This is a genomic window from Salibacterium aidingense DSM 18341 (genome assembly GCF_000429685.1).
Lineage (GTDB): Bacteria > Bacillota > Bacilli > Bacillales > Marinococcaceae > Salibacterium > Salibacterium aidingense.
The window spans coordinates 1-115,343 of the sequence record NZ_AUCI01000008.1 but is presented as its reverse complement, the minus strand read 5'-3'; the positions used below and the strand labels follow the sequence as shown (position 1 = coordinate 115,343).

The following is a 115,343-nucleotide window of genomic DNA, read 5'->3' as shown; positions in this document are numbered from 1 at the left end:
TCCATTTTACCCCAGGCTGAAGATGTGGCTGCATGTAATCATGAGGATTTGAACTATTCAGAGAAACGATCGTCCATTCCCCTTCTTCACTTTTTTGAATCGTCACACAGCCATGCTCAATTGCTGCAGTCTGCTGCTCCTTCCACTCTTTTTCATCCGGTGGAAAAATGGATTCAGCTGCAAGCGGCGTATAAAGTATCATTGCAGCATTCCCCCTTCCTTTTCATCAATGAGCTCATTCAACCGTCCCAGTGCGGAGCCGATCCCGCCAACAGAATCAATTAAACCGTGCTGCACCGCATCTTCCCCTATTACATTTGTTCCAATGTCCCTTGTAAGATTACCTTTCGCAAACATTAAATCTTTAAATTTTTCTTCATGAATATCAGAATGGCGGGTCACAAAATTTATAACCCGTTCCTGCATTTTTTCCAGATATTCAAACGTTTGCGGCACTCCTATGACAAGACCATTCAAGCGGATCGGGTGGATGGTCATTGTGGCGGTTTCTGCGATATGGGAATAATCTGCGGCTACAGCGATCGGCACTCCTATCGAATGGCCTCCTCCCAATACGAGGGTAGTCGTTGGTTTGCTCATACTGGCCACCATTTCAGCTATTGCGAGCCCTGCTTCCACATCTCCCCCTACCGTATTCAGGACAAGCATGAGGCCTTTGATTTTTGGGTTTTGTTCCACGGCCACCAACTGCGGAATAATATGTTCATATTTGGTGGTTTTATTTTGGGGAGGCAGCTGCATGTGTCCTTCAATCTGGCCGACTACGGTAATACAGTGAATATTGGAGTTTTCCATTTCAGCCACGTTCGTCTGGCCGAGTTCTTGGATTTTGTTGACCAGGCTGTTTTTCTGGTCGTCTTTCTCCGGCTGCGTTGACGGCGTCTCCGGAGAAGTTCCGGGCGCTTTTTGGGGATCTGGCGGTCCGGAAGGATCTTGCTGCTCAGACATGAAAAAAACCTCCTTTAACGTGCGGTTAGTCATAGTATGAGTCATAATATCTCCATTCATTCTCGTTGTTTTTCTTCCCTCCCCGTCTACCAAAAAAAGAGCCCTCCTTAACGGAAAGCTCGTTTTAGGATTAGACTTCCATGATGATCGGGAGGATCATCGGACGTCTTTTTGTTTTTTCATATAAAAAGCGGCTCAAAACGTCTCTAATATTACTTTTCAGGGTGGACCATTCTTTGACGTTATCACTCAAAGCCTTTTCCAACGTGGTTTTTACTTTTGTCTTTGCTTCTTCCAGAAGTTCTTCGGACTCTCGGACATACACGAAACCTCGGGAAATAATATCAGGCCCGGAGACGATTCCGCTTGTTTTCTTGTTTAAGGTCACGACCACCACCAGAATGCCGTCTTCTGATAAAAGGCGGCGGTCCCGCAGCACAATATTTCCTACATCGCCTACACCCAGACCGTCAATCAGTACATTGCCGGAAGGAACTTTTCCTGCCCGCTTTGCCTTTGCTTTGGTAAACTCCACCACTTCTCCTTTATCGAGCAGAAAAATGTTATCGGCAGCCACGCCGGTTGTTTCAGCAAGTTCAGCGTGAGCCTGCTGCATCCGGAATTCTCCATGAACAGGAATGAAATAATCAGGCTGCAGCAGATTCAACATGAGCATCAGCTCATCCTGACTGGCGTGCCCCGTCGCATGAACATTTTCCTGGCCATAAATGACATCAGCCCCTAATTGATACAAAAAGTCGATGAGCCGGGAAACAGACTTCTCATTACCAGGAATAGGGTTTGCCGCTATAACGACCGTATCTCCATCTTCAATCGTCAATTCACGATGGGCTCCTTTAGCCATTTGGGCAAGGGCCGACATTGGTTCTCCCTGGCTGCCGGTACATAATATCGCTATCTGCTCCGGTTTATAATCCTTCACGCTGGACGTTTTTATAAAAATGTCATCCGGACAGTGTAAATAATCCAGCTCTCTTGCGATTTCAATGACTTTACTCATACTCTGTCCGACGACTGCAACTTTCCGCTGCTCTCTTACAGCGGCATCAATCACCTGCTGCACCCGGTGAACATTAGAAGCAAATGTAGTCAGAACAATTCGTCCGTCTGCCTCTTCAAATACTTCTTTAATTCCTTCCCCCGTCGAAGTTTCCGAAGGGGAATTTCCCGGTCTTTCCGCATTAGTGCTGTCCGACAATAAACAGAGAACTCCTCTTTTTCCAATACGGTTTAATTTGTCAATATCGGTATAACGTCCGTCTACCGGCGTCTGGTCAAATTTGAAGTCCCCGGTATGAACAATCAAGCCCTGCGGGGTTTCAATACTGACACCAACGGAATCAGGAATGCTGTGTGTGGTGCGGAAAAAATGAATCGGAAACTGTCCGACGGTAATTCGGCTTTCCCCGTGTACGAGCCGGAGATCAGCTTTTTTACGAAGCCCCTTTTCTTTTAAATGGTCTTCTACGAGACCAAGAGTTAATTTCGTGCCATATACCGGAACATGGATTTTCCGCAGTACATAGGCAAGCGCTCCAATATGATCCTCATGCCCGTGTGTTACTACAATCCCCCGCACCCGCTCTTTATTCTGAACCAGGTAGGAGATATCAGGAATTACCACATCCACCCCGAGCATATCATCCTCCGGAAACATTAAACCAGCGTCTACAATAAGAATATCCTCTTCAGTTTCAACAACATACATGTTTTTGCCGATCTCTCCAAGACCACCTAATGCAAATACACGTATCGACTCTATGGACTGCTTTGACAACGTTTTTTCCTCCTATATCTTTAAATCTGACGTTCTGCTGCATGGTTTCTTTCTGTTGCAACGTTTACAAAATGACATACTTGTCCACGGCTGCTTTCTCCACGGCGTCAACGAGAAAGCCTGTCTCTCCATAATAGAACTACGCACCCGAACTCATCACTTCTTTGTAGTATAACTCAAATGGAAAACAGAATACAAGTCTATTGTTCGGGATACACGTTAAGAAATTTCAACGAAACCTATAAGTATCAAGGCCTGCATGAGGAAAGAAAAAATCATGCTTTAACCGGCTGCATGATGGAATAAGCTTTTTTATCCCATTAAAAAACCTGGCTTAAGCCAGGCTGAACCAATTTTCCAGCTGTTTTACTTCTGATTCCGTTAAAGGGAGAAGTGGGGCTCTTGTAAACCTGGCCCCCACCCCGAGCTGTTCCAGCATTGCCTTGACCGGAGCCGGATTCGGTGCCATAAAACACGCTTTCATTTTCGGCAGCAGCTTTCGATGAGACGCTGCAGCTAGTGCTGGTTCTCCAGCAGCGAAACTGTCAATCATCGTTTTCATCTCCCTGCCGATGACATGGGCTGCCACAGACACTACTCCCGTTCCTCCTATAGACATGATAGGCAGAGTCGAAGAATCATCGCCGCTGTATACCTTAAAGTATTCCGGACTATGGTCAAGGAAATAAGCAATTTGATCCAGATCCCCGCTAGCTTCTTTTACCGCCCTGATGTTGGAAATGGCCGTTAAATGAAGCAGGGTATCTGCTTCCAAATTCACAATACAGCGTCCTGGAATATTATAAATCATTAACGGAAGGGAAGGCGCCCCTTCAGCGATTGATTTAAAATGGTAATACATCCCTTCCTGACTGGGCTTGTTATAATAAGGGGTTACCGCCATCATTCCATCTACACCAGTCGCAGCGGCCTTTTCCGTCAGCTGTACCGAATACGACGTATCGTTTGTTCCCGTTCCTGCCATGACAAACGCCCGGGTACCAGTAATTTCTTTTACTCGTTTAAACAGTGCCAGCTTTTCGTCTGTCGTTAATGTGGGAGATTCACCTGTTGTTCCTGCTATGACGAGCCCTTCTGATCCTGTGGAGAGTAAATGCTCCACCAGTGGTTCCAGTACCGGCCAGTCAATTTCACCACTGCTGTTAAACGGGGTAATCATAGCGGTAAGCAATCGACCGAATTCCAATCCCATTCCGCCCCTTTCCATATTATCTGCCTCAGGCGTTACCGTGACCTTCTCACCTGCTCCAGCTGAAAGGTATGATGAAGCGCAGCTACTGCCTTCTGTTCATCCTCTTTTTTTACAAGTACCCATATGGTGGTATGAGAATCTGCCGATTGATAAATTTGAATGTTTTCCTTCGTCAGAGCAGCCACTACTTTCGCAGCCACCCCGGGGACTCCGGTCATTCCGGCACCAACAGCAGATACTTTCGTGCAATGGGAAAGCCATTCCGGTTCATACCCTTTGTCTTTTAACAAGCGGACAGCTTCCCCGGCACGCTCATCCGGTACAGTATAGACAATGGCGGTCGGTTGTATATTAATAAAATCAACGGAGATGCCTGCCTGAGCCATTTCTTGAAAAACTGTATCCTGGAGAGTTAAATAATCTTTGCTTCTGACGGTGATTTGAGATAACCCGGACATATGAGCAATTCCTGTAACATGACGATCCTGAAGTCCAGAGTCTATCTCTTTTTCTTTACGAGAAGAAATGAACGTTCCGGGCCGTCCGGATATCGTGGAACGTATCCGTATCGGTATATCAGCCTGCCTTGCTATTTCCACGGCTCTGGGGTGGATCACTTTCGCTCCCTGATAAGCCATATTACAGATTTCTTCATACGTCACGGATTCAATGATGGAAGCTTCTTTCACCATGCCTGGATCGGCAGTCATCACTCCATCTACATCTGTGAAAATGTCCACATATGCCGCTGATAATGCTGCCGCAAGCGCAGCAGCGGACGTATCACTGCCACCCCGGCCCAATGTCGTTATTTCCCCTCCGGCTCCGGCTCCCTGAAATCCGGCGACCACGGCAACATCTAGATCCTGCAGCATGTTTTGCAGATGTTCACATTCCATATCCAAAATTTGTGCCCTTCCAAAGGCTTCATTGGTTTTAAATCCAGCTTGAGCCCCTGTAAAGGCCATCGCTTGCCACCCTTGAGAACGGAGGAGATCAGCAAAGATAACGGCCGAAATAACTTCCCCGCAGGAAATGAGTAGGTCCTGTTCGCGTTGAGATGACGCCGCCTGTTCCTTGTTGACCAGACTCAACAGCGTATCTGTCGCGTAAGGATCTCCTTTTCTTCCCATCGCAGAAACAACGACTACAACTTTATCCCCGTTTTTCACAGCGTTCGTTACATGTTTGGAAGCTGCTTTTCTACTTTCTTCATCTCGAACAGAAGTGCCGCCGAATTTTTGCACAATAACTGCCATGCCGATCTCCTTTTATTCCTTTATTAATCCAAATTTCACAAGACTTTCTGCAATTTGAACGGTATTATAAGCGGCTCCTTTTAACAAGTTATCAGAAACAACCCAGAAATGATAACCATTGGACTGATCCAGATCCTGCCGGATTCTTCCGACGAACACATCAGGCAGTCCTACGCTGTCCACTGCCATTGGATATTTTTGTTCGGAAGGGTTATCCTGTATCGTAATTCCTTTACCGGAAGCCATTGTAGTTTTTAATGTATCTGCCTCTGGTGAACCATTCTCTATTTCGATATAAACAGATTCAGAGTGACCGGTTTCGACCGGCAGACGGACACAAGTTGCAGCTACAGGCAGGTCACTTTTGTGCATGATTTTTTTCGTTTCATTAATCATTTTCATTTCTTCAAACGTATATCCGTTTTCCTGGAACTTATCAATTTGCGGAATAGCATTAAACGCAATTTGATAATGCTTATCGTCTCCGCCTACCGGAAGAAGTTCCGGATTAATCTCTTTTTTGTCCAATACGTCACGGGACTGCTCTTTCATTTCTTCCACTGCTTCCAGACCGGCACCGGAAACTGCCTGATACGTGGATACGATCACTCTTTTCAGCCCGTAAGCCTGACGGATCGGCTCGAGTGCCACTACCATCTGAATGGTAGAACAATTGGGATTTGCAATAATACCATTATGGTTTTTTACATCTTCTTCGTTCACTTCCGGAACGACAAGCGGTACTTCCTGGTCCATACGGTAAGCGCTCGTGTTATCAATGACGATGGCCCCTCGTTTCACCGCTTCCGGTGCCAGCTGTTTAGAAATGGAACCGCCGGCGGAAAAGAGACCGATCTGCACATCGTCAAATGATTCCGGTTTCGCTTCTTCTACGGTATATTCGACGCCGCGGAAGGTGATTTTTTTACCTGCCGAGCGTTTGGAAGATAATAATTTTAAATTTTTTATCGGAAAATTATTCTTATCAAGGGTATTCAAAATCTGCTCCCCTACTGCCCCTGTAGCTCCCAGAATAGCTACGGTATAACCCTGATTATTTGCCATGAATAAATAACTCCTTCCACAATCTCTAAAATGTTTGAAATACTCCTGCTATCTATTTTAACATAATAGATTCTCGTGGAAGAAGCAATGGTGCTGACGGTTCAATCATTGAATTTTTCCACGATAACCGGCTGATACTGCCGACCAGAAAGGGCTTCTTCCAGTGTTGCGGAGATTTCTTCCATTCTTGCTACTAAGGAGGTAGGTTTTTTCTGCGGATTATCCTGGCCAAATGGAACAAAATATATATTTTTCGCATTCATGAGCTTCATAATATTGGCTCCGTTTAATGCCAGGGCATCGTTTGTGGAAATGGCCAGAATAACAGGACAGCTGTTTCGAAGTGTTGCTTTCGCAGCCATGAGTACAGGAGAATCTGTCATTGCATTGGCAAATTTACTAATTGAATTTCCAGTCATCGGAGCAATAATCATGGCATCCATTGGATTTTTTGGACCAAATGGTTCAGCTTTTACAATGGAATCCACTACTTCTTCTTTTCCGGAAGCCTTTTTGATTTCATTCAGCCATTTTTCCGCCGCCCCGAATTTGGAATCTGTTTTTAATACAGTCGGTGTAATAACCGGATATACATCTGCACCTTTTTCTCTAAGTTCTTTCATATAAGGGATGGCTTCCTCCAACGTACAGTGAGATCCAGTAACACCAAACCCTATTTTTTTGTCCTGAAAAGGCAACATACGTTAAGCCTCCTTTTTTCCGTCATTTTCCTTCAACAGCTGCAGAATAACTTTTCCTAGAATGTGCCCGGCTGTTTTTGGAGCTGTTACACCGGGGAGTCCGGGAGCCTGCAGAGCTCTAATGCCTCTTTTCTCTGCGTATTCAAAATCCGTACCGCCCGGAGAGGAAGCGATATCTATAATGAGGGTGTGTGCCGGGACCTGTATTAAAATGTTTTCCGATAAGATAAGCGAAGGAATCGTATTAATACATATATCCGCCAGTGAAACAGCCTGATTCAGCCGGCTGAGGTCGAAAACATCATGCCCCATTGCTTCGGCCCGTGCTGTTTCTGCGGGATCTGACGTCCCTACTTTTGCATATGCACCTACTGCAGAAAAGGTGCCGGCAATTGTCTGTCCCGTTCGTCCAAAACCAAGAACAAGCGTACGGGATTGATGAATGGTATGCTCCGTTTCCTGTATTGCCATAAGCAGTACCCCTTCCGCTGTGGGGACCGAATTATAGATGGCGGTATCATTCCGTTCCATTAAGGCGGTATAAGAACGGTTGATTCGTGTCATTAATTTATCCGCGGCTTCTGTTCGAATCCCGGTTATGATTAAACACTCTGGTTTCAGCCTGTGAAACCAGCTTTCTTCTACATACAATGTATTTTCAGAAAATACTGCCTCTACTTTTTGCTCAGGTTTTATTCCGCTTACCGGCAGAATCACCGCATCCAGCGTTTCCCAGTCCACATCCGCCTTTCCAGCTGCTTTTTTCATTCCAGGACGGAGGCTGCACCAGCGGTCAAACCCTAATAAAGTGACCTCCATTCCCTTTTGCTGCAAATAATCCGCCATCTCTATTTGTCTGGCGTCTCCGCCGATCAGAACAATGTTACCTTTCAATTTCCAGCCCCCTTTTTCATTGACTCGTGTCTATATACCATATGAGAAAGAAAAAAAGGGGTGATTAGTTCCTGAAAAGCAGCATGAAAAATAGAAGCTGTATCCATCTTGCCAAAAGGGCTTCTGAAAGGAGTAGTAATAGAACCCAGTCAAAATACGCGGACTCCACAGGACGTGCGCGGTTTTAGCAGAAGTTCCTATTTCTTTCAGCCGCTCTTTTTTATTCGAGCCGTGCCGCGGCAAAGAAGACACTGCGACAACGACCAAAGAAAGTTAGAGGAGAGATCGCCCTTGTGCCCTGTGGGGGAAAGCAAAGTATTAGGATGCAGCGATGGAAAGACAAAAAATCCCGAACCAATTCATAAAAGGAATCGTTCGGGAATTTATTGAGTTGGTATAGTTTTGCACGGCCTCGCGGGCCTTTGTTTTATTCTGCCGGAGGCTGCGAGGTCAGTTTTACGGTATCGATAATAACAAAGTCGTCTCCAATTTTTATGATGGAGTTCCAGGGGATACGCCAGCTTTTTGATTTTTTCCGGAAAGGAGACGTTGCTATAATAATTTCTTTAATCCGGCCGCTCTTTTCGTCGATCACCAGATCAGGATTACCCGGGAGCCCAAGCTTTACCGCGTGATTTCCATCTATGATTTCTTTTCGGGTCCATTCGCTTAATAACATCTTTGCTATCCCCTCTATGAATGTTCTTCTTACAAGATGCTTTCTTGGCGAACCGCTTTTGGAAGAACACCGTCCCTGTTAATCAATGATAGCGAATAATCGGAGCGAAATATATATTCTGCCATACGGCAGACATCTTCCCGCTTTACAGCTTCGATCCGTTCCACGATTTCATCCAGGGGACGGTGGCGGCCAAGCAGCAATTCATTTTTCCCATTTCTGCTCATCCGGCTGCTGGTACTTTCCAGACCCAGCATCAAATTACCTTTCAGCTGTTCTTTGCCGTTGTTTAACTCTTTCTCTGTCAACCCATGCTCTGCCAGTTCCCGGAATGCAGCCATCATAGCCTCAAACGTTTCATCGAGCTGTTCGATTCCCGTTCCGGCATAAATCGTCATCATTCCACTGTCCAAAAACGGAGCATGATAGGAAAAAACAGAATAAGCCAAACCCCGGTCTTCCCGAAGATCTTGAAACAGCCTGCTGCTCATACTTCCTCCCAGCGCATTGTTTAATAACGTTAAGGAATACATGCTGCCATGATTCATTTCCAATCCGGGAAAACCCAGACAAAGATGGGCCTGCTCTGTTTCTTTACACACAGCTGATTTCCCGGCGTTATATTCAGGGAGTTGCAGCGGCTCCTCGACACGCTGATAAGGAAGATCTGTGAATAAATTCTCAAGTATCTCCATGATCTCCTCCGTTTGATTTCCAGCCAGGGAAATAACAAGATTATCCGCTGTATAAAAACGCTGCCGGTATTGAAGAAGCGTATCGCGGGTGAGACGGCTTACTGTATCCTCCGTGCCGAGAATGGGACGTCCAAGCGAATGATTTCCAAAAAAAGCTTCGTCCAAGTAATCGTGGATAATATCATCCGGCGTATCCTCTACCATTTTTATCTCTTCTAAAATAACCTGTCTTTCTTTTTCCATCTCGTCCTCATCAAACCGGGAATGAAATATCATATCTGCTAAGATGGACAATGCTTTTTCTGTATGCTGATCCAATACTTTCGCATAAAAACAGGTATATTCTTTTGATGTAAATGCATTCACATGACCGCCGATCCTATCAAAACTTTCCGCTATATCGGCCGCGCTTCTCTTTTGAGTTCCTTTAAAAAACATATGCTCCAAAAAATGCGAAACTCCATTATCCGGAGCGGCTTCATACCTTGAACCTGCTCCAACCCAAATACCAACCGTCATCGAACGGACGGTGGGGATATGTTCTGTCACCACACGGATGCCATTATTTAATGTATGCTTCTGAATCAAAACGTATTTCCTCCTTCTACGCTGACCATCCTTAATCGATTCTTGTTTCTTTAAATGTTTGAGAGACCGTATCCAGTTTTATTCCTTTTTCCTTAATTTGCTGGATCATCTCCTTCAGCCCGCCAACAGCAGACGGCGTAGGATGCATAAGAATCAAGGAGCCGTTTTCTACTTTGGAAGCCGTTTTGGACGCCATTGCTGCCGGCTCTGGATTTTTCCAGTCGACGGTGTCTACCGTCCATAAAACCGTGTGCATCTCAAACTCTGCTGCGGTTTCCACCGTTTCATCATTGTAGCTTCCGGAGGGAGGGGCAAACAGGGCAGGTTTCTCCGCCAATACAGCCTCCAGGACCTCATTGGTCTGTTTGAGTTCCTGTCTGATTTTGGTGCTTCCGGACTGGGACATATCAGGATGCGAATAAGCATGGCTGCCTATTTCATGACCTTCTTCTTTAATCATTTTAGCTAATTTAGGCTGTTTTTGCACCCATTTCCCTTCTAAGAAGAACGTTGCTTTCACTTTTTCCTCACGCAGTATTTTTAGCATCCGGGGGATATACTCTTCTCCCCACGAAACGTTCACCATAATAGAGGCTGCCGGTTTTGCCGGGTTCCCTTTGTAAATCGGGGCAGGAGGCAGGTCGCTTAAATGAACTTCAGGAGGGACCTCCTCCATAACCAAATGGCTCTCCCGAAATTCACCGGTTTTTTTCATCGCTTCATAGGATTCTTTTACATTAACCATGGTGCCATTGTAACCTGGAATCGCTTTCCATACTTTATCAATGACAGCATCTTTCGGCGGCTCATTCCACTCTTTTGATGCTTCTTCCAGCTTTTCATATAACGTTTCAGCCGTCAGGTCTGCTGAAACCGTTTCTGCTTCTTCATTATGTACGAAAAAAAGGGAATGAAATGGGACATCAGCCTGTACAACCAGGAAGCAGAAAAATGCAAAAAAAGAAATAGTCAGCAGGTTTTTTTTCATAAGATCTCCCCCTGCATCCAGTGTATGAAGAGAGAGGGATCTCATAGAACATGAAAAAAGAACTTGGCCTGGGCGCCAAGTCTTTCTGTCCGCTTTTCTTTTAGTTTTGATTCTGCTCTTTCAATAAAGCTTTTCTGGATAGGTTGACACGCCCCTGATTGTCTATTTCCGTAACTTTCACCAAAACCTCGTCTCCAATCTGTACCACATCTTCCACCTTGTTCACCCGTTCTTCGGCAAGCTGGGAAATATGGACAAGACCGTCTTTTCCTTTAAAAATTTCCACAAACGCGCCGAATTTTTCAATTCGTTTTACTTTCCCAAGATATGTCTGCCCTACTTCCACTTCACGAATCAAATCCTCAATTTGTTTCTTCGCGTTGTCATTTGCTTCGGCATCCGTGGAAGAAATATAAATCGTACCATCCTGTTCAATATCAATTTTCACACCGGTATCTTCTATAATTTGATTTATCGTTTTGCCGCTTGGGCCGATAACATCACGGATTTTATCCGGCGAAATCGTCATGGTTAATATTTTCGGAGCATACTCCGATAATTCACTTCTGGTTTCACTTATGGCCGACAACATATTTTCCAATACTTTCATCCGGGCGGAACGGGCCTTTTCCAGCGCATATTCGAGTACTTCCCGATTAATGCCGGAAATCTTAATATCCATCTGCAGGGCAGTAACTCCCTCTTCTGTACCTGCTACTTTAAAGTCCATATCGCCGAGGGCATCTTCCATCCCCTGAATATCGGTTAACACTGTTAAATCATCGCCTTCTTTCACCAGACCCATCGCAATTCCCGCAACCGGGGCTTTAATGGGAACGCCGGCATCCATCATCGCAAGAATGCTTGCACATATACTGGCCTGGGAAGTCGAACCGTTAGATTCCAGCACTTCGGATACGAGACGGATGGTATAAGGAAAATCCTTTTCGGGCGGAACCACCGGTTCAAGGGCCCGTTCTCCCAGGGCTCCATGACCGATTTCGCGGCGTCCCGGCCCACGTATTGGTCCCGTCTCTCCCACACTGAAGGAGGGGAAGTTATAATGGTGCATAAATCGTTTCGATTCTTCCATGCCCAGTCCATCCAGAACCTGTACATCTCCCAGCGGTCCAAGAGTACAGACACTGAGCGCCTGGGTCTGTCCGCGGGTGAATAAACCAGAACCATGTGTACGCGGGAGCAGTTTTACCTGAGAAGCCAGCTCCCTGATATCTTCTGGCCCTCTTCCATCCGGGCGGATTTTTTCCTGCGTAATGAAACGGCGGAATTCCTCTTTCACGATGCCCTGGAGAACTTCCTGCACATCTTCCTGTTCTTCTTCTTCAAACTTCTCAATAATTGCTTCTTTTGCTTCGTCTATTGCCGTTTCCCGCGCTTTTTTCTCTTTTACGAGCACGGCTTCTTTTAATTGCGTTTCACCGGCTTCCCGGACTCTCTGTTCCAGCTCTTGGTGCGGCTGCTGCAGTTCCACTTCCATCACTTCAGAGGTACCGGCCTGTTCCATAATTTCTTCCTGAAACGCCACCAGTCTTTGTATCTCTTCATGTCCAAACATGATCGCTTCAAGCATATCCTCTTCCGGTACTTCATTAGCACCGGCCTCTACCATATTGATAGCTTCCTTCGTACCGGCCACTGTTAATTCGATATCGCTTTTTTCTTCCTGCTCGATTGTCGGGTTAATTACGAACTGCCCGTCTACTCTTCCAACTTTGACTCCGGCGATCGGTCCGGAAAACGGGATATCCGAAAGAGATAAGGCGATGGAGGAACCAAGCATCGCGGCCATTTCTGAGGAACAGTCCTGGTCCGAACTCATAACCATGCTTACTACCTGTACTTCATTGCGAAAGCCCTCCGGGAACAGCGGGCGGATCGGGCGGTCAATTAAACGGCTTGTCAGCACTGCTTCGTCACTCGGCCGCCCTTCCCTCTTGATGAAACCGCCTGGAATTTTTCCGGCAGCGTACAAACGTTCTTCGTAATTAACGGTTAAAGGGAAAAAGGGCAGGTCTTTCGGTGTATCGGATGCTGTTGCGGTTGAAAGAACTGCTGTATCGCCGTATCTTACCATCACAGCACCATTTGCCTGCTTTGCAAGCTGGCCGGTTTCAATCTTTAACTCTCTTCCGGCCCAGTTAAATGTAAATGATTGCATTTTTTGTTCCATTTCCAAAGGATCTTCCTCCTGTAATTTTATTTCTTCTTAAGTATAAGTGTTGCCACCTGATTCTTATTTTACAATTCGATCAAGAGAAAAGAAAGGACAACTCAATAAGAAAAGCGCAAGCGCCCTGAATAAACGTATCATTGAACATAAAAATATATACTTTTACTTATAACAAAAAGCGGGATTTCTCCCGCTTTTCTTTCTCTATCTGCGCAGACCAAGCTTGTTAATCAAGTTACGGTATCTTGTTACATCTTTTTTACGCAAAAAGGTTAACAAGTTACGGCGTTTCCCGACCATTTTCAAAAGACCGCGGCGGGAATGGTGATCTTTCTTGTGATCCCGCAAATGCTGGTTTAATGAAGTAATCTGCTCTGTAAGGATAGCCACCTGAACTTCCGGAGAACCCGTATCATTTTCATGCGTTTTGAATTCTTCCACCAGTTCCTGCTTTCTTTCGTTTGTTAATGCCATCCTAAGCACCTCCTTATCATAGATAATCGCCGATTCCCCAGTCAAACGTCGGAGGAACGTCCTGACCAAGCAATGGCTGGTTTCATATTACAGTCACTAGAATACCGGTTTTTTCAGAAGAATGCAAGAGCAGATTTCTATTCCAAGCTATGGCACATCGATCCGGGCCTGCAGAATTTCTTTTGCCTTTTTTGCATCACGGTTCATTTCTTCCACAAGTTCCGCTGCGCCGTTGAACTTTTCTTCTCCCCGGATATAGGAATAAAAAGCTACTTCCGTATCACTTCCATAAATATTCCGGTCAAAATGAAAAATATGGACTTCAATAATCGGTTCTTCCGGGGCTTCCTCATGAAAAGTTGGTTTATAACCTATATTGCATACACCATCCAGCCATTTGTCTTCTACCTGGATTCGAACTGCATACACACCGGCTGCCGGAGTAATGTATGCTTCGTTTTTTCTAATATTGGCGGTGGGAAAACCAATCGTTCTTCCTCTTTGCTCTCCTTTTTCCACCGTCCCCCGTATGCTGTATGTTCTCCCAAGAAAAGCTGCCGCTTCCTTTACATTTCCAGCTTCAATATACTCCCTGATCAGCGTGGAACTGACTTTTTCCCCATTTCGCTTTACTTCTCCCACTACGGTCTGTTCCAATTGATTTCTCGAATGAAAAGGCATGGTTTCCATCGTACCCTTTCCAAGCCGTCCGTAAGAAAAGTCAAAACCAGCTACCACATGGACCGTATTTAATTTAATAATATAATTATCTACAAAATCCTGCGGTTCCTGAGAAGCAAAGAACGTGTCAAAATGAATCACAAACAGATAGTCGGGCCCCTCTTTTTTTAATTGCTCCTCTTTATGACGAAGCGGTGTAATATAACGCATCGTCTCTTCAGAAGCATGAGGGGAAAGCACAGCTTTCGGGTGGGGATGAAACGTCATAATTCCAAGGGCGCACCCTTTTTGTTGTGCTTTCCGTTTTGCTGTTTGAATTACTTCCCGATGACCAGTATGAACTCCATCAAAATATCCGAGAGCCAGTACCATTTCTGGAAAAGGGGGAAACGTCTGTTCATTTTGGTGGTAAAGATAAATGGTTTGCAACGGGGGTCACCTGCCGTTTATGATTTTCCATGTCACAGAGAATGTCTAAGCATCGTTTTTGGTTTAATGAGACCAGCCTTTTCTGGATGATGCTGATACACCGCTAACGCTTTGTCTTTATACAAAAATACAAAAGGGGACCGCGTGGCACCTTTTTCTTTTCGAAGGACACTCCCGTGAATGATGCGTTCCGCAGTATCTTCCGGTACCCGGACCCGCGGGAGCTCAGCCAGGGCATATTCTATGGAAAAGCCAGCTTTGTCAAGGGCAGCTTCCTGTTTTTTCAGCTCGTCCAAAGTATAACTGTCCTCGACCGCAAAAGGTCCTGATTTTGTCCGGATTAAATCAGACATATGGGCCGGAAAACCCAGCTTTCTGCCAATATCGACAGCCAGCGTCCGGACAAAGGTGCCTTTACTGCAAGTGACACGGATCCGGAAGGAGACGGTATCTGCTTCTTGCTTTAGTGTATCAGGAACCAACTGGATATGAAAGATTTCGATATCCTTCCCTGGTCGTTCTACTGTTTTACCTTCCCGCGCATACTCATACAGTTTCTTTCCATGGATCTTTACAGCTGAATACATTGGCGGCTTCTGTACCTGCCTGCCTTGAAAACGTTCCACCGCCTGCCGGATCTCCTTTTCCTCCAAAGGCCGGGTGATCTTCCCGGTTTCCGTTATTTTTCCGCCCGCATCTTCCGTATCAGTGGAATACCCAAGCGTAATCTCCGCTTCATACTGTTTCGGGTAGGCTGAAATGTAATCAGCTATTTTTGTGGCTTTCCCTGTACAAATAGGAAGCACGCCTTCCACTTCCGGATCCAGGGTACCGGTGTGACCTGCTTTTTTTATATGAAATATGCGGCGGATCTCATCCACACAGTCGTGGGAAGTCACCCCTTTGTATTTGTAAAAGGGAATAATCGCATCTGTCATATGTATTCACCCTTTTTTACTGGTTCTTCCTGTCAGTGGAGCAGGAAAAAGGCTTGTGAATCCCAAGCCTTTACTTCCTTTCCTCGTCATTCAGCTCTTTTAACAATCGTTCAATCCGATTTCCATAATCAATCGATTCATCAAAAGCGAATGATATCTCCGGGGTTTTCCGCAGATGGATCCGATTACCGATTTCACTGCGGATAAATCCGCGTGCTTTTTGAAGAGCTTTAAGGGTTTCTTCTTTATCGTCTTCTTCTCCAAGCACAGTGATAAACACCCGCGCCTGCTGCAGATCCCCGGTCACATCCACCCCTGTTACCGTCACAAACTGAACGCGGGGATCTTTTACTTCCCGTGAAAGTATATCCGCCAGCTCTTTTTTTATCTGCTCTCCAACACGATCAGCTCTTACGTTGCTCATATCTGCCGCCTCCTTACTACTAAAGCCATTCATAATCCGTAACAGTGCGGTCCAGTTCAGGCTGCCGGTCCATCATATCCAGTGCCTTTTGCAGCTCCCGCTCTACCACGGACTTATCTCTATTAACAGTGACAATGGTAAGAGCCGTCCGCTGCCAAAGGTCATGATGGTCTGTTTCTGCTACGGATACGTTTAGCTTTTGCTTCAGCCTGGTCGTTATACTCTTTACTACTGCCCGCTTTTCTTTCAGAGATTGAGCCTGGTAAATAAGACATTCACAGTGAGCAGCTCCTATCATGCGGGTTTAATTTCCTCCATGATGTAAGCTTCGATGATGTCGCCTTCTTTAATATCATTGAACTTTTCCAGGGTGACCCCGCATTCATATCCGGACTGCACTTCTTTCACATCGTCCTTATAGCGTTTTAAGTCCTTGATGCTTCCCTCATGAATGACGACGCCGTCCCGGATCACACGCACGCTCGAATCTCTGGTTATTTTGCCTTCCGTCACATAGCTTCCGGCGATCGTACCAATCCGGGAAACTTTAAAGAGCTGCCGGACTTCCACCTGTCCGATGACTTTTTCCTGGTAGACAGGATCCAGCATTCCTTTCATGGCTGATTCAATTTCTTCAATGGCGTCGTAGATGACACGGTGCAGCCGGATATCTACCTTTTCTGATTCTGATGTCCGTTTCGCATTTGCATCCGGACGGACATTAAATCCAATAATGATAGCATTGGAAGCAGAAGCCAGGATAACATCGGATTCGGCGATAGCGCCGGCGCCGGCATGAATAATATTAACTTTCACGCCTTCCACATCAATCTTTTCCAGCGATCCTTTCACTGCTTCCACGGATCCCTGTACGTCAGCCTTTACAATAACGTTTATTTCTTTCATTTCATTTTCCTGGATTTGACTGAATAAATCATCAATACTTACTTTTGAAGTCTGGCTGCGTTCTTCTTCCCGGGCCCGGGTGGCACGCGCCTCTCCAAACTGGCGGGCTTTCTTCTCATCATTAAATTGCACAAATTGATCCCCTGCCAGCGGTACCCCATTCAATCCTGTAATTTCTACCGGGGTAGACGGGCCGGCTGATTTTACGCTTTTGCCTACGTCATTCACCATAGCCCGGATTTTACCATACGTATTACCTACAACTAATGGATCGCCGATTTTCATGGTACCTTCCTGAACGAGAAGGGTCGCCACAGGACCGCGCCCTTTATCCAGCTCTGCTTCAACAACAGTGCCCCGGGCCCGTTTATCGGGGTTAGCTTTCAATTCTTCCACTTCAGCTACAAGCAGAATCATTTCCAAGAGTTCATCCAGACCCTGGTTATTGATTGCAGAGACGTTTACGTAAATCGTGTCTCCTCCCCAGGCTTCCGGTACAAGCTCAAACTCTGTCAGTTCCTGCATCACCCGGTCAGGATTTGCGCCTTCCTTGTCCATTTTGTTCACCGCTACAATGATCGGAACCTCGGCAGCTTTCGCATGGTTGATAGCTTCTTTCGTCTGCGGCATCACTCCGTCATCTGCCGCTACCACGAGAATGGTGATATCTGTTACCTGGGCTCCGCGTGCACGCATCGTGGTAAACGCAGCATGGCCCGGGGTATCTAAAAAGGTGATTTTTTTATTGTTTTCTCTTACTTGATAGGCACCAATGTGCTGGGTAATGCCGCCCGCTTCGCCTTCCGTCACTTTTGTATGGCGGATCGAATCAAGCAGGGTGGTTTTGCCGTGGTCCACGTGCCCCATAATAGTAACGACGGGAGGCCGTTCTTCCAGCTTATCAGGATCATCTGCTTCTACCTGATTTTCAATATCAAGTTCATCCACCTCTACTTGCTCTTCAACCTCCACATCATAATCAGCAGCAATTAATTCAATGGACTCTTTTTCCAAATCCTCATTAATCGTGGCCATAACTCCCAGACTCATTAACTTTTTTATGATTTCGGAAGACTCTTTGTTCAGTTTATCTGCCAGTTCCCCTACCGTAAGGGAACCGGTGAACGTGATTTTATCCGGTGTCGGTGCTGGTTTTTTCCCGCCCCCGGAACGATTGTTTTTATTCTTCTTCCCTTTATGCTGGTTATTCTGTTTTTTGTTTTTGGGAGGTTTGTTTTGATGGCCCTGTTTTTGCTGACTCCTGTCCTTTTTGGCAGGGTTCGGCTGATTCTGTTTATTCCCAGAATTATTTTTCGGAGACTGATTTTCACTTTTTGGCTGCTCGGTTTGTTTTTTATCCTTGCCTTCCAATTTAGCGACCGTCTCCTCATTAATGACGGACATATGGTTGGAAACCGGAATGTTCATGTTTTTCAGTTCATTCACTACTTCCTTGCTAGATTTATTGACTGATTTCGCATATTCATAAATTCTCATCTTACTCATAAGCATAACCTCCACCTTTATTCATCCAGCATCGAGATCAGCCTGCCTCCGAATCCCTTATCAGTGATGCCTATAATAACGCGGCTGCCTTTGCCGACTGCCCGGCCAAGTCCGTCCCGGTCCCCCGTTACATAACACGGCACCTGATAATAGCTGGATTTGTCTTTGAATTTTTTTTTCGTGTTTGGTGAAGCATCCCCGGCAATCAGTACTAAAGAAAGAGACTGTTTTCTTATTTCTTCAAGTACAGTATGATCCCCGGTTTTCACTTTTCCCGCTTTAGCAGCCAGGCCTAAAAACGAATATATGGACGGGTTCATCGTTTTAATCCTTTCTTTCTTTCCTCAAGCAAACGTTCATAATCTTCTTCAGTCACTTTTATATTTAAGTGACGGGAGAGCGCATCTTTTCTTTTTGCCTCTAAAAAACATTGCTCACTATTAGTGATATAAGCACCGCGTCCGTTTTTTTTTCCGGTCGGATCGACGGAGACTTCCCCTTCCGGAGTTCTCACCACACGAATTAGTTCTTTTTTTTCCATGGTGTCGCCTGTGACAATGCATTTTCTGATCGGCTTTTTTTTCTTCAATCTCCTCGCTCCTTTATTTCCCCATCACTCTTCTTCTAAATACTCTTCTTCTTCCTCATCTTCTTCATAGCCGGGATCATCGAGGTCAAATTCATCTTCGTCTTCTTCCTCATCCTGCTGCGCTGCTGGTCCCCTGGCCCCATAAGATGGATTATTCGGATCATATAGTCCGCTTTCTTCTGCTTCGGACTCGCTTTTTATATCAATTTTCCAGCCTGTCAGCTTTGCAGCAAGTCTCGCATTCTGTCCGCGTTTTCCTATGGCAAGAGAAAGCTGATAGTCCGGAACAATGACCAGGGTGCTTTTATCCTCTTCGTCTACTTGAACGTCAAGAACTTTTGAGGGGCTGAGAGCGTTAGTGACGTATTCGAATATATCCTCCGAATAATGGACGATATCAATTTTTTCACCTTTCAGTTCATTTACAATCGTCTGCACGCGTTGTCCCTTTGGGCCGACACAAGATCCGACTGGGTCTACTTCAGGGTCTTCTGCATATACCGATATTTTCGAACGATCCCCTGCTTCCCGGGCGACAGATAATATTTCCACCGTTCCGTCATAAATCTCCGGAACTTCCAGTTCAAACAAACGCTTTAAAAGGCCGGGATGGGAACGGGAAATTAATATTTGCGGCCCTTTGGTAGTTTTTTCTACTTTTGTGATGTATACCTTTAGCCGGTCATTGTGCCGGTACGTTTCATTTGGCATCTGTTCTCCCTGGGGAAGCAAAGCTTCTACTTTCCCGAGATCCACATAAATGAAACGGTTATCCTGACGCTGGACGATGCCTGTCATAATATCTTCTTCCCGGTCAATGAAGTCCGAGTAAATTATACCTCTTTCTGCTTCCCTGACACGTTGGGTGACCACCTGTTTTGCCGTTTGAGCGGCAATTCTGCCAAAATCTTTTGGTGTGACTTCCAGTTCGACGATATCATCGAGTTTATAATTAGGGTCGATCTCCCCTGCTTCCTCTAAAGAAATTTCCAATCTGGGATCGAAAACTTCTTCGACTACTTCCTTCCGGGCAAAGACGCGGATGGTGCCATCCTCACGATCAATATCGATCCGCACGTTCTGCGCCTGGTTAAAATTACGTTTATAGGCAGAAATCAGGGCGGCTTCAATTGCTTCAATAATAACTTCTTTTTCAATTCCTTTATCTGTTTCCAACGTAGATAATGCATCCATAAAATCACTATTCATGAGTTTTCCGTTTCCCCCTTTTGAACCGGCTGCAGCATCGTTTTCGAAGCCGGGGTTTGGTTAAAATTGGATGGCCAGCCGCGCTTTAGCCACTTTTTCATAAGGTACGTGGTAGGTTTTTTGTTTTTGTTTCCCTTCAATACTTAGTGAATCTTCATCGAACCCTGTTAAGGTTCCTTCAAACGCTTTTTCCCCGTCAATGGGTTCATAGGTCGTCACATATACATGTTTGCCAACGGCGCGGGAAATATCTTTTTTGGTTTTTAAGGGGCGTTCTGCACCAGGGGAAGAAACATCCAGATAATAAGCGCCCTGAATAATATTTTCTTCATCCAGCGTCTCGCTCAATTTTTCACTGACATGGCCGCAGTCTTCAATGTCCACCCCGTCTTCACTGTCTATGAAAACTTTTAAAAACCAGTGTTTTCCTTCCTTTTTATATTCCACGTCCACCAGCTCCAGGCCCATCCCTTCCACAATAGGTTCTGCGAGCTCGGTCGTTTTGTCTTTAATTCTTTTACTCATCGCTTACCTCCTTTACTGCGGTCCCACCACTCTTTACCCTGTTTATTTTTCTGCTATTACAACGTCATTATTCTTTTAGCGAAAACGAAAGAGTGGGTGCAAACCCACTCTTCTCAGGACGTGCTTATTCGAGGTATCTAAAGAAAGATTACCATACTGTAGTATAAAATGCAACATAACCCTGGCCTGGAAAGAAGAGCAGGCCTCTTCCATTTAAAACAGGGACAACTGGTTGGAGTCTGGCATTCCTTCCAGGCATCCGTGCATATCCAGGTGTTCTATCACTGTTTTTGTAGCTTTACTGCGCTGCTGCAGGTCTTCTTTCGACAGAAATTCTCCATTCTCCCGGGCCTGGACAATATTCCAGGCAGCATTGGTCCCTACGCCGTCCAGGGAATCAAAGGGCGGGATCAGGCTATCTCCATCTACTACAAATTCACTTGCTTTGGAGCGGTAGAGATCAACCTTCTGAAAAGAAAATCCTCGCTCACACATCTCAAGCGCGAGTTCCAGCACCGTCACCAGACTTTTCTCTTTAGGAGGGGCTTCCATGCCTTTCCCATGAATTTCTTCAATTCTTGCCCGAATCGACGTGCCGCCTTTTATCATCGTCGGAATTTCAAAATCATCCGCCCGAACGGTAAAATAGGACGCATAAAAAAGGATAGGAAAATGCACTTTAAAATAAGCAATACGAACCGCCATTAGGACATAAGCGGCAGCATGGGCTTTAGGAAACATATATTTTATCTTCAAACAGGATTCAATATACCAGTCCGGTACCCCATTTTTTTTCATTTCCTGAACCCATTCTTCCTCAAGCCCTCTCCCTTTTCGTACGAATTCCATAATTTTAAAGGCGAGGGAATGCTCCACCCCTTTATAAATGAGATATACCATAATATCATCCCGGCAGCCAATGACATCTTTCAGCTCACAAGTGCCGCTTCTGATTAATTCATCCGCGTTACCAAGCCATACATCAGCACCGTGGGAGAGGCCGGAAATTTGGACGAGTTCGGAAAACGTGCGTGGGTTTGTTTCTTCCAGCATCTGTCTGACAAATCTCGTACCAAATTCAGGAATTCCGTATGTGCCTGATTTGCACATGATCTGTTCAGGCGTTACCCCGAGAATTTCAGGACCGCTGAAAATCTTCATGACGTCTTCATCATCCACCGGAATCGTATTTGGATCAATGCCGCTTAGATCCTGAAGCATGCGGATAACGGTTGGATCATCGTGTCCTAAAATATCCAGTTTTAGTAAGTTATCATGAATCGAGTGGAAATCATAATGGGTTGTTTTCCATTCTGATCCCTTGTCATCAGCAGGGTACTGGATCGGGCTGAAATCATGGATATCATATTCATCCGGTACAACGATAATCCCTCCCGGATGCTGTCCGGTCGTGCGTTTCACCCCTGTACATCCGGAGACCAGCCTGTCAATTTCCGCTCCGCGGTAATACGCATCCGTGTCATTCTGATATCCTTTCACAAATCCATATGCGGTTTTGTTGGCCACCGTACCAATGGTCCCCGCACGATAGACTCTGTCCTCTCCAAATAATTCCTTCGTGTAATTATGAGCGGTCGGCTGATAATCTCCCGAAAAGTTCAGATCAATATCCGGAACTTTATCTCCTTTAAACCCTAAGAAGGTTTCGAACGGAATATCGTGTCCGTCTTTTATATACGTAGTTCCACATTGTTCGCATTCTTGGTCCGGGAGGTCAAAACCTGAACCTACGGTCCCATCATTAAAAAACTTCGAATGACAGCAGGAAGGGCATACATAGTGTGGGGGCAGCGGATTCACTTCCGTAATATCGGTCATGGTCGCAACAAAAGAAGAGCCGACCGATCCCCGCGAGCCTACCAGATAACCGTCTTCCAGCGATTTTGTAACTAATTTCTGGGAAATAAGATAAATGACGGCAAAACCATGACCAATAATGCTCTCTAACTCTTTTTCCAGGCGTTCTTCTACAAGCGAAGGAAGCTTTTCTCCATAGATGTTTCGCGCCTTATTATAGCACATGTCACGGATTTCCTGGTCCGATCCCTCGATATTAGGAGTGTAGAGATCCTCCGGAACCGGATGAATTTCTTCGACGTTTTCCGCAATCGTGTGAGGGACGGTAACCACAATTTCTTTCGCTTTTTCCTCTCCTAAAAAAGCGAAACTTTCCAGCATTTCTGCTGTTGTTTTAAATGACACCTCCGGCAGAGTCTGTTTATTAAGAGGATTGGCGCCGCCCTGGGAAGCGATGAGAATCTTGCGGTATATGTGTTCCTCCGGTTCAATATAATGAGCGTTGCCGGTAGCTGCTACAGGTTTTCCCAGTTCTTCCCCGAGGGCTGTGATCTTTTTAATAATATCAAACACGGCATCCTCGCTTTTTACCAGTTCTTTTTCAACAAGGTGAGCGTAGTTACCGGGCGGCTGTACTTCAAGGTAATCGTAAAATTCCGCAACTGCCTTGGCGTCTTCCCAGGATTTCTGCATCATTGTTTCAAATACTTCCCCCTTGTCACAGGCAGACCCGACTAATATCCCTTCCCGGTGTTTCTGCAGCTTGGACCGCGGGATACGGGGTGTCCGGTAGAAATAGTCTACATGTGACATGGAGACCAGCTGGTATAAATTTTTCAACCCATTCTGCGTCTGGGCAATCAGCGTACAATGGGAAGGACGAAGTCTGTGAAAATCTCCCTGCCCCATATTTTGATTTAAATCTTTATGAATCGTAATGCCATGTTCGATGGCGTCTTTGACCATTTTCCAGAGCAGATAGCCGGTAGCTTCCGCATCATAAATCGCCCGGTGATGACTGACAAGTTCTATATCAAAGGTTTTGCATAATGTATTCAGGCGGTGATTTTTTAAATTTGGATACAAATAACGGCCAAGTTCAAGTGTATCAATAACCGGGTTTTCTGCTTTATCCAGCTCTGCTGTTTTATAGCCTTCGTTCAAAAAGCCCATATCAAAGCTGGCGTTGTGGGCCACGAGCACGGCATCGCCACAGAATGATTTAAAATCGCGGAGTACATCATTCACTTCCGGCGCGTCTTCCAGCATATCATCCGTAATACCGGTTAAATCAATAATCGTATCAGACAATTTCTCGTGGGGATTGGCAAACGATTCAAACCGATCGATAATTTCCCCATCTTTCACTTTTACAGCGGCAAGCTCTATAATCGTGTCATATACAACGGAGAGGCCCGTTGTTTCCACATCAAAAACGACATATGTATCATCGGCCAACAGGCGTTCTGCTTCATTGTAGGCAATAGGGACACCGTCATCGACAAGATTGGCTTCCATTCCATACAGTACTTTCACGCCATATTTTTTGCTTGCATCATAAGCCTCCGGAAATGATTGAACGACAGCGTGGTCGGTAATCGCCATCGCTTCATGGCCCCATTCCGCTGCTTTTTCTATATACTGGGAAGCACTGGTAACAGCATCCATTTGACTCATTACCGTATGAGCATGCAGTTCCACTCTTTTCTCCTCTGCTTCGTCTTTTCGTACATACGGTTGAATTTCCATTACGTCGTTGGCAATCATTACGAGATCGCGGACGAAAGTATCATTCTGCACACCGCCACGCACTTTCAGCCACATGCCTTCCTTTACCGCTTCATAAACTGGTACGTCTTCTTTATCTCTGGAAAACATTTTCACCATGATGGAATCCGTGTAATCTGTGATTTTAAAGGTTAGAAGCGTACGGCCGCTCCGTAGTTCCCGGGTTTCTGCTTCAAACACATACCCTTGAGCCGTAATGCGCCGTTCTTCCTCCTGAATTGATTCCAGCGGCACGGGATCCTCTTTTATTGGATAGCCGAGCTGGAGGTTGCGGGCCTTTATTTCCTCTTTCGCCTGTTTTTCCTGCTTCTTTCTTTCCATCATGGCTTCGACAACTTTTGATTCGTCTTCCTGTTTCTTTCTTTCTTCAAATTGGGCTACTTCTTCTGCAGAGGTTTTCACCTCGGTCCCAATCAAACAAGAGTTAAAACCTAATGTTTTCATTATCTCGTTCAACGGCTCCTGCAGCTTTCGTTCCAGCATTGTCCCTTCTGCTTCATTTTTACAGGTTAGAATAAGTTTTCCGCTTTCCACTGCCGGCTTTCCGCCATTCAGGCGCTGCCTGAGGTAAGGCGCAATCCCTTCCAGACGATAAATGATAGAGGGCCAGTAATCCGGCACATATTCTAAAGGAAGATAATCAGAATGGTAGGTGACGGTGAATCGTACAGATGCGATATGGGTAAAAGCCTGCAGCAGTCTTTCCTCCAATTGGGCAAACACAGAATGGGGAAGATGCTTGTTTAACAAAAAGTGAAAATGCCAGGTTTTTTCTTCTTTATTAATAGTCAGTTTTTGAACCATGCCGTCCCTTAGATAAGTTTTCACTAAATCCTGGGGCATCATGATTTGTTCCAGCAGCAGCTGAAAGCGCTCGTTCCTGATTTGTTCTTCCTCGCTTGACATCATAAACCTCCCTCGTTATCACGCCCGCAATTTTTGCTGTTTTAATAAGGAGGACAGATACGTGGACAGGTCACGGATATGGACCTCTTCCATTTCGCCGCTTCGTCTTTCTTTTACTTCCACAATTCCATCAGCTGCTTTTTTCCCGCAGGCTATGCGGACAGGCAGCCCAAATAAATCAGCGTCTTTAAATTTCACACCAGCCCGTTCTTTCCGGTTATCATACAGGACATTATATCCTTCCTCCTGCAAGGTTTTATATAAGGATTCTCCAAGCTCGTACTGATCCTCCTGCTTGGAGTTCAGTACAAGCAGATGAAGATCAAACGGAGCTACACCGGCCGGCCAAATTAAACCATCTTCATCATGATGCTGTTCGATGATGGCGGCAAGTGTCCGGCTCACCCCTATTCCATAGCATCCCATTAAAATAGGGCGGGCACGGCCGTTTTCATCCAAATAAGAAGCTCCCAGAGCTTCACTGTATTTTGTTCCCAGTTTGAAAACATGGCCTACTTCGATTCCTTTTGCAAAATGTATCGTGCCTTTTTTATCCGGAGCCGGATCGCCTTCCTGCACAAACCGAAAATCGCCGTACTGTTTTATGTTGAAGTCCCGGTGGGGGTGAACATTCTGGAGATGCGTATCATTTTTGTTGGCGCCGCATATACCGGAACGAACGGATTTCACCGCATAATCAGCAGCCACTTCCACTTCCTCCGGAACACCCACCGGGCCGATAAAGCCGGGGTCTGCGCCCAGGAGTTCTTTAATTTCTGCTTCTTCTGCCAGTCTAACGGATGGTGAATCATAGGCATGTCCAACTTTTATTTCATTCAGTTCATGATCGCCGCGGCAGACCACAAGTACCGGTTTTTCATCAATGAAGAATAAAATCGACTTTAAAAGACGTTCCTTCTTTTCCGGGAGGTATTCTGCCAGCTCTTCTATTGTTTTAACACCCGGCGTAGGCCGTGTTTCGATCTTTTCTTCCGGTGCTTCTGCCTTGGTAAAATGATCCGGAAGTGCTGCAATCTCCAGATTTGCCGCATAGTCCGAGGAATCCGAGTAGGCGATCGTATCTTCTCCGACATCCGAAAGCACCATGAATTCGTGGGTCCCGCCTTTTCCTCCAATTGCTCCGGCATCTGCCTGAACGGCTCTAAAATCAAGGCCGCACCGTTTAAATATGTTGGAGTAAGCCTGATACATAGAATCATAGCTTTCTGCCAGGCTTTCTTCATCCGCATCAAAGGAATACGCATCTTTCATAATAAATTCCCGGGATCGCAAAACACCAAAACGCGGCCTTCTTTCATCCCGGTATTTCGTCTGTATCTGGTAAAGATTCATGGGCAGCTTCTTATACGAGTTTAATTCGTCCCGGACGAGACTCGTTATGACCTCTTCATGCGTCGGCCCTAACACGAACTCCCTCTCATTCCGATCATTCAAACGCATTAACTCCGGACCGTAGTCATCAAGACGACCGGATTCCTCCCACAGCTCTGACGGCTGGATTGCTGGCATGAGCATTTCCTGAGCCCCGGCTTTATCCATTTCTTCCCGGATAATTTGTTCTACATTGTTAAGTACTCTCCTGCCCAGCGGAAGATAAGAATAAATGCCGGAGGCGGTCTGGCGGATCAGACCGGCCCGGAGCATCAGCTGGTGACTAGGAATATCAGCGCCCTGTGGCATATCTCTTAATGTTGGGCTGAAAAATAATTGCTGTCTCATAACCTAAAGAACCCTCTTTCCTCTATTTTTGCATCGTTGTGCTTAATTTGCCCAGCTTCGTCTATAAGAAGAAATTGTTGATGTCATTCCAAGTTACGACCAGCATAAGCAAAAACAGCAGGGCAAATCCGAAAAAGTGAATCATTCCTTCTTTCTGCGGATCAACAGGTTTACCACGAACTGCTTCGTATCCGATAAATAACAGCCGTCCCCCATCCAGAGCAGGGAGCGGGAGCAGATTCACAATTCCAAGGTTCACACTGATCATCGCGGCAAATTGAATAAGAAAGAAAATGCCAAGAGACGCAGCTTCGCCTGTGTAATTGTATATCCCGACCGGCCCGGAAACAAAATCAAGCGAAAAGTCACCTGTTATAATCAGGCTCAATGTATCAAAAATAACTCTGCTCACTTCGATAACCTGCATTGTCCCGTACTGCAGAGCTTCGAGTACAGAATGATCCGTCGGAGCCTGAACCCCGATCATTCCTATCTCCTGTTCCGCAAATTCATCATAGCGCGAATAGGTTTCCACCGCAGCCGAAAACTGATTTCCATCCCGTATTACTTCCACATTGATTTCTTCATTGGGATGTTCCTGGATGACAGCTGTCATTTCCTGCCAATTATCGACAGATTCTCCGGCAATGGAAGTAATCTCATCTCCCTGTTCAAGCCCGGCCTCCTTTGCCGGGCTGTCTTCGTTCAGCTCTCCGAATTCTGCATTATCCTGAGGGACGCCGTTCACGACCCCAACCAGAACAAATACGATAAAGGCAAGAATAAAATTCATAAACGGTCCGGCGAAAATCGCCATCGCTTTTTTCAGCGGAGATTTTGAACGGAACTGACGGTCCAGCGGCGCTATCTGTTCTGGTTTTTCATCAACGATGACGTCACATTTTTCGTCGACCTGATAGGTCTCGATCCCATCTTCATCGTCTGGATAAGCTTCGACCATCAGCCGGTTTTCCAAATCAATACGTTCTACCGACACAACCTTTGCTTCTGGATGTTTGGATTTATTATTGACAATAATCTGACTGACTTTATCTTCGTGGTTAAACACGAGTCCTATTTCATAACCTGGTTTAATCTGGACTTCTTCCGGATCTTCTCCTGCCATTCGGACAAAGCCGCCGAGAGGAAGCAGACGAACGGTATAAACCGTTTCATTGCGTTTTGTGGAAAAAATTTTCGGGCCGAAACCAATTGCAAATTCCCGGCAGAGAATACCGGCTTTTTTCGCCACATACAGATGGCCCCATTCATGAACCGCAACCAGTACACCGAAAATAATAATGACAGCTATAAAAGTATCCACGTTTTTCCCACCTTCATTTTATTCGAGAGCTTACATACGCTCTTGTCTCTTTGTCCACGTCAAGGATTGTTGACAGATCGGGGTTCTTCACTGTTTGATGCCGCTGCATCGCTTCTTCTATTCTATCTTCTATCGAAAGAAAGGTTATCTCTCCATCTAAAAAGGCAGAGACGGCTTCTTCATTAGCAGCATTCAAAACCGTTGTCATGGTGCCGCCTGTTCTTCCCGCCTCATAGGCGAAACGAAGACAACGGTACCGGTCAAAATCCGGCCTGGAAAAATGAAGTTCCCCTATTTCCCATAAGTTTAACCTTTTTGTATCGTCTAATTCAAGCCTTTGCGGATAAGAAAGCGCATATTGTATAGGGACCCTCATATCAGGCGTTCCTAACTGAGCTATAACACTTTTATCCTGATATTCGACGAGGGAATGAATAATACTTTCATTATGAAGCAGCACATCAATCGCATCATAAGAAACATCAAAGAGCCATTGGGCTTCAATTACTTCAAACCCCTTATTCATCATCGTAGCGGAATCAATGGTGATTTTTGCCCCCATGCTCCAATTTGGGTGATGCAGGGCTTCCTTTACGGATACTCCTTTTAGTTCCTCCCGCGTTTTGTCCCGGAAACTTCCTCCGGAAGCTGTTAGAATCAGTCTTTCTACTTCTTTTTGCTCATTTCCTTCCAAACACTGAAAAATCGCGGAATGTTCACTATCCACAGGAAGCACACGGACTTGATGAGTGTTTGCTTTTTCCATAACAAGGTGGCCGGCTGTAACCAAGGTTTCCTTGTTTGCTATTCCAATATCCATCCCTGCCTCCACCGCCTGCAGGGTTGGTTCCAGTCCAAGACTTCCAACAACCGCATTCATCAGCAAATCTCCATCGGGAGGGACCGCCGCAGCAATCAAGCCTTCTTTTCCGTGATGTATGCTTGTATTTCCGTTTATGTGTTGTTTTATTCTATCTGCGTCTTCTTTTCTTTCCACTGCCGCTATTAACGGCTGAAATTCGCGGATTTGTTCCATAACCCTGTCCACATTTCTGCCGGCAGCTATCGAGACCACACGAAACTGATCCGGATGTTTTCTGATAATGTCCAGTGTCTGAAGACCAATCGATCCCGTTGAGCCAATCAGTGCTATATTTTTCATGAGTCCTCCCTGTTCCTAATATTAAAAGGTTTGTCCAATTTCAACCGAAAAAATGTAAAAAATGTAATACCGGGAGTACAAAAATTAAACTATCAAAGCGGTCAAGAATACCCCCGTGTCCTGGGAGCACTTTCCCTGAGTCTTTCACCGCATAATGGCGTTTTAAAGCCGACTCTACCAAATCACCCAGTTGTCCAAATACCGAGGTAACAACGATAAAACCGGCCAAAACCATCCAGGACGAAAAAACAGGAAAAAAGTGATGAAAGACTGCTCCTATCATTCCAGCCGCTATGATTCCACCGGCAAATCCTTCCACCGTTTTTTTAGGGCTGATTTCAGGCCACAGTTTATGCTTCCCCCATTTTTTCCCAACAAAGAAAGCGCCTGAATCTGCTGCCCATATAATAAATAATACTAAAAAAACAAGAACAAGTCCGTTTTCTTCCACATTTCTAGTTAAAAGAAGATGATAAAAACCGTAGCCGATATAGACAGAAGATAAGATGACAAAACCTGCCTCATCAAAAGTAAACGTATTTTTCGTGACTACAGTAAGAGCCAGCAGCAGCAGTATCATCATTAAAAACAGTTCAACCTTGGAAACGTGCTGAAAAAGGGGGATATCCATCCATGCTTCCGGGACCAGCAGTATCCACATAAACAGAAAACTAACCAGACCCATAAAGGAATAGGTTTTAATTTGTTTCATTTTTAACAGTTCGTGCATCGCAATGGAAGCGACTGCCGCGATGGCCAGTGTGAAAACCAGTCCGCCTATAACGACAACACTAAGCAGTACTATGGCTCCCACCACTCCTGTAATCATGCGTTGTTTCATAGTATATCCTCCATCTATACACCACCGTAACGGCGCTTACGCTGCTGGTACCTCTGGACAGCCTCAACCAAATGTCCGCCGTTAAAATCCGGCCACAACACCTCGGTAAACCAAAATTCACTGTAGGCAAGCTGCCAAAGCATAAAATTACTAAGCCTTATTTCCCCGCTTGTTCTGATGAGCAGATCCGGATCTGGAATTTCAGAGGTTAACAACCTGTCTGAAAACAGCGATTCCGTGATATCTTCCGGTTTTAAATGACCATGCTCTACCTCCCGGCCCAGTTTCCTGACCGCTTCTACCAATTCATGACGCCCTCCGTAATTCAGGGCGAAATTCAATACGAGGCCAGAGTTATTTTCCGTCTCCCGCACAGCCTTATCAACTGCCTGCTTGGTATGAGGCGGAAGAAGCGAAGGATCACCAATCGTTTTTACCTTTACGTTATTCTTTTGTAGGGCAGGCAGTTCTTTATCAAGAAAACGTTCCGGAAGTTTCATTAAAAAATCTACTTCCGTTTTTGGGCGTTTCCAATTCTCCGTGGAAAAAGCATACAGCGTTAAAAACTGAATTCCTATGTCATTTGCTTTTTCCACCACATTTGTTATCGTTTTCATCCCTTCCCGGTGGCCCGCAACTCTAGGCAGACCTTTCTGTTTCGCCCAGCGGCCATTTCCATCCATAATAATAGCAATGTGGGAGGGAATATTGTCCTGATCCAACAGCATATTTTTTTTATCTGTGTTGACGTCGGTATTGAAAAAAAATCGATCCATTTATCAGGACACCAGCCTTTGTTATTGTTTCACAACTCTATGTAAAAGTTTATTCATTCTTTGTGCTGCTGTATGCTGCTTTTGTATGATTTATAAGCGGTGCAAAAAAACCCTCTGGTAAGAAGAGGGTTCACAAGCATGCTTTCATTGTAACGTGAATTGCATCAAACTTCCATGATTTCTTGTTCTTTATTCTCTGCCGCCTTATCGATAGCGTTGACATGCTTGTCGGTAATTTTCTGCACTTCGTCCTGCAGTTTGCGCATGTCATCTTCAGGGATATCCCCTTGTTTTTCCTGCTTTTTAAACTCATCATTTGCATCCCGGCGAATATTACGAACCGCGACCCGGGCTTCTTCAGCATATTTTTTCACAAGCTTACTTAATTCTTTCCGGCGCTCCTCGGTTAAGGAAGGGATATTAATCCTGATTACATTCCCGTCATTGTTTGGAGAAAGACCAAGATCTGCCTTTTGAATTCCTTTTTCAATGTCACCGATGGAAGATTTGTCAAAAGGAGTAATAACGAGAAGACGCCCTTCCGGTACAGAAATCGTCGCCAGCTGATTTAAAGGTGTATCTGCGCCGTAATAATTGACCATCACTTTATCAAGCATGGATGGGTTGGCCCGGCCGGCACGGAGGGTGGCAAGTTCTTTATGAAGAGAGTCCACCGACTTCTGCATTTTTTGATCTGTTTCTTTTATTTTTTCATTCGCCATTATTCTTTCCCCCTGATCATGGTTCCAATATCTTCTCCAAGAACCGCTTTTTTAATATTGCCTTCTTCCATAATAGAGAAAACGAGCAACGGAATATCATTGTCCATACACAGTGTAGAAGCGGTAGAATCCATCACTCCAAGACCACCGTTTAACAGATCTAAATAAGTCAGCTGATTGTATTTTTTCGCATTGACATCATAAGAAGGGTCCGCATCATACACCCCGTCCACTCTGTTCTTCGCCATAAGGATGACTTCGGCTTCTATCTCCGCTGCACGAAGCGCCGCTGTAGTATCCGTCGAAAAGTATGGATTCCCGGTCCCTCCGGCAAAAATCACAACCCGCTTTTTTTCCAAGTGACGAATCGCTTTTCTGCGTATGTATGGTTCCGCCACCTGCCTCATTTCAATTGAGGTCTGTACTCTGGTTTCCACATCATTATCTTCCAGACTATCCTGCAGAGCCAGAGAGTTCATAACAGTGGCCAGCATTCCCATATAATCCGCGGTGGCACGGTCCATTCCTTTTGAACTTCCAGCCAGTCCTCTCCAAATGTTACCGCCGCCGACAACGACAGCTACTTCTGCTTCCAATTTTACAATTTCTTTAATTTGGGAAGCAATAGATTGAATCACATTAGGATCGATCCCGTAGCCTTGTTCTCCTGCAAGTGCTTCACCGCTTAATTTTAGAATCACCCTATTATATTTGCCCACATTTTACCCCCGTTTCCTTATGCGTTTCCTTGAGAGGTGCATCATGAAAAATTCCATAAAGAAGGGGCTGAGCGGCCTTTCTCAAAGGCAGCCGCCAAACGCCCGAAACGGCGGCGCTGCCGTACTGACCAGTGAAAAAGCTTCGCCTGAAAGCCCCTGTTTTTCTTATTATTTTTTGACTTGGGACATAACTTCTTCCGCAAAATTATCTTCTTTCTTTTCAATACCTTCTCCCACTTCATAGCGGAGGAATGTATTCACGGTAACTCCCTGGTCTTTCACGTACTGACTGACTTTTTGATCTGTGTCTTTTACAAATTCCTGATCAAGCAGGCAGATTTGTTCAAAATATTTGCCTAAACGGCCTTCTATCATTTTTTCGACGATATGCTCCGGTTTTCCTTCATTCAAAGCCTGCTGTTTTAACACTTCACGCTCTTGTTCCGTTTCTTCAGCAGGTACTTCTTCCCTGGATACATACGTTGGTTTAATAGCAGCTACATGCATCGCAAGGTCTTTTGCAATCGTATGATCTGTTGTTCCTTCTACCAACAGCAGGACGCCGATGCTTCCTCCCATGTGGAGGTATTCACCGAAAGCGGCATTGTCATTTTTATGAAGGATCTGGAAACGGCGCAGTGATATTTTTTCACCGATTTTTGCAATTTGATCGTTGATAAATCCTTCCAGCGTTGTTCCTTCCTCCACCTCCACAGCCAGAGCCGATTCTACATCAGCCGGCTCTTTGTCGAGGAGAAAGTCAGCAATTGTTTTAACCAGGCTTTGGAAATTTTCATTTTTAGCTACGAAATCTGTTTCTGCGTTCACTTCCACAATAACAGCTTTATTTCCGCTGCTTGTAACATAGGTTAAGCCTTCTGCTGCCACGCGGTCCGCTTTCTTGGCCGCCTTGGAAATTCCTTTTTCCCGAAGGTAATTGACAGCCTGTTCCATATCACCGTCTGTTTCTGTTAATGCTTTTTTGCAGTCCATCATCCCTGCACCAGTTTGTTCCCTTAGCTGCTTTACCATGCTGGCTGAAATCGCCATATCATATTCCTCCTTTTTCATTTCCACCCATTTATCGTTTATCCTGCCCTTCGGTTAAGAAAAAGGGTGAAAAAAGGGCTCTCCCCTTTTATCACCCTTTGTGGTCACCGATTTGGGTTCCTGCTGAGAGACAGGCAGCCCTTATAGAAATTAGGAAAGACTTTCTTCCTCATTTTTTTCTGTTTCTGCTTCCGGTGCTGATTCCGAGACTTCTTCAGCAGCAGGCGCCTCTTCTTCGGCCGGAGTTTCCACTGGTTCCTCCGCGGCCCCCTGTGTTGCCTCGATAACAGCGTCCGCCATTTTAGATGTCAGAAGGCGTACCGCACGAATGGCATCATCGTTCCCCGGAATGACCTTGTTGATCTCATCCGGATCACAGTTTGTGTCTACGATCGAGATAATTGGAATATCAAGCTTATGAGCTTCTGCCACTGCAATTCTTTCTTTACGGGGATCAATAATGAAAATCGCATCAGGCAGCTCGTTCATCTCTTTGATGCCGCCCAGAAACTTTTCCAATCGTTCCATTTCTTTTCTGAGAAGCATTACTTCTTTTTTCGGGAGGACATCAAAGGTTCCATCTTCTTCCATTTTTTCAATATCTTTCAAACGGGCAATTCTTTTTCTGATTGTCGCAAAGTTGGTTAATGTGCCGCCAAGCCAGCGCTGGTTAATATAATACATACCGGAACGCTTCGCTTCGTCACGCACAGAATCCTGTGCCTGCTTTTTTGTACCGACGAACAGAATTTTCCCGCCGTCTGCTGCAATATCGCGGACATAATTATACGCTTCTTCTACTTTCTTCACCGTTTTCTGCAAATCGATGATATAAATGCCGTTTCTTTCCGTGAAGATGTAACGGCTCATTTTCGGGTTCCAACGGCGTGTCTGATGACCGAAGTGCACCCCTGCTTCAAGCAGTTGTTTCATGGATATAACTGCCATTCTAAAATCCTCCTTTTGGTTTTTCCTCCGCCTGCTTCGTTTTCAGATAAGACCCACGGAAACGGGCACCCTTACCTAAATCAGCACGACGTGTGTGATAACACCGTGGATTAATATACCATACGTCCAGGAGCAAAGCAAGATCGCATAAGCGATTTATTGATAAAATTTCAAAAACAAATCTACTTCCCCTTTGCCAATATTAAGCTCTTTTGCTATTTCATCCCTGGATAGTCCCTGGGAAGCCAGCGATAGTACCTTCGCCTGGTCTGAAGATTCGAGTTGCTCTTTCCCTTTTGTTTCAGGAGGAGGGAATTCATTTTCTTCCGCTGAAAACGGGGGAAAGAAGGCCGGTTCCTCTTCTTTCTGTTTCTCGTTCTCCCGGGTATTTTTATTAACCGCAGTCCCCTGGGCGTCAAAATGGTACTCCCGGGAGGATTCCTGCTGGTTGAAATACATTTTCAGCTCCTGGTTTTCCCGTTTCATCTCTTCCGTATACCCGCTTAACAGTTCTTCCATGTCTTCTTTCATGCCATATAATTGGCGGCGTTCTTCTTTAACCCCCTGCAGCTGCTGATAAACAAGAATAAAAAGAAAAAAAGTGAACCCATGCAGCGCAAGACTAAGTACCAGTAACACAATCATCATATTCAATTCCTACCCTGTTATATCAATAGATTTACCTTTATAAGGATGAGACTCTGCCTCCCTTTCCTCCGTGTCTTTGACTTTTGAAGTTAAAAAAGGCGGCGTATGCTTTTCCTGATTTCCTTCCTGATTATTAAATTTGTTTTTTTCCGCTTCCTGCTTATCGGTTACCTTTGTCCGCTGTTTTTCATGGTTTTTTTCCTGTTCGGCTGCTAACCTGTCCTGAGCAGCCTGCCCCCGCTGTTGAAGCTGTTCCTGTAGTTTCCCGGCCTCCTGGGTTCTCGGAAGGGCGACTTGCAATTCCACTGCTTTCCAGCTCATTGTTCCGCCTCCTCAAATAGATTAAACGACGCTGAGGTCTATCTCTCCCTGTTGAAAAGAAATCGTTGCTTTCTCATAAGCTGTATTGATTTTACGCCGGTATTTTCCAAAATGAATATCCACATTGGAATGCAGCTTTTTCTCTACGGTTATTGTACCACTATCCACGTTCTGGGAAACATGAAGCATTTCCTGCAGATCTTCGGCAGCGTCTCTTGCTTTATGTTTCGAAGCATCGAGGGTGTTTTTTGCCCTTAATTTCATCACCCGTTCCTTGGAAGAAAGCCCGTCCCCTTCTTTTTCTTTTTGTTCCAGTGCCCGGAGAAGGCTGGTTACTTTTCCACTTTCTTCCTTCGCTTCCAAAAGAGCCGATTCCAATGCTTTCTGGCGCTTTACCTGATCATGAGGGATCCCGATATAAAAAGAAGTCGGGGTATTCATCGTATTCCCAGCTTCCTTTACCTTGATGTGGTTCACAGCAGAAATCATCCCCCCCACGACCTGGCCCTTGGAGCCATCGCAGTACACACTGTCTCCAGCCTGGCAGTAACTGTGCATCACCGCCTGTTTTACATGGACATTGGCACCGGCTGAGACGTTGGCTTCGTTTAAATATGTAGCGTGTATATCTTGTCCCGCCTTAATGGAACCCTTCTGCTGAGCTGTAACACCTGCAGAAATATAAATAGATCCCTGTGCTTCAAGAAAGGCAGCCTCCACTGTGCCAAATACCCGGATATCCCCTTTGGATTTTAATTCAAACCCCGATGGCACATTTCCTCGTACTGTTATATTGCCTGTGAAATCAATATTACCTGTTTTCAGATCAATATCACCATTCACCTCATAAAGAGGGTAAACATGAATGGTCTTTTTCTGCACGCTTACCTGTCCGGATTCCACAGCATACACAGCATTTCCTTCCAGTCTTGTGTTTTTGCCGGGGCGGAGTACAAAATCCAGCCCGTCTTTGCCCTTTAATTCTTCTCCATCCACTGCTGTTCCATTTTTCCCTGGTTCCGCTTCCACCTTTTCTCCGGTGAAATCCCCGGCTTCCACCATTGGTATGTCTATAACGTTTTTTAAATCTATATTTTCTGTTTCCCCCTGCTGTTTTTCCGAATAAAAATCAGCAGGTCTGATGTAAGCAGAAGCTCCATGCCCGGGAGGAGTTCCTTTTGCTATTTCCAATGGATAAACGACAGATTGAGGGTCCTGACTAATTCGTGTGATGTTTTTTTCAATGAGGCCGAAGGTGACCCCCTCATCTTTCAAAAACGCTTCCCACTCCGTATAACTCCATACGGCATCTTCGGGCGGTGCCATCGCTATCACCTGGGCGGAAAGCTTGTCTTCTGACACCTTTACTTTGAAATAATCACGAATATTCTCTTCCATATTATCAAGCCTTCTTTGTCAGGAATTTGCCCTTCTTCTCTTATCGGCCATAAAAAGAGATGGCTTTATCGTGCAATTAATTTGAAATAATTATATCAAACATTTCCTTTTTTAAGAAGTGCCTGTTTTAAGCGGAACAGTGCCTTGGAATGAATCTGCGAAATTCTTGAGGTAGACAGTTCCATAATCTCACCGATTTCGGTCAACGTCATTTCTTCTTGATAAAACAGTCCTATCACTGTTTTCTCCTTATCGGAGAGCTGTTCCATCACTTCAGCCAGTTCATGAAACGACGTGGATTGAACAAGCACATCTTCCGGCGAAGGGGAAGAAGTATCTTCTATCGAAGCCCGGTATGTTTCCTCCCGTTCTCCCTCTGGTGTTTCTTCATCAATGGAAAGCATGTTAGCAAAAAAAGTCTCGGTTACTACTTTTCGAACCTCCTCCGCATTCATCCTAAGTTCCCGGCCTACTTCTTCTTCGGATACATAACGACCATGCTGCTGTTCCAGACTTTCCATTGTTTCCTCTATTTTTTTTGATTTATCACGAAGCGACCTCGGCATCCAGTCTTCCTGTCTCAGCCCGTCAATAATGGCCCCCCGGATCCGGAAGGAGGCATACGTATCAAATTTCAGGTTTCTCGATACATCAAATTTTTTCATGGCGTCGTACAGCCCGCTTAAGCCATGACTTAACAACTCTTCTTTTGATACATTTTTTGGGAGACCGGAGCCAATTCGCTGAACGTGATAGTTAACAAGAGGCATATAGGCTTCCACTAGTTTATTTGCCGCTGTATCATCTTCGTTTTCGAGCCATTTATCCCACCATTGCTGATGATCATAAGAACTTGAATTCGGCATGATCGGCCTCCTTTCATACTTTTAGCTTTTCTCTCCTGTACTGGGATGCCCAGGAATCAAATATCATTAGATATACGACTCTCCTTGATTTACGGTGCGTATGGAAAGTTTATTTGTTTGAGGGTCAAATTCAATCGTTCTTCCCTTATTCCCACCTGTGTCCTCTGCCGTGACCGGTATGTTACAGTTCCTCAGGATCTGTTTGACAGCTTCTGCATTTCGGGGGCCGACCCGCATCATTTCGCTCCCGGAAGAAAACGAAAACATCTGCGCCCCCCCGGCAAGTTTTGCTTTTAATTGTCCCATCCGGCATCCCTTCCTCTGTAATACGGAAAAAATATCCGCAAGGGCGGTGTCTGCAAACTTGGCGCGATTTATTTCTTTATTTCCAGCCATCCCGGAATCAGGAAGCATAATATGAGCCAGAACAGCCAGCTGTTGTTTTTCATCGTAAAGAACCGTCCCAATGCATGAGCCCAATCCGGAAGTTCTGACCGTATCCGGAGCAGCAGCCATTTTCCAATCCGCCATCCCTACTTTCACGACCTGTCCTTCCTGAATTTTAGTCATTCCATTCTACTCCAAGAGATTGAAATATTTTATAAAAGGCCTCCGGATCAGGCAGCAGAAAGAATTGCCCATTTGCATTGGCTGCTTCCTCCTTGCCGGCCTCTTCCATAACGGTATCAATGACAATCGCATAATCGCCGGCCTGGGAAATCTCCAGAAGGCCGGCACTAATGATGGCCCCCGCCATGTCAACAGCAAGGGATGGCACGGATGGCTGCATGGAAATAGAGGTGAAATCAGCCAAAGCGGAAAGGTAGGCGCCAGCCAGAATATTGCCAAGTTCTCTCAGCGCAGAAGCAGCCAGTTCGTCAAAAGAATCATCAATGATATTCACTTCTTTCCCCGTTAAAGAAAACGCCAGTTCTTCCGCTTCCTCTTTTTGAAGAATCAAAAACATACTTCCCGGCGCTTCACCTGTTACTCTTAAAAAGGCAGCAGCCACCACTTTTTCCTCTCCGCCGGCCATATTCTGCATTTCCTGAAAGTCAACGATCCTGACGGAAGGAACATTCAAATCTATCTTTTTATTTAACAGCTGGGATAGTGCCGTGGCGGCGTTTCCAGCTCCGATATTCCCAGCCTCCCGAAGTACATCCAGATGCATTGGTTTGATCTCGTCTGTTAAACTCATATCCATCCACCTTTGTTCCCTTGTCCGGGAGAAAAATGAGCCGTTAAAAACCCGGCAATATTTTCAATATCGAGAATACGATCTGACTTCGCTTTTTCTGCTGCCACTTTCGGCATACCGTATACAACAGAGGTTTTTTGCGATTCTGTTATAATAAAACAGGACTGGGCGGCTCTCATTTTCGATAAACCATCTGCCCCGTCCGAGCCCATCCCAGTTAAAACTACTCCTATATGTCCATAGTCTGATATCTGGGATAAGGAAGAAAAAAGGACATTGGCTGAAGGCCGGTGGCCGTTGACAGGAGGGGTGCAGGAAAGCTCATTGACAAGTGATCTCCCCATTTTCCGAACGCTTAAATGGTTTCCCCCGGGGGCAATATAAACAACTCCCCGTTTGGCGATTTCTCCGTCTTCTGCTTCTTTGACGTGCAGCCTGCTCAGCTGATCCAGCCGTTCTGCCAGAGAGCGCGTAAAGGCCGGGGGCATGTGCTGTACTACAAATACAGGCGCCGGAAAATCCTCCGGAAGTACGGGCAGCAAAAGCTGCAATGCTTTCGGGCCTCCTGTGGAAGCAGCAATTGACATAATCTTTTTCTCTGGAAGAACGGGAAGGGTCTCTGAAGATGCTTCCTTCAGTGGCGCGGGGGACGGCGTTTTAAACCTTTGAGCCCTCATATCCACTTCTGCCGCTGTCCTTATCTTATGGATCAATTCTTCTTTTACATGATGCAGATCCAAAGAGATAGACCCCGAAGGCTTCGCTACAAAATCAACAGCTCCTACTTCCATTGCCTCTATAGTCTGACGCGCGCCTTTTATGGTAAGGGAACTGACCATAATGACAGGCAGAGGCGTTTCCTTCATTATTGTTTTTAAGGCCTCGATTCCGTTCATTTCCGGCATCTCTACGTCCAGTGTGATCACATCATAGCTTTTCTGACCGATTTTCTTGATCGCATCTTTTCCATTCCTGGCCGTATCTTGCGCCGTCATATCCGTTTCTTCATTTATATAATCGCTGATGAGTTTTCTCATAAACGCAGAGTCATCTACCACCAGCACATGGATCATTCCTGTTCCCCCCTTTTCAGAAAGCTTTTCAGTTGTCCGATAAACCGTTTGTAGGAAGCGCCTTCCCCTTTTTCCACGTTTTCATGTTTCCCCGTGTAAACCTCCAAACACTGGCGGAGTGCTTTGGCCGCGGGGGAAGAAGGAAAAGCCAGCAAAAAGGGCTCTTGCTTTTTTACCGCCTGCAATACATGTTTATCCTGAGGCAGGCTCCCTAAAATGCCCAGCGGTTTGTTAAGAAAACGTTTGGCGGCCCGCTGCAGATTTTCCGCTGTCCCCGCCCCTTCTTTTTTCGATTCCGCCCGATTCACCAAAATGGATCCGGTAAGGGAAGGATCCTGCATATGTAAATGCTTGATCATGGCATAAGCATCTGTAATTGCAGTCGGTTCCGGGGTGGTAATAACGATGGTTTCATGGGAAGACAGAATAAAACTCATGCTATCTGCGTCCGCGCCGGCTCCCATATCAAAAATAATATAGTCAAACGCCCCTTCCAGCATCGCCATCTGCCGGGAAAACCGGTCTTTTTTGGAAGGGGTCATTTCAAATATATCAGTCAGGCCGGAACCTCCGGCAGCGATTTGTAATCCGTATGGGCCTGGCTCCATAATGTCCCAGATCGATTTTTCATTCTCTATCATGTCAACGATATCTCCCGACGTATGAATACCAAGCAGAATATCAAGATTAGCCATCCCAATATCAAGATCAAACAAAACAACTTTGTTTCCCTTTTCCGCCAGGCCTATCGCAAAATTCAATGAAAAATTAGATTTACCCACCCCGCCTTTTCCACTGATCACCGAAATGACTCTTGTCTGTTTCAAGCCGGTATTCTCTTTTTGTTCCAGCACCCGCCTGAGGTTATGCGCCTGATCATTCATCCCCGTATCCCTCAACAATCCATTCACTCATCTTCTCCCTATCTGCTTTTTCCATATCATCCGGAACACTCTGTCCGTGCGTGACATAAGCAGCACCAGTATTGGCAGCGGTCATCAAATTAAGCATGGCCCCATAGGAGAACGTTTCGTCTTTTTTTGTGAAAATAAATCGATCAATGGAAATCAAAGAGAACTGTTCAAAAATCTTTTTCATATCTTTATATTTTGATGTAAGAGAGAGGACAAGGTACGTCTGCATATCCTCATCAAAGTCAATGATTTTTTGAAGTTCTTTGACATATTGGGGATTGGTAAAATTGCGCCCTGCCGAATCTATGATAATCAAATCTTTGTCCGCAAACCTTTCTTTTGCCTCTCTGAAATCTTCTATGGAATAGGCTACTGCTACGGGAACGTCCAGTATTTTCGCATACGTTTTTAATTGTTCCACCGCTGCGATCCGATAAGTATCGGTTGTAATAAAAGCGACTGTTTTCTTCTCTTCCAAATGGCAGTGGGCAGCAATCTTCGCTGCCGTTGTCGTTTTTCCAACTCCAGTAGGCCCGACGAGGTTAATCCACGGTTTCGAAGCAAGGACAGGGCCCATGTCAATGGAGGCAAGCATCTCCTGGATATGCGCTTTCGTCCATTGTGTTATACTGGCCCGGCTTGGGACGTCTGCAGCACGGTACCAGTCTGCCAGCAGCTGTTTCAAGATTTGTTGAACAAGGTGATCCTCCACTTCTTGTTCCTCCAGGACCCTTTCGATGTTCTGAACAGGAACCGGATAACCGCTTGGCGTCGTATGTTTATTTTTATCCAGCGCCGCGATCATTTCCTTCAGTTCAGTGACCTCTTTTTGCAGATCCCCCTTTGCCTTTGGCGGAGCTTCCGCTGCCGCAGGCTTCTCTTTTACCTCCCGTTTCTGTTTTGAAGCGGCAGGAGCCGGTGATTCATCTTTTGCAGCAACGACTTCTATGCTTTTCTTCGTAAAAAAACCGAAAAATCCTCCCGAATCGACATATTTTGAATGTAAAATCACAGCATCCTCCCCAAGTTCGGACCGAACCTTCGTCATGGCCTCGGGCATATTTTTTGCTGTAAATTTTTTCACTTTCATTTATACGTTCACCACCCCTACACTCTGTACTTCCACATTAGGTTCCAGTTCATTGTAGGATAAAACCGGTACCTGCGGGAAAAACCGTTCTATTAATTGATGAATGTACATTCTTACGGCGGGAGAGCAGAGAAGAATAGGAGTTTGTCCCATTTCCGACAGCCGTTCCGCTTCCTGGCCGATGTTTTCTGCCAGTTTTTGAGAATCTTCCGGGTTCATGGCAAGAAAGTTACCGTGTTCCGTCTGCTGGACAGCATCCGCTACTTTTTGTTCGGCCTGGCTGCTCATGGTAACGACATAAAGGGGTTCGCCGGGTACGCTAAACTGCTTTGTAATTTGTCTGGACAGCGATTGTCTGACATATTCTGTCACCAGTGCCATATCTTTCGTCAACGCTCCATATTCGGCCAACGTTTCAAAAATAGTGGGCAGATTCCGAATCGATATTTTTTCTTGTAATAGATTGGAGAGTACTTTTTGTATTTCTCCCAGAGAAAGAGGATTAGGCGTTACTTCTTCCACCAGGGTTGGGTATGTTTCTTTTAGATGATCGACCAGCTGTTTTGTCTCTTCTCTGCCGAGAAGCTCGTGAGCATGAGCTTTGATCACTTCGGTTAAATGAGTGGATACAACGGACGGTGGATCTACCACAGTATACCCAGCTAGTTCAGCCTGCTCTTTCATTTCTTCCCCGATCCAGAGAGCAGGCAGACCAAAGGCCGGCTCGGTCGTTTCAATCCCGGTTATATTTTCATCCTCCACTCCCGGGCTCATCGCCATGTAGTGATCAAGCAGTAATTCTCCTCCTGCCACATCATTTCCCCGCATTTTAATAACATATTCATTGGGCTGCAGCTGAATATTGTCCCGTATACGGATGACAGGAACGACCATCCCCAGTTCAAGTGCCAGCTGCCTTCGGATCATGACGACCCGGTCCAGCAGGTCTCCTCCCTGATTCGTATCAGCAAGTGGAATCAATCCATAACCGAATTCAAACTCAATAGGATCAATCGTTAATAGATTTACTACATTTTCCGGAGATTTTAAGTCTTCTTCTTCTCGTTCTTCTTCCGGCTCATCTTCCTGTTCCACCGCTTTTTGGTCGGCCTGGCTCATCATGTATCCCATGACAGCAAGAACCGCGGCAATTGCCGTTGTGAGCAGAATGGCTATCGGTGTCAGCAGGCCAAGCAGAAAGATGGCACCGGCAGCGATATAAAGCATTTTCGGAAAGGCAAATAACTGGCTCGTTACATCCTGACTGAGATTTCCTTCAGAAGCCGCTCTTGTCACGACAATACCGGTGGCTGTGGATACCAGCAGCGCGGGAATCTGACTGACAAGTCCGTCCCCGACAGTTAACAGCGTATAGGTATTGGCTGCATCTCCGAGTCCCATACCGTGCTCTACCATGCCGATCACCAGGCCAAAAATAAGATTAATAATGACGATAACAATCCCGGCAATCGCATCTCCTTTTACAAATTTGCTCGCCCCGTCCATGGAGCCGTAAAAATCAGCTTCATCTTCTATTTTTTCCCGTCTCTGTTTTGCCTGCTGTTCCGAAATCATCCCCGCATTAAGATCAGCATCAATGCTCATCTGCTTCCCGGGCATCGCATCGAGGGTAAAACGGGCTCCGACTTCGGATACACGTTCCGCACCTTTCACAATGACGACAAACTGGATAATAATCAGAATGAGAAACACAACAAAACCGACAAGGGGACTGCCTCCTACCACAAAATTTCCAAAGGTGTTAATCACATTCCCAGCCTCTGCGTTTCCAAGAATGGAACGGGTCGTTGATACGTTCAAACCGAGACGGAACAATGTAACCAAAAGCAGCAATGTCGGAAAAATGGAAAACTCCAGCGGCTCTTTCGTATTCATCGAGACTAAAATAATAACGAGGGCAAGAGATATGTTGGTAATGATCAAAATATCCAGCATAAAGGTTGGAAGCGGGATAATTAACATCACGACAATTAATATAACGCCAAATAAAACGGAAAACTCTCTTGTGCCCATAAAGATACTCCTTTTTCTCATTCCAATTAATTACACCAGCTCGTTTTTAAGCCGGTACACGTATGCCAGCACTTCTGCTACGGCTTTAAACAGTTCTTCCGGGACTTCATCCCCAATATTCGCTTGATCATATAATGATCTGGCCAAATGTTTGTTTTCGACAAGAATCACATCGTTCCTTCTTCCAATGGTTCGAATGCGGTAAGCTACAAAGTCTGCTCCCTTAGCAGTAACTTTTGGGGCAGCCATTTTGTCTTCCTCGTAGGATAAGGCCACCGCAAAATGAGTAGGGTTCGTAATAACAACATCAGCCTGCGGCACTTCCTGCATCATACGCTGGGTCGCCATATCCATCTGCTGCTTGCGCCGTTTTGATTTAATCTGCGGATCGCCTTCCATCTTCTTATTTTCATCTTTGACGTCCTGCTTAGACATTTTAATCTGCTTTTCATGATCGTGGCGCTGGTATAAATAATCGGGAATCGATAAGAAAAGCAGAAGAAGCGCTACACAGACCCCGATTAAACCCGTCAATCTGGAAATCTCTCCAAACCCATCCGCCACACTTTTTTGATTCAAAAACATAAGCGAGTCTAAGTTCAGCCAGATTATCGTAAAGGCGAGTGTACCGACCAGGGTGATCTTAAGCATCGATTTCAAAAACTCTACCAGGGCTCTTACGGAAAAAATCCGTTTAATGCCGCTCAGCGGATTTATTTTGGAAGGTTTAAACTTAATTGCTTCCGGCGAAAATAAAAATCCAACCTGCAGCATCGAAGCGCCGGCCCCAAACACAAGAGCCACCAGCATCACCGGTGCGATAACGAGAGCGGTTTCCAGGGCAAGTTCATGAAAAATGGCAGGGATCGTTTCTTCCGTGATCTCCCATAACATGTACTCTGTAAAAACGGTCTGCATCGTATCATAAAGATGAGTGCCAAGAACCCGGGCATAGATAAACATGAATAAAAAGACCGCTAATAAAATCAGCGCTGTATTCACATCCGTACTTTTTGCCACCTGGCCCTTTTCTCTCGTTTCCTGCCTCTTTTTTGGAGTGGCTCTTTCGGTTTTTTCCTGCTGAAAATATTGCAGATCCAGGGTTAACTTCACATTAAGCTCCTCCAAGCATTTCCATCAAAGTCCGCATGGCATCAAACATTTCATCAAACAAATGGTCCACCGCCATAAAGAAACCAGGGATGGTCACTGCCAGCAAAGGCAGGCCGGCAAATATTTTGAGCGGCAGCCCGACCACAAAAACGTTCATCTGCGGCACCGCCCGGGACATCATTCCAAGGGCAACATCCGTTAAAAACAGGCAGCCTACAATCGGAAACGCCATTTGAAACGCGATCATAAACATCGTGCTGAATGATTCCAGGACGTGATAGGCAACCGCTTCTTCTCCAAACGGGAGCTGAAGCTGTTCAATCGGGATAAATTCATAACTATAATAAATACCATCCAGAATCAGATGATGCCCGTCCACTGCTAATAGAAACAAAAGCGTGAATGTATATAAAAATCCGCCCATCAGCGGGCTCTGGGCCCCTGTTTGGGGATCGATTACGTTAGCAACCAGAAATCCAAGTGCTATATCAAGGAACATCCCCGCCACCTGCACAGCATATATCATAATTCCTGCGATTAAGCCGATCGAAAGCCCGACCAGCATTTCTTTAAAAATAAGCAGAATATAGGTGCTGTCTATGTTCATTTCAGGAACATCCAGGGTGAAAACAATAATAAATGCAAAAAAAGCACCTAAGCCTACTTTAAAATGAGCAGGAACATTCCGATATGAAAATAAGGGCATGCTGGTGAAAAACGCCAGCACCCTGATAAGGACTAATAAATAAACCGGCAGTTGGTTTAACCATTCAATATTCATAAGGCCTACCTTGTATATTCTGTAAGATTACTAAGTATCTGATAAGTAAAGTCTGTCAGCATTTGCAGCATCCACGGTCCAAAAATGACCAATGCTGCCAGCACACCTAAGATTTTCGGGATAAATGCCAGAGTCTGCTCCTGGATTTGGGTCGTTGCCTGAAAGATCGCAACGCCGAAGCCAAGCAAAAGTGCTACGACAAGCAGCGGCCCCGCTACGAGAAATACGGTCCATACCCCGTTTTCCGCCAGGCTGATGACTGTTTCAGCCGTCATATATTCATCACCTTCTAATAACTGGTTAAGAGCGATTCCACGATTAAGTACCAACCATCCACAAGGACAAACAACAATATCTTAAAGGGCAGGGAAATCATAACGGGCGGAAGCATCATCATCCCCATCGACATTAAGACACTGGCGACAATCATATCTATCACTAAGAATGGGATAAATATTAGAAATCCAATTTGAAACGCGGTTTTCAGCTCACTGATGGCAAATGCCGGAACCAGCGCGGTCAAGGGGATATCGTCCAGTGTTTCCGGCCGTTCCATACCGGCATAGCCCATAAACAGGGATAAATCTTTTTCTCGGGTATGTTCCGACATGAATTCTTTCATTGGAGCCGCTGCTTCATCAAATGCTTCTTCCTGATTCATTTCACCGTTCAACAACGGCGTCAACGCTTCTTCGTTCACCTCCGAGAACACCGGGGCCATAATGAAAAACGTCATAAACAAAGCGAGACTGATCAACACCTGGGTCGGCGGCATCTGCTGGGTAGCCAGACCCATGCGCACAAAGGAAAGAACAATCACAATCCGGGTGAAACACGTCATTAAAATTAAAATAGCCGGAGCCAGCGACAGGATCGTTATTAAAAAGATCAGCTGTAAACTAGTTGTTAAATCAGATGGATCATCACTTATCAGGCCTCCAAGATCCAGGCCCGGGATTGCAAAAATCATTGCTCATGCTCCTTTAAACGCCGGCGGGCTTTTTTTCTGACAGCTTTCATCTCTCCGAGCTCGCCTTCCAACACTTCCCGGAAGGAGGAAGACGGCAGCTGGTTCCCCGATTTGGATAAGGGATTTCGAAGCAGCTCCTGAATTTTAGAAAATCCTGTTTCGTTCCTGCCGGCTCGATTGCTGTCCAGGAGCTCTTCCATTTCCTCTGCTTCTTCAATTTCTTTCAGCAATTGTATGGAATCTCCAACTCCTACGACGAGAAGCCGGTCCCCTACTTTGATCAGCTGTACCGATTTGTTTTGTCCAAGCGGCACACCGCCCATGTTCTGCATGGTTTTATGGGATTGAAAGCTTTGTGACCGTTTGTTTATAAACTTAAGCAGAAAGTACATAATGGCTATCACAGCAGCCAGAGCCATCACAAGCCGGAAGAGCATCGACGCAAGGCTGGTCTCTTCCATCATTTCAACGTCACTGCCCGCATCAGCTTCTGTTTCCTGCGGACCCGACTCTTCGGCTCGGTTTTCTTCTTCTGTGCCGGTATTTTCACCTTCCCGGCTATCATCAAGCATTTCATTTATCGTCCGGCTTTCCCCGGGAGCGGCCAGCCCCGCAGCCGGAAGAAACGTCCAGGCGAGAAGAAGGAGAACCAGGCCTACCCATTTTTGCTTCAACTTCATTCTATATTCCTCCGCCCCTTACTCAGGCAAGGGTTTTATTAATTGCTTCCAGTACACGTTCCGCCTGGAATGGTTTGACGATAAAATCCTTGGCTCCCGCCTGAATCGCATCAATGACCATCGCCTGCTGCCCCATGGCGGAGCACATAATGACTTTTGCATTTGGGTCAAAGGTTTGAATTTCCTTAAGGGCGGTTATTCCATCCATTTCCGGCATGGTAATATCGAGCGTCACCAGATCCGGAGACGTCTCCTTATACAAATCTACTGCTTCCTGGCCGTCTTTGGCTTCGCCGGCGATAGTAAAATCATTTTTCTCTAAAATATCCTTAATCATCATCCGCATAAAAGAAGCGTCATCTACAATTAATACCGAGTGTGCCACGAGACTTTCCTCCTTGAATATTTGTTATTTTAGTTTTTTAATCCGATCAGCCTGGCTCACAATATCCGTCACCCGGACGCCAAAGTTTTCATCAATGACGACAACTTCGCCTTTCGCGACCAATTTTTGATTCACCAGAATGTCTACCGGTTCCCCGGCAAGCTTGTCCAGCTCGATAATAGAGCCCTGGGTGAAGTCGAGTATATCCTTGATCGAGCGCTGGGTCCGTCCCAGCTCCACTGTTACTTCCAGCGGTATGTCCATCAGCATATTCAGGTTTTTTGATTCATTTTCATTTAAAGAAGGGCCTTCAAACGAAGAAAACTCCGCCGCCTGTACATTTCTGGATGGATTCTGTCCGCCAACAAACCGATCCTGCTGCGGCTGCTGCGATGTCTGGGACTGGGATGCCGCAGGGGTGTCGCTCGAAGGAGGGGCCGCTGTCTGCCGGGGCTCCTGCGCCGTGATTTCATTTTCCGGCGGGGCTGCCGTGTCCTCTTCATTTTCAGGCGGGTTCATTAAATTTTCCACCATTTCTTTGGCAAACGGGACGGACACAAGCTGCATAATCGAGGAGTCAATTAAGTCCCCGATAATTAAACGAAACGATATTTTGGTGAGGGTATCCGTGTCAGGAATATTCCCCGTCCCTTCCGAATTTTTTACGTCCATTAAATCGATTCCCGGCGGTGTGATGTCCACGCGTTTATTAAAAATCGTAGACATGGAGGTGGAAGCCGATCCCATCATTTGATTCATCGCTTCCTGTACCGCACTAATGTGCATATCATCCAGTTCCTCGGCCGGGTTGGTACCGTCTCCTCCGAGCATTAAATCGGCAATGATCGACGCATCCTTATTTTTGATGACCAGCAGATTCGTCCCTTCAAATCCTTCTGTGTATTGAACATGAACAGCTACATTTGGATGGGGAAATTGTTCATCAAGCTTGTCTTTTTGAATAACCGACACAACCGGTGTCGTAATCTCCACTTTTTGGTTTAATAATTGCGAAAGAGCGGTGGCAGAGCTGCCAAAAGAAATATTACCAATTTCCCCAAGCGCATCCTGCTCCATGGTTGATAAATAGTCCTCTACATTTAACTCTCCTGCCGCTTCCCCGGGGCTGTCGGTTTCACCGCTTTCGTCAACACCGCCTGCTGCAGAAGAATCCTCTTCGTCTCCTCCGACGCTTTTCAGTAATTCGTTAATCTCTTCCTGAGAGAGCATATCATCATTCATTATGGTCCCCCTCCTTTATTTCTTCTGTTATTTGAACCGCCATATTATTTTTCCATTGCCCGGGCTGGGCATAATATTTTGGTTCTCCCCCGGCACGGACGGCCAGAGGCTCATGAATATTTTGATCCAGTTCAAGTACATCCCCATGGTTGAGCTGTAAAAATTCCTCAATCGAAATTTCAGAGTTTCCCAGAATCACCTGCAGCGTAAGTGGTGCGGTTTTGACCGTTTGCTGCAGCTCTTGTGCTTCGTGCGGGTCTCTTTCCTTCTTTTTTGTCTGCATCCAGTAGTGCACCGATAATTTTGGAAGGATTTCCTCCAGCACCACATGAGGCAGACAGATATTAATCATCCCGGTTGTTTCACCAATCGTGGTAGATAACGAAATAACTACTACCGTTTCATTGGGAGAAACCATCTGCAGAAACTGCGGATTTACTTCAATATCCTTCATCTGCGGATCAATTTCCAATACAGACTCCCAGGCGCTTTGAAACGTTTCCAGCATACTTTGGAAAACCTGGGTCATAATCTTTGTTTCGATTTCGGTTAAATTATCGACTTTGTTTAAACTCGTTCCTTTACCGCCGAGAAGGCGGTCGAGCATAGCGTACCCAATATTGGGATTTACTTCCATCAACAGACGCCCGTCCAGAGGATAAGCGTCAAATACATTCAAAAGGGTCATCTTAGGAATGGAACGGATAAACTCATCATAAGGCAGCTGATCAACAGATGCGACAGAAATCTGGACAAAGGTTCGAAGCTGGGCGGAAAAAGTTGTCGTCAGCAGTCTTGCGAAATTTTCATGGATACGGGATAAACTGCGGATCTGGTCTTTGGAAAACCGAAGCGCGCGTTTAAAATCATAGGTTTTTATCTTTTTTTCGGTTTCTTCTTTTTTTAATTCATCCGCATCCATTTCACCCGTGGATAATGCGGATAATAAAGAATCTATTTCACCTTGGGAAAGAACGTCCGCCAAACTTTCTCACCTCCCTTTCTTCGTAAGCTTGCCATTATTGAATCATCCGCTCGGTGGTATATACTCGTATAATTCTGCCTTCGTCCATCATGCTGTTAATTTCGGAACGAAGGGTTTCCTCCAGGGTGTCAATCCCATCCTGGCTTTGCAGATCATCGGCGGACAAACCGGCCAGTTCATGAATAATGATATTGTTAATCTGAAAATCACGCTTTTCCAATTCAGAAGCGGCGGCTTTTGTATCCGCATGAATACGGAACCGGCCCCGAAATAAATGATTACTGCTTAAATTCGTTGTGATTTCTTCTGTCTCCCAGGAGTTATCGATAATCTCTTCAATGGAAGGTTCCGCCCCGGCTTCAGTAGAGGTGGAAAAATGATTATACAGCACCAGAGCGACAACTCCAATAAGGGTTAAGGATATAATAATAATGAGCATTATGTTCACTAATCGATGTTGAAACAACCTATCTGCCCTCCTCTTTTGCTGACAGTCCTACCAGTCCTATCCGGCGGTAGAACGCACTTGTCAGATGGTTTACTTCTTCCATGCTTTCTTTTACTACTATTTTTTTGCCGTTGCTTAACGTCAGGGTGGTATCCGGAAAGGCTTCCACCTGCTCGATTAAGGGGGCATTCAGTAAAAATGTCTGTCCATTTAATTTCGTTAAGGTAATCATATGTATTGGATGAGCCGGGCAGCGCGTCCCGGCTCAAACCTCCTTTTAAACTGGATTGCGCTTATCGTTTTAAGTTCATGAGTTCCTGCAGTACTTCATCGGCTGTCGTAATGCCGCGGGTATTCGCCTGGAATCCGCGCTGGGCCGTAATCATTTCCGTAAATTCTTCCGAAAGGTCCACATTCGACATCTCCAGCGTCCCCGCTACCAGCTCACCTGTACCGTTCTCCCCAGGAGCTCCATCTTGTGGATCACCGGAGTTTACCGTTTCATTAAAAAGATTATTTCCTACTTTTTCCAACCCGCCCGGGTTCGCAAAGTTTGTAAGACCTATCGTACCTACCACATCGGTTTCCCCATCAGCATCAGTTATATTTACATCCCCGTTGGAACCAATACTAAAGCTTTGTGCATCCGAGTCTATTGTTATGGAGTCTCCGTCATCATCTAATATGTTATATCCATCACTATTAACAAGTGTTCCCTCTTCATCCAAATAAAAATTGCCTGCTCTCGTATAAAATTCATTACCATCCCCGTCACCCACTCTAAAGAAACCATCACCTGAAATACCTAAATCTAGTTCTCTGTTTGTATTTTGCAAGCTGCCTTGTGTTTGTACCGTATCAATGCTTGCTAATTGCGAACCGAGACCTACCTGTCTCGGGTTTGACCCGCCCATTCCTCCATCTGGTGCGGTGGCGCCGGCGATCTGCTGGCTGACCATGTCTTTAAAGGTGGCTCTGCCTTTTTTGAATCCAAAGGTATTGACGTTAGAAATGTTATTTCCGGTGACGTCGAGTTTCTGCTGGAAGTTTCTCATTCCTGAAATGCCTGAGTACATTGAAGCTAACATAATTGTTCATCCTCCATTTTTTCATGTTTTCTGACGGCGTCTGTCGGTCGGCCGTCTGCCGGCTTCCTTTTCAGGTCGGGCCGGTTATTCTTTCACAACAATGGTGCCGTTGATATTGGTAAAGACATGCTCCGCTGCCTCGTCACGGTTCATCGCAGTAATGACGGTATTATTCTCCGCACTGATAACAAGTGCGCTGTTGTCCGTCACTACCATCGCGTCCTTCACCCCTTTAGTCCGGGCCTCTTCTATTTTTTCCGAGATTCTCTGCCATTCTGTATCGGTTACGAGAACATCTCTGTCATGCAGCCTTTTTTCGGCGTGTTTACTGACTTTAAGAGCTTCCGCCTTCTTTTCAAGCTGGCCGGCAAGGACCTCTTTAAAAGATGTGTCGTTGGTTACGTCCGCTTTTTGTTTCGGGAGGGAGGTTGCCGGATGAGGCAGCTGATGAAGCCCGTTCGTCTGAATACCGGAACTCATACTGTTCGCCTCCTGCCTGTAGAAACAGCGTCACCCTTATTCTCCGCTGTCTTCTTCATTGCCGTTCTCTTCTTCTGCTGGTGCTGTATCGACCTGAATCAGCTGTTCACTGTTAATCCAGCGGTCGCTGTCCAAGAGCAGCCGGATGTTCCCTTCGCTGTCCTGCCTGACAGACTGGACGCTGTTCACTACTTCTTCCGTTTGTTCGACTCCGTTATCATCTTCATAGGTTCGCTCCCAGGTAACCGTTTTTCCGATCAGTTCACTGTGCTGCACAAGCGAACCTTTCTGCTGGGCCCGAGCCATGGTCGTAATGGCTGTTGTCATATTGGTCATCTGTTCCAGCGAAGAAAACTGCGCCATCTGGCCTACAAACTCTTTATCATCCATTGGATTCATCGGGTCCTGATTCTGCAGCTGGGTCATTAAAATCTTCAGAAAATCATCTTTCCCAAGAGCAGAATCCTCTTGATTCGTAATTAATGACTCTTTCTGGGATGGGACACCGTAATTATCCTGGATTGTATTTGCCATCCAAATCACCTACACCTGTTCATTAAATGTTAATTCTTCCAGCATATCTGCAAACGATTCCTCGTTTTCCTCTGCTATGTCCTCTTCGGTCCTATTTCCGTTCTCGTTTTCCTGCTGGTCTCCCTGTTCCTGATGGTCCTCCTGCAACGTGGATGCCTGCTGCTGTGCCACATCAATCCTGTCTACCTGAATGTTCTGCTGGTGGAAGGCTGTCCGCAGCTGATGGATTTGGCTTTCGACCATTTCCCTGGCTGTATTGGTGCTTGTCATCAATTGAGCGGTCAACTGGCCATTCTGCTGCACAATCTTCACATCCAGACGGCCAAGATTTTCAGGAACCAGTTTTACCGTTAACTGCTGGGTTCCATTTTTGAACGACTGAAGATTACTCTTGCCGAGCAGTTCCTGAAACTGTTTCATGAACTCCTGGGCTCTGGCATGCTCTGTTTTCCCTTCACCCAGAAAAATAACGGCCTGTTGAGCTTTGGCCATCACGCCGGTAGAATCCTGTGCCGTCAGGGACGCCGGCTGTGCTTTGGATGCTGTGGATTCCGAGGACGTCATCCCGCGGTTCAGAAGCTGCTGAAGGTAATTCTGCTTTGTTTCGCTTTCAGAAGAGGATTTTTTCCATGCCTCCGTCAGCCCTTCCATAGACTTCATCTGATGCTGCTGTCCCTGATTTTCCATCCAGCGCGTCAGCTGCTGCAGCGATTGCTGTGGATTAGAAGCATCCTGCTGTTTCCCGGCGTTTATAAAAGATGACACCAGGGACGATATAGAGGAGAATAAGCCGGAAGACTGCTGATGGAACGGGCCTGATGAGAAAGAAGGTTCGTTGTTTGATGCTTGAATAGACTGATTAAGAAGAGCTATCAGCCCTGTTAAGGCGGAAGCCATCGTTTCTTCCTCCGAACTCATCGCTTCTACTTTTTCAGCCAGTTCCGTCTCCCCTTTTTCGGCCAGAAAATCTTTCAGGGCCTCCAGCATTTCTGTTTCACCGTTGGCTGTGGTCGGTGTCAGGGATTCTTCTATCCAAGCGGTCCGCTCCTTCTCTTCTGCAGAGGAGAGCATTTCGGCCAGGGCCTGCATTTCCTGCGGAAGACCTTCCAGCAGATTTTTTAATTCGCTTGTCCATTCCAGCGGACCATCCGCGAATAAAGCCCTTAGTTCTTCCCCAAACTCTTCAAGCAGCTGTTCTCCATTTTCAAAAAAACGAGCGAACAACTCTTCTTCTGATACCTCTGAACTTCCATTCCCTGGTGAGGCGTCCCCGGCCATTTCCGCCTGCAGCGCTTTTCCCAGTGCGTCGAAAAAGCCTCCCTTTTTCGAATCGGCGGCAGCATTCAGGCTGTCCTGCCACTGCTGATTGGAAATTTTTGATGTGGGCAGTGCCTGCATAAGCATTTGCATCTGCATCTGTTTCACCCCCTTTCAAGCGTCCTTTCCTGGTTATTGACCCAGTGTGCTCATAAGTGCGGATGCCGTCTCCGTCTCCATTTCCGAGAGAATATCCGCCTGCGCCTCATTGCTCATTTCCGACATATGCCTTACTATTTCTTCATTTCCCATTTCTGAAAGAATATCTGCCGCGTCTGCAGCATCCATATTTTCATAAACTTGAGCAAGCTCGCGCAGTTCCGTGTCCGCTTCGTCTTCCTTATCTTCTGTTTCCTGCTCAATCTGCATCGTTTCTATCTGTTCTTCAAGCTCCCGTATTTCGGTATCCCGGGCTTCTAATTCCTGTTCGAGCGAGGCTATTTCTTCTTCCTTGGCAGCCATATCTTCTGCTGTTACTCCCCCGCCCTGTGATTCGCCTTCCTCCTCCTCGTCGCCCTCCTCAGAGGAAATGATAGGAAGATCAGAGGCAATGCTTTTACTCATATCCACCACGTTTACTCCTAAAACAGATAAAAGGACACCGCCGAGCACTACGGCAAAAATGACAGGAATAACAATGATCAGGAAGAACCACTGCCATTTTCCACTTTTATTCTCATTTGCTTTTTTCGCCATCCCTTTCACCTAATTTCAACGAAATGCATACTTCCGCGTTGAGATTTCATCCATTAATTTTTCCTCTTCCTGTTTTAAAGAGCGTTCGTGCGTCTCTTTTTCCCATTCTTTTATTTTTTGGTACTTTTTCCATTCCACCGAAGCGGTCTGCATTTCTTCTTCTTTTTTAAACATGATGTCACGGGCCTTGTCTGTCTGATGCTGAATCGTCTGAATCTTCTCCTGCATTTGAAAGATTACTTTTTCATTTTGCTGGAGTTGGTGAATAAACACGCCTCGGCCCATTTGTTCTTTGTACATTTCTTCCATCTGCTCTTTTTGTTTTAACAGTTCGTACAACGCCGTGGCCATGCGTTCGAACTGCTCTACGCACTGATGATACTCCTGTTCTTTCTGCTCCTTTTCCCGCTTTCTCAACTCTAAAATTTTCTGGAATGAGTAGGTAAAAGACATTCATCATTCTCCTTTGCCAAACTGTTCAATCAGGGCCTTTCTTGTCTCAGAAAAGGTAAGCACTTCGCTGGTATCCTGCTGTAAAAATTGATTGATGGCCGGCTGCATTTTGATAGCTTTATCTATTTCTTTGGAAGACCCTTTTTTATATGCGCCAATGTTAATAAGATCCTCGGATTCCATATAGGTGGAAAGCAGGCGCCGGAGATTGTCTGCTGCCTTTTGGTGGTCCTCATCCACCAGTTCCTCCATCACTCTGCTGATGCTTTGCAGCACATTGATTGCGGGGTAGTGCCCTTTATCCGCCAGTTTTCTATCCAATACCAGGTGACCGTCGAGAATTCCCCGTACCGCGTCTGCAATCGGTTCATTTAAATCATCACCGTCGACCAAAACAGTGTAAAAGGCAGTAATAGAGCCGGCCTGGCTTGTTCCTGAACGTTCCAGCAGTTTCGGCAGCATCGCAAAAACAGATGGGGTATAACCTTTTGTGGTCGGCGGTTCTCCCACGGCAAGTCCGATTTCCCGCTGAGCCATAGCAAAACGGGTCACAGAATCCATCATTAAATTCACCTGTTTGCCTTGATCCCGGAAATACTCCGCAACGGCCGTGGCCGTCATTGCTCCCTTTATTCTCATTAAGGCAGGCTGGTCGGACGTCGCTACGACGACCACCGATTTTTTCATGCCTTCTTCGCCAAGGTCCCGTTCGATAAAATCTTTTACCTCCCGGCCCCGTTCTCCTATTAATGCAATGACATTAACTTCTGCTTCTGAATATCTGGTCAGCATGGAAAGTATGGTACTTTTGCCGACTCCGCTTCCAGCAAAAATACCAATGCGCTGGCCCTTTCCAATCGTAAGCAAACCATCAATGGCTTTAATCCCGAGAGAAAGCGGTTCGTTAATCCGCGGCCGCAGCAGTGGGTTCGGCGGTTCAGCTTCGGTTGGAACCGGTGACAGCCCTTCCGGAAGCACCGACCCGTCAAGAGGCTGGCCTGTGCCATCGATAACCTTTCCAATAAGACCGTGGCCGCTTTTAATCTGCAGGGGTTTTCTAGTAGCTTCCACCAAACTGCCGGGACTGATTTCGGCTGTTTGTTTCAGGGGCATAAGTTGTACATATTTATCCTTGAACCCAACTACTTCGGCCAAAACCGGCTCTTTCTTTTCCTGCGGATGAATGTAGCACAATTCGCCGACAGAAGTGCGCGGCCCTTTGGATTCAATGGTAAGTCCCACTGCCCTTGTTACCTTCCCATATTGTTTGTAAGGATTTAATGAAGGAACTTCCTGCAGCAGGTCAGCTGCTTTCATGAAGACCGCCCTCTTTCAATTTTTCTTCCAGCTGTTCTTTTAATTCCTGCAGCTGACTGTCCAAAGAAGCGTCCACTTTTCCATACGGTGTTTCAATGATACAGTCATTCTCGTTTAGGGAGCTGTCTGGAAATATCATCAATTCTTGGGAATAAGCCAGCAGGTTCTCCATCTCCTGGCGCTGCTGCTTTGTTTCTTCTAAACGGGAAACCGGAACATGCACTGCCACTTCTTCATGGTCTTTTACCTCTTTGACAGCATTTTTTACAATTTCAAGCCAGGTGCCGTCTTCATCTTCCAATGATTTATAAATAATCCGGTTCGCTGCAGCCAGAGCCAGGTCGAGAATAACAGGTTCCGCTTTTTCGAGGTAATAATGATACTCCTCTTTAGCAGAAGAAATAACATCCCGGGCTTCCTCGACCGCTTGTTCCCAGGCGGTTCTCCCTTCCTCTTTCCCCTCTTCGTATCCTTCTTTCCAGCCTGCCTTTTTCGCGTCGGCAAACGCCTGTTCCAGCCGCTGTTTCGAATTTTCTTCTTCTTCACTGATTTTTTTACGGGCCTGCTGCAGCTCTTCTTCGGCCTGCTTTCTGGATGCTTCTATATCTTCTCTCTGCCGGCGCAGGCGCTCCTGCTCCTGTTTTATTTCGGAATGACCCGGAGCCTCGTCCCTGTTTTCTCCTTCTGATGATTTGCTTTCCTGGGCCTGCCGGGATAAAACCGGCTTCACCTGAATAGAACGAGTTTGTTGAAAGGGGCCGGGAGTGTCTGGAGCCTTTATAAGTCTAGACAATAATATCATCTCCTCCTCCACGGGCAATCACAATCTCACCAGCTTCTTCCAGTCTGCGTATGACCGCAACAATCCTGGTCTGGGATTCTTCCACATCCCGAAGCCGGACCGGTCCCATAAATTCCATTTCCTCTTTAAAGTTATCCGCCATGCGCTGCGACATATTATTAAACACAAGTTCTTTCACTTCATCGCTTGCTACTTTCAGGGAGAGCTGCAGATCTTCGTTTTCCACATCCCGGATGACACGCTGAATCGAACGATTGTCGAGCGTGACAATATCTTCAAAGACAAACATCCTTTTCTTAATTTCTTCGGCAAGCTCCGGATCCTGGATTTCAAGCGAATCGAGAATCGTACGTTCCGTACTTCGGTCTACTCCGTTCAGCACTTCCACCACCGCTTCAATTCCTCCGGCCTCTGTATAATCCTGGGTTACGGTAGCAGAAAGTTTCTGTTCAAGAATATTCTCCACTTCATTTACAATTTCTGGAGAAGTGCTGTCCATAACCGCAATTCGTTTGGCCACGTCCGCCTGTACTTCCTGCGGGAGTTCCGATAATATTTGCCCGGCCTGTTCTGACTCCAGGTATGACAGGATAAGAGCAATGGTCTGCGGATGTTCATTCTGGATGAAATTCAGAATCTGGGAAGGATCGGCTTTTCGGGCAAAATCAAAGGGCTTTACCTGCAGGGAAGAGGTTAAGCGGTTGATGATCTGCATCGCATCATCTTCTCCTAACGCCTTTTCCAGTACGCTTTTGGCATACCCAATCCCTCCCTGGGAGATATAATCCTGGGCCACTGCAATCTGATGAAATTCTTCCAATACATTTTCTTTTGTCGCACTGTCGACTTTGCGGACATTCGATATCTCCAGTGTTAATTTTTCAATTTCTTCCTCACTTAAATGCTTGTACACCTGAGCCGAGACATCAGGGCCTAAAGAAATGAGGAGCATCGCCGCCTTCTGTTTTCCTGTTAATGTGTCATTTGCTTTTGGCATAACGAGTCCCCCTTAGTCATCAGATAACCATGTCCGTAATAGTTTGGAAAATTCCTCTGGATTGTCCTGAGCCAGTTTCTCCAGCTGTTTTCTTCTTGCGGCCTGTTCAGAATCATCTTCCTCTGGAAGATCCGGAACCGGTTCAGCTGCATACACTTCTTCTTCGGTCCAATCCTCTTCTTCTTTTCTTCTTCGTACCAGCATAATCAGAAGAACAATGACAGCGAGAAGAAGCAGCCCTGCTGTTATATACATCCACATCGGAATAGAAGTGCCGGTTTCTTCCGGTAATTCCGGCTGGCCGTTAAATTCCTGGGCAGAAACAAAAATATTATCATCCGTTTCTCCCGGCTCCATATCTTCGAGGTAGGATTTGTCTATGCTGGTATTTACCATCGTACTCAGGATTTCTTCAATATCTGTAATGGTCTGAGGATCAAGGGAGTCCGGATTATCAGGCTCCGGCGGTTCTACCATAACCTGAATGCCGAGATCCCTGATCTTATACGGGCTTTCTACAATTTCCCGGTGAATACGGTTGACTTCATAATTGATGCGCTCTTCTTCCCTTTCGTAGTCACCTTCTCCTGTAGCCGCTCCCGCCGGATAATTTGCTACATCTTCCTCTCCGGCACCGGCAACGCCGCCGTCTTCCGGCGCTTCGCCCTCATAAGCCTCTTCAATTCGTTCTGCACTTACTTCAATTCCTTCCATATTCTCTTCATCCACCGGTTCGACAAGTGCTTCTTCTCTTGTCTCCTGAGTGAAATCAAGATCGGTCGTCACCGAAACAACCACTTTATTCATTCCCATCATTTTTCCAAGCATCTGCTGCAACTGGGACTGGATATCTTTTTCAATATCTTCCTGAATGCTGCGTTGTTCTTCATAGGCATTCATCGAGGAATTGGAAGCTGGATTTTCATAATCGAAATACTCAAACATTTCATTCATAATGACGATATTATCAACAGACAGGTCGGGCACACTTTTGGAGACAAGATGGTACAGAGCACGTATCTGATTTTGTTCCAGGTTTGTGGTTCCGCCTGTATCAATGACAACGGAAGCGGATGCCCGCTCATCTTCCTCTGCCACCCATGTCGATTCTTCGGGCAGAGTAATCATGACGTTCGCCGCTTCCACCCCTTCAATATTCTCAATCAATGTACCTAACTCGGTCTGCATTGCTGCCCTTTCCATCGTGTCAAATTCATTATCTGTCATCCCAAAGCCCATTTGGTCTTCTATGAACGAGTAGTCAATATTACCGCTGTCCGGAAGTCCTTCCGAAGCAAGCTCCACTTTCAGGGAATCGACCTGTGTCTCTGGCACCCTGATCGTAGAACCATTATTGCTCAGTTCTGACGGTATGCCTCGTGAATCCAGTGTCTCTTTAATCTGACCGGTTTCCTCAGGAGATAAATCAGAATAAAGAGGAGCGTAATTGGTCCTTGTCCCGAAAAAAATGGCAAGGATTATAATAAGAAAAAGGAATGCAATAAATCCAAGGATTAATGTTTTTTGACCAGTACTCCTATTACGCCAATATTCAATTGTTTTTTCTCTGAATTGTAAAAACTTCTCTTTCATGGGGCCTCCCGATTTCCATTACCTGCTATCGTTCGGCATATCAGACCTGCATGCGCATGACTTCTTGATATGCTTCCAATGCTTTATTACGTACTTCTACGGTAGTCTGGAGCGTTACGCTGGCTTTTTCAGCGGCAACCATCACTTCATGAAGATTTTCCACTTCCCCTGATGCCAGCTTTGAGGTCATTTCGTTTGATTCTATTTGTCTATTATTCACCTGTGTAATCGCGTCATTCAAAGCGTTTTTAAAGGATTCCTGCGCTTGGGCCGGAGTCCTCCGGTTTTGTTCCTGCTGATTTACTGCGGGATTCTGCCGGGCAGCTTCAGCGCTTCCGATAATACTGTCATTCATTCAGCCTTCCCCCTCTTATTGCCCTCTTCCAATTTCGAGAGCTTTCATCATCATATTTTTTGAGGCGTTCATACTTGTGATATTCGCTTCATAAGAACGGCTTGCCCCCATCATATTCACCATTTCCTTTAATGGATCCACATTCGGCATTTCGACAAATCCTTCATCATTTGCGTCTGGGTGATTAGGCTGATATACCTGTTTAAAAGGAGATGGATCTTCTACGATACCGTCAACCTGAACCCCTCTTCCGCTGTTTCCTGAGGAGGATCTTCCCATGGCCTGCTGTAAATGAGATGAAAAGTCTGATTCATTTGAACGGAGGGAAACCATTTTCCTACGATACGGCTCCCATTCCCCATCTACCAATCTACCTCTGGTAGAATCCGCATTCGCCGTATTAGCAGAAGCAACGTCCATTCGCAGACGCTGAGCAGTCAGTCCGGACGCCGAAGCGTTAATTCCGTCAAAAAGTCCCATTATTCGTTATCCCCCTCTTACTGCCGATTTAAGGCTGTTGAATTTACTGCTTAACCGGTCAGTCAAGGCATTGTAGTAAATCTGGTTTTTGGCAGAGTCCGTCATTTCTTTATCTATATCGACATTATTGCCGTTGTGATTGTACATCGTTGAAGCACCTTCACTGATGTAGGCCTCCTCTTTTCTCGATCCAAACTCAATATGTTTATTATTTGTACGAAACGCCTGCATTTTGTCGTTTTGGACCGCTTCGTTCAGGGTATGTTGAAAATGAGCGCTTTTTGCTTTGTAGTTCGGCGTGTCGACATTTGCTATGTTTTCTGATATTGCTTTTTGCTGCAAAGCCGCCCCTTTTAAGCCATGCTCCAGATTTTGAATAGTGGCAGAATCGAATAAACCCATATTCCCCCTCCTTCCTCCTAATGCGAAAGACCTTGTACTTTTGACATGTCTTGCGCAGTTAGACAAGGTTAAGCATTTGTTTCCATATTTTGCATATCTTTTTAAGAACTACTACCTAAATTGTATAAAAATATGTGACATTTGTCTAACGGTGTTTTCATAGTGTTTCAATTCAATAAAAAAGAACCACACCATTTTTTCCAATAAAACTAAAACTTTTTTACCAGATATTTCGTCCTGTTATCGTTTTCATGCGGTCCCTTATTCCCCGATTATCACAGGGAAAAGGTCTCCCCGTGTGTTTGTACTGCCTCACCTTATGTCGAACATTGTTTTAAAAAATAAATAGGTCCTTCTTCTTGACTTGCTCCCATACCGTAATTCTTTTATCCGCTTTTCTATGAACGGAGAGGGGCAGCTGTCGTTGTAGTCTTTGGGTGCATAAAAAAGCCGACGCTCCCTGTCAAAGCGGAGTGCCGGCTTTTCCTAACGGAACTGTTCACCCGTTTGTTTTGATTTTATCGAGCTCATATAAAAACTTGTCATTCAGAACTTTAATGTAAGTCCCTTTCATTCCAAGGGAACGGGATTCGATGACCCCTGCGCTTTCCAGTTTTCTCAGCGCGTTCACAATAACGGAACGGGTAATGCCTACTCTGTCAGCAATTTTACTGGCTACCAGCAGCCCTTCTTTTCCTTCGAGCTCTTCAAAAATATGCTCCACTGCTTCCAGTTCACTGTAGGAAAGCGAACTAATCGCCATCTGCACCACTGCTTTACTTCTTGCTTCTTCTTCGATTTCCTGTGTTTTTTCATGCAGAATTTCCATTCCTACCACTGTGGCCCCGTACTCAGCCAAAATCAAATCATCGTCGTCAAATCTGTCATTTAAACGGGCGAGAACAAGCGTGCCAAGGCGCTGCCCTCCGCCGCTGATCGGCACGACCGTCGTTAGACCAGAACCGAATAATTCTTTATTTTCCACTGGAAAAGCGGTATAATCACTGTCAATTCCAAGGTTCGGTGAGGTTTCATCCAATTTAAACAAACCTGAAGTATATTCTTCCGGGAATTGTCTTTCTTCCAGCATTTTTTTCATGCGGTCGTTTTCAATCTCCTGCTTGATGGCATATCCCAATAGTTTTCCACGCCTGCTGACAACAAAGACATTGCAGCTGATGATATCACGCAGTGTTTCTGCCATGTCTTTAAAATTCACATGATCGCCTGCTGTTTTTTGCAGCATGTCGTTAATTTTACGGCTTTTTGATAATAAATCCATTTGCGACTCCTCCTGTCTTTCTTATAAAATATATCGGCTCATATCTCGATTTTTTGCAATGGAAGCCAATTTATCTTCTACATATTCAGGTGTGATGGTTATTTTCTCCAATGTAATATCCGGGGCTTCAAATGATAAATCTTCCAGCAGTCGTTCCAGCAGGGTATGAAGTCTCCGGGCTCCGATATTTTCCGTATGCTGGTTCACATCCTGCGCGATTTCAGCAATTTTATGAACAGCATCGTCAGAAAATTCAACATTTATACCTTCCGTCTTCAATAATGCCTGATACTGCTTTAATAGCGCCTGATCCGGCTCTTTGAGGATTCTTACAAACTCTTCTGTACCGAGGTTGTTTAATTCCACCCGGATCGGAAAACGTCCCTGCAGTTCCGGAATAAGATCAGACGGTTTTGACATATGAAAAGCACCTGCGGTGATAAAGAGGATGTGATCTGTTTTCACCGTGCCATATTTAGTAGTCACGGCTGAACCTTCCACAATTGGTAAAATGTCCCGTTGAACACCTTCCCTTGATACATCCGCACTCGACTGTTGTTTGCCGGTCACTTTGTCTATTTCATCTATGAAAACAATACCCAGCTGTTCTGCTTTTGAAACAGCCAACTGTCCTACTTCATCCATGTCAATCAATTTCTGTGCTTCCTGTTCATGAATAATCGGCCTTGCTTCTCTGACCGGCAGACGTCGTTTTTTCTTTTTTTTCGGCATAAAGTTTCCCAGCATTTCCTGCATGTTCATACCCATCTGTTCCATGCCGGAGCCCTGAAACATATCAGACATGCTTTGTCCCTGTTCTTCCACTTCTACCGTTACCATATGGTCTTCCAGTTCACCCATAGCCAGCTGATGTTCCATCTGGCGTCTTTTTTGTGCGATATTTTGATCTTCCTCTGCATCCCCCTCATCGTCCTGGTTTTGCTGCTGGAAAATCATTTCAAACGGATTTCTATTTGTATTCTGCTGCTTTTTCTTTTCGGGCACTAGAAGTTTTATAAGCCTTTTCTCCGCTTCGGCTTCCGCCTGCTTTTTTACTTCTTCCATTTTTTCCTCTTTAACGAGCCGGACCGACGTTTCTACCAGATCTCTTATCATCGATTCCACATCCCGTCCGACATAGCCGACCTCCGTGAACTTCGTTGCTTCGACTTTTGTAAACGGGGCTCCGGCCAATTTAGCCAGTCTTCGGGCGATTTCCGTTTTTCCCACCCCGGTGGGACCGATCATTAGAATGTTTTTGGGAGTAATTTCCTCCCGCATCTGCTCTTCAAGCTGGCTCCGCCGGTATCTGTTTCGGAGCGCTACGGCAACAGAACGCTTGGCCTCATTTTGGCCGATAATGTATTGATCTAACTTCTCTACAATCCTTTTTGGAGTAAGCGGGGTGTCCATCGTAGAATCGTCCCCTTTCCTTTATTCGATTTCTTCCACGACAAGCTGATCATTTGTAAATACACAGATGTCGCCGGCTGTTTTTAGGGAGGCCTCCGCCATTTCTTTTGCCTCTAAATGCGGTGCATGCTTTTTTAATGCTCTTCCGGCAGCCAAGGCATAATTGCCTCCTGAACCAATCGCGATCAACCCGTCATCTGGTTCAATCACTTCCCCGGTACCTGCCACCAAAAGTAACGTATTCTTATCCATAACGACAAGCATCGCTTCCAGCCTCCGGAGCATTTTATCACTGCGCCATTCTTTGGCGAGCTCGACAGCCGCCCGCTGGAGCTGACCGTTCCACTGCTCAAGTTTGCCTTCAAACATATCAAACAGCGTAAAAGCATCGGCCACCGAACCGGCAAATCCGGCAAGCACCTGGTCATTATAGATTTTACGTACCTTTTTTGCCGTATGTTTCATGACCACCGCCTGGCCAAATGTAACCTGGCCGTCTCCTGCCATTGCTCCTCTGCCATTATGATGAATCGCAAAAATCGTGGTCGCATGAAAGGATGTATCCATATCATGAGCCTCCATTCTTTTCTGCCCTCGGGTGCGCCTTATCATAGACTTCCTTCAGGCGGTCCTTTGTGACATGAGTATAAATCTGGGTCGTAGAAAGGCTGGCATGCCCCAATAAATTCTGAACACTTCTTAGATCAGCCCCCCGGTTTAACAAATGGGTGGCAAACGTGTGCCGCAGATCATGCGGGGAAATCTGCAGGGTGTAGGATACTTCCTTTACTCTTTTATTTACGATATATCGAAATCCCCGTTCCGTCAGCTGATCTCCTTTATTGTTCAAAAAAAGAGCAGAAGCCGGTTCCTTTTTCTTTTGTGCTAACTCGTTTCTGGCGTGATTCCGATAAAAGGCCACTGCCTCCATAGCAAAACCGCCGATCGGAACATACCGTTCCTTCCCTCCTTTTCCTTTTACAAGGAGGGTCGCAAGTTCCTCATCTATATCATCCTGCTGAATCCGGCATATTTCACTAACACGGAGTCCTGTCGCATACAACAGTTCAAATATAGCCAAATCCCGTTGATCCAGCTTCTTGGTTATATCAAAGGAGTCAAACAGCATTTCCAGTTCTTCCTCATAAAGAAATCTGGGAAGTTTCTTTTCTTTTTTCGGAAGACTGGACACCGCAAACGGATTTCTGTCTATCTGTTCTTCCCTTTTTAAAAACCGGTAAAAAGAACGGATGGCAGAAATTTTCCGAGCTGCTGTGCTGCGGTCATATTTTTTTTCAAACAGGCGGTTGAAGTACAGTCGTGCTTCTTTCATATCCACCAGCAAAGGGGAATGAATACCTTCTGCCGCCAAAAAGAATTTGTAGTCTTCCAGGTCTTTGCTGTAGGCTTCTATCGTTAAGCTTGAAGCGTTCTTTTCCACCTGCAGGTAACGGATAAACTGATTGATGCAGGACTGGCAGTCGTTATTCATTTTCTTCACCTCATGCACAAAAGCTCTTAAATTCTAACATAGTACCTTCTGGCAATCAAGGAAATTTATTATTTTTTCATAAAATTCTGACGGGGCTGTCTTATGGTTCCGAGCCAGGGTAACATAGGAAAACCCCCTTTTGGAAAAAGGGGATTTTCCTTTCTATGGTTTAGTTTGGTTCTTCTTTATAGTCACACTGTGTGCACTGTACATGGATCCCTTTTTTCGTTTTCTTCTCAACAAGAAGGGCGTCGCATTTCGGGCAGGGACGGGACACCGGCTTATCCCAGGAAATGAAGTCGCATTCCGGGTATCGGTCGCAGCCGTAAAATTTCCGCTGTTTCTTGCTTTTCCTCTCCACTACATTCCCTTCTTTACATTTGGGGCAGGTGACCCCTATCTCTTTCATAATGGCTTTTGTGTTTCGGCATTCCGGAAAGTTGGAGCATGCCATAAACTTTCCGTACCGTCCCATTTTGTATACCATCGGATGGCCGCATTTCTCACAGTCTTCCCCGGCCGGCTCATCGCGGATTTCTACTTCTTCCATTTCCTCTTCCGCGACTTTCAGCCTTTTTTCAAATTCCTTATAAAATTCGTCAATGATCTCAATCCAATTCTGACGGCCCTCTTCTATATAGTCAAGGTCATTTTCCATTTTGGCGGTAAATTCGACATCCAATATTTCCGGGAAAAATTCAACCATAAGTTCGAGTACGATTTCTCCCAGTTCTGTTGGAACGAACCGTTTTTCTTCCAGAGCTACATAATTTCTGCGCTGGATAGTATCGAGTGTCGGAGCATAAGTGGAAGGGCGTCCGATACCCATCTCTTCCATTGTACGAACCAGTCTTGCTTCCGTATATCTCGGAGGCGGCTGGGTGAAATGCTGGTTTTCTGTTAATTCCTCCTGCTCTACTGTTTCCCCTTCTTTTAGATCAGGTAAAAATGTATCCTTTTCTTTTTTTCCGTCATCGCTTCCTTCAATGTACACTTTCATAAAACCGGCAAACTTCATCTTTGACCCATTAGCACGAAACGTCACTCCGTTGTTATCCAGGTCGACGGACATGGTATCCATCACAGCAGGCGCCATCTGACTGGCCATCAGCCGTTCCCAGATTAACTTATATAACCGGTACTGATCCCGGCTTAAATGAGATTTCACACTTTTAGGATCTTTGGGTATCGTTGTCGGCCGGACTGCTTCGTGGGCATCCTGTGCGTTGGCATTCTGGGAGGAAGCTTTTTTATCCTGACCGATATATTCTTTGCCGTAATGCTCTTCGATATATGCTTTCGCATCCTGCTTTGCTGTATTAGAAACACGTGTGGAATCGGTACGCATGTAGGTAATTAACCCAATGGTCCCTTCTTTCCCGAGATCCACGCCTTCATAAAGCTGCTGTGCAATCATCATTGTCTTTTTTGCCCGGAAATTTAACTTTCTGGCTGCTTCCTGCTGCAGAGAAGAAGTAGTAAATGGCTGGACCGGATTTCGTTTACGTTCCTTTTTGGTTACATTCTTAATCGTAAACGTATCTCCGCTCATTTTACTTCGGACTTCGTCCACGTCTTCCTTGGACCGCAGTTCTTTTTTCTCTCCATTAATTCCGTAAAACTTAGCTTCGAATGCATCACGGCCCCGAAAAAAAGAACCATCAATACTCCAGTATTCTTCCGGGACAAAAGCCTGAATTTCTTTTTCCCGGTCAATAATCATTTTAACGGCAATGGACTGCACCCGCCCGGCGCTTAACCCTTTTTTTACTTTTTTCCAAAGAAGCGGGCTGATATTGTAGCCGACAAGCCTGTCAAGAATACGCCGTGCCTGCTGGGCATCGACTAGATCCATATTAATCTTGCGCGGTTCTTTAAATGCTTCTTTAATCGCCGTTTTTGTGATTTCGTTAAAAACCACCCGGCAGTTTGACTCCGGATCAATGTTAAGGCTGTAAGCCAGATGCCATGCAATCGCTTCTCCCTCGCGGTCCGGGTCGGCAGCCAGGTAGACTTTTTTCGCTTTTTTGGCAGCTGCTTTCAATTCTTTCAAAACAGGACCTTTGCCTCGTATCGTTATATATTTCGGATCATAATCATAATTTTCAGCGTCGACCCCCATCTGACTTTTCGGCAAATCCCGTACATGGCCCATGGAAGCTTTCACGGTATATTTTTTCCCAAGATATTTACTGATCGTTTTGGCTTTAGCGGGAGATTCAACGATTACTAAATAATCTGCCATATCTCTTGTTTCCTCCCCCTTTAGTTTTTCTTTGAATTTTTCATATTATCAACCAGTTTCACGTTGTTTGTCAAATTCTATACATTTATATATCCTTTTTGCTTTCATTTTATCCATCATTTCTATTTTTGTTCTCCGCTAAATGGTAAAACTATCTGTTTTTTTGGGAAACAAATCACAATCATTTTTTCACAGTTTATGTGCCCTGTCTACCCAAAATGTCTATGCTTCTCTTTTTTTCTCTCCAAAAAAGGCCGGTCTGCTTATAAATCTTCAAAGCTGGTGACCGGAGCCGCTCCTTCTTTGATCAATTGATTCGTTCCTTTTGACATGGGCGAAAAAACGGGACCCGGCAGGGCTTTTACATCTTTCCCCTGTTCCAGTGCCTGATAAGCGGTAATAAGCGAACCGCTTCTTTCCGCCGCTTCGGATATAAAAACAGCATCTGCCAATCCGCTGATAATACGATTCCGCATAGGAAACTGCCATTTCCGCGGCGGGGTGGAAGGAGGATATTCCGACAAAAGGAGGTGGTGCGTGGAAAGGTGTTCGGCAAGACCTGTGTTTTCCCGCGGGTATATACAATCAAATCCCGAGCCCAGTACGGCAATCGTAGTTCCTTTTTCCCGGACAGTTATTTTATGGGCCAAAGTATCCGTTCCAATAGCCAGTCCGCTTATAATGGTTCTATTTTGACGTATGACAGGGGACAAGAATTGGTTCATAGCGTTCCGGCCATAAGCGGTCAGCTTTCTCGTTCCTACCACAGCCAGACTCGATGGGGTCTGCAGAAGCTCCAGGTTCCCCCTCGCATACAAAACCCAGGGCGGATCGTATATATGATGCAGCCGCGGCGGGTATTCGTTCATAAAGGGAGTCAGTATATGGATATGACGGGCCTGGTAGGCCGCCATTTTATTTTCCGGGGTGTGGAGATAATGATATAAGGTCCCGGCCTGTTCGGCAGAAAGGCGAAGTTGTTTGGAAAGTTCAGACGGGCTCAGTTGATAAGGGAGGGATAACGCTGGATCCGCCTTGTATAAAGCGGTTACCTTTTTCCAGGTTAGATAAGGGGCCTCATGTAAATGAAGTATTCGAGAGGTATTCGTATGTCTCGCATCCTTTCCTGATTTTGTTAAAAAAGGGCAGGCTGGAAAGCCCGCCCTTTTCTTTATTGCTCCGGAGTGTGGGTGAGACACTTCTCATAAATGCTGTTATCCTTCAGGGAAGAGATAAGAGTCTCCCCGATCTCAGCCGGAGTGTCTGCTACTCGGACACCGGAATCTTCCAATGTTTTGATTTTTTCATCCGCCGTACCTTTCCCGCCGGAAATGATAGCACCTGCGTGCCCCATTCTTTTTCCGGGAGGTGCCGTACGTCCTCCGATAAATCCGACTACCGGTTTTGACATGTTTTCCTTTATCCATTCTGCCGCTTCTTCCTCGGCTGTTCCGCCGATCTCACCAATCATGATGACCGCTTCCGTATCATCATCTTCATTAAATTCTTTTAATACATCAATAAAACTGGTTCCATTTACAGGATCTCCCCCGATGCCGACGGCTGTGGATTGACCAACCCCATTGGTCGACAATTGATGTACCGCTTCATAGGTGAGCGTACCAGAACGGGAAACAACACCAACGTGTCCTTTCTGATGGATATAGCCGGGCATAATTCCTATTTTGCACTCTTCCGGAGTGATCACACCAGGGCAGTTCGGCCCGACCAGGCGTGTCTTTTTGCCTTCCATAAACCGCTTGACTTTCAACATGTCGATGACTGGAATTCCTTCTGTGATGCAGATGGCCAGATCCATTTCCTCGTCCACCGCTTCTATAATCGCGTCTGCTGCAAAGGCGGGGGGAACATAGATTACAGTTGCTGTGGCTCCTGTTTCTCTGACTGCATCCCGCAGGGTGTCAAAAACCGGGATTCCTTCAATTTCTGTTCCGCCTTTTCCTGGAGTGACTCCTCCTACAATCTGTGTTCCGTACTGTACAGCCTGCTGGGTATGAAACAAACCAGTAGAACCGGTAATACCCTGTACAAGCACTTTGGTATCTTTATTAATAAAGATGCTCATTTGTCTTTGTCCCGCCTTTCTATTGCACTTGTGATACTATTTTCTGCGCTCCGTCTGCCATGGAATCTGCAGCGGTAATGTTTAACCCGGATTCTTCGAGAATCTTCTTACCGGTTTCTACATTTGTTCCCTCCAGACGGACCACGAGTGGGATTTCAAGGCCGATCTGCTTGGTTGCTTCCACTACACCTTCTGCAATAACGTCGCATTTCATAATTCCGCCGAAAATGTTAACGTAAATACCTTTTACATGATCGTCTTCCAGAATAATCTTAAATGCTTCTGTCACTTTTTCTGCAGTCGCGCCGCCGCCGACATCGAGAAAGTTGGCAGGATCTCCGTTGTAATGTTTAATAATGTCCATCGTTGCCATGGCAAGCCCTGCTCCATTAACCATGCAGCCGATATTGCCATCAAGCGCAATATAACTCAAATCAAATTTGGATGCTTCAATTTCCTTCGGATCTTCTTCGTCAAGATCCCGGTATTCCAAAATGTCCTTTTGACGGTAGAGGGCATTGGAATCAAAATTAAGCTTCGCATCCAAAGCCATGACCTCGCCGCCTCCTGTTGTTACAAGCGGATTAATTTCTGCTACGGAGCAGTCTTTTTCAATAAATACGTTATACAGCCCGAGCATAAATTTCACAGCCTGCTTCACGAGATCTTTTGGAATATTGATATTAAACGCCAGCCGGCGGGCCTGGTACGGCTGCATGCCAACAGCCGGATCAATATATTCCCTGAAAATCTTTTCCGGCGTATTTGCCGCCACTTCTTCGATTTCCGTTCCTCCTTCTTCGGAGGCCATCATCACGATTCGGGACGTAGCACGGTCAAGAACAATCCCGACATAATATTCGCTTTTAATGTCGGAGCCTTCTTCAATAAATAACCGTTTCACTTCTTTTCCTTCCGGCCCGGTCTGATGCGTGACGAGCGTTTTGCCCAAAATTTCATCGGCATATGTACGCACCTCGTCCAGTGTTTTGGCAATTTTCACACCGCCAGCTTTTCCACGGCCGCCTGCATGAATCTGGGCCTTGACGACACTCACATCAGAGCCGAGTTCTTTGGCAGCTTCCACAGCTTCTTCGACGGAAAAGGCTACTTTTCCATTTGGTACGGCTACCCCGTATTCTCTGAGGAGCTCTTTTCCTTGATACTCATGAATATTCATGTTCTCTCCATCCTCCTAACGATTCGATACGAATACCCGTCTCAGGGGAAACCTTTCGGGTAAGGATATCGGGTGCCAAGCGCCGGCTGAAATAACGGCCGTTGTTTCGCACACACTTATTATCGTATAAAAAAAAGGGAGCAAATTCAACAATTCGACACAACTTTATATCGGTGATGTCCCTCTATCTTTCATGACACGACAAATATCCCCAGTCTGTCAAGGCTGGGGAACGGCTTTTTTATTTTAAAACTAGGATTGGTTTCGTGCTTTTTTTATCTTTTCCCAGATCACCTTCAAGGCAGACAATGCTCTGATTTCTGCAGCTTGGCGGAAAAAACCGAGCTCCTGTCCCGCTTCTTCGTTATAATTATGTTTCCTTCGGGGCCGGGAGAGGCCGAACTGTTTCTTTTTCATAGCAGGCTCCTTTTATTCTGTAAGGTGCCCTAATAAAACAGAATTATGAGGAAGAATGCTGATCGACCCGATACAGGAATGCAAACACCTCCGCTACTACTTCATACAATTCGGGAGGAATCGACTGATGGATATCAAGCTGGGAAAGAAGCTCCACCAAGGAAGGGTCTTCCTGTACAGGAATATTGTTTTCTTTTGCCCGTTCGATGATTTCTTCGGCCACATAACCTTTTCCTTTTGCTTTCACACTGGGAGCATGCTGGGCCTGAGCTTGATAGCCTAACGCAACGGCTTCTCTTCTATGCGGGTGCTGTCTGCTCATATTCTCACATCCACTCCTTCAAATCCGGTGTAGGATTCATATACGTCTTTCAATCGATTGCTGTCCTCGCCGGCCTGTTTCCAGTGTACAGCATTCAACGTATAATGCTGTTCTTCAAGCCGTTCTTTTAAATAAGGCTGCAGCAGGTCGAGCAAAAGGGCCGGCTTTTCTTTTTCATTGAACACGTTTACAGTTACTGCACGATTTTGAATCTGGACATCAGCGATCGTTTCTCCTAAATACTCCATATCCAGATAAAATAATATCCGGCAGTGGTCTGGATGAAGGGGTCCGTCCTTCTGTTTTCTGCCTTCCCACTGTACCGTTACATCCGTCTGAAAACCTCCCAGCGATAATGGTAACTGTAAAACGGTCTGGTGCAGGTTCCCGTTTTGATCCTGAGCCAGCAGCTGCTGACCTGAAATTTTGTGCAGTAAGGCCTCCGCCCCTTCTCTGACAGAAGCCGGGAGATGGTTTATATGTTGAAGGAGCGATTGTTTCAACGTCTCATTAGAAGAGGCATCTGCTGAAAAGCCGGCCTGCTGTTGAGCAAGTTGACTCTCATGATGCAGCCCGAGCTGATGGAGAATCTGGGTTAACTGTCCGGCTGTCTGAGAAGCCCCCGCCGCCCGTTCGTTCATGAACGTGCTCTGAAAAAGCACGGCCAGCGCCTGTCTTTCCTGGCCGGTGGCTGCATTCATTTTAATGGTCTGCATCATTTGCTGAAGCCTGGAAGCCGAAAAGTCTGTCTCTCCTTTCCTTCCGCCTGCCTGCTGAAATAAAGCGAGCAGCTGCTGCAACGGACGGCGTCCTGTTTCTCCTTCCGTTATCGAGAGGCGGTTCATTAACGTCTGGAACAGTTCCGCAGTTTCCATATCAGCAGGCGGCCTGCCCTGCTGTCCGGAAAATACCTGCGGCCAAAGCTGCTGCACAGACGCGCGGTTTTCAGGGTTTAACACCGCCTGTTTAAAGGAGGAAAGCCATTCCGGGGTGTTGGAGCCGGCTGGCAGAATATCTGCCTTCTGCAGAAGGGAAACCGCCCCATTTCTTACAGAGGAGGGGACCTGGGCCGAAGCAGTAAGCTGCAGCAGACGAACGATATCATCCTGATGACTGCTTTTGGAAGGTTGCACAGCCGTCAATGATATGGTCTCGGACAAGGCTTGTCTTACATTTGCGACGGCGTTCCCTGCCTCCTCTCCCAGCACCTGACCTTGTACCTGCTGCAGAGCAGCCTGTAATTGCTGTATTTGAGCGGATAATGGTTTTCCATTCTCAGCTTGATAGAGACTCTGGAACGTTTCAAGCGTCAGGGGAAAGCCTGATTGATTCATGGTCGAAAGAAGTCTTGCTCCCTCCGCATTCATAGCATTTGCCTGCTTTAACACCGCGGCCCCTTCCTGAATCATTTCTCTGGAAAACGGCAGCTGCTCTGCTTGAAAAAAGCGAAGCATGGATTGGTTGGCTTTATTATCCTGAAGCCCCAGGGCCTGCAGCACTTTCGCTGCGTCAGCCTGATGAGCGTTGCTGCTCTTTAAGGCAGATTGATCTGCCTGCAGCACTTGCAGGCGGGGAATCCCATCATTTTGTTTCACCTGAAAAAAATATTTTTCTCCAGCATTTAAGGCCGCTTCCAGTCGGGCTGTCATCTTCATCCCTCCCAAACGGAGCGCTGCTGTTTGATTGGGAAAGAATTTAATGATTTCCCCTTCAAAAACCTGACCTTTCTGAAGCGAAAGCGATGTTTGTTTATTTCCCTGTGCCCTGGTTAAAGGCGTAGTCTGCAAACCTATTGAATCCATATGATTCCACCCTGTTTCTATTTTCTATAAGCATTGTTTCACTGGAGAAAAACTACGGCGGTGTTCCGGAATGGGTCCCAGCCGCTGTAAAGCATCTAAATGTATTTCCGTGCCATATCCCATGTTTTTCTCAAAGCCGTATTCCGGGTAGACCTCAGCCAGATTTTCCATATACCTGTCCCGTTCTACTTTTGCCAGCACGGAAGCAGCAGCAATGGATGCACTTCGCTGGTCCCCTTTTGTAAGGGGAATTTGTCTTGTTGGAAGCGGAAGTCTAACAGCATCAATCAGAAGCGCGTCTGCTGCTACCTTCAGTCCTTCCACCGCCCTTTTCATGGCTTGAATAGAAGCCTGATAAATGTTTATATTGTCGATATCAGAAGCTGGAACGTGGACAATACTATAAGCAGACGTCTCTTCCACCAGCTTTTCATAAAAATATTCCCGTTGTTCCCTGCTTAGTTTTTTCGAATCGGTTAATCCGGGGTAGGAACAATCCACCGGAAGCACGGCCGCCGCTGCGGTTACGGGACCGGCGAGCGGGCCCCGTCCGACTTCATCTACCCCGGCAATGAAACGGCAGCCCTCTGCTGTACATTTTTTTTCAAAATGGAGCGATTCCGCAAAGTTTAATTCGAGCTGCCTTTGTTTGGCGGCCCTTTTATCAAATTGAGTTAAAAGCTGCTGTACCCCTTTCCGCTGATCCTTTCTTAGCTCCTCCAGCCAGGATTCCTCCGGGATTTCTTGAAATAAACGGTGTTTAATCTCTGCAATGGTTTCTTGATTCATCATTATTTCGTCCTTTTCTCTATTTCTTATATCGGTTGACCTGCCTTTTTTTATAAGCCGTTTATTCTTCGTTTTGCTGCTGCCAGTCCTGAGGTGTTTCTAATGATATTCTGCCGAATTTTTCCCCGCGCAGATCCCGCAGGATGATTTCTGCACATTTTTCTTCGTCTATATAACCTCCGGCTTGAAGACAGCCTCTTTTCCGGGCAATCGCTTCGAATAATTCCCTTTTTTCTCCCGGAAGCGTATCCAGGCTGTACCTTTCCTTTAACACCGAGGGATATCGTTCTTTTAACAGGCCCGTTACAAATAACGCCACCTCTTCAAAGTCAAGCAGTTCATCTTTAATGGCACCGGTCGCAGCCAGGCGGAAGCCGACGAGTTGATCTTCAAATTTCGGCCATAAAATGCCGGGGGTATCCAGAAGCTCCATTTTCTTTCCTACCTTTAACCACTGCTGGGCTTTCGTAATGCCGGGCTTGTCCCCTGTTTTCGCTGTTTTTTTTCCGACCAGCCGGTTAATCACCGTCGATTTTCCTACATTGGGAATGCCGAGAATCATGGCACGTATTGCCCGGGCTTTTATCCCTTTTCGTTTCATTTTCTCAAAAATCGGAGCAGTGATTTCCTCTGCTTTCTCGATAATCGGTTTTTCTCCCTTATTCTGCAGGGCATTGAGAGCGAGCGTCTTGGTGCCCTTCTCTTTAAAATACTGAAGCCATTTTTCGTTGCTGTCCGGATCGGCCATATCACTTTTCGTCAGCACCAACAGTCGCGGCTTGTCCTGTAAAATCGTGTCAAGCATTGGATTCCTGGACGAAAGGGGAATCCTTGCGTCTGCCAGTTCAATGACAAGATCCACCCTCTTTAACTGTTCCGTCACCTGACGTTTTGCTTTCTCCATATGCCCCGGGTACCATTGAATCGTCGTCATGTCTTTACTCCTTTCTGTGCAGCAATCATTACATGTCAAATGTCATATTTTTTTGTTTTTTAGTATAAGAAAAATGGAGCTTGTCAAAACCCGCGCTATCTTTTTCCTCTCTGACAGCTGTTTCAGGGTCTGATGGAAAATATCTTTTCCAGGCAGTAGTTGAGCTGTACTGTTGCATGGAGAGGCAGCACCTTCTATTTGCTGGTTTGGTTTAACGAGCAGCATAAAGGAGACAAGATGGAAGGGGAAATGTCCATTAAACGAGGACAGGAGACATTTTGCACGTGTGCACTTTTTATTTTGTCCGTTATTTCTTTTTTGCTTCCATTTGAGCTGCCTTTTCTCCTGCTTGTGTCTACAATACATTGTTTATAGACATTTTGCTCCGAAAAATGTCCGTTATTTTTTTGAACCGGGCCAGTTCGTCAAGAAGAAGCGCTCTCAGCTTTCATATTTTTGAAGCATCTACAATGAATGCGTATTTAAATATGGTACCTTTCTTTTTCATAGTGTAACAAAAGATAGCCTGGTTCATCTGCACCATTTAGGTCCAGGAACATAAAAAAACTGCAACGGTTGGAAGGCCGTCACAGTTTTTTTGATTCTTATCGTATTTCTTTAATGCGGGCAGCTTTTCCACGCAGATTGCGAAGATAATAAAGTCTAGCCTGACGAACTCTGCCGCGGCGCTTCACTTCGATCTTGTCAATGCGCGGGGAATGTACCGGAAACGTACGCTCTACCCCGATACCGTAGGATACTTTACGAACGGTAAAGGTTTCACTAATTCCGCCTCCACGGCGCTTAATCACAACTCCCTGGAATACCTGGATACGTTCACGGGAGCCTTCCACAACCTTCACGTGAACCCTGACCGTATCCCCGGCACGGAAATCAGGAAGATCTGTTTTAAGCTGGTCTTTCGTGATTTCGCGAAGTAGTTCCTGCATTTCATTCGCCTCCTTCTCTCCAAATGCTCTTACAGCTATCCTGCAGCGGAACATCGTAGTAAGCGGCTTTCACCACAACGTAAATCGTACCATACCGAAGCCCTGTGTTCAACGGTTTTTATCATTTTCTTTCCATGGGTCAGAGGAAACAGATGGAGCCAGTAAATCGGGCCGCCGTTCTCTTGTGCGTTTCCATGCCTGTTCTCTGCGCCATGCGGCAATATTTTCATGATGTCCGGACAATAAGACCTCCGGTACTTTCCAGCCTCTGAAATCAGCGGGTCTGGTGTAGTGGGGGTGCTCGAGCAGTCCATCAGAGAAGGAGTCTTTTTCTGCGGATTCCGTGTTGCCGAGCACTCCCGGAAGCAATCGGGTCACACTATCTGCGATAACCATTGCCCCCAGTTCTCCCCCTGTCATGACAAAATCCCCAATAGAGAATTCGTCGGTAGCCAAATAGGAACGGATCCGCTCATCATATCCTTCATAATGGCCGCAGATCAAAATAAGCTGATCTTCCCCGGCTAGTTCCTCCGCGTCATTCTGGGTGAACGGTTGTCCCTGCGGAGACAGCAGAATAATTCTTGACGATGCAGCAGCCTGTTGATCTGCATAGGCAGCTGCATCAAATACCGGCTGCGGCGTTAATACCATACCGGCTCCGCCGCCATAAGGATAGTCATCTGTTTTTCGATGCTTATTTTCCGAAAAGTCCCTGATATTATGGACAAAATAGGAAACTGCCTCTTTCTCTTCGGCCTGCTTCAGCATCGAGGATTGCAGCACTCCGGGAAACATCTCGGGAAAAAGCGTTAAAAAATCCATCCGTATCATGACAGCAGTCCTTCCATGACATGAATCACAATGATTTTTTCTTTTACGTTTACCTGCTTCACGATATCGTCAATATAAGGCACTAATATATCGTTTTCGCCCTGCGCCGGATCGACCACCCAGACATCATTAGCACCGGGACTCAGAACTTCCTTCACTTCCCCGAGTGGTTCTCCTGCTTCTGAATAGACCGCGCATCCGATAATTTCATGGTAGTAATATTCATCTTCCTCCAGTTCCCCAAGCTGGGTTTCCGGAATTTGAATCAGGGCATTTTTCCATTTTTCCGCTTCTTCTATTGAAGATATTTCCTCCACGGATACAAGGATGAACTGTTTATGGCGGCGGCAATGACGGACGGTAACAGGCATCGGTTCCTGAGCGGCATTCTCCATAACCAAATACAGTGTTTCTCCTGCAGCAAAACGTTCTTCTTCAAAATCTGTCACTGAAAGAACTTTCATCTCTCCACGAACGCCGTGTGTATTCACAATTTTTCCAACGTTAAACCATTCCATGATCATCATCCGATCTGTTCTCTCTAATCTTTATTATGGTCCCGTCCTTCACCACAATTTCCTGTTTGACAGAGGGCCACGGATCTCCTTCCCTCACATCTTCTATTGCTTCTACCTCCCCGGAAGCAATTTCTGTTCCCTGGGGGAGTTGGTCGAGCTGGGTAATTTGAAAATCAGAACTTTTGATTTTCTCTTTTCTTTTATCAATTTCATGATGGAACCGCTCCCTTACTTCCGTTTTCCGCCGGGCGGTATCCTCTGTTTTCATCTGTTTCTGCATTTGAAAACGAAGCTGTTCCATCTCTTTTTCCAGCCGCTTCTGATCCTGAAGGAAGTCCGATTTCATCTTCTCTCTCATACGCTCTGTTAAAACATGCTTCACTGCTACTTTTTTTATTATACGCATGATTCACCTCGGTTTCGGAACGCATGATATGACAGACAAGGAAGAAAAAGGACAAGGATACTATCCTCGCCCCGCCATTTCTCTTTATTCTGCAATATCTAAACGAACGCGCTGTTGATGATGGGAGGCAGAAGCGTACAGTACGGAACGCAATGCATTTGCTATTCTTCCCTGTTTCCCTATTACTTTTCCCATATCACTCTCGTGAACCGTTAATGTTAAGACGAGGGTGTTTTCCTGCTGGCGCTCTGTCACGTCCACATGATCCGGATGATCTACGAGAGAGCGGGCCATGGTTTCCACTAACTGTTTCACAGTATCCCCGCCTTTCTTCTATCGGATAACGGATAGATGATAACCACCTATTTTTGTTCGTTTTTCGCGTTATGAAGCTTTTCCATCAATCCTTCTCTAGAGAAGAGATTCCGGACCGTATCGGAAGGCTGGGCGCCGTCAAGCATCCACTGTACTGCCTTCTCCCCATTAATGTTTACTTCCGCCGGCTCTTTCAGCGGATTGTAGGTTCCGATCTCTTCAATAAAGCGGCCGTCGCGCGGAGCGCGGGAATCAGCCACTACAAGACGATAAAAAGGTGATTTTTTTGCTCCCATACGTTTAAGTCTAATTTTAACTGCCATTAACAGACACCTCCAAATATTTTCACACAATAAATTATTATAATAGGACTGGCTTTCCCTGTAAAGGGTTTTTCCTTTTCACTGCATAAAAGGCAGCTGCATTCCGCCTTTGCCTTTTTTCTTTCCTTTCTGCCCGCCGGTCATCTGCTTCATCATTTTCTTCATATCTTCAAACTGCTTAAGGAGACGGTTCACATCCTGAATCGTAGTGCCGCTGCCTTTCGCAATCCGGCGTTTTCTGCTTGCATTCATGATAGAGGGGTTTTCCTTTTCATGCTTTGTCATCGAGCGGACAATGGCTTCCACGCGTCCAATCTGGCTTTCATCCACCTGGATATTTTTCATTGCTTTCTTATTTGCTCCGGGCATCATCTGCAGGAGCTCATCCAGCGGCCCCATGTTCCGTACCTGTTCAAGCTGTTCCAGAAAATCATCAAACGTGAGATCAGCGGAACGCATTTTCTTCTCCAGCTGTTTGGCGCGTTCATCATCCACATTGGTCTGAGCTTTTTCAATAAGCGAGAGCATATCTCCCATGCCCAGAATACGGGAGGCCATCCGCTCGGGGTGAAATACATCCAGTTCAGCGATTTTTTCACCCACTCCGGCAAACTTAATCGGAACGCCGGTCACTTCACGCACAGACAGGGCAGCTCCTCCACGGGTGTCTCCGTCGAGTTTTGTGAGAATAGCCCCGGTCACGCCAAGCTGCTCGTGAAAACTTTCCGCTACGTTCACTGCATCCTGCCCGGTCATCGCATCTACAACCAGCAGAATTTCATCCGGCTGCACCGCTTCTTTCACCTCTTGGAGCTCCCCCATCAGTTCTTCATCAATATGAAGCCGGCCTGCGGTATCAATCAACACATAGTCACAGTGTTCTTCTTTTGCCTGTTCTACTGCTCCCTTGGCTATATCTACAGGAGAGGTCTGATCTCCAAGAGAAAAAACCGGCATATTCAGCTGTTTCCCCAGGGTTTCCAGCTGGTCAATCGCAGCCGGCCTGTAGACGTCAGCCGCTGCAAGCAGCGGTTTCCGGTTATGATGCTTACGCAGGTAGTTAGCCACTTTTGCTACAGTCGTTGTTTTTCCCGCTCCCTGCAAACCGGCGAGCATAACAACAGTCGGTGCTTTCTGGGCTGCCGCGATTTTACTTTGTTCACCGCCCATCAATTCGGTTAACTCTTCGTTTACCACTTTGATAACCTGCTGCCCGGGTGTCAAACTTTTCATGACTTCCTGCCCGACAGCGCGTTCTTTCACCCGATTGACGAACTTTTTCACTACCTTGAAGTTAACGTCCGCTTCTAAAAGCGCCAGGCGCACTTCACGCATCATTTCCTTCACATCAGCTTCCGAGACTTTTCCCCGTCCCTTCATCTTATCGAAGGTTGCCTGAAGTCTTTCTGCCAAACCTTCAAAAGCCATTACATCGTCCCCTCCTCCTCTAATTTTTCAAGCGCTTCTATCGTTTCCAGCAGATCAGGGGAAGGAGAAGCATGTTCTTCAGCAGTCTGCCGAAGCTCCTGATAGAAAGAGATACGCCTTTTGTATTTGCGGTAGAGCCCCAGTTTCTCTTCATATTCTTCAAGCATCGCTTCTGTCCTTTTAATGTTATCATAAACAGCCTGGCGGCTTACATCGAATTCTTCGGAGATTTCCCCGAGCGAATAGTCATCCAGAAAATAGAGCTCCAGGTATTTTTGCTGTTTTCCTGTTAATAAGGGTTGATAAAAATCAAACAATGCATTCATGCGCACTGTTTTTTCCAGCATGGTTGCCACCCTCTTATGTTAAGCCAAATTACTTTACACAAAAGTAAGAATACTAGAGACTTTCTTTCTTGTCAAGGAAATACCTTAACACGCTAATTCAGGTTTTCTTTCTCCTGTTCTTCGACTAATTCCTTAAAAAGACCATACACAAACTGTTCGGCCTCAAATGGCTGCATATCGTCTATCCCTTCCCCGAGACCTACAAGTTTGACAGGGATGTCCAATTCATTTCGGACAGCAAGAACAATTCCGCCTTTGGCGGTGCCATCAAGCTTTGTCAAAGCAATGCCGGTAACCTCCGTTGCCTCCTGAAAGGTTTTCGCCTGGCTCATTGCATTTTGGCCGGTTGTCGCATCAAGAACGAGCAGTACTTCATGAGGAGCATCTGGTATTTCACGGGAAATGACCCGTTTCACTTTTTCCAGCTCTTTCATTAGATTTACTTTATTTTGAAGTCTCCCCGCCGTATCACACAATAATACATCGGCACCTTTAGAACGGGCAGATTGAATCGCGTCATACATAACGGCGGCTGGGTCCGAGCCGGCCTGCTGTTTAACGACATCGACTCCGACCCGGTCTCCCCATACATCCAGCTGCTCAATCGCACCGGCACGAAACGTATCGCCTGCTGCCATCACCACCGTTTTCCCCTCCTGTTTAAAGGAGTGTGCCATTTTGCCTATCGTAGTGGTTTTGCCAACTCCGTTAACGCCGACAAATAAAATCACCGTCATGTCCTTTTCCTGAATATTAAGAGCGGTGTCCTGCCCGCTCTTGTCCAGTTTTTCCGCGAGTATTTCTGTTATCAGGGGGGCAATATTTTTGGAATCCTTGATGTTACGGCGTTTTGCCTCTTCCTTTAATTCGTCGATCAACTCCATCACGGTGGAAACGCCGGCATCGGCTCCAATCAATATTTCCTCAAGCTCTTCAAAAAACTCTTCATCCACGGTGCGGTACTGGGCAAATAGTTCATTCATCTGCTCTGCAAAAGAATCTCTCGTTTTCGTTAAGCCTTCTTTAAACTTTTCCGTCACGGCATCGGTTTGTTCTGTCATTTTGCTTTTCAGTTTTTCAAAAAATCCCATAGCGCATGCTGCAGCCCTTGCCAGCTGCAGATTCTGCCTCCTTCTCTCTTATTGTGCGGCGGATTCCATTAAATTCTCTGTCTCTTCCAGCTTTACAGATACCATTCTTGATACGCCGGATTCCTCCATCGTAATCCCGTATAAAACATCCGCTTCTTCCATCGTTGCTTTCCGATGGCTGATCACGATAAATTGAGTGGTTTCACTAAATGTCCTCAAATACCTGGCAAATCTGGCAACATTGGCCTCATCCAGCGCCGCCTCCACTTCATCCAAAACACAAAACGGTACTGGTTTTTCTTTTACAATCGAAAATAGCAGGGCAATAGCGGTGAGTGCTTTTTCTCCCCCTGATAACAGGGATAAATGCTGTCTTTTCTTTCCCGGCGGACTTGCGATAATATCCACTCCGGTATGAAGAAGATAATCCGGGTCTGTAAGATGAAGGTCTGCTTCCCCGCCTCCGAATAGTTCGGAAAACGTCTGTTGAAAATGATAACGGATGGCTTCGAATGTTTCGGAAAACCGCCGCTTCATTTCGTCGTCCATTTCTTGTATCACTTCATGGAGAGAAGCCTGGGCCTGCAGGAGATCTTCCCTCTGATCGGCCAAGAAAGAAACACGCTCCTGCACCCGTTCATATTCATCAATAGCACCAAGGTTAACGTGACCAAGTTCCTCCATTCCCATTTTTATCAACTTGATCTTCTTTCTTGCTTCTTCCGGGTCTTCCATCAAGGCGTAGTTTGATTTAGCACGCTCGTAACTGATTTCATAGGTTTCCTGAAGGCGCTGCAGCCGCGTATCCAATTCGACATCCAGCCGATTCATTTCAATCTGCTGGTCGTGATGGGACTGCTGTTTTTCATCCCTGTCAAACGTGAGCTGCTGGATGTGTGCTTTTAATTGTTCCGCCTGCTCATAACCTTCCACTCTGTCCCGGCGGAGCTTTGTCATCTCTTCTGTCAAGCGCTCTTTTTCCTCACGGATGTCTTCAATACCGGATTCTATATCTTCTCCTCCGCCGTCCATGGAAGACATCTGTTCTTCTAACAGTGCTATGTCTTTTTCCAGTTTTTCAATTTGCGCTCTTTCTTCTTCATACTGCTGCTTTAATCGTTCTGCTTCAGACTGATCGTTTGAAGCTGATTCTTTCGCCGCAGCAAGTTCTACTTTTACTTCTGTTTCCTCTTCCTTCAGTTTTTCCAGTATCTCCCCGCGTTCTTTTTCTCTTTCTTCTTTTTCGGCAATCTGTGTTTCAAGCGTTTGCAGTTTTTCCGCTACACTTTCTTTATTCTCCATCAGTACGTTTTCGCGGTTATTCAACCGTTCTTCTTCTTCTTTTAACGATGCTGATTCTTTATCAAACAGGGATAATCGGGAATTGGCACGGGAAAGCTCAGCCTGTGCTTTTGTGAACGCTTCATTAGCCTGTTCCAGGTCGTCTCTGGCTTTTTCTCCGCGTTCCCGGCACTTTTCTAATTGAGAGCCTGATTCTTCCCGTTCCTGTTTCAGCTGCTTTACCCGCTGTTCGAGGGCTTCTGTTTTTTTCTGCATATCAGCATATTTTGTCTTTAATTCTTCCAGTTCATTCTGCCTGCCAAGAAGCTGGTTTTTCTGTTGTTTTCCCGCCCCTCCTGTCATCGAGCCGCCGGGATTAACAACGTTTCCGTCCAGCGTTACAATACGGACCTTATATCCGGTTACTTTTGCCATCTTATTGGCTGCTTCCAGCGAATCGGCAAAGACTACCTGTCCCAGCAGATGGGAGACAATATGTTGATAGTCCTCATCCACCTTTACTGCTTCTGCTCCGGTGGTAATAAATCCTTCCGCGGATTCAAGTTTACTTCTGAATTCCCGGGAAAGATGGCGCGGGCGGATCACGTCAGCCGGAAGCAGAGTTGCTCTGCCTTTTTGACGGCTTTTTAACAGTTGAATCGACTGTCTGGCATCTTTTTCTGTTTCGGTAACAACGTGCTGCAGCGCACCGCCGAGAGCTGTTTCGACCGCCGTTGTATATTTCTTCGGCACCTCTATAAGTTCAGCAACTGCGCCTACAACCCCCTGCAGTTCTTTTCCCCTGGCTTTCAATATTTCCTTTACTCCCTGATAAAAACCGGAGTAGTCTGCTTCCATTTCCTCGAGAACGTTGAGACGGGAACGGGTTTGATCCAAATATCTATACGCTTCATACAATTGCTGTTCTTTTTGTTCTACAATCTCATTTTGTTCGTTCCATTTCTTCTGAATTTCCTTAAAGCTCTGTTTTTCCTGCTCATATACCTGCCTGCTCTGCTCTTTTTTCTCGGCAGCAGCCTGAACCTTCTGTTCCGCCTCTTCTCGTTCCTCCACATATACTTCATTTTCATTCGTCAATGATCCATGTTTCTGGTGGAGCTGTGATTTTTGTTCTGATAAATATTTTTCTTCGTTACGAATTGCAGCCTGTTCATTCAGACGTTCAATATACTCACTTTTTAACGATTCAATCTCATCCCGGCTGCTGTGTTTATATTTTTCCCATTCGGTCTTAGCTTGTTCATGTTTTCCCTGCAGTTCTTTGAGCCGGGCACTGCTTTCCTCCACTTTTTTGTTTTGGGCTTCCCATGCCTGTTTAGACTGCTCTGCCTTGGTGGTTATCTCGTTTAACCGAGTTTCCCACTCCTGCTTTTTTTCATCGGCATTTTTCCCGCGCTCTTCTAACACACGCCGGCGCCCCTCTTCCTTTTCGAGCCGTTCACTTATTTTCACAAGCTTATCCTGCGATTCGTTAATGGAAGCATCGATGGTTTCTGTCTTTTCCTGGGCAGCTGAAAGCTTTTTTTCCTCTTCCTGCAGTTTATTCTCTATTTTATTCTTTTCTTCTTCCAGGTGGGCTGTATTTTCCTGCAGCTCGGTCCACCTTTGATGCTTGCTTTCAATTTCAGCCGCCGTCAGGGCAATATCTTTCTCTTCCAGTTCTTCTTTTTTAGCCAGGTAATCCTTTGCCATCGAAGCCTGTTCTTTTAACGGCTCTACTTGTCCTTCCAGTTCGTGGAGGATATCCTCCACCCGGTTCAAGTTATCCTGGGTTTCCGTTAACTTTTTTTCTGCCTGGTTTTTTCTCTGTTTGTATTTCGATACCCCGGCAGCCTCTTCAAAGATAGCCCGGCGTTCTTCCGGTTTACTGGAAAGTACTTCTTCCACTCTGCCCTGACCGATAATTGAAAATGCTTCCTTCCCCATTCCGGAATCCATAAACAGCTCCACAATATCTTTCCGCCTGCAGGGCTGACGGTTAATTAAGTATTCACTTTCACCGGTGCGGTAGAGCTTCCGGGTAACACTTACTTCGTTATATTCCAGAGCTAAGTACTGGTCCTCGTTTTCAAGTACCAGGGTTACTTCCGCCGCATTCAGCGCTTTTCTTGTCGTACTGCCGGCGAAGATGATATCTTCCATTTTTGCGCCCCGGAGCGAACGGGCCGACTGTTCCCCAAGAACCCAGCGGATCCCATCAGATACATTGCTTTTACCGCTGCCATTCGGCCCTACAACAGCATTTACGCCTGGGACAAATTCAATATTCATTTCTTCTGCAAATGATTTAAAACCTTTTATTTCTATTCTTTTGAGGAACATAGGCATGTCCTCCTCTTGTTTCTTCTTCACGGTTCCTCCTTTACACGGAAAGGAACGCTCTCCTATTTTATCACAATCACTATAGTTGCATAAGTCAGGACGAAAAGGTATTTGCTCTTTTTTTCTTCAACCTATACAATAAAAGTAACAACGAATGGAAAAGGTGGAGGATAAGTGTGAGCCTGGAAGAACCTACAGAAGATAATCTGAATTTCATGGTAGGAGAAATCGGAAAAAAATTGCAGGTAGTGAACGCTTCGGCTTTTGAACCTGGTAATTTTGATCTGGATAGTTATCACGAAGTGAAAGATATTTATAAAATGATTGAGAATAAGGATAAAGTCAGTGTCAGCGAAATGGATGCTATTGTTTCCGAGCTTGGAAAATTAAAAAATAAATAAGAAAAACTTAACCTGGGCAGGCTTCCCAGGTTAAATTCTTAGTTTCAAAGACCGGAGTCACCGCCTTCCGCTTCTGCCTCGGTTCCATTTTCTTTATCACAGGAAAGAGGCCAGGACAGAAGGATAGGAGCCGGCCTCGGCTTAATAGAGAGGGAGGTTGGGCCAAACGAAAGAAAAGTTGGTAAAACGATCTTAGGGTTTATATAACAAGAACGTCCATTCAGCGGAGTCAAAATAGGTCGACTCCTGCGGGAAACGCACGAGTCTCGAGACCCCGCAGGAAGGGATTTTTCCCCGAGGGCCCGCAGGATGCGGGTCAGATCGGCGTCGGCACAGGATGTGCCGTTCTTAGCCGATCCTCCTTTATTCGAGCCGTGCCCGCGGAAAGCGACCTATTTTGACGCAGCGATAGAACAACACACAAAAATCCGAACGATTTATGGAAAAAATCGTTCGGATTTTTTGTCCTTGATAATGTTTTGTCCTAGACTCTTTATTTATTCTTCTTTTTGATCTGCAGAAGCTGGTTCCAGCTTGGAAAGCGCCTGTTGAGCCGCATGCTGCTCCGCTTCTTTTTTGGACCTTCCGTTTCCTTCCCCAAGCACTTCATCGTTTAAATACACTGCTGAAATAAATTCGCGGCTGTGGGCCGGGCCGATCTCGTTTTTGATTTCATAATGAATGGTGCCCTGGTGGTCTTTTTGTAAATGCTCCTGCAGCTGGCTTTTAAAATCCATCATATGCGAAAAAGCACCGTCATCCACTTTTGGATAAATGGTCTGCTCTAAAAACGTATAAACAGCGTTCATTCCCTGGTCAAGATAAAGGGCGCCTACAAATGCCTCAAACACGTCGGCTAATAAAGCGGGACGTTTTCGGCCGCCTGTCATCTCTTCTCCTTTGCCAAGGAAAACAAGAGCTCCAAATTCCAGTTCCTCTGCCAGATTGGCAAGCGACGCCTCGCATACGATGGCAGCACGCAGTTTCGTCATATCCCCTTCGCTCATCGTTGAAAAACGTTTAAATAAGTGCTGGGATATAGACAATTCCAATACGGCATCTCCGAGGAATTCCAGTCGTTCATTATCATACACGGAGCGTATACGATGCTCATTCACATAGGATGAATGTGTAAAAGCCTGGATCAGCAATTTTTCATCATCGAACGTTAACCCCAGATTATGAAGGGTGGTATATAACTGTTGACGATGTTGTTCGGTTAACTCTAATTTCTTTGATTTTTTTGAGCGGGCCGAGTGTTTTTTCTCCGGTCTTTGTGCCATAACAGGTCCTCCGTTTTTCATCAAACCTCATACTTTTAACGTTGGAATACAAAGCCGCCCCCCTCTCCGCATACGGGAAACGGCTTTGTATCATCCTATCCTATTATTGCTGACCCTCTATGTAGTTTACTACATCAGCAATACTAACAATTTTTTCAGCTTCTTCGTCAGAAATTTCCAGATCAAACTCGTCTTCCAGTTCCATCACGAGTTCCACCACATCCAGCGAATCAGCACCCAGATCGTCTTTAAATGTAGCTTCACGGGTAATCTCCGATTCTTCTACTCCAAGACGTTCAGCCACTATTTTTTTTACACGTTCCAGTGTATCTGCCATTCTCCTTCACCTCCTTTAAAAAATTGATTCTCTCCGTCATTATAGAAGATAAGAGAGAAAAATGCCATCTCTGTCGCAGAGAAGTTTAAGGCATGACCATCCCGCCATCGACATGAAGAGTCTGGCCGGTAATATAGTCGGAGTCCTCAGAAGCCAGAAATCGGACGGCTTTAGCCACATCCCCTGCTTCTCCGAGCTTGCCCAGCGGAATGTTCTGAAGAAGGTTTTCCTGTGTTTCTCCTTCCAGCTGCTCTGTCATATCCGTTTCAATAAAACCGGGAGCCACCGCATTTACCTGAATATTGCGCGGCGCAAATTCTCTGGCCAGACTCTTTGTCAAACCAAGGACACCAGCTTTTGCAGCCGAGTAATTAGCCTGACCGGCGTTTCCCATCACTCCCACCACAGAGGAGATATTGATAATTTTTCCGGAACGTTGTTTCATCATGGGGCGGGAGGCAGCTTTTGCGCAATGAAAAACACCTTTTAAGTTTGTATCTAGTACTGCATCCCAATCCTCTTCTTTTAACCGCATGAGCAGATTATCACGCGTAATACCTGCGTTGTTTACCATAATATCAAGGCTGCCAAATTGATCTGTTACTTCTTTTATCATGGCTTTTACGTCCTCTTCGCGGGAAACATCTGCTTTGACGGAAAATGCTTTGACTCCTTTATCTTTACATGCAGCTGCCACTTCTTCTGCTTTTTGGGCACTGCCTGCATAGTTGACGGCCACGTTAGCACCATGTCCGGCAAGTTCAAGCGCTATTGCCTTGCCTATCCCGCGTGAGGCACCGGTAACCAATGCCGTTTTTCCTTTTATCATAGGATTCCCTCCTTACTTTATGCCTTCGGCCGTTTTTTCAATGGATGCCGGATCTTGAGCGGAAAAAACGCTGACACCCCGCCGTTGAACCCTGCGCACCAGTCCACTTAATACATTGCCCGGACCTATTTCTACAAAAGTGGTTACTCCAAGCTCCAGGAGCCGGCGGATCGTGTCCTCCCAATATACCGGGGAAGTCACCTGCTGAATGACCTGCCTTTTCAGAACATCCGGGTCTGTCTCCTCCTGAGCATTCACATTGGACAATACAGGGGTTGCCGCTTTGGAAAAAGGAACCGGTTCGAGTACGCTTTCCAACTTCTCCTGGGCGGGCTGCATTAATTTCGAATGGAAAGGGCCGCTTACTTCCAGAGAAATGACACGTTTGGCACCTTGAGCACGGGCCTCTTCCTCAACCTTGGCTACCGCTTCTTTGCCCCCTGAAATGACGATCTGCCCCGGTGCATTTAAATTAGCAAGCTGGACGATCCCGCCTTCCTCTGAAATGCCGGCACAAATACGTTCCAGTTCATTGCGATCCAGTCCCATCACAGCAGACATCGCCCCGGCGCCGGAGGGAACCGCTTCTTCCATAAATAACCCCCGTTTGCGGACAATACCAAGGGCATTATGATAGGAAAGCACTCCCGCTGCCACTAAAGCTGAATACTCCCCCAGGCTGTGGCCTGCGGTATAATCAGGGCGTATGCCCTTCTCTTTTAACACTTCCAAACTTGCCATGCTTGCTGTCAAAAGAGCAGGCTGGGCATTTTCCGTTTTTTTCAGGTGTTCTTCAGGTCCGGCAAACATGAGTCCAGACAAAGGATACCCCAGCGTGTCGTCCGCTTCTTCTATTAAAGCTTTTGCTCCTTCGTGGTTTTCATAGAGCTCTTTTGCCATTCCGGGATGCTGAGACCCCTGTCCCGGAAAAAGGAAAGCTGTTTTTGACATCCTACGATTCCTCCTGTTTTTCTGCTTCCTTTTCCATGATTGTTGTTACTTGTTCATTCACCATCTGTCTTGCCTGGCGGATAGCGTGAAATATTGCGGTATGATCGGAAGAACCGTGCGCTTTTATAACCGGAGCTTTTAATCCAAACAACCCCGCCCCGCCGTAGTGCGAATAACTCATTTTATCTTTTATGTTTTTAAAACTGGAACGAAGCACGCCGGCCGCTAGTTTATTAGTCAGGGAACTGGTCAGCTCCTTTTTAAGCAGGGTGAAAAGCGTACCCGCGGTTCCCTCAATTGATTTTAAAATTAAATTTCCTGAAAAACCATCACAGACCGCCACATCACAAACCCCGTTCAGGAGATCTCTCGCTTCTACATTGCCTACAAAATGCAGCGGTGCCTGCTGGAGCATGGCAAAAGCCTCTTTGGACAATTCATTTCCTTTCCCGTCTTCGGTGCCGATGTTCACCAGGCCTACTCTCGGACGATGTACTTTTTTTACCATTTCCATATAAGCGGAGCCCATATAGGCATTCTGCAGTATATGGCCCGGTTTAGAATCGACATTGGCTCCAACATCCAGCAATAAAAACCCTTCTCCGTCCAAGGTCGGAAGCATAGGAGCCAGAGCCGGCCGTTCGATTCCTTCAATCCTGCCTACATGCAGAAGTCCCGCCGTCATGAGGGCTCCGGTATTTCCGGAGGAGATGCAGGCATCTGCTCTTCCTTCCCTGACTTCCCGCAGGGACAGGACCATGGAGGCGTTTTTTTTCCTCCGTACCGCCTTCGTGGGAACGTCCTCCGGTTCGATTTTGTCTTCCGTATGAAGCACAGTTATATTTTTTCTTTTCGTTAAATGCTCGGCTATTTCTTCTTCATTACCGACTAATACGATTTCAACATCATCGAAGGACCGTGCTGCAGCCATAGCTCCGGCTACATGAGCTTTAGGAGAATGATCTCCTCCCATTGCGTCGATGACTATCTTCATGAACGTCGACTCCTTTTTCTTATATTTAGCGGCGGGAACGATACATGACAAACTCGCCATGAAAAACAGGTTCCTGCTGAACATTACTTGTCACTTCCACCCACGTTTTATGGCCGCGGGATTTTATGACAGAAGCTCTGGCGATAACCCGCTCTCCTTCTTTAACCTGTCTGCTGAAGTGCACAGAAGCTTTTGTCGTCAAGGCCAGCTCATCATTAATGATAGCTACAGCAAGCGAATTAGCCTGGGCAAATAAGTAATGACCTCTGGCAATGCCGGTTCTGGAAAATACATGATCCCTGCTTATATCTAAAATCGAAATTGCTTCTTCGTCGAGTTTCAGGTCTATAATTTCCCCGATAACTTCTTCAAGGGGGAGGGCTTGTACTTCATCCAGCCGCTCTCTTGCCACATGTTTAATCCGCTCCCGCAGTTCTGGAATCGACAACTCAAGACGATCAAGCCGAATGGTTTGGACGCTCACCTGAAAATCCTTTGCCAGTGCTTCATCGGTTCGGAAAGGATCTTCTTCTATTTTTTCTTTCAACTGCTGCTGGCGTTCTTTCTTATTTCGTTTCACTCTGCTCCCACCATCCGCTTCTATGACTAGGTACTAAGAGTAGTATATAATTCCATTTTGTTATTTTCAAGCACTATTAATCAAGTTTTTCTCCTTCTAAAACCCCGCTCTTCTCTAAATAAGAGCGTAACCCGGCATACTGAGTTTCTTCCCAGAACGCCCGGCTGTTTATCAGGGCGGCTGCGTCACCCCTGGCCGTTTCCAACGCTCTGTAATCATGAACTACGTCTGCTATTTTAAATTCCGGAAGACCGCTTTGCTTTTTCCCAAAAAAATCTCCCGGCCCTCTAAGTTCCAGATCTTTTTCAGATAAAGCAAAACCGTCTTCGGTTTCCTGCATTATCCGCATGCGCTCCTGTCCGGTTTCTCCTTTTGGATCCGCCATCAATATACAATAAGATTGGTGCTCTGCCCTGCCTACTCGGCCGCGGAGCTGATGGAGCTGGGACAATCCAAAGCGATCGGCGTCATAAATAAGCATAGCAGTGGCGTTTGGTACATTCACTCCCACTTCTACCACTGTGGTGGAAACTAATATTTGTATCTCATTTCTTGAAAAAGCCTCCATTACCTGCTCTTTTTCTTCTGTTTGCAATCGTCCATGCATTAAACCAACACGATAGTGAAGGAAAAACTGCTGCAGCTGATGGTGTACATCAATGGCATTCTGGACATCTAGAGCTTCTGATTCTTCAATAAGAGGACAGATAACATAAGCCTGTCTCCCCTGCTGAATTTCCTTTTCTATAAAACGCAGGATCCGCTCCAGCATATCATGTTTCACCCAATATGTTTTTATCGGTTTCCTTCCGGCAGGAAGTTCATCAATGGCAGACACATCCATATCGCCAAATACTGAAATAGCGAGGGTCCTTGGGATGGGTGTAGCCGTCATAAATAAAACGTCCGGCTCAAATCCTTTATCACGCAGGGCTCGTCTCTGTGCAACACCGAAGCGGTGCTGTTCATCTGTAATAACCAGTCCAAGCTGTTGAAAATGGACATCTTCCTGAATAAGTGCATGGGTGCCAATTACAATATGGACGGTACCATCTTCAATCCATGCATTGCGTTCTTCCCGTTTTTTCCCTTTAACAGAACCGGTTAATAGCGTAAGGGTGACATCTGTCTGCTGAAACAACTCCTGCAGACCTTCATAATGCTGTTCTGCAAGTATTTCAGTGGGAACCATAAGAGCAGACTGCCTCCCGGCCAGATAGGCAGCATACATTGCAATGGAAGCTACCACCGTTTTTCCTGAGCCGACATCTCCTTGTAACAGACGATTCATTTTCAAGGGGGTGCTCATATCATTCCATATTTCTTCCACCACCCGTTTTTGTGCCCCCGTCAAGGGAAAGGGAAGCTGATGGATAAACGAGGCTGCCTCTTCCCTTTTGAATTTGTGGGCTGTACCGCCTGCTGACAAACGTTCCTGCCGTCTGAAAACCTGCATTTTCAGCTGGAATAACAGCAGTTCTTCAAAAACCAGTCTCCGTCTGGCATGTTTTAACTCTTCCTTATTCTGCGGCATGTGGATCATTTGGAATGCTTGCTGCCGTCCGGGTAATTTATAGGAAGTAAGCAGGGTTTCCGGAAGCAGTTCTTCTATCCAGACGCCATACTCCTCTAACGCCTGCTGAATAAATCGGCGGAGCTGCTTTATCGTAACATTGCCTCCAACGGAATACACCGGTTCCAGCTGCTTAGATGGGTCAGGCTCCCCATTTTTAAAATCCTGAACGGTTATCGTCAGCTTGTATTTGTTCCATTTTCCCGTAAGAGTTACTGTTTGTCCCTGCTGTATCTTATTTTTTAAAAAAGCACGGTTAAAAAAGACAGCAGTTATAAGAATATTTTCGACCATCACTCGAACCGTCATTCTTGATTTTTTCTTGCCGTAATAACGAACAGCCGGTTCCGAGTGGATTACTCCCGCTATCGTTACCCGGTCCTCATGGCGCAGCTGTTCAATCGGCTGGACTTCATGATTCTCATACCGATAGGGAAAGTGTTGGAACATGTCGAGAATTGTATACAGGCCGAGCTGCTGCAGGTCGGTCTGTTTTTCTTCTCCAATCCCTTTCACCACGGAAACCGGCTGCTGTATGTATTGATTCATGTTTGCATCACAGGGGCCTTCCTGCCCTGATACACGTTTCTTCCTATAATGGATCTCATGCAGCAGCGCCCCCTTTCCTTTACCTGCTTGCTGCTGAAAAAAGAAGACTGTCCTGGTCTGATCCTCTCTCCAGGGCAGCCTCGTAAATTAATCTGCCGGTGTTACCGCGACGGCAATGGTTCCGTGGCCGGTGTGGGAGCCTATAACCGCTCCAATTTTCGTCAGGGTCGTAGATTGTACGTTAAGATCTGCCTCCGCCGCCTCCAGCAGGTCTTTCCCGGCAGCTTCTGCTTCCGCATGGGAAACTCCAATATGAACCGGACGCGTCCCATATTCTTCTTTTAAGGTATCGCATATAACCGCCACGGCCTTTTTCTTCCCGCGTACTTTTTTAAATGGGTATACGATCCCTTCTTCTGTAAGGCTTAACACCGGCTTCATTTTTAAGAGAGAACCAATTAATGCAGAGGCCTTTCCAATACGCCCGTTCTTATGCAGGTATTCCAAGGTATCCACGAGAAAATATACCTTTGTTTGGGAGAGCAGTGATTCAAGTTTGGTTTTGCACTCTGTTAAACCTGCCCCCTCCTCTGCCATTTTAGCTGCTTCCACAACAATAATTCCTATCGCGTAAGAAGCTTTTTTGGAATCTATTACTTCAACCTTTACATCATCTTCTACAGATTGAGCAGCAAGCGTCGCTGACTGTACAGTTCCGCTCATTTCCGACGAAAGATGAATCGACAGAATCGTAATATCGTCTTCCTCTGCTTTTTCCTGTATGCGCTGGTAAATAGTTTCGAACTCATAAGGAGTCGGCTGGGACGTAGAAGGGAGATCATCTATAAGATCCAGCCTGTTATAAAAAGCTTCCGGGGTGAGGTTTACTCCATCCTGAAACGTTTCATTCCCCATCATCACTTTTAAGGGAACAACCGTTATATTGTATTTCTGAACCAATTCCCGGGGTATATCAGCTGTACTGTCCGTCACAATTTTTACACGGCCCACCTTATACTCCCCTTCCTTTCATCATCCAGCGGTTATTCCACCGCTATAATATACGAATACAGCGGCTGACCGCCTTCATGAATTTCGATCTCCACTTCCGGAAATGCCTCTTCCAGATAGGCAGTGACTGCCGCATCGACAGATTCACTGCCGTCTTCTCCGCGGATTAAAGTCACGATTTCAGTGTCTTTATCCACGAGTTTTTTCAGCAGATCCATTGTCACGTTTTCTTTCTCCGCACCAGAGGACACAATATCCTTTTCGGCAAGACCCATGAAATCTCCTTTTTTAATTTCTAAACTTCCCATCATCGTGTCCCGCACGGCGTAAGTGACCTGGCCAGTTTTCACCTGTTTGCGCGCTAGTTTCATTGCTTCTTCATTTTCTTCGGGAGATACTTCTTCATTAAATGCAAACATAGCACTTAACCCTTGAGGAATGGATTTGGTCGGAATGACACGCACATGTTCTCCAGACACCTCTGCAGCCTGCTCGGCTGCCATTACAATATTTCCGTTATTAGGGAGAATAAAAATGGTGTCTGCTTGCACACTTTTAACTGCATTTAAAATATCTTCCGTGCTTGGATTCATAGTCTGTCCGCCTGCCACGACTTCATCAGCGCCCAGCCCTTTAAACAGCGCTTCAATTCCGGCACCGGCAGATACCGTAACAAATCCATAGGCAGAGGGAGTTTTCTGAGCTTCTTTTACTTCTTCCTGTCTCTTTTCCTCCGGTTGTTCGGTTAACAAGGCCTGATGCTGTTCTCTCATGTTTTCAATTTTGACATGGATTAAGCTGCCATACTTCTGAGCTTTTGAGAGAACTTCGCCGGGATATTCCGCATGGATATGTATTTTTATTAAATCCTCGTCACTGACGACTAACAGAGAGTCTCCCCAGTGGGACAGTTCCTGTTTGAATGCGTTTTCGTCAAAAGGGTGACGGGCCGTTTTTTCTTGTTCAAACTGAACCATTACTTCCGTACAGTACCCGTATTCAATATCTTCTGTTGATAAATGGGACTGAGCATTTTGATGGTGTTCTACTTTCACAAGATTCTCCAGAGAAGGAACCTCTGTTTCTTCTTTATCGGACACTTTACCAAGAAGAGCCTGCAGCATTCCTTCATAAATATAAACTAACCCCTGTCCCCCTGAATCAACGACCCCTACTTCTTTTAATACTGGAAGCAGATCCGGTGTTTTTTCAAGAGATTGTTCTGCATTTTTTAGTACAGTCTTCATCCATTCCACCGGGTTTTGGTCTATACCTTCCTGTTTTTCGGCACTTCCCGCTGCTTCTTTCGCCACCGTTAAAATAGTGCCTTCCACCGGTTTCATTACTGCCTTATAGGCAGTATTCACCCCTTCTCGCAAAGCTTCGTCCAAATCAGAAGATGTTAATATTTCTTTTTTCTCCAACGCCTTTGAAAACCCCCGGAAGAGCTGTGATAATATGACGCCCGAATTCCCGCGCGCTCCCATTAAAAGACCCTTTGAAAAAGCTTTGGCCACTTTTCCAGCGTGATTTTTATCCGCTGTTTCCACTTCCTTCACGCCGGAAGTGATGGTTAAATTCATATTGGTCCCGGTATCTCCATCCGGGACAGGAAATACGTTTAACGCATCTACTTTTTTAACATTTTTACTAAGAACAGCTGCGCCTTGCTGAAACATCCGGGCAAGCTGATCCCCGTCTACTTTCCTGTCAGTCAACGTTCTCTTCCTCCTCCTATCCTAGGTCTGCGCCACTCTCACTCCCTGAACATATACATTTACGGAGTCTACGGTCAGCCCCAGCATCTGCTGCAGTTGATATTTTACTTTGGACTGGACATTGTAGGCCACTTCTGAAATTTTCGTTCCGTAGCTTACAATAATATACATATCTATATGAATGCCGTCTTCTATCTCACGGATAACCACACCCCGTGAGAAATTTTCTTTTCCCAGCATTTCTGATAATCCGTCTTTTATCTGTTTTTGAGAAGCCATGCCGACAATACCATAGCAGTCTACGGCCGCCCCGCCTGCGATTGTGGACACAACTTCTCTGGAAACATCAATGGAACCTAACTGTGAGTTCATTTCTATCGTCATTGCGAACCTCCCTTTTCGCTTCCTTCCCTAAGCTAAGATTATTTTACTATACTCCTCCCTTTTTTGAAAGGAGCATTAGTAAAAGACGGTTTCCCCTGCTGTCTCCACAATAGGTAGAGAACGTACATTCGTCAAGTTAGCATGGGGTACGATGGAATTTTTAATTGCAATGCACTTTCTAATATGCTACGATATTTAAGTATGATTCAACAATCGAGTGAAACATGGACTAGGATAAGGAGGTGCATGTCATGGCACGTAAATGTCATGTAACAGGCAAAGGGCCAAAAACCGGCCACAATCGTTCTCACGCCAATAATGCAACCAAACGCCGCTGGGGCGCTAATGTTCAGAAAGTACGAATTATGGTAGACGGTAAACCTAAGCGGGTATATGTTTCTGCGCGAGCACTGAAATCCGGCAAAGTTCAGCGTGTGTAAAACTGCCTGTTTACCATATAATTGAGAAACCAGAATCATAAACGTAAAAAAGAAACGGGACTTTTCTATTTGAGATGAATCCCGTTTCTTTTTATGTCTTTTTGCTTACATAATTAAATTATTGTTAATCTTTTCTGATCGTACCGATGACGGCGCGTACAAACCCTCCAAGAAATTTCGGCAGTTTAATCGTATAAAATTTCATCACAAACTCCTCCTCTTTCTTTGCTAATTGCGGCACGCGCCGCTTATTCCTTGTTTTCCCCCGCCTGGCTGTTTTCGTTTCATTCAAGTTGCCGTAATCTCCAATAGCATTCTTCTATATGTATATTCAGCATCTTTCAAATAGTACATATAAAATCAATAAAAAATGGGTTTTTTCTGAAATCCCCGGGGCAGTTTGCGTCAAGACAGGTTTTCTGGTTCTTCTTCATTTCTTTGAAAAAAGAAGCGGAGGTACCTGTCTCCAAGAACCCCCGCTTCTTTTTTATGCTGAGCCATGTCGAATGGTTTCGATGACTTTCTTTCTATTTTCTTCTTTAAATACAGCAGAACCCGCTACGAGTACGTTAGCGCCCGCCTCTTTGCATAAAGACGCCGTTTCTTCATTCACGCCGCCATCCACTTCTATTTCTGCGTTATGTCCGGCTTCTGCCAGCATATCTTTTACTTCCCTGATTTTGGGGAGCACTTCTGCTATAAAATTCTGTCCTCCAAAACCAGGGTTCACCGTCATTAACAGGATTAAGTCCACTTTTGTTACAATATGCTTGATTGTCTCCACCGGGGTCGCCGGGTTAATGACCACCCCTGCTTTTACATTATTTTCATGTATCAGCTCAATCGTCCGGTGCAGATGCGGGCAGGCTTCGGCATGGACAGAAATAATATCAGCGCCGGCAAGGGCAAATGCTTCCACAAACTGTTCCGGTTTTTCAATCATTAAGTGAACATCAAGCGGCAGTGTCGTATGCGGGCGAATGGCAGAAACAATAAATGGTCCCATGGTGATGTTAGGAACAAATTGGCCGTCCATCACGTCTACATGTATATAATCCGCCCCGCCCTTTTCTACATCCTGAATTTCCTCTTTTAAACAGGACACGTCTGCCGCTAAGATAGATGGTGCAATTTTGGTCATTTTTTCAGTACCTCCGTAGTTGAGCAAGCTCTTCAAAAAATTGTTTGTAATGTTCATATCGAAACAGGGCAATTTCCTGATTTTCTACAGCTGCTTTCACCGCACAGCCCGGTTCTTTTCGATGGGTACAGCCCCTGAACTTACACTCCGGCATTCGCTTCCTCATTTCAGGAAAACATATGTCAAGATCCTCTTCATCGATCTTTTCGAAATCAAGAGAGCTGAACCCTGGAGTATCTGCAATAAAGCCATCCTGAAAGGGAATAAGCTCCAAATGTTTTGTCGTATGCCTGCCTCGTCCGAGTCGTTCAGAAACCTGGCCTGTCTCGAGGTCCAAGGAAGGCATCATTTGATTCAGAAGGGTCGATTTCCCCACACCAGATTCTCCGGTTACCATCGTAAGATGCCTGCTGATGTACTGAGTGAGATTCTCTATCCCTTTTCCATTTATGCTTGATACGAGATGAAAAGGATACCCCAGAGCTTCATATGTTTTTTTATAAGCCTGCAGTTTTTCCGTCATGTAGGAATCAGCCAGATCTTTTTTATTTATAATAATAATCGCATCAATGTCCATCGACTCCATATGTACAAGAAATCGATCGAGCATGGAAGTGGCAATAGCAGGCTCCATAGCAGAAAACACCAGAAAGGCCTGATCAATGTTAGCCATCGGAGGACGTATTAGTTCATTCTTTCTCTCCAGCACATCAAGCAGGTAACCTTCTGTTTTATTTTCCGCTTCAAATGTCACCCAATCCCCGACAAGGGGTTTTATTTTTTTCTTTCGAAATAACCCCCGGCCCCGGCATTGGTACACTTCCTGATCATGATACACATAATAGAACCCGCTTATCGCCTTCATAATAATTCCTTCTGCCATAATGCCTCCTGTTAATCTCCGTAGGAAAAACTGTTGGATTGTACTTCTTCGTTATCAACATATAACGTGTAAGTGCCATCTGTTTCCGGTGTAACTTCCAGCGGTACTCTGTACGTTTGTGTTTCTGTAATGCTTTCCTCTGTAAAGATCGTGGGGCCGCTCGTCGTCGCATCTTCATAGACAATACGGATATTATAAGCATTGCCTTCCTCTTCATCGCTTTCGGAAACTTCTACCGGGATCACTGCTTCCACTTGTTCTGAAAGATTCTCATCCGGTGAGGCTGACTCTTCTTCTGGTCCTTCCGAGATGACAAAATTGATATCGTCTCCCTCCGTAACCATGGTATAAGGAGCAGGAGAGTGCTCAATAACATTTCCTTCAGGAACGTTGTCGGAAGGACTGGATTCAAAGTTACCGTTCAAATTAGAGCTCTCCAGATAACTTTCCACTGCTTCCCGGGATTCACCCTGGAGGTTCTGCAGAGAAAATTCACGTTCTGTACTGTAGGTTAAGTTTACGGTCGTCTCCTGTGCCACAATACTTTCTCCAGCCTGAGGTTCCTGCTCAATGATCTGATCCGGAGGGTATTCCGACGTTTCGGACGGACTATATTCAATTCCGGCAAATCCGTCCAGCATTTCTTCTGCCTTGTCTCTTGAAACCCCGGTTAAATCAGGCATTTCATCCATTTCCGGTCCGTCGCTCACAAATAATTGCACCGTACTTTCTTCTTTTACCATCGTGCCGCTGCCCGGATCCTGGCTAATAACATGTCCTTCTTCCACATTGTCATCAGAAGTCCGTTCACTCTCTCCTGTCAGGCTCGCTTCTTCCAACTCCTGTATTGCGTCTTCCTCGGTCATATTCTGAACATCCGGCACCTCAACATCCTCCACCCTTAATAAATCGGGCAGTATCGTGAAAGCGGCGATGGCGGCGCCAAAACAGAGCAGAAACACTAACAGAAGCACCTTCCACCAGTTTTTTCTTTTCTTTTTCGGTGGAGCAGGGGGGACAGAGTTTTCTCCTCCATTTCTTTCAAGACCGTTTCTGGTCGTATCAGAACGGGCATTAAGCGTGGCGCTCCCATCACCGTTTTCCTCTTTTATTATCGGCACTGCCTTTGTTGCTTCTTCATCTACAGGCAGAATAAAAGGAGCTTCATTTCTTCTCTCTTTTGATAGGGATGTCTGCAGATCCCGGTGCATTTCCTGTGTATTGGCATAACGATCTTCCGGTTTTTTTGCTGTAGCTTTTACAACAGCATTCTCAAGACTTTGAGGGAGCCCGGGCCTTTTTTCTGAGGGGGCGGGAAGCGGTTCCTGCAGATGCTTTAAAGCAATGCTTACTGCCGAATCCCCTGTGTACGGCAATGAACCGGTCACCATTTCATATAAAACGACCCCAAGCGAATAGATATCCGATTTAGTCGTAATCACCCCGCCTTTGGCCTGTTCGGGAGACATATAATGAACAGAACCCATGACCGAATTCGTATGAGTAATGGTTGCAGCCGTTGAAGCTCGTGCTATTCCAAAATCGGTTACTTTGGCTTCTCCCTCTTCGTTCAGCAATATATTATGAGGTTTAATATCCCGGTGGACGATATGATTAGCATGCGCATGGCTGATAGCTCCCAGAATCTGCTCCATCAGCTGCACTGCCTGCTCCAGCGGCAGCGGCCCCTGCTGTTGGATTTTTTCTTTTAATGTCACTCCATCGATGTGTTCCATGACGATATAGTAAAGGTTGGCTTCTTCTCCAACATCGTAAATGTTTACAATATTTGGATGAGCCAGACTGGTCGCCGCCTGTGCTTCCCGGTGAAACCGGCGTATAAATTCCTCGTCTTCATTATACTGAGGCTGAAGCACTTTAACGGCAACAGGACGTTCCAGAATGACATCCTGTCCCCGGTACACATGAGCCATGCCCCCGCCGCCAATCATTTCCATTATCTCATAACGTTCACTGATCCTTTTGCCAATGAGGTCACTCATCTAGCTCCCCCTCCTTCTCCAGGGGGGAATGTATGATAACTGCCAGGGTAATATTGTCTTCTCCCCCTCGTTCGTTCGCTGTATGTATGAGCGTGAGAGCACGCTCATAAAGAGAATCCGGAGACTTCATGCATTCCTTCATTTCCTCGGCGCTCATTTTGTTCGTTAAACCATCTGAGCACAATAAAAGGCCTTCCCCAGCTTTCCATTCCATTGCCATCGTTTGGCTTTTCACCTTCGTTTCTGTCCCGATGGCTCTCGTTAGTACATTTTTACGGGGGTGGTTTTCTGCCTCATCTTCTGTAATTTGACCGCTTTTCTTTAACTCATTAACCAGGGAATGATCTTCTGTTTTTAAGTGGATCTGATCTTCTGTCAAGTGATAGGCCCGGCTGTCGCCGACATGGGCGATTACAGCAAAGGACAGTGTACAGATGGCTGCCACCATCGTGGTTCCCATTCCTGCCATTTTATTATTTTCCGTAGACATTTCATAAATCCGGCTGTTTGCTGTACCTATCTGCTGCTGCAGCCAGGATTCTGCCTCTTCCGGAGAAAATGATTGAGTTACGGGCTCCCAGGCTTTACGAAGGATATCTACAGCCATTTCGCTGGCTACGTCTCCTGCCTGGTGCCCGCCCATCCCATCTGCAACAACGGCTAGATATTCACCGGACTCATTTTCAAATATTCCGCCTGCGTCTTCATTATGCTCACGAACGCGGCCGACATCTGTTAAATATACAGTTTCCACCGGTTGAAGTCACCTCGTTTCTTCTTGTCGTTCATTCGCACGCAGCTGCCCGCAGGCCGCATCTATATCATGGCCCTGTTCACGACGAATGGTAACGTTCACTCCTTTTTCGCGAAGTGTTCTTTCAAAAGCAAAAATATCATTTTTGCTGGTGCGTACATAATCCCGTTCTGGTACATCATTTACAGGGATGAGATTGACATGGCATTTTAATCCATTTACCAGTTCAGCCAGCTCTTCGGCATGCTCCACCTGGTCATTGACGCCTCCGAACAGACCATATTCAAACGTTACCCGCCGGCTGGTTTTGTCCTGATAGTAGCGGATGGACTCCATTAGTTTCTCCACCGGCCACGCCCGGTTGACCGGCATTAGACGGCTTCGGATCTCAGAATTGGGGGCGTGCAGCGAAACAGCAAAGTTAATCTGAAGCTGTTCATCGGCAAAATCGTATATTCTCGGCACCATGCCGCTCGTTGAGACAGTAATATGGCGGGCCCCAATGTTTAAGCCGTTATCATGATTAATAATTTTCAAGAATGAAAGTAACTCATCGTAATTATCAAACGGTTCACCGATTCCCATCACAACAATAGAATCAACTCGTTCTCCTTTTTTGTCAAGATCTTTTTGAATTTCCAGGACTTGAGCCGTAATTTCCCCGGCTTCCACGTTCCGTTTTAGTCCGCCGAGTGTGGAAGCACAGAATGTACAGCCAAGTCTGCAACCGACCTGGGATGTAACACAGACACTATTGCCGTAGTCATGTTTCATCAGAACCGTTTCAATGGTGTAGCCGTCTTTCAGTTCAAATAAATACTTTACCGTGCCGTCCACCGATTCCTGATGAGTAACTTCCTTTAGGACTGTAATCGAAAACGCTTCTGCTAATTTTTGACGAAGTTGTTTAGACAGATTGGTCATTTCTTCAAAAGATTGAACTCTTGTCTGGTACAGCCAGTAAAATATCTGCTGCGTACGGAACTCCGGTTCTCCCTGCTCCTGCAGCCAGCTCTGCAGTTCCTCGTATTCCAGTGAATAAATCGACGGCAGGCCGACGGATTCTGCCGCTACTTTTGTTTTTAATGCTTCCATGGTGTGGGTCACCCTTTCTTTATGGTTAATAACGTCTTTTTAAAGCTGCCATGAAAAACCCGTCGGAATGAAAATCCTGGGGAAAAATAGTCAGCTGGTTTTCTGATGTTTTATCTTTCATTTCGGGCAGACAGCCGCAGGCGCTTTTATCTCTTTCAAAGGATGGATTATTCTCCAGAAAAGAGTTGACGATCTCTTCGTTTTCCTGCTGCCGTAGAGTACAGGTGCTGTATACAAGCCGTCCTTCCGTTTTCACCAATTCTGCGGCTTCTTGCAAAACAGCAGATTGGATCTGCGGTAAACGCGAGATTTCCTCTTTTTCTTTCTGCCATTTGACTTCCGGTTTCCTCCGAATGACTCCCAGCCCGCTGCACGGCGCATCTACCAATACACGGTCAAAAGTCCGCGGCTCATGTTTGGTGGTTAGTTTTCTTGCATCCAGGGCTGCTGCCTGTACATTGGTTATTCCAAGCCGTTCTGTCTGTGTTTCAATCAGTCGTACTTTTTTTTCGTGCAGATCATAGGCCTGCAGCGTGCCTTCATTATTCATGAGTTCAGCGGCGTGGGTTGTTTTTCCGCCGGGAGCCGCGCAGGCATCCAGCACATTCATCCCAGGTTTCGGATCAAGCAGCCTCGCCACCAGCATCGAGCTTTCATCCTGCACTGTACATAACCCGTCTTGAAAGGCGGAGGTCTGAAAAATATCGCCGGAAGTAATCAAAACAGCCTCGGGGGAAATATTCCCGGCCTTCACCGAACAACCTTCCTGCTCCAGCTGACGCAGGAGCGATTCTTTATCTGTTTTCAATCGGTTCAAACGAACAGTTAGTACAGGTGGCTCAAGATTTGTTCGTGCCATGGCCTCTGTACGGACTTCTCCATACGCGGCTGTCCATTCCTGGAGAAGCCATTCCGGATGGCTCGTTTCCAGTGCCAGAGAGGTCAAATAAGGGAGGCGGCTGTCAATAGAAGGGATCCCCTCCCTCTGGATAGAACGAAGCACCCCGTTGACCAGCCCGCTGACTCCCCGATGTCCTTTTTTCTTGGCTATTTGAACGGCTTCATGAACAGCGGCCCTCTCCGGAACTCTGTCAAGGTACTCCATTTGATAGACAGTCAGTCTCAATAACTGAAGAACCCAGGATTGCAGAGAAGCTGTCCCTTTTTTCACAAAAGGCTCTATAAAATAATCGAGCGTATTCTTCCGTTTTATCGTGCCATAGACCAGCTCGGTTAGCAATGATGCATCCTTGTCGGAAATAGTGCCTTCCTTCAGCACATGATTCAGGAGAAGATGGCTGTATGCTCCTTCTTTTTCAATCCGCTCCAACATACGTAATGCTTCTTCTCTCACATTTTTAAACATTTTTTTGCTCATTTGTAAAAGATTCTCCTGTTTGCAATTCATGCGAACCGCGTAAATAATCGGCTGCCTGCATCTTTTTCTTCCCGGCCGGCTGCAGCTCTGTAATTTTAAGTGCTGTTTGATCCGATGATGCCACCACTATTCCGTCTTCTTCTATGGAAAGAATAGTCCCGGCCGGTGCTTGCTCTGAGGCTGAAACCTGGATTTTCCCAGCCTGCCAGATCTTATATGGCATTTCTTTGTAAATGGTGTAAGCCACCGGCCACGGATTCATACCTCTGATCTGATTATAAATGGTTTCCCCGGGGTTGTTCCAGTCTATCCGCTCCTGCCCCCGTTGAATATTGGGGGCAAAGGTAGCCTCCGCTGGATTCTGTGGAACTGCAGTAAGCTCGTTCTTTTCCAAAAGAGGCAGGGTCTCAAGCAGAAGGTTCCTTCCTGTAATACTTAATTTATCGTGCAGCGACCCTGCTGTATCTTCCTCTGCCACAGGTACTTCTTTTTTAGCCAGCATATCGCCGGCGTCCAGTTCTTTCACCATATACATGATCGTAATGCCGGTTTTTTTCTCTCCGTTAATCACCGCCTGATGAATCGGAGCTCCTCCTCTGTATTTAGGAAGCAGAGAAGCATGGACATTAACAGCTCCAAGAGGAGGAAGTTCAAGAATCGATTCGGGCAGAATCTGTCCGTAAGCAGCTGTAATAATAGCATCCGGAGCTTTTTCCCTCATCCACTCGATATTTTCTTTATTTTTTAGTGTTTCCGGCTGGAATACGGTTAAACCGTGACGAACTGCTTCTTCTTTTACGGGCGGAGGGGTCATTTGCTTCTTCCGTCCTTTAGGACGGTCCGGCTGGGTAACCACTGCTTCTATTTGATATCCTGCTTCGATAAGTCCCCGCAGAATAGGAACGGAAAAATCCGGGGTTCCCATAAATACAACCTTCATTTTACATCACCTTTCTTAAGAAAAGCGTAAGCGCCCTGGGAATCCGCAACAGGTTCTCGCGACGCACAGGAAGTGCTAGTACCGCCATTCCCACTGGGCCCTGGAGCTGGATTTCGAAAACGCCTGCCTTTTAAATTTTCTTTCTAAGAAGAAAAGCGCAGGGATCCTTCCTGCCTTGCGATGGAGAACAGGCTGAAAACAGAAACCGGAGTACCTCCATCATACGCCACTATTCACAAAAACAACCCCGTATACTGAAGCCTCAAGAACGGGGTTGTGTCCTTACATAAACATCTGCGGTTCCATATCAATAGAAATCGTAAGATCCTCTTTAGCCATTTCTTTTTGGTAATTAGAATGCATATCATTCAGTATTCGGATTAAATCCGGTTCATTTTTGTATTTTATCATGCATTGATATCGATATCTATCTTTAATTCTTGCAATAGGTGACACGGTTGGCCCAAGAATTTTTGATTCCGGCGAAAGAGCCGTTTTTAAATGTGCCGCCATTTGATCGACGGTTTTCATAGCTTTTGCCGCGTTTTCATGGGAGACCGTTAAAAGCGTAATATAATAGTAGGGAGGATACCCTCCGCGTTTTCTCTGTCCCATTTCCGCTTGGGCGAATGCCTGAAAATCATGAGTGCGGGCGTACTGAATGCTGTAGTGTTCCGGGGTATAGGTCTGCACGACAACTTCTCCGCGAAGTTTATCCCTGCCTGCTCTGCCGCTTACCTGGGTCAACAGCTGAAAAGTGCGCTCCGGTGCACGAAAGTCTGGCAGATGAAGCATGGTATCTGCTGCCAGGACTCCCACCAATGTGATTTTAGGAAAATCCAGCCCCTTGGCGATCATCTGCGTACCAAGCAGTATATCCGCTTCCTCATTCCGGAAGGATTGCAGCAGTTTTTCATGCGACCCTTTTCTTGACGTGGTATCTACGTCCATGCGGATAACCCTGGCCTCCGGCAGCAATTGCGTAATTTCTTCCTGTACTTTCTGGGTGCCCGTACCAAAAAAACGAATATGATCGCTGTCACATTCAGGACATTTATTCACCATTGGTTCATGATATCCACAGTAATGGCATTTCAACAGGCGGCCGGTATGATGATAGGTTAACGTTATTTCACAATGAGGACAGGCTGCCGTGTAACCGCAATTGCGGCACATGACAAAGGTGGAATAACCGCGTCTGTTTAAAAATAACACGATTTGTTCTCCTTTATTCAGCCGGTCCCGTATTTTTTCCAATAAAAGCCGGGAAAAAGCCGAGCGATTTCCCTGTTTTAACTCCTCGCGCATATCCGTAATTTCTACTTCAGGCATGGCAGTGTTATTGACACGGCCTGGAAGTTCAAGGAGCTGATATACATTTCGGGAAGCCCGGGCGTAGGATTCGAGCGAAGGGGTCGCGCTTCCCAGAATAACCGGACATCCATGATAGTTTCCTCTCCACAAGGCGACCTGCCGGGCATGATAGCGCGGATGATCTTCCTGTTTATAACTTCCTTCATGTTCTTCATCAATGATAACAATCCCGAGATTTTCAAACGGAGCAAACACAGCGGATCTCGCCCCTACTGCTACTTTCACTTCTTTGCGGTGGACTTTTCTCCACTCGTCGTATTTTTCTCCCGAAGATAATGCGCTGTGAAGGACAGCTACCTGAGAACCAAATCTTTCTTTAAAACGTTCCACCATTTGCGGCGTCAATGAAATTTCAGGTACAAGGACAATGGCTTCTTTGCCTTTATCAAGAACTGTTTCTATGGCACGAAGATATACCTCTGTCTTTCCGCTCCCTGTAACTCCGTGCAGCAGAAAAGGAACGTATTCCCTTTTTTCAACAGCTGTATGAATAGGTTGAAGAACCTGTTTTTGCTGATCTGTCAGGAGTGGTCGTTCGGTTTCGGAAAACGAATGATGCTCGTAGGGATCCCGGTATATTTCCCTGTATTCTTCCAGCAGCAGCCCCTTTTTAACGAGAGACTGAATCACCCCCTGGGTTACGCCAAGCTGCTTCATCACTGTCTGCGCCGTAACAGAGGTGTTCGGATAATAAGAGGATATCCAATTCATTACTTCAGTCTGCTTTTTTGCTTTGTTTCCAAGCTCTGTCTTGTAATCTTTTGTCGGTCCAGACGACGGGAGACGGAGAACGCGGACCGTTTTTTTATTTGTACGATCCTGGAGACGATAATCTATGATAAGTTCTTCGTTTTGGAGGGCTTTTTTCAATGCCAGCCGTATTTCTTTACCGGCGGCTGCCTGTTCCCAGTTGATTTCTTTTGTTTCGGCAAACAAGGGCTGGAGTTCTGCTGGAAGTTCAGCAGGATCCCCAGCCGGACGGAGTATCTTTTTTGGTTTCGCACGAATGGCTGACGGAATCATGGATTGATAAGCCGTAATGAGAAAACAGACAGTTTCCAGAGCCAGCCATTCTCCAAGCTCCAACAGTTCGTTTGTCAGGACCGGATAGGGATCGAGAATTTCCTGCAATGGTTTAACCCGCGACAGTTCTGTCTGGTCTGTTATTTTCCAGACAAACCCCTGGATTTTTCTCGGACCAAACGGTACTACAATTCTCATCCCCGGTTTTACAATACCGTCAAATTCCTCAGGAATACGGTAATCAAAGGCTCTATTTGTCTGAGCTGCCGCAACATCCACGATAACTTTTGCATACATTACGATTCATCCTTTTTCAACAGCGGCGTGGCATAAGCAAATATTTCTTTGGCAGCTTCTGTCTTTGTCAGCAGGGGAAGATAAAAAGGAGATTCTCCTCTTCTTAGGAGCATGATCTCATTGGTGTCTGTCTGAAAACCCGCCCTGTCGGATGATATATTATTCGCCACTACCATATCCAGGTTCTTGCGTTCCAGCTTGTCCTTCGCATAGGTTTCCACATCCGTGGATTCTGCAGCAAAACCAATGAGCAGCTGATGGCTTTTCTGTTCACCCAAGGCAGCCAGTATATCTTTCGTCCGTTCCATTTCTATTGAAAGCGGGCCGGTCTGTTTTTTCCTTTTTTCCTGATGACGCTCGGCCGGACGGTAATCGGAGACCGCTGCCGCTTTACAGACAACATCTGCCTCAGGAAAGTATTGCATCACCGCTTCATACATTTCTTCGGCAGAGGTGACATCTATCCTCTTTACATGCGGAGGTGTTTCCATCTGCACCGGCCCGGTGACCAGTGTCACCTCCGCACCAAGAGCGGCGGCTTCTGCTGCGGCGGCAAATCCCATTTTTCCGCTCGATGGATTCGTAAAAACACGGACCGGATCACTGTATTCATATGTCGGCCCTGCCGTAACGAGTACCTTTTTCCCTTTGAAGGGGGAAGCGGTTTGGTATGTGGATTGTAAAAAAGCCGTAATGTCTTCCGGCTCCGCCATTCTTCCCTTTCCAATCCAGCCGCAGGCAAGATAGCCGTCCCCCGGTTCAATGAAATGCCAGCCCCTCTGTTTCAGCGTTTTCATGTTTTCCTGGACCGCTGGATGTTCATACATGTTCACATTCATCGCAGGAGCAATATAAACCGGACACCGCGCTGCCAGAATGACAGTCGAAAGCATATCATCAGAAAGGCCGCCAGCTGCTTTCCCAATAATATTGGCTGTAGCAGGCGCAATCAGAATGAAATCAGCCCAATCCGCTACATCAATGTGAGCTACCTTTTCCGGATCTTTTTCGGCAAAAGTGTCATCATACACCCGGTCCCGGGTTAAGGCTTGAAATGTTAAAGGCGTCACAAACTCTTTTGCATGCTGCGTCATGACCACCTTTACTTGCGCCCCTGCCTGAGTCAGTTTACTGGCAAGAGCTGCTGCTTTATATGCCGCAATGCCTCCGGTTATCCCTAATAACACATGCCTGCCTTCGAGCATCACCGCTCCCTCCTTCCATAACCCCTTTTCCCTTTTAAAAACAACAACCTATACAAAGCAGGTTGTTGTTCATGATTCACTCTGTGTGTTTGTACCCTAACGTTCCCTGATCAATTTCTTTCAAGGCAATGCCAACCAGCTTGGAAGAATCATAGTCCTCTCCTGAAAATTCAGGGTTCTGCTGCAGTTCTTTCAATTCGCGGGCACGTAAAGCTGAAATCGTGCACAGGGTGTATTTTGAATCAATGTTTTTCATCAATGTGTCGACAGATGGATATAACATCGGTTATTCAACCTCCACTAATTGTTTGTATTTTTCCATTAACCTTTCCCTTTTACAGTGTTCAGCCGTAACAATGGAGCGGATCCGTTCGACCGCATGCCCGACTTTATCGTTTTCTACGACGTAATCATACTGCTCCATCATTTCCAGTTCTTCTTTTGCCACCGTCATACGCTTGTCGATCAAATCCTCGGTCTCTGTTCCTCTTTCCGTAATACGGGAACGGAGTTCGGCAAGGCTTGGAGGCATTAGAAAAATAAAAACTCCGTCGGGATAGCGATCTTTTACTTTTCTGGCTCCCTGAACTTCAATCTCCAAAATAATATCTTTGCCCTCATCGACGGTGTCTAAAACATAATCCAGCGGGGTGCCGTAATAATTCTCCACATATTTTGCCCATTCGAGCAGCCGGTTTTCTTCAATCATTTTTTCAAATTCCTGTTTTGTTTTGAAAAAATAATTGACGCCGTGGGTTTCTCCTTCCCGCGGCTGCCTCGTTGTGGCCGATACGGAATACTGGATATCCGTATCCTCTTCCCGGAGCGCTCGGCATACTGTACCTTTCCCCACCCCGGCCGGGCCTGATAAAACAACTAATAATCCTTTTTCATCCTGCATGGAATTCCAACGCCTTTCCTGCAAAATAATAAACTTTCCGGTTAATCATCGGAAGAGTCATCCCGTGTCGTTAACCGCTGTGCTACCGTCTCCGGCTGGACCGCCGATAAAATGACATGATCGCTGTCCGCTATGATAACAGCTCTCGTCCTTCTGCCATAGGTGGCATCCACCAGCATATTGCGGTCTCTTGCCTCTTGGATAATTCGTTTGATAGGTGCTGATTCGGGGCTGACGATAGAAATAATTCGATTTGCTGAAACAATATTTCCGAACCCTATGTTGATCAATTTAATATTCACTAGAATCCCTCACTTATCCGGAGCGACAGCTACGCTCTATTTTTACCGCTTTATAACAACTATATACGAAAATGCGTTCGCCGGCTACTCTATATTCTGGACTTGTTCTTTCATTTTTTCAAGTTCACTTTTGATTTCTACCACGAGATGGCTTAAAGATGCACTGTTGGCCTTCGATCCGATCGTATTGGCTTCCCGGTTCATTTCCTGCACCAGAAAGTCAAGCTTTCTCCCTTTTGCCCCCTGTTCATACAGCACGGTGGAGAACTGATCACAATGAGAAAATAACCGTGTCAGCTCCTCCTCTATGTTCGCCTTCTCAGAGAAAACAGCCACCTCCGTCATAAGGCGCTGATCGTCACCGTCGTAAGCGGCTTCTTTCAAAAATTCTTTCATTCGTTCCTGAAGACGTTTTCGATAGGTGTCTACGACGAGAGGAGCCTGTTCCGAAATTTCCTTTGTCCGGGATTGGACTGTTTCGATTCTGGCGAGTAGATCCGATCGAAGCGTCCCGCCCTCTTTTTTTCTCATATCAGATAATTGGTCTGCTGCATCTTCGACTGCTTTTTTGACATGTTCTTCCCAATTTTCATCCATTCCTGATTGTTCCTCTACCGCAACAATATCAGGATGAAGCAGGAAGTCCTGCAGCCGGAGTCTCGAATCGAATACGTTTAATTGTTCCATTTCATCGGCCTGATCGAGCAGGCGGTGCAATAAGTTCCAGTCAATGCTGGCATCTTTGGCGGAGCGGGCCTCCCCTTCGAGGGTAATAAATACTTCGATACGGCCCCTCTCTATTTTCTGCTGGATGATACGCCGTATTGTGTCTTCTAAATAATACAGGGCACGGGGCATTCGGAATTGAATATCACAAAAACGGTGGTTCACTGATTTCATTTCCACAAAAACGCGGCCGTTTCCATGCTCTGCCGCACCGCTTCCGTATCCAGTCATGCTTACTGACATTCTATCACTTCCGCTTCTCCTATTCTAGATAATTTTATCACCTGCCACAAGCTTATGAAAAGGGGAGAGACTTCTTATTTACGATCATTCTGCCAAAAACGGCTTCCGGCAAGGGCAAATGTAGGAATCGCAGCAAGACCCAGGACCAGCATCCATTCCATGGCAGAAAGGGCTGTTGTATGAAAAATCGGCTGGAAAAACGGTACATAAATGACAAGTACCAGCAGCAGCACCGACGATAACACAGAGGCCGTTAAAAATTTATTTTCAAAGGGCGGACGGTCAAAAATAGAATGCCGCGCCCGGCAGTCAAAAACATGGATAAGCTGCGCCATCACCAGAATAGAAAAAGCAATCGTCTGGGCTCGTATTAAATCATCCGGATGTTCATTTAGAGAAGTGATAAAACCAGCAAGCGTGACCACCCCAATCAAAAATCCACGGCTGATTATTTTCCATCCCATTCCGCCGGCAAATATACTCTCTGATCTAGCCCGGGGCGGCCGCTTCATGCCATCTTCCTCCGGTTGGTCCACTCCGAGAGCCATCGCAGGAAGGCCGTCTGTTATTAAATTGATCCATAAAATCTGGATCGGTACCAGCGGCAGCGGCAGGGCCAGCATAACCGCAAACAGCATAACAAGAATTTCGCCGACATTCGAAGCGAGCATATAGCGGATAAACTTTCGGATGTTATCGTATATATTCCTGCCTTCTTTGATGGCTGAACGGATGGTTGTAAAATTATCATCCCGGAGGATAAGGGCAGCTGCTTCTTTTGCTACGTCCGTTCCTGTCCTGCCCATTGCCACGCCGATATCAGCTGCTTTTAAAGCAGGAGCGTCATTCACCCCGTCTCCGGTCATGGCCACCACATGTCCTGCCTTCTGCAATTCATGGACGATCTGCAGCTTATCTTCCGGGCTGACCCGGGCAAACACATAAGTGCGCTGCAGCAGCTCCCGTTTTTCTGCAGGATTTACTGTTTTCCATTCTTGTCCGGTTACTACTTTTCCATACGCCGGAAGCAGTCCGATTGATTTGGCTGTGGCAGCAGCAGTCGTTTTATGATCCCCAGTGATCATTACCGTTTTTATCCCGGCTCTTCTACATTCCTGAATAGCGCCTTTCACTTCGGGCCTTGGAGGATCCATCATTCCTTCCATTCCTACGAACGTTAAATTTTTTTCTGCCTCGTCCGGAGTCTTAATAATTTCTCCGGAACGAAGGGGGCGCACAGCTACAGCTATAGTACGCCATGCCCTGGAAGCCATTTTTTCCATCACTTGTCCGATCTCTGCTTTTCTCCCTGTTGTTAGTTTTTCATAACTGGAATCGGTTTGAATGAAGCTGCTTTTCTCCAGCAGAATATCCGGCGCCCCTTTTGTTATAATATAGGACTGTCCATATTTATCAGTCGTCAGGACGGTCATGCGTTTCCTGTCCGAATCAAAGGGGAATACTTTTTCAATGCGGTGGCTGGAAAACAGTTTGGAAAGGGAAATACCCGAGGCATCCGCTGCTTCCATTAACGCTTGTTCCGTGGAATCCCCCTCTCCTGCTTCTCCTTTCGTATAAACATCAATCGCCGTCTGACTGCATAGTACCGCATTGGAAAGAAGACGCCCGTAGGTCGATTTGGAAAAACCTTTGGTCGTTTTAGACCGGGTTGTTAACCCGTTATTATTCCATAACCCTGTTACCTTCATTTTATTTTGTGTCAGCGTCCCCGTTTTATCAGAACAGATAACGGAGGCACACCCCAGCGTCTCTACCGCTGGCAGATGCCTTACAATAGCCTGTCGTTTAATCATCCGCTGGACTCCCAAAGCGAGGACCACCGTAACAATTGCCGGCAGGCCTTCCGGGATGGCCGCTACGGCAAGAGAGACTCCGGATAATATCATTTTATAAAACGGCTGGCCCTGCATAAGACCCAGGACCACCACAAGTGCCGTTAATATAAGCGCGCCGGTTATAAGGATTTTCCCAAGATGGTCCAGCCGTTTCTGCAGAGGTGTCTCGGCATTGCCGGAATGGGTCATCAAATGAGCGATTTTTCCCATTTCTGTTTTCATTCCTGTCGCAACCACAACCCCGACAGCCTGTCCTCTCGTTACAACCGTTCCTGAAAAGGCCATATTCCTTTTTTCTCCGATGGAAATATTCTCCTGCTGCAGCACCGAGGAGTTTTTCTGCACTGGATAAGATTCACCAGTCAAGGCAGATTCCTCTGTCGTCAGGCCGTTTACCGTGAAAAGACGGATATCTGCGCTTATTTTATCCCCGCTCTGCACTTTGACAATATCCCCCGGCACCGCGTCCTGTGAAGGAATAGTATGCCATGTTCCATTACGTTTCACCATGATGGTGGGGGAAGACAGTTCTTTTAACGTATCTAATGATTTCTCTGCTTTATTTTCCTGAATAAATCCAAGAACACCGTTGAGCACCACAATACAGATAATCGTTAACGCATCTGCATATTCGCCCAATGCCGCAGAGACGAGTGTGGCACCGATTAACAATACTATCATCATGTCCTGAAACTGCTGCAGAAACAGCTTCCATGACGGGACCTTTTTCTTTTCCTGCAGACGGTTCAGCCCGTGTTCTTTCCGTCTTTGTGCGGCCTGTCCGTCCTCAAGACCCGAAGATGCCGTTACGTTCAGGATTTGTTCCAGTTCCTTTTGAGATTGGTTATGCCAATTCATTTCGCTCGCTCCTTCGGTTAAACATGTCATCATATCCTATTCAGACAAGCCGGAAATCATGCTATACTTGTGAAAGCGAAGAAAGGAAGGAATGCAGGTATGTCATTTGACGGAATCATGACAAAAGCTGTCATCGATGAATGTAATCACACTTTATTAAACGGAAGAATCACCAAAATAAAACAGCCCTATAAAACGGACCTGCTTTTAACCATCCGGGCCGATCACAGGAACCATCAACTGTTATTATCTGCGAACCCCAGTTTTTCAAGGATGCATATGACCAATGTAAAAGTGGAGAATCCAAAGGAGCCGCCCATGTTCTGCATGCTCCTTCGCAAACACATCGAGGGCGGCTTCATCAGGGAAATCCGTCAGGAGGGCATGGAACGAATTGTTACCTTAGTTATTGAAGGGAAAAATGAACTGGGGGATACCTCGATTAAGCATCTGGTGGTTGAAATCATGGGAAAACACAGCAATGTTCTGCTGGTGGAAGAAGAGACCAATATTATCCTCGACAGCATGAAGCATTTATCTCCGTCTGTGAACCGTTACCGTACGATTTTACCAGGGAGAAGCTATGTGGGGCCGCCCAGTCAAAATAAAATCAATCCGCTTCACGCCGACACCGACACGGTTATGAGAAAACTGGACATGAATCAAGGAAAACTGGACCGTCAGCTTGTGCAGGCCTTTATAGGAATTTCTCCGCAGACAGCCCAGGAAATCATTTACCGTGCAGGTATCGGAGCCGGCGCTCAGGATATTGCTTCTGTATTTTTAACGATGATGAAAGACGCGGCAGACGAGCACTACGCTCCGCAGATTATCGTTCAGAAGGGAAAAGAATGGTATTCCGTACTCGATATGCACCATTTGGAAGGAGAACGGAAGGAATTCCCTTCTGTCAGTGATATGCTCGACCGGTTTCATTCCGGGAAGGCCGAACGGGATCGTGTCAAACAGCGGGCTTACGATTTAGAGAAACTGCTTCGAAATGAATGGCAGAAAAATAAAAAGAAAATTAAAAAGCTGGAACAGACAGAGGAGCGCGCAAACCACTCGTTAGAAGCTCAAAAATACGGCGAGCTGCTCACTGCAAATCTTCATCTTATACAAGGTGGGGAAAAAGAGATTGAAGTGATCGACTATTACGATGAAAACGCAGGGACCATCACCATCAGTCTTGACCCGGAAAAATCCCCTTCTGATAACGCACAGGCGTTTTTTCGTCAGTATAACAAGGCAAAAACGTCTCTTGAAATGAGCAGAAGGCAGATAAAAGAAGCAGAATCGGAAATGGAATATCTCGAACAGCTGCTTCAGCAGCTCGAGTCCGCAGCGCCTTCAGATATTGAAGAAATTCGGGAAGAACTCGCTGAACAGGGCTATATTAAAAAACGACCCGAAAAAGGAAGAAAAAAGAAAAAACCTACAAAACCTGTACTTGAAAAATATATTGCAAGTGATGGGACGGAAATACTGGTCGGTAAAAACAATAAGCAGAACGAATATCTCACGGGGCGGGCCGCCAATCGGGAGGACACCTGGCTTCACACGAAGGAGATCCCAGGTTCCCATGTCGTTATTCGAAGCAGCAGCCCAGCAGAAGAAACTCTGTTCGAAGCCGCCAACCTTGCTGCATATTTTTCTAAAGCGAGAGATTCCAGCTCCGTCCCGGTGGATTATACAAAAATTAAGCATGTTAGGAAACCAAACGGGGCGAAACCCGGCTTCGTTACCTACGATAACCAGGCCACTGTGTTTGTAACACCCGATCAGGATCTTGTCCTCACTATGCGTCCGTGAACAACGTGAGCTGCCGCTGCAGCAGCCACATAAGGCACAGAACTTGAGGACATTTATTCCGTTAAACGTCACTATTAGCGGGATATGGCGGGTTTTTCGGACATTTGTTCCGCTATTTGTGGAACGGAAGGCTTTTTTTACTCGAAAAAAGAGAAATAAATCACCAAATAAATTTAGAATAAAAAGTGGACACCTTCTTCATGGACATGGCATGATAAAACCAACAAGGAGGGTTCCCCCATGGGTGAACAGCGTCAACAGTACAGCGAAGCTTTTAAAAAGGACACGGTCCGTTATGTCCAGCAGCACAAACAACAGAAAAACATCACCGACATTGCCGAGGACTTACAGATTCCTCGAAGCGCGTTGTATGAATGGATGAAGCAATACCGCGAATTTGACGACGAACCGGTTGTCGACCACCAACACGTCAAAGACCTGGAACGCCAGTTGAAAGCCAAAGAAAAGGAACTGGCGGATAAAGAAGAAGAACTGGCGATTTTAAAAAAGACGGTGCACATCTTCA

General features: G+C 46.0%; 118 protein-coding genes (1 of these 118 running past the window's edge). 4 read left to right on the top strand and 114 right to left on the bottom strand.

Features of this window, described 5'->3' with window-relative positions; translation table 11 throughout:
• From G475_RS24655 to smc, 89 genes are all read right to left on the bottom strand, one after another.
• Positions 1 to 202 carry the 5' portion of a YlzJ-like family protein gene (locus G475_RS24655; RefSeq protein WP_035710778.1) on the bottom strand. Its footprint begins 14 nt before the window's first position, so 202 of the gene's 216 nt are visible here — the first part of the coding sequence; it begins with the start codon at positions 200 to 202; the stop codon falls past the left edge of the window.
• Complete coding sequence (locus G475_RS24650; RefSeq protein WP_051302380.1) at positions 199 to 969, bottom strand: ClpP family protease; 771 nt, start codon at positions 967 to 969, stop codon at positions 199 to 201. Before G475_RS24650 ends, G475_RS24655 begins: the two co-directional genes overlap by 4 nt.
• 130 nt (positions 970 to 1,099) lie before the next feature.
• A complete protein-coding gene (locus tag G475_RS0109580) occupies positions 1,100 to 2,767 on the bottom strand; it encodes a ribonuclease J (RefSeq protein ID WP_026701113.1) in 1,668 nt (555 codons plus the stop codon).
• 334 nt (positions 2,768 to 3,101) lie between these two features.
• Positions 3,102 to 3,980: a 4-hydroxy-tetrahydrodipicolinate synthase gene (gene dapA / locus G475_RS0109575; RefSeq protein ID WP_084414075.1), complete on the bottom strand. Its 879-nt coding sequence runs from the start codon at positions 3,978 to 3,980 to the stop codon at positions 3,102 to 3,104.
• Between the two features lie 32 nt (positions 3,981 to 4,012).
• Positions 4,013 to 5,239 carry an aspartate kinase gene (gene dapG / locus G475_RS0109570; protein ID WP_026701111.1) on the bottom strand — a complete coding sequence of 409 codons (1,227 nt, stop codon included), beginning with the start codon at positions 5,237 to 5,239 and terminating at the stop codon, positions 4,013 to 4,015.
• A 12-nt stretch (positions 5,240 to 5,251) separates the two neighbouring features.
• Positions 5,252 to 6,304 carry an aspartate-semialdehyde dehydrogenase gene (asd, locus tag G475_RS0109565; RefSeq protein ID WP_026701110.1) on the bottom strand — a complete coding sequence of 351 codons (1,053 nt, stop codon included), beginning with the start codon at positions 6,302 to 6,304 and terminating at the stop codon, positions 5,252 to 5,254.
• Positions 6,305 to 6,405: 101 nt separating this feature from the next.
• Complete coding sequence (locus tag G475_RS0109560) at positions 6,406 to 7,002, bottom strand: dipicolinate synthase subunit B (protein ID WP_026701109.1); 597 nt, start codon at positions 7,000 to 7,002, stop codon at positions 6,406 to 6,408.
• A gap of 6 nt (positions 7,003 to 7,008) precedes the next feature.
• The gene (gene dpsA / locus G475_RS0109555) at positions 7,009 to 7,899 is read right to left on the bottom strand and encodes a dipicolinate synthase subunit DpsA (RefSeq protein WP_026701108.1); all 891 of its coding nucleotides are present in this window, start codon (positions 7,897 to 7,899) and stop codon (positions 7,009 to 7,011) included.
• Positions 7,900 to 8,326: 427 nt separating this feature from the next.
• Positions 8,327 to 8,578 (bottom strand): YlmC/YmxH family sporulation protein, encoded by a 252-nt coding sequence (locus G475_RS0109545; RefSeq protein WP_026701107.1) that lies wholly within the window; start codon positions 8,576 to 8,578, stop codon positions 8,327 to 8,329.
• A 29-nt stretch (positions 8,579 to 8,607) separates the two neighbouring features.
• Entirely contained in the window at positions 8,608 to 9,861 is a 1,254-nt protein-coding gene (locus G475_RS0109540) for a M16 family metallopeptidase (RefSeq protein WP_026701106.1), read from the bottom strand.
• A 31-nt stretch (positions 9,862 to 9,892) separates the two neighbouring features.
• A complete protein-coding gene (locus tag G475_RS0109535) occupies positions 9,893 to 10,849 on the bottom strand; it encodes a polysaccharide deacetylase family protein (protein WP_026701105.1) in 957 nt (318 codons plus the stop codon).
• Between the two features lie 100 nt (positions 10,850 to 10,949).
• Positions 10,950 to 13,040 (bottom strand): polyribonucleotide nucleotidyltransferase, encoded by a 2,091-nt coding sequence (locus G475_RS0109530; RefSeq protein WP_026701104.1) that lies wholly within the window; start codon positions 13,038 to 13,040, stop codon positions 10,950 to 10,952.
• 204 nt (positions 13,041 to 13,244) lie between these two features.
• Positions 13,245 to 13,514 carry a 30S ribosomal protein S15 gene (gene rpsO, locus G475_RS0109525; protein ID WP_026701103.1) on the bottom strand — a complete coding sequence of 90 codons (270 nt, stop codon included), beginning with the start codon at positions 13,512 to 13,514 and terminating at the stop codon, positions 13,245 to 13,247.
• A gap of 147 nt (positions 13,515 to 13,661) precedes the next feature.
• Positions 13,662 to 14,624: a riboflavin biosynthesis protein RibF gene (gene ribF / locus G475_RS0109520; RefSeq protein WP_026701102.1), complete on the bottom strand. Its 963-nt coding sequence runs from the start codon at positions 14,622 to 14,624 to the stop codon at positions 13,662 to 13,664.
• 32 nt (positions 14,625 to 14,656) lie between these two features.
• A complete protein-coding gene (truB, locus tag G475_RS0109515; RefSeq protein ID WP_035710770.1) occupies positions 14,657 to 15,562 on the bottom strand; it encodes a tRNA pseudouridine(55) synthase TruB in 906 nt (301 codons plus the stop codon).
• A 70-nt stretch (positions 15,563 to 15,632) separates the two neighbouring features.
• Entirely contained in the window at positions 15,633 to 15,986 is a 354-nt protein-coding gene (gene rbfA, locus G475_RS0109510; protein ID WP_026701100.1) for a 30S ribosome-binding factor RbfA, read from the bottom strand.
• Between the two features lie 19 nt (positions 15,987 to 16,005).
• Entirely contained in the window at positions 16,006 to 16,284 is a 279-nt protein-coding gene (locus tag G475_RS0109505; protein ID WP_026701099.1) for a DUF503 domain-containing protein, read from the bottom strand.
• The gene (infB, locus tag G475_RS0109500) at positions 16,281 to 18,398 is read right to left on the bottom strand and encodes a translation initiation factor IF-2 (RefSeq protein WP_026701098.1); all 2,118 of its coding nucleotides are present in this window, start codon (positions 18,396 to 18,398) and stop codon (positions 16,281 to 16,283) included. Before infB ends, G475_RS0109505 begins: the two co-directional genes overlap by 4 nt.
• A 17-nt stretch (positions 18,399 to 18,415) precedes the next feature.
• A complete protein-coding gene (locus G475_RS0109495) occupies positions 18,416 to 18,718 on the bottom strand; it encodes a L7Ae/L30e/S12e/Gadd45 family ribosomal protein (RefSeq protein WP_026701097.1) in 303 nt (100 codons plus the stop codon).
• Complete coding sequence (rnpM, locus tag G475_RS0109490; RefSeq protein WP_026701096.1) at positions 18,715 to 18,987, bottom strand: RNase P modulator RnpM; 273 nt, start codon at positions 18,985 to 18,987, stop codon at positions 18,715 to 18,717. The genes G475_RS0109495 and rnpM overlap by 4 nt, the downstream gene beginning before the upstream one ends.
• 24 nt (positions 18,988 to 19,011) lie before the next feature.
• Entirely contained in the window at positions 19,012 to 20,196 is a 1,185-nt protein-coding gene (gene nusA / locus G475_RS0109485; RefSeq protein WP_026701095.1) for a transcription termination factor NusA, read from the bottom strand.
• 60 nt (positions 20,197 to 20,256) lie between these two features.
• Positions 20,257 to 20,721, bottom strand: a complete 465-nt coding sequence (gene rimP / locus G475_RS0109480; protein ID WP_026701094.1) for a ribosome maturation factor RimP — start codon at positions 20,719 to 20,721, stop codon at positions 20,257 to 20,259.
• 213 nt (positions 20,722 to 20,934) lie between these two features.
• The gene (locus G475_RS0109475; RefSeq protein WP_407636197.1) at positions 20,935 to 25,236 is read right to left on the bottom strand and encodes a PolC-type DNA polymerase III; all 4,302 of its coding nucleotides are present in this window, start codon (positions 25,234 to 25,236) and stop codon (positions 20,935 to 20,937) included.
• Positions 25,237 to 25,251: 15 nt separating this feature from the next.
• A complete protein-coding gene (locus tag G475_RS0109470; RefSeq protein ID WP_026701092.1) occupies positions 25,252 to 26,973 on the bottom strand; it encodes a proline--tRNA ligase in 1,722 nt (573 codons plus the stop codon).
• Between the two features lie 61 nt (positions 26,974 to 27,034).
• The gene (rseP, locus tag G475_RS0109465; protein ID WP_026701091.1) at positions 27,035 to 28,297 is read right to left on the bottom strand and encodes an RIP metalloprotease RseP; all 1,263 of its coding nucleotides are present in this window, start codon (positions 28,295 to 28,297) and stop codon (positions 27,035 to 27,037) included.
• Positions 28,298 to 28,310: 13 nt separating this feature from the next.
• The gene (locus G475_RS0109460) at positions 28,311 to 29,459 is read right to left on the bottom strand and encodes a 1-deoxy-D-xylulose-5-phosphate reductoisomerase (RefSeq protein ID WP_026701090.1); all 1,149 of its coding nucleotides are present in this window, start codon (positions 29,457 to 29,459) and stop codon (positions 28,311 to 28,313) included.
• Positions 29,460 to 29,499: 40 nt separating this feature from the next.
• The gene (locus G475_RS0109455; RefSeq protein WP_026701089.1) at positions 29,500 to 30,300 is read right to left on the bottom strand and encodes a phosphatidate cytidylyltransferase; all 801 of its coding nucleotides are present in this window, start codon (positions 30,298 to 30,300) and stop codon (positions 29,500 to 29,502) included.
• A 14-nt stretch (positions 30,301 to 30,314) separates the two neighbouring features.
• Entirely contained in the window at positions 30,315 to 31,076 is a 762-nt protein-coding gene (locus tag G475_RS0109450) for an isoprenyl transferase (RefSeq protein WP_026701088.1), read from the bottom strand.
• A gap of 164 nt (positions 31,077 to 31,240) precedes the next feature.
• Positions 31,241 to 31,798: a ribosome recycling factor gene (gene frr / locus G475_RS0109445; protein ID WP_026701087.1), complete on the bottom strand. Its 558-nt coding sequence runs from the start codon at positions 31,796 to 31,798 to the stop codon at positions 31,241 to 31,243.
• A complete protein-coding gene (gene pyrH / locus G475_RS0109440) occupies positions 31,798 to 32,517 on the bottom strand; it encodes a UMP kinase (RefSeq protein ID WP_026701086.1) in 720 nt (239 codons plus the stop codon). Before pyrH ends, frr begins: the two co-directional genes overlap by 1 nt.
• Before the next feature lie 168 nt (positions 32,518 to 32,685).
• Positions 32,686 to 33,567, bottom strand: a complete 882-nt coding sequence (gene tsf, locus G475_RS0109435) for a translation elongation factor Ts (RefSeq protein ID WP_026701085.1) — start codon at positions 33,565 to 33,567, stop codon at positions 32,686 to 32,688.
• Positions 33,568 to 33,717: 150 nt separating this feature from the next.
• Positions 33,718 to 34,515, bottom strand: a complete 798-nt coding sequence (gene rpsB, locus G475_RS0109430) for a 30S ribosomal protein S2 (RefSeq protein WP_026701084.1) — start codon at positions 34,513 to 34,515, stop codon at positions 33,718 to 33,720.
• Positions 34,516 to 34,671: 156 nt separating this feature from the next.
• On the bottom strand, positions 34,672 to 35,163 hold the full coding sequence (locus G475_RS0109425; RefSeq protein WP_156911662.1) for a helix-turn-helix transcriptional regulator: 492 nt from the start codon (positions 35,161 to 35,163) through the stop codon (positions 34,672 to 34,674).
• A gap of 9 nt (positions 35,164 to 35,172) precedes the next feature.
• On the bottom strand, positions 35,173 to 35,484 hold the full coding sequence (locus tag G475_RS24645) for a hypothetical protein (protein ID WP_035710765.1): 312 nt from the start codon (positions 35,482 to 35,484) through the stop codon (positions 35,173 to 35,175).
• A gap of 21 nt (positions 35,485 to 35,505) precedes the next feature.
• On the bottom strand, positions 35,506 to 36,882 hold the full coding sequence (locus G475_RS0109415) for a DUF342 domain-containing protein (protein WP_026701082.1): 1,377 nt from the start codon (positions 36,880 to 36,882) through the stop codon (positions 35,506 to 35,508).
• 95 nt (positions 36,883 to 36,977) lie between these two features.
• A complete protein-coding gene (locus G475_RS0109410) occupies positions 36,978 to 37,748 on the bottom strand; it encodes a FliA/WhiG family RNA polymerase sigma factor (protein WP_026701081.1) in 771 nt (256 codons plus the stop codon).
• A 66-nt stretch (positions 37,749 to 37,814) separates the two neighbouring features.
• Complete coding sequence (locus G475_RS0109405) at positions 37,815 to 38,318, bottom strand: chemotaxis protein CheD (protein WP_026701080.1); 504 nt, start codon at positions 38,316 to 38,318, stop codon at positions 37,815 to 37,817.
• Positions 38,311 to 38,949: a chemotaxis protein CheC gene (locus tag G475_RS0109400; RefSeq protein WP_026701079.1), complete on the bottom strand. Its 639-nt coding sequence runs from the start codon at positions 38,947 to 38,949 to the stop codon at positions 38,311 to 38,313. Before G475_RS0109400 ends, G475_RS0109405 begins: the two co-directional genes overlap by 8 nt.
• The gene (locus G475_RS24640; RefSeq protein WP_035710760.1) at positions 38,946 to 40,022 is read right to left on the bottom strand and encodes a protein-glutamate methylesterase/protein-glutamine glutaminase; all 1,077 of its coding nucleotides are present in this window, start codon (positions 40,020 to 40,022) and stop codon (positions 38,946 to 38,948) included. Before G475_RS24640 ends, G475_RS0109400 begins: the two co-directional genes overlap by 4 nt.
• Positions 40,019 to 40,933, bottom strand: a complete 915-nt coding sequence (locus tag G475_RS0109390) for a MinD/ParA family protein (RefSeq protein ID WP_233275758.1) — start codon at positions 40,931 to 40,933, stop codon at positions 40,019 to 40,021. Before G475_RS0109390 ends, G475_RS24640 begins: the two co-directional genes overlap by 4 nt.
• On the bottom strand, positions 40,899 to 42,026 hold the full coding sequence (gene flhF / locus G475_RS0109385; RefSeq protein WP_026701077.1) for a flagellar biosynthesis protein FlhF: 1,128 nt from the start codon (positions 42,024 to 42,026) through the stop codon (positions 40,899 to 40,901). Before flhF ends, G475_RS0109390 begins: the two co-directional genes overlap by 35 nt.
• Positions 42,027 to 44,060, bottom strand: coding sequence for a flagellar biosynthesis protein FlhA (gene flhA, locus G475_RS0109380; RefSeq protein ID WP_026701076.1), 2,034 nt, complete (start codon positions 44,058 to 44,060; stop codon positions 42,027 to 42,029).
• A 30-nt stretch (positions 44,061 to 44,090) separates the two neighbouring features.
• On the bottom strand, positions 44,091 to 45,173 hold the full coding sequence (gene flhB / locus G475_RS0109375; protein WP_026701075.1) for a flagellar biosynthesis protein FlhB: 1,083 nt from the start codon (positions 45,171 to 45,173) through the stop codon (positions 44,091 to 44,093).
• 1 nt (position 45,174) lies between these two features.
• Entirely contained in the window at positions 45,175 to 45,954 is a 780-nt protein-coding gene (gene fliR / locus G475_RS0109370) for a flagellar biosynthetic protein FliR (RefSeq protein WP_026701074.1), read from the bottom strand.
• 5 nt (positions 45,955 to 45,959) lie between these two features.
• Entirely contained in the window at positions 45,960 to 46,229 is a 270-nt protein-coding gene (fliQ, locus tag G475_RS0109365) for a flagellar biosynthesis protein FliQ (protein WP_026701073.1), read from the bottom strand.
• Between the two features lie 14 nt (positions 46,230 to 46,243).
• Complete coding sequence (gene fliP / locus G475_RS0109360; protein WP_026701072.1) at positions 46,244 to 46,924, bottom strand: flagellar type III secretion system pore protein FliP; 681 nt, start codon at positions 46,922 to 46,924, stop codon at positions 46,244 to 46,246.
• A complete protein-coding gene (fliO, locus tag G475_RS24635; RefSeq protein WP_051302365.1) occupies positions 46,921 to 47,604 on the bottom strand; it encodes a flagellar biosynthetic protein FliO in 684 nt (227 codons plus the stop codon). The genes fliP and fliO overlap by 4 nt, the downstream gene beginning before the upstream one ends.
• 22 nt (positions 47,605 to 47,626) lie before the next feature.
• On the bottom strand, positions 47,627 to 47,989 hold the full coding sequence (locus tag G475_RS0109350) for a response regulator (RefSeq protein WP_026701071.1): 363 nt from the start codon (positions 47,987 to 47,989) through the stop codon (positions 47,627 to 47,629).
• A 24-nt stretch (positions 47,990 to 48,013) separates the two neighbouring features.
• Positions 48,014 to 49,231 (bottom strand): flagellar motor switch phosphatase FliY, encoded by a 1,218-nt coding sequence (gene fliY, locus G475_RS0109345; protein WP_035710754.1) that lies wholly within the window; start codon positions 49,229 to 49,231, stop codon positions 48,014 to 48,016.
• The gene (gene fliM, locus G475_RS0109340; protein ID WP_026701069.1) at positions 49,224 to 50,216 is read right to left on the bottom strand and encodes a flagellar motor switch protein FliM; all 993 of its coding nucleotides are present in this window, start codon (positions 50,214 to 50,216) and stop codon (positions 49,224 to 49,226) included. Before fliM ends, fliY begins: the two co-directional genes overlap by 8 nt.
• A 34-nt stretch (positions 50,217 to 50,250) precedes the next feature.
• Entirely contained in the window at positions 50,251 to 50,682 is a 432-nt protein-coding gene (fliL, locus tag G475_RS0109335; RefSeq protein WP_026701068.1) for a flagellar basal body-associated protein FliL, read from the bottom strand.
• Position 50,683: 1 nt separating this feature from the next.
• The gene (locus tag G475_RS0109330) at positions 50,684 to 50,896 is read right to left on the bottom strand and encodes a flagellar FlbD family protein (protein WP_026701067.1); all 213 of its coding nucleotides are present in this window, start codon (positions 50,894 to 50,896) and stop codon (positions 50,684 to 50,686) included.
• Positions 50,897 to 50,957: 61 nt separating this feature from the next.
• A complete protein-coding gene (flgG, locus tag G475_RS0109325; protein ID WP_026701066.1) occupies positions 50,958 to 51,752 on the bottom strand; it encodes a flagellar basal body rod protein FlgG in 795 nt (264 codons plus the stop codon).
• 84 nt (positions 51,753 to 51,836) lie between these two features.
• On the bottom strand, positions 51,837 to 52,232 hold the full coding sequence (locus G475_RS0109320) for a TIGR02530 family flagellar biosynthesis protein (protein WP_026701065.1): 396 nt from the start codon (positions 52,230 to 52,232) through the stop codon (positions 51,837 to 51,839).
• 36 nt (positions 52,233 to 52,268) lie between these two features.
• Positions 52,269 to 52,766, bottom strand: a complete 498-nt coding sequence (gene flgD, locus G475_RS0109315; RefSeq protein WP_026701064.1) for a flagellar hook assembly protein FlgD — start codon at positions 52,764 to 52,766, stop codon at positions 52,269 to 52,271.
• Between the two features lie 9 nt (positions 52,767 to 52,775).
• The gene (locus tag G475_RS26315; protein ID WP_026701063.1) at positions 52,776 to 54,182 is read right to left on the bottom strand and encodes a flagellar hook-length control protein FliK; all 1,407 of its coding nucleotides are present in this window, start codon (positions 54,180 to 54,182) and stop codon (positions 52,776 to 52,778) included.
• 33 nt (positions 54,183 to 54,215) lie between these two features.
• Positions 54,216 to 54,779, bottom strand: a complete 564-nt coding sequence (locus G475_RS0109305) for a MotE family protein (RefSeq protein ID WP_035710750.1) — start codon at positions 54,777 to 54,779, stop codon at positions 54,216 to 54,218.
• 15 nt (positions 54,780 to 54,794) lie between these two features.
• Positions 54,795 to 55,232 (bottom strand): flagellar export protein FliJ, encoded by a 438-nt coding sequence (gene fliJ, locus G475_RS0109300; RefSeq protein ID WP_026701061.1) that lies wholly within the window; start codon positions 55,230 to 55,232, stop codon positions 54,795 to 54,797.
• 3 nt (positions 55,233 to 55,235) lie between these two features.
• Entirely contained in the window at positions 55,236 to 56,549 is a 1,314-nt protein-coding gene (gene fliI, locus G475_RS0109295) for a flagellar protein export ATPase FliI (protein ID WP_026701060.1), read from the bottom strand.
• A complete protein-coding gene (gene fliH, locus G475_RS0109290; protein WP_169728517.1) occupies positions 56,536 to 57,342 on the bottom strand; it encodes a flagellar assembly protein FliH in 807 nt (268 codons plus the stop codon). The genes fliI and fliH overlap by 14 nt, the downstream gene beginning before the upstream one ends.
• A complete protein-coding gene (fliG, locus tag G475_RS0109285) occupies positions 57,335 to 58,348 on the bottom strand; it encodes a flagellar motor switch protein FliG (protein WP_026701058.1) in 1,014 nt (337 codons plus the stop codon). Before fliG ends, fliH begins: the two co-directional genes overlap by 8 nt.
• A gap of 12 nt (positions 58,349 to 58,360) precedes the next feature.
• Complete coding sequence (gene fliF, locus G475_RS0109280; RefSeq protein ID WP_026701057.1) at positions 58,361 to 59,941, bottom strand: flagellar basal-body MS-ring/collar protein FliF; 1,581 nt, start codon at positions 59,939 to 59,941, stop codon at positions 58,361 to 58,363.
• 40 nt (positions 59,942 to 59,981) lie between these two features.
• On the bottom strand, positions 59,982 to 60,296 hold the full coding sequence (gene fliE, locus G475_RS0109275) for a flagellar hook-basal body complex protein FliE (protein ID WP_026701056.1): 315 nt from the start codon (positions 60,294 to 60,296) through the stop codon (positions 59,982 to 59,984).
• Between the two features lie 15 nt (positions 60,297 to 60,311).
• Positions 60,312 to 60,776: a flagellar basal body rod protein FlgC gene (gene flgC / locus G475_RS0109270; RefSeq protein WP_026701055.1), complete on the bottom strand. Its 465-nt coding sequence runs from the start codon at positions 60,774 to 60,776 to the stop codon at positions 60,312 to 60,314.
• A 6-nt stretch (positions 60,777 to 60,782) separates the two neighbouring features.
• A complete protein-coding gene (gene flgB / locus G475_RS0109265) occupies positions 60,783 to 61,178 on the bottom strand; it encodes a flagellar basal body rod protein FlgB (protein ID WP_026701054.1) in 396 nt (131 codons plus the stop codon).
• A gap of 499 nt (positions 61,179 to 61,677) precedes the next feature.
• The gene (gene codY, locus G475_RS0109260) at positions 61,678 to 62,460 is read right to left on the bottom strand and encodes a GTP-sensing pleiotropic transcriptional regulator CodY (RefSeq protein ID WP_026701053.1); all 783 of its coding nucleotides are present in this window, start codon (positions 62,458 to 62,460) and stop codon (positions 61,678 to 61,680) included.
• Between the two features lie 21 nt (positions 62,461 to 62,481).
• The gene (gene hslU / locus G475_RS0109255) at positions 62,482 to 63,873 is read right to left on the bottom strand and encodes an ATP-dependent protease ATPase subunit HslU (RefSeq protein WP_026701052.1); all 1,392 of its coding nucleotides are present in this window, start codon (positions 63,871 to 63,873) and stop codon (positions 62,482 to 62,484) included.
• Between the two features lie 21 nt (positions 63,874 to 63,894).
• Positions 63,895 to 64,440 carry an ATP-dependent protease subunit HslV gene (gene hslV, locus G475_RS0109250; RefSeq protein WP_026701051.1) on the bottom strand — a complete coding sequence of 182 codons (546 nt, stop codon included), beginning with the start codon at positions 64,438 to 64,440 and terminating at the stop codon, positions 63,895 to 63,897.
• Position 64,441: 1 nt separating this feature from the next.
• Complete coding sequence (xerC, locus tag G475_RS0109245; RefSeq protein ID WP_026701050.1) at positions 64,442 to 65,365, bottom strand: tyrosine recombinase XerC; 924 nt, start codon at positions 65,363 to 65,365, stop codon at positions 64,442 to 64,444.
• A gap of 169 nt (positions 65,366 to 65,534) precedes the next feature.
• Complete coding sequence (topA, locus tag G475_RS0109240) at positions 65,535 to 67,610, bottom strand: type I DNA topoisomerase (RefSeq protein ID WP_026701049.1); 2,076 nt, start codon at positions 67,608 to 67,610, stop codon at positions 65,535 to 65,537.
• 263 nt (positions 67,611 to 67,873) lie between these two features.
• Entirely contained in the window at positions 67,874 to 68,809 is a 936-nt protein-coding gene (gene dprA, locus G475_RS0109235) for a DNA-processing protein DprA (RefSeq protein WP_084414065.1), read from the bottom strand.
• Positions 68,782 to 69,696 carry a succinate--CoA ligase subunit alpha gene (gene sucD / locus G475_RS0109230; RefSeq protein ID WP_026701047.1) on the bottom strand — a complete coding sequence of 305 codons (915 nt, stop codon included), beginning with the start codon at positions 69,694 to 69,696 and terminating at the stop codon, positions 68,782 to 68,784. Before sucD ends, dprA begins: the two co-directional genes overlap by 28 nt.
• 19 nt (positions 69,697 to 69,715) lie before the next feature.
• Positions 69,716 to 70,876 carry an ADP-forming succinate--CoA ligase subunit beta gene (sucC, locus tag G475_RS0109225; protein ID WP_026701046.1) on the bottom strand — a complete coding sequence of 387 codons (1,161 nt, stop codon included), beginning with the start codon at positions 70,874 to 70,876 and terminating at the stop codon, positions 69,716 to 69,718.
• Positions 70,877 to 71,128: 252 nt separating this feature from the next.
• Complete coding sequence (locus tag G475_RS27170; RefSeq protein ID WP_156911661.1) at positions 71,129 to 71,293, bottom strand: hypothetical protein; 165 nt, start codon at positions 71,291 to 71,293, stop codon at positions 71,129 to 71,131.
• A 43-nt stretch (positions 71,294 to 71,336) separates the two neighbouring features.
• Positions 71,337 to 71,615: an EscU/YscU/HrcU family type III secretion system export apparatus switch protein gene (locus G475_RS0109215; protein ID WP_026701045.1), complete on the bottom strand. Its 279-nt coding sequence runs from the start codon at positions 71,613 to 71,615 to the stop codon at positions 71,337 to 71,339.
• Positions 71,612 to 73,417 carry a hypothetical protein gene (locus G475_RS0109210; RefSeq protein ID WP_026701044.1) on the bottom strand — a complete coding sequence of 602 codons (1,806 nt, stop codon included), beginning with the start codon at positions 73,415 to 73,417 and terminating at the stop codon, positions 71,612 to 71,614. Before G475_RS0109210 ends, G475_RS0109215 begins: the two co-directional genes overlap by 4 nt.
• Before the next feature lie 24 nt (positions 73,418 to 73,441).
• Complete coding sequence (locus G475_RS0109205) at positions 73,442 to 74,209, bottom strand: ribonuclease HII (RefSeq protein ID WP_324603210.1); 768 nt, start codon at positions 74,207 to 74,209, stop codon at positions 73,442 to 73,444.
• Between the two features lie 58 nt (positions 74,210 to 74,267).
• Complete coding sequence (gene ylqF / locus G475_RS0109200) at positions 74,268 to 75,140, bottom strand: ribosome biogenesis GTPase YlqF (RefSeq protein ID WP_026701042.1); 873 nt, start codon at positions 75,138 to 75,140, stop codon at positions 74,268 to 74,270.
• Between the two features lie 28 nt (positions 75,141 to 75,168).
• Entirely contained in the window at positions 75,169 to 75,318 is a 150-nt protein-coding gene (locus G475_RS27165; protein WP_156911660.1) for a hypothetical protein, read from the bottom strand.
• Positions 75,319 to 75,745: 427 nt separating this feature from the next.
• Positions 75,746 to 76,090, bottom strand: a complete 345-nt coding sequence (gene rplS / locus G475_RS0109185; RefSeq protein WP_026701041.1) for a 50S ribosomal protein L19 — start codon at positions 76,088 to 76,090, stop codon at positions 75,746 to 75,748.
• Between the two features lie 108 nt (positions 76,091 to 76,198).
• Entirely contained in the window at positions 76,199 to 76,921 is a 723-nt protein-coding gene (gene trmD / locus G475_RS0109180; protein ID WP_026701040.1) for a tRNA (guanosine(37)-N1)-methyltransferase TrmD, read from the bottom strand.
• A complete protein-coding gene (gene rimM, locus G475_RS0109175) occupies positions 76,921 to 77,448 on the bottom strand; it encodes a ribosome maturation factor RimM (protein ID WP_035710800.1) in 528 nt (175 codons plus the stop codon). The genes trmD and rimM overlap by 1 nt, the downstream gene beginning before the upstream one ends.
• On the bottom strand, positions 77,429 to 77,848 hold the full coding sequence (locus G475_RS0109170) for a YlqD family protein (protein WP_026701038.1): 420 nt from the start codon (positions 77,846 to 77,848) through the stop codon (positions 77,429 to 77,431). The genes rimM and G475_RS0109170 overlap by 20 nt, the downstream gene beginning before the upstream one ends.
• Positions 77,849 to 77,932: 84 nt before the next feature.
• On the bottom strand, positions 77,933 to 78,163 hold the full coding sequence (locus tag G475_RS0109165) for a KH domain-containing protein (protein WP_026701037.1): 231 nt from the start codon (positions 78,161 to 78,163) through the stop codon (positions 77,933 to 77,935).
• Positions 78,164 to 78,210: 47 nt separating this feature from the next.
• Positions 78,211 to 78,486: a 30S ribosomal protein S16 gene (rpsP, locus tag G475_RS0109160; protein ID WP_026701036.1), complete on the bottom strand. Its 276-nt coding sequence runs from the start codon at positions 78,484 to 78,486 to the stop codon at positions 78,211 to 78,213.
• Between the two features lie 78 nt (positions 78,487 to 78,564).
• On the bottom strand, positions 78,565 to 79,914 hold the full coding sequence (gene ffh, locus G475_RS0109155; protein ID WP_026701035.1) for a signal recognition particle protein: 1,350 nt from the start codon (positions 79,912 to 79,914) through the stop codon (positions 78,565 to 78,567).
• A complete protein-coding gene (locus tag G475_RS0109150) occupies positions 79,914 to 80,261 on the bottom strand; it encodes a putative DNA-binding protein (protein WP_026701034.1) in 348 nt (115 codons plus the stop codon). Before G475_RS0109150 ends, ffh begins: the two co-directional genes overlap by 1 nt.
• A gap of 92 nt (positions 80,262 to 80,353) precedes the next feature.
• Positions 80,354 to 81,352: a signal recognition particle-docking protein FtsY gene (gene ftsY / locus G475_RS0109145; RefSeq protein WP_026701033.1), complete on the bottom strand. Its 999-nt coding sequence runs from the start codon at positions 81,350 to 81,352 to the stop codon at positions 80,354 to 80,356.
• Between the two features lie 48 nt (positions 81,353 to 81,400).
• Complete coding sequence (gene smc, locus G475_RS0109140) at positions 81,401 to 84,976, bottom strand: chromosome segregation protein SMC (protein WP_026701032.1); 3,576 nt, start codon at positions 84,974 to 84,976, stop codon at positions 81,401 to 81,403.
• A gap of 176 nt (positions 84,977 to 85,152) precedes the next feature.
• Here smc and G475_RS0109135 point away from each other — a divergent pair, with 176 nt between their 5' ends.
• Positions 85,153 to 85,377 carry a DUF1128 domain-containing protein gene (locus G475_RS0109135; protein ID WP_026701031.1) on the top strand — a complete coding sequence of 75 codons (225 nt, stop codon included), beginning with the start codon at positions 85,153 to 85,155 and terminating at the stop codon, positions 85,375 to 85,377.
• Positions 85,378 to 85,874: 497 nt separating this feature from the next.
• Here the strand turns inward: G475_RS0109135 and rnc are convergent, their stop codons facing one another.
• The 10 genes from rnc to G475_RS0109080 form a co-directional block, all read right to left on the bottom strand.
• Entirely contained in the window at positions 85,875 to 86,660 is a 786-nt protein-coding gene (gene rnc / locus G475_RS0109125) for a ribonuclease III (protein ID WP_026701029.1), read from the bottom strand.
• A 103-nt stretch (positions 86,661 to 86,763) separates the two neighbouring features.
• Positions 86,764 to 86,997, bottom strand: a complete 234-nt coding sequence (gene acpP / locus G475_RS0109120) for an acyl carrier protein (RefSeq protein WP_026701028.1) — start codon at positions 86,995 to 86,997, stop codon at positions 86,764 to 86,766.
• Positions 86,998 to 87,082: 85 nt separating this feature from the next.
• Positions 87,083 to 87,826, bottom strand: coding sequence for a 3-oxoacyl-[acyl-carrier-protein] reductase (fabG, locus tag G475_RS0109115; RefSeq protein WP_026701027.1), 744 nt, complete (start codon positions 87,824 to 87,826; stop codon positions 87,083 to 87,085).
• 12 nt (positions 87,827 to 87,838) lie between these two features.
• Positions 87,839 to 88,777, bottom strand: coding sequence for an ACP S-malonyltransferase (gene fabD, locus G475_RS0109110; protein WP_026701026.1), 939 nt, complete (start codon positions 88,775 to 88,777; stop codon positions 87,839 to 87,841).
• A gap of 1 nt (position 88,778) precedes the next feature.
• Positions 88,779 to 89,771: a phosphate acyltransferase PlsX gene (gene plsX, locus G475_RS0109105; RefSeq protein ID WP_026701025.1), complete on the bottom strand. Its 993-nt coding sequence runs from the start codon at positions 89,769 to 89,771 to the stop codon at positions 88,779 to 88,781.
• A gap of 25 nt (positions 89,772 to 89,796) precedes the next feature.
• On the bottom strand, positions 89,797 to 90,351 hold the full coding sequence (fapR, locus tag G475_RS0109100) for a transcription factor FapR (RefSeq protein WP_026701024.1): 555 nt from the start codon (positions 90,349 to 90,351) through the stop codon (positions 89,797 to 89,799).
• 76 nt (positions 90,352 to 90,427) lie between these two features.
• Positions 90,428 to 92,473: an ATP-dependent DNA helicase RecG gene (recG, locus tag G475_RS0109095; protein WP_026701023.1), complete on the bottom strand. Its 2,046-nt coding sequence runs from the start codon at positions 92,471 to 92,473 to the stop codon at positions 90,428 to 90,430.
• A 147-nt stretch (positions 92,474 to 92,620) separates the two neighbouring features.
• Positions 92,621 to 93,484 (bottom strand): DegV family protein, encoded by an 864-nt coding sequence (locus G475_RS0109090; protein ID WP_026701022.1) that lies wholly within the window; start codon positions 93,482 to 93,484, stop codon positions 92,621 to 92,623.
• A 32-nt stretch (positions 93,485 to 93,516) separates the two neighbouring features.
• Positions 93,517 to 95,202, bottom strand: coding sequence for a DAK2 domain-containing protein (locus tag G475_RS0109085; protein WP_026701021.1), 1,686 nt, complete (start codon positions 95,200 to 95,202; stop codon positions 93,517 to 93,519).
• Between the two features lie 21 nt (positions 95,203 to 95,223).
• Complete coding sequence (locus tag G475_RS0109080) at positions 95,224 to 95,586, bottom strand: Asp23/Gls24 family envelope stress response protein (RefSeq protein WP_026701020.1); 363 nt, start codon at positions 95,584 to 95,586, stop codon at positions 95,224 to 95,226.
• Positions 95,587 to 95,837: 251 nt separating this feature from the next.
• Here G475_RS0109080 and rpmB point away from each other — a divergent pair, with 251 nt between their 5' ends.
• Positions 95,838 to 96,026 (top strand): 50S ribosomal protein L28, encoded by a 189-nt coding sequence (rpmB, locus tag G475_RS0109075; protein ID WP_026701019.1) that lies wholly within the window; start codon positions 95,838 to 95,840, stop codon positions 96,024 to 96,026.
• A gap of 124 nt (positions 96,027 to 96,150) precedes the next feature.
• On the opposite strand, the gene spoVM is transcribed toward rpmB, so the two are convergent.
• The 15 genes from spoVM to G475_RS0108995 form a co-directional block, all read right to left on the bottom strand.
• The gene (gene spoVM, locus G475_RS27160) at positions 96,151 to 96,231 is read right to left on the bottom strand and encodes a stage V sporulation protein SpoVM (RefSeq protein ID WP_156911667.1); all 81 of its coding nucleotides are present in this window, start codon (positions 96,229 to 96,231) and stop codon (positions 96,151 to 96,153) included.
• A gap of 282 nt (positions 96,232 to 96,513) precedes the next feature.
• A complete protein-coding gene (rpe, locus tag G475_RS0109060; RefSeq protein ID WP_026701018.1) occupies positions 96,514 to 97,167 on the bottom strand; it encodes a ribulose-phosphate 3-epimerase in 654 nt (217 codons plus the stop codon).
• Between the two features lie 4 nt (positions 97,168 to 97,171).
• Positions 97,172 to 98,050 carry a ribosome small subunit-dependent GTPase A gene (rsgA, locus tag G475_RS0109055; protein ID WP_026701017.1) on the bottom strand — a complete coding sequence of 293 codons (879 nt, stop codon included), beginning with the start codon at positions 98,048 to 98,050 and terminating at the stop codon, positions 97,172 to 97,174.
• Positions 98,051 to 98,061: 11 nt separating this feature from the next.
• Positions 98,062 to 100,053, bottom strand: a complete 1,992-nt coding sequence (gene pknB, locus G475_RS0109050; RefSeq protein WP_026701016.1) for a Stk1 family PASTA domain-containing Ser/Thr kinase — start codon at positions 100,051 to 100,053, stop codon at positions 98,062 to 98,064.
• Positions 100,046 to 100,807 (bottom strand): Stp1/IreP family PP2C-type Ser/Thr phosphatase, encoded by a 762-nt coding sequence (locus tag G475_RS0109045; protein WP_026701015.1) that lies wholly within the window; start codon positions 100,805 to 100,807, stop codon positions 100,046 to 100,048. The genes pknB and G475_RS0109045 overlap by 8 nt, the downstream gene beginning before the upstream one ends.
• Before the next feature lie 9 nt (positions 100,808 to 100,816).
• Complete coding sequence (gene rlmN, locus G475_RS0109040) at positions 100,817 to 101,902, bottom strand: 23S rRNA (adenine(2503)-C(2))-methyltransferase RlmN (protein WP_026701014.1); 1,086 nt, start codon at positions 101,900 to 101,902, stop codon at positions 100,817 to 100,819.
• A gap of 25 nt (positions 101,903 to 101,927) precedes the next feature.
• Complete coding sequence (gene rsmB, locus G475_RS0109035; protein WP_233275757.1) at positions 101,928 to 103,280, bottom strand: 16S rRNA (cytosine(967)-C(5))-methyltransferase RsmB; 1,353 nt, start codon at positions 103,278 to 103,280, stop codon at positions 101,928 to 101,930.
• The gene (fmt, locus tag G475_RS0109030; protein ID WP_026701012.1) at positions 103,261 to 104,220 is read right to left on the bottom strand and encodes a methionyl-tRNA formyltransferase; all 960 of its coding nucleotides are present in this window, start codon (positions 104,218 to 104,220) and stop codon (positions 103,261 to 103,263) included. Before fmt ends, rsmB begins: the two co-directional genes overlap by 20 nt.
• A 282-nt stretch (positions 104,221 to 104,502) precedes the next feature.
• A complete protein-coding gene (gene priA / locus G475_RS0109025; RefSeq protein WP_026701011.1) occupies positions 104,503 to 106,914 on the bottom strand; it encodes a primosomal protein N' in 2,412 nt (803 codons plus the stop codon).
• A complete protein-coding gene (coaBC, locus tag G475_RS0109020; RefSeq protein WP_026701010.1) occupies positions 106,914 to 108,119 on the bottom strand; it encodes a bifunctional phosphopantothenoylcysteine decarboxylase/phosphopantothenate--cysteine ligase CoaBC in 1,206 nt (401 codons plus the stop codon). Before coaBC ends, priA begins: the two co-directional genes overlap by 1 nt.
• 76 nt (positions 108,120 to 108,195) lie before the next feature.
• On the bottom strand, positions 108,196 to 108,402 hold the full coding sequence (rpoZ, locus tag G475_RS0109015; protein ID WP_026701009.1) for a DNA-directed RNA polymerase subunit omega: 207 nt from the start codon (positions 108,400 to 108,402) through the stop codon (positions 108,196 to 108,198).
• Positions 108,403 to 108,405: 3 nt separating this feature from the next.
• On the bottom strand, positions 108,406 to 109,020 hold the full coding sequence (gmk, locus tag G475_RS0109010) for a guanylate kinase (RefSeq protein WP_026701008.1): 615 nt from the start codon (positions 109,018 to 109,020) through the stop codon (positions 108,406 to 108,408).
• A 41-nt stretch (positions 109,021 to 109,061) separates the two neighbouring features.
• Positions 109,062 to 109,322, bottom strand: coding sequence for an extracellular matrix/biofilm regulator RemA (remA, locus tag G475_RS0109005; protein ID WP_026701007.1), 261 nt, complete (start codon positions 109,320 to 109,322; stop codon positions 109,062 to 109,064).
• An 84-nt stretch (positions 109,323 to 109,406) separates the two neighbouring features.
• Entirely contained in the window at positions 109,407 to 110,291 is an 885-nt protein-coding gene (locus G475_RS0109000) for a YicC/YloC family endoribonuclease (RefSeq protein ID WP_026701006.1), read from the bottom strand.
• A gap of 74 nt (positions 110,292 to 110,365) precedes the next feature.
• On the bottom strand, positions 110,366 to 113,005 hold the full coding sequence (locus tag G475_RS0108995) for a calcium-translocating P-type ATPase, PMCA-type (protein ID WP_026701005.1): 2,640 nt from the start codon (positions 113,003 to 113,005) through the stop codon (positions 110,366 to 110,368).
• A gap of 99 nt (positions 113,006 to 113,104) precedes the next feature.
• Between G475_RS0108995 and G475_RS0108990 the strand changes: the two genes are divergently transcribed.
• Together G475_RS0108990 and G475_RS0108985 are read left to right on the top strand one after the other, a co-directional pair.
• Entirely contained in the window at positions 113,105 to 114,817 is a 1,713-nt protein-coding gene (locus G475_RS0108990; protein WP_026701004.1) for an Rqc2 family fibronectin-binding protein, read from the top strand.
• Positions 114,818 to 115,057: 240 nt separating this feature from the next.
• A partial coding sequence (locus G475_RS0108985; RefSeq protein WP_026701003.1) for a transposase occupies positions 115,058 to 115,343 on the top strand: 286 nt, incomplete at its 3' end.

Bases quoted from the DNA above. Each gene is read 5' to 3' on its own strand.
- G475_RS27170 (WP_156911661.1), bottom strand. From the start codon at position 71,293: ATGAAAAAGAAACAGTTCGGCCTCTCCCGGCCCCGAAGGAAACATAAT.
- G475_RS24645 (WP_035710765.1), bottom strand. From the start codon at position 35,484: ATGAGCTGGAAAGCAGTGGAATTGCAAGTCGCCCTTCCGAGAACCCAG.
- infB (WP_026701098.1), bottom strand. From the start codon at position 18,398: ATGAGTAAGATGAGAATTTATGAATATGCGAAATCAGTCAATAAATCT.
- sucD (WP_026701047.1), bottom strand. From the start codon at position 69,696: ATGAGCATCTTTATTAATAAAGATACCAAAGTGCTTGTACAGGGTATT.
- G475_RS0109530 (WP_026701104.1), bottom strand. From the start codon at position 13,040: ATGGAACAAAAAATGCAATCATTTACATTTAACTGGGCCGGAAGAGAG.
- smc (WP_026701032.1), bottom strand. From the start codon at position 84,976: ATGTTCCTCAAAAGAATAGAAATAAAAGGTTTTAAATCATTTGCAGAA.
- G475_RS0109150 (WP_026701034.1), bottom strand. From the start codon at position 80,261: ATGCTGGAAAAAACAGTGCGCATGAATGCATTGTTTGATTTTTATCAA.
- rpoZ (WP_026701009.1), bottom strand. From the start codon at position 108,402: ATGTTATATCCATCTGTCGACACATTGATGAAAAACATTGATTCAAAA.
- rsgA (WP_026701017.1), bottom strand. From the start codon at position 98,050: ATGGCAGAAGGAATTATTATGAAGGCGATAAGCGGGTTCTATTATGTG.
- fliG (WP_026701058.1), bottom strand. From the start codon at position 58,348: ATGCCAAAAGCAAATGACACATTAACAGGAAAACAGAAGGCGGCGATG.
- G475_RS0109210 (WP_026701044.1), bottom strand. From the start codon at position 73,417: ATGGATTCAATAGGTTTGCAGACTACGCCTTTAACCAGGGCACAGGGA.
- frr (WP_026701087.1), bottom strand. From the start codon at position 31,798: ATGGCGAATGAAAAAATAAAAGAAACAGATCAAAAAATGCAGAAGTCG.
- spoVM (WP_156911667.1), bottom strand. From the start codon at position 96,231: ATGAAATTTTATACGATTAAACTGCCGAAATTTCTTGGAGGGTTTGTA.
- topA (WP_026701049.1), bottom strand. From the start codon at position 67,610: ATGGCAGATTATTTAGTAATCGTTGAATCTCCCGCTAAAGCCAAAACG.
- G475_RS0109410 (WP_026701081.1), bottom strand. From the start codon at position 37,748: ATGCCGAATTCAAGTTCTTATGATCATCAGCAATGGTGGGATAAATGG.
- G475_RS24650 (WP_051302380.1), bottom strand. From the start codon at position 969: ATGTCTGAGCAGCAAGATCCTTCCGGACCGCCAGATCCCCAAAAAGCG.
- G475_RS0109455 (WP_026701089.1), bottom strand. From the start codon at position 30,300: ATGAAACAACGCATGATTACAGGAGTGGTGGGAGCCATAGTACTGCTT.
- flhA (WP_026701076.1), bottom strand. From the start codon at position 44,060: ATGGGCACAAGAGAGTTTTCCGTTTTATTTGGCGTTATATTAATTGTC.
- G475_RS0109320 (WP_026701065.1), bottom strand. From the start codon at position 52,232: ATGAGTTCCGGTATTCAGACGAACGGGCTTCATCAGCTGCCTCATCCG.
- G475_RS0109495 (WP_026701097.1), bottom strand. From the start codon at position 18,718: ATGAACCCGTCCATATATTCGTTTTTAGGCCTGGCTGCTAAAGCGGGA.
- rbfA (WP_026701100.1), bottom strand. From the start codon at position 15,986: ATGAGCAACGTAAGAGCTGATCGTGTTGGAGAGCAGATAAAAAAAGAG.
- pknB (WP_026701016.1), bottom strand. From the start codon at position 100,053: ATGAGTGACCTCATTGGCAAAAGGATCAGTGAACGTTATGAGATAATG.
- fliJ (WP_026701061.1), bottom strand. From the start codon at position 55,232: ATGTCTTTTACCTACTCATTCCAGAAAATTTTAGAGTTGAGAAAGCGG.
- ftsY (WP_026701033.1), bottom strand. From the start codon at position 81,352: ATGGGATTTTTTGAAAAACTGAAAAGCAAAATGACAGAACAAACCGAT.
- rplS (WP_026701041.1), bottom strand. From the start codon at position 76,090: ATGCAGGAACTACTTCGCGAAATCACGAAAGACCAGCTTAAAACAGAT.
- G475_RS0109505 (WP_026701099.1), bottom strand. From the start codon at position 16,284: ATGATAGGAGCTGCTCACTGTGAATGTCTTATTTACCAGGCTCAATCT.
- G475_RS0109330 (WP_026701067.1), bottom strand. From the start codon at position 50,896: ATGATTACCTTAACGAAATTAAATGGACAGACATTTTTACTGAATGCC.
- fliR (WP_026701074.1), bottom strand. From the start codon at position 45,954: ATGAATATTGAATGGTTAAACCAACTGCCGGTTTATTTATTAGTCCTT.
- fliY (WP_035710754.1), bottom strand. From the start codon at position 49,231: ATGAATGATGATATGCTCTCTCAGGAAGAGATTAACGAATTACTGAAA.
- hslU (WP_026701052.1), bottom strand. From the start codon at position 63,873: ATGGACACCCCGCTTACTCCAAAAAGGATTGTAGAGAAGTTAGATCAA.
- fabD (WP_026701026.1), bottom strand. From the start codon at position 88,777: ATGTCAAAAACAGCTTTCCTTTTTCCGGGACAGGGGTCTCAGCATCCC.
- ffh (WP_026701035.1), bottom strand. From the start codon at position 79,914: ATGGCTTTTGAAGGTTTGGCAGAAAGACTTCAGGCAACCTTCGATAAG.
- G475_RS0109405 (WP_026701080.1), bottom strand. From the start codon at position 38,318: ATGACTAAAATTCAGGAAGGACAGGTCGTGAAAGTAGGGATGGCGGAT.
- fliP (WP_026701072.1), bottom strand. From the start codon at position 46,924: ATGATTTTTGCAATCCCGGGCCTGGATCTTGGAGGCCTGATAAGTGAT.
- G475_RS0108995 (WP_026701005.1), bottom strand. From the start codon at position 113,005: ATGAATTGGCATAACCAATCTCAAAAGGAACTGGAACAAATCCTGAAC.
- G475_RS0109205 (WP_324603210.1), bottom strand. From the start codon at position 74,209: ATGATGAATCAAGAAACCATTGCAGAGATTAAACACCGTTTATTTCAA.
- coaBC (WP_026701010.1), bottom strand. From the start codon at position 108,119: ATGCTCGAAGGCAGGCATGTGTTATTAGGGATAACCGGAGGCATTGCG.
- recG (WP_026701023.1), bottom strand. From the start codon at position 92,473: ATGAATCAATACATACAGCAGCCGGTTTCCGTGGTGAAAGGGATTGGA.
- G475_RS27165 (WP_156911660.1), bottom strand. From the start codon at position 75,318: ATGCAACAGTACAGCTCAACTACTGCCTGGAAAAGATATTTTCCATCA.
- G475_RS0109080 (WP_026701020.1), bottom strand. From the start codon at position 95,586: ATGACGATAGAAATGAACTCACAGTTAGGTTCCATTGATGTTTCCAGA.
- flgD (WP_026701064.1), bottom strand. From the start codon at position 52,766: ATGGCAAATACAATCCAGGATAATTACGGTGTCCCATCCCAGAAAGAG.
- fabG (WP_026701027.1), bottom strand. From the start codon at position 87,826: ATGATAAAAGGAAAAACGGCATTGGTTACCGGTGCCTCACGCGGGATA.
- G475_RS0109215 (WP_026701045.1), bottom strand. From the start codon at position 71,615: ATGAGCAGACAGCACCCGCATAGAAGAGAAGCCGTTGCGTTAGGCTAT.
- G475_RS0109305 (WP_035710750.1), bottom strand. From the start codon at position 54,779: ATGGCGAAAAAAGCAAATGAGAATAAAAGTGGAAAATGGCAGTGGTTC.
- plsX (WP_026701025.1), bottom strand. From the start codon at position 89,771: ATGAAGATAGTCATCGACGCAATGGGAGGAGATCATTCTCCTAAAGCT.
- acpP (WP_026701028.1), bottom strand. From the start codon at position 86,997: ATGGCAGATACACTGGAACGTGTAAAAAAAATAGTGGCTGAACGTCTT.
- fliQ (WP_026701073.1), bottom strand. From the start codon at position 46,229: ATGACGGCTGAAACAGTCATCAGCCTGGCGGAAAACGGGGTATGGACC.
- G475_RS0109425 (WP_156911662.1), bottom strand. From the start codon at position 35,163: ATGATGATTGTGTTACTGGTACTTAGTCTTGCGCTGCATGGGTTCACT.
- rpmB (WP_026701019.1), top strand. From the start codon at position 95,838: ATGGCACGTAAATGTCATGTAACAGGCAAAGGGCCAAAAACCGGCCAC.
- G475_RS0108990 (WP_026701004.1), top strand. From the start codon at position 113,105: ATGTCATTTGACGGAATCATGACAAAAGCTGTCATCGATGAATGTAAT.
- rimM (WP_035710800.1), bottom strand. From the start codon at position 77,448: ATGATCATGGAATGGTTTAACGTTGGAAAAATTGTGAATACACACGGC.
- G475_RS0109545 (WP_026701107.1), bottom strand. From the start codon at position 8,578: ATGTTATTAAGCGAATGGACCCGAAAAGAAATCATAGATGGAAATCAC.
- xerC (WP_026701050.1), bottom strand. From the start codon at position 65,365: ATGAATAACGACTGCCAGTCCTGCATCAATCAGTTTATCCGTTACCTG.
- rsmB (WP_233275757.1), bottom strand. From the start codon at position 103,280: ATGAGCAAAAAAATGTTTAAAAATGTGAGAGAAGAAGCATTACGTATG.
- G475_RS0109000 (WP_026701006.1), bottom strand. From the start codon at position 110,291: ATGTCAGTAAGCATGACTGGATACGGAAGCGGTGCGGCAGAGCATGGA.
- G475_RS0109535 (WP_026701105.1), bottom strand. From the start codon at position 10,849: ATGAAAAAAAACCTGCTGACTATTTCTTTTTTTGCATTTTTCTGCTTC.
- G475_RS0109450 (WP_026701088.1), bottom strand. From the start codon at position 31,076: ATGGATCGATTTTTTTTCAATACCGACGTCAACACAGATAAAAAAAAT.
- G475_RS0109170 (WP_026701038.1), bottom strand. From the start codon at position 77,848: ATGCGTATAATAAAAAAAGTAGCAGTGAAGCATGTTTTAACAGAGCGT.
- G475_RS26315 (WP_026701063.1), bottom strand. From the start codon at position 54,182: ATGCAGATGCAAATGCTTATGCAGGCACTGCCCACATCAAAAATTTCC.
- nusA (WP_026701095.1), bottom strand. From the start codon at position 20,196: ATGAATAGTGATTTTATGGATGCATTATCTACGTTGGAAACAGATAAA.
- fliE (WP_026701056.1), bottom strand. From the start codon at position 60,296: ATGAATGACAGTATTATCGGAAGCGCTGAAGCTGCCCGGCAGAATCCC.
- tsf (WP_026701085.1), bottom strand. From the start codon at position 33,567: ATGGCGATTTCAGCCAGCATGGTAAAGCAGCTAAGGGAACAAACTGGT.
- fliO (WP_051302365.1), bottom strand. From the start codon at position 47,604: ATGAAGTTGAAGCAAAAATGGGTAGGCCTGGTTCTCCTTCTTCTCGCC.
- G475_RS0109475 (WP_407636197.1), bottom strand. From the start codon at position 25,236: ATGATGTCAAGCGAGGAAGAACAAATCAGGAACGAGCGCTTTCAGCTG.
- codY (WP_026701053.1), bottom strand. From the start codon at position 62,460: ATGGATTTATTATCAAAAAGCCGTAAAATTAACGACATGCTGCAAAAA.
- dapG (WP_026701111.1), bottom strand. From the start codon at position 5,239: ATGGCAGTTATTGTGCAAAAATTCGGCGGCACTTCTGTTCGAGATGAA.
- ylqF (WP_026701042.1), bottom strand. From the start codon at position 75,140: ATGACGACGATTCAATGGTACCCGGGGCATATGGAGAAAGCAAAACGT.
- G475_RS0109460 (WP_026701090.1), bottom strand. From the start codon at position 29,459: ATGAAAAATATAGCACTGATTGGCTCAACGGGATCGATTGGTCTTCAG.
- rpsP (WP_026701036.1), bottom strand. From the start codon at position 78,486: ATGGCAGTTAAAATTAGACTTAAACGTATGGGAGCAAAAAAATCACCT.
- rlmN (WP_026701014.1), bottom strand. From the start codon at position 101,902: ATGGAAGCATTAAAAACAAAAGTAGCGGCAGAATCCGTCGGCCTGCCG.
- gmk (WP_026701008.1), bottom strand. From the start codon at position 109,020: ATGCAGGATGAAAAAGGATTATTAGTTGTTTTATCAGGCCCGGCCGGG.
- rimP (WP_026701094.1), bottom strand. From the start codon at position 20,721: ATGAGTAAAAGAATTAAAGACAAAACGACCGAGCTCGCAGAACCTATT.
- G475_RS24640 (WP_035710760.1), bottom strand. From the start codon at position 40,022: ATGATCCATGTGCTGGTGGTAGATGACTCTGCGTTTATGAGAAAACTC.
- fliI (WP_026701060.1), bottom strand. From the start codon at position 56,549: ATGAAAGCAGCTGACCTGCTGCAGGAAGTTCCTTCATTAAATCCTTAC.
- G475_RS0109415 (WP_026701082.1), bottom strand. From the start codon at position 36,882: ATGGAAGAGAATATTCGTGATTATTTCAAAGTAAAGGTGTCAGAAGAC.
- flhF (WP_026701077.1), bottom strand. From the start codon at position 42,026: ATGAAAGTGAAAAAATTTACAGCAAAAAATATGCCCGAGGCCATGACG.
- flgB (WP_026701054.1), bottom strand. From the start codon at position 61,178: ATGGGTTTATTCGATTCTGCCACTATTCAAAATCTGGAGCATGGCTTA.
- fliF (WP_026701057.1), bottom strand. From the start codon at position 59,941: ATGAAAGAGAAGTTTTTACAATTCAGAGAAAAAACAATTGAATATTGG.
- asd (WP_026701110.1), bottom strand. From the start codon at position 6,304: ATGGCAAATAATCAGGGTTATACCGTAGCTATTCTGGGAGCTACAGGG.
- G475_RS0109400 (WP_026701079.1), bottom strand. From the start codon at position 38,949: ATGAGTTTAACAGACGAGATCAAACCAATGCATCTGGATGTACTTCGG.
- flgG (WP_026701066.1), bottom strand. From the start codon at position 51,752: ATGTTAGCTTCAATGTACTCAGGCATTTCAGGAATGAGAAACTTCCAG.
- truB (WP_035710770.1), bottom strand. From the start codon at position 15,562: ATGACAGATGCGATTATTCCCTTTTACAAATACAAAGGGGTGACTTCC.
- sucC (WP_026701046.1), bottom strand. From the start codon at position 70,876: ATGAATATTCATGAGTATCAAGGAAAAGAGCTCCTCAGAGAATACGGG.
- fmt (WP_026701012.1), bottom strand. From the start codon at position 104,220: ATGAAGGTTGTATTTATGGGAACCCCGGATTTTTCCGTTCCTATTCTG.
- priA (WP_026701011.1), bottom strand. From the start codon at position 106,914: ATGTATGCAAAAGTTATCGTGGATGTTGCGGCAGCTCAGACAAATAGA.
- rnc (WP_026701029.1), bottom strand. From the start codon at position 86,660: ATGGCACAAAGACCGGAGAAAAAACACTCGGCCCGCTCAAAAAAATCA.
- G475_RS0109470 (WP_026701092.1), bottom strand. From the start codon at position 26,973: ATGAGACAGCAATTATTTTTCAGCCCAACATTAAGAGATATGCCACAG.
- rpe (WP_026701018.1), bottom strand. From the start codon at position 97,167: ATGACCAAAATTGCACCATCTATCTTAGCGGCAGACGTGTCCTGTTTA.
- rpsB (WP_026701084.1), bottom strand. From the start codon at position 34,515: ATGGCAGTTATATCCATGAAACAACTGCTTGAAGCAGGGGTGCACTTC.
- rpsO (WP_026701103.1), bottom strand. From the start codon at position 13,514: ATGGCATTAACAAACGAAAGAAAGCAGGAACTGGTGGAAGAATTCAAA.
- flgC (WP_026701055.1), bottom strand. From the start codon at position 60,776: ATGGGACTTTTTGACGGAATTAACGCTTCGGCGTCCGGACTGACTGCT.
- hslV (WP_026701051.1), bottom strand. From the start codon at position 64,440: ATGGATACATCCTTTCATGCGACCACGATTTTTGCGATTCATCATAAT.
- dapA (WP_084414075.1), bottom strand. From the start codon at position 3,980: ATGGGATTGGAATTCGGTCGATTGCTTACCGCTATGATTACCCCGTTT.